Annotated in this window: 93 protein-coding genes, 3 tRNA genes, 1 other RNA gene and 1 pseudogene (2 of these 98 running past the window's edge); 34 read left to right on the top strand and 64 right to left on the bottom strand. The window is 72.6% G+C overall.

Annotated features, from left to right (window positions below; translation table 11 throughout):
* Together sdhA and ABID81_RS01845 are read left to right on the top strand one after the other, a co-directional pair.
* On the top strand, positions 1-874 hold the end of the coding sequence (sdhA, locus tag ABID81_RS01840) for a succinate dehydrogenase flavoprotein subunit (protein ID WP_354593135.1). Its footprint begins 935 nt before the window's first position; 874 of the gene's 1809 nt are visible here — the last part of the coding sequence; the start codon falls outside the window, past its left edge; it ends in the stop codon at positions 872-874.
* Between the two features lies 1 nt (position 875).
* Entirely contained in the window at positions 876-1631 is a 756-nt protein-coding gene (locus ABID81_RS01845; RefSeq protein ID WP_354593136.1) for a succinate dehydrogenase iron-sulfur subunit, read from the top strand.
* Positions 1632-1732: 101 nt separating this feature from the next.
* Here the strand turns inward: ABID81_RS01845 and ABID81_RS01850 are convergent, their stop codons facing one another.
* Positions 1733-2080 carry a hypothetical protein gene (locus ABID81_RS01850; RefSeq protein WP_354593137.1) on the bottom strand — a complete coding sequence of 116 codons (348 nt, stop codon included), beginning with the start codon at positions 2078-2080 and terminating at the stop codon, positions 1733-1735.
* Entirely contained in the window at positions 2080-3195 is a 1116-nt protein-coding gene (locus tag ABID81_RS01855) for a DUF6177 family protein (RefSeq protein WP_354593138.1), read from the bottom strand. Before ABID81_RS01855 ends, ABID81_RS01850 begins: the two co-directional genes overlap by 1 nt.
* A gap of 188 nt (positions 3196-3383) precedes the next feature.
* On the opposite strand from ABID81_RS01855, the gene ABID81_RS01860 reads away from it, so the two are divergent.
* Complete coding sequence (locus ABID81_RS01860) at positions 3384-4127, top strand: hypothetical protein (RefSeq protein ID WP_354593139.1); 744 nt, start codon at positions 3384-3386, stop codon at positions 4125-4127.
* 171 nt (positions 4128-4298) lie between these two features.
* On the opposite strand, the gene ptsP is transcribed toward ABID81_RS01860, so the two are convergent.
* Positions 4299-5948, bottom strand: a complete 1650-nt coding sequence (ptsP, locus tag ABID81_RS01865) for a phosphoenolpyruvate--protein phosphotransferase (protein WP_354593140.1) — start codon at positions 5946-5948, stop codon at positions 4299-4301.
* Between the two features lie 174 nt (positions 5949-6122).
* Here ptsP and ABID81_RS01870 point away from each other — a divergent pair, with 174 nt between their 5' ends.
* The 9 genes and pseudogenes from ABID81_RS01870 to ABID81_RS01910 all read left to right on the top strand — a co-directional run bounded on the left by ABID81_RS01870 (position 6123) and on the right by ABID81_RS01910 (position 16506).
* Positions 6123-7283: a YihY/virulence factor BrkB family protein gene (locus ABID81_RS01870; RefSeq protein ID WP_354593141.1), complete on the top strand. Its 1161-nt coding sequence runs from the start codon at positions 6123-6125 to the stop codon at positions 7281-7283.
* Between the two features lie 10 nt (positions 7284-7293).
* Positions 7294-8139 carry an exodeoxyribonuclease III gene (locus ABID81_RS01875; protein WP_354593142.1) on the top strand — a complete coding sequence of 282 codons (846 nt, stop codon included), beginning with the start codon at positions 7294-7296 and terminating at the stop codon, positions 8137-8139.
* A gap of 87 nt (positions 8140-8226) precedes the next feature.
* Positions 8227-9231: a tryptophan--tRNA ligase gene (gene trpS / locus ABID81_RS01880; RefSeq protein WP_354593143.1), complete on the top strand. Its 1005-nt coding sequence runs from the start codon at positions 8227-8229 to the stop codon at positions 9229-9231.
* A gap of 2 nt (positions 9232-9233) precedes the next feature.
* The gene (locus ABID81_RS01885; RefSeq protein WP_354593144.1) at positions 9234-9938 is read left to right on the top strand and encodes a GNAT family N-acetyltransferase; all 705 of its coding nucleotides are present in this window, start codon (positions 9234-9236) and stop codon (positions 9936-9938) included.
* A gap of 38 nt (positions 9939-9976) precedes the next feature.
* Positions 9977-10978, top strand: coding sequence for a bifunctional diaminohydroxyphosphoribosylaminopyrimidine deaminase/5-amino-6-(5-phosphoribosylamino)uracil reductase RibD (gene ribD, locus ABID81_RS01890; protein ID WP_354593314.1), 1002 nt, complete (start codon positions 9977-9979; stop codon positions 10976-10978).
* 20 nt (positions 10979-10998) lie between these two features.
* Positions 10999-11616, top strand: a pseudogene (gene ribA / locus ABID81_RS01895) (GTP cyclohydrolase II); the annotation flags it as partial.
* A gap of 230 nt (positions 11617-11846) precedes the next feature.
* Complete coding sequence (locus ABID81_RS01900) at positions 11847-13193, top strand: MFS transporter (RefSeq protein WP_354593145.1); 1347 nt, start codon at positions 11847-11849, stop codon at positions 13191-13193.
* Positions 13194-13367: 174 nt separating this feature from the next.
* Positions 13368-15338, top strand: coding sequence for an ABC transporter ATP-binding protein (locus tag ABID81_RS01905; RefSeq protein WP_354593146.1), 1971 nt, complete (start codon positions 13368-13370; stop codon positions 15336-15338).
* Between the two features lie 133 nt (positions 15339-15471).
* Positions 15472-16506: an enoyl-CoA hydratase/isomerase family protein gene (locus tag ABID81_RS01910; protein ID WP_354593147.1), complete on the top strand. Its 1035-nt coding sequence runs from the start codon at positions 15472-15474 to the stop codon at positions 16504-16506.
* 84 nt (positions 16507-16590) lie between these two features.
* On the opposite strand, the gene ABID81_RS01915 is transcribed toward ABID81_RS01910, so the two are convergent.
* The 15 genes from ABID81_RS01915 to ABID81_RS01985 all read right to left on the bottom strand — a co-directional run bounded on the left by ABID81_RS01915 (position 16591) and on the right by ABID81_RS01985 (position 31623).
* A complete protein-coding gene (locus ABID81_RS01915) occupies positions 16591-17646 on the bottom strand; it encodes a Gfo/Idh/MocA family oxidoreductase (RefSeq protein WP_354593148.1) in 1056 nt (351 codons plus the stop codon).
* Positions 17643-19118, bottom strand: coding sequence for an NAD-dependent succinate-semialdehyde dehydrogenase (locus ABID81_RS01920; protein ID WP_502915169.1), 1476 nt, complete (start codon positions 19116-19118; stop codon positions 17643-17645). The genes ABID81_RS01915 and ABID81_RS01920 overlap by 4 nt, the downstream gene beginning before the upstream one ends.
* A gap of 11 nt (positions 19119-19129) precedes the next feature.
* Positions 19130-19738, bottom strand: a complete 609-nt coding sequence (locus ABID81_RS01925; protein ID WP_354593149.1) for an isochorismatase family protein — start codon at positions 19736-19738, stop codon at positions 19130-19132.
* Between the two features lie 37 nt (positions 19739-19775).
* A complete protein-coding gene (gene dacB, locus ABID81_RS01930) occupies positions 19776-21311 on the bottom strand; it encodes a D-alanyl-D-alanine carboxypeptidase/D-alanyl-D-alanine endopeptidase (protein ID WP_354593150.1) in 1536 nt (511 codons plus the stop codon).
* A gap of 31 nt (positions 21312-21342) precedes the next feature.
* On the bottom strand, positions 21343-22326 hold the full coding sequence (locus tag ABID81_RS01935) for a Gfo/Idh/MocA family protein (RefSeq protein WP_354593151.1): 984 nt from the start codon (positions 22324-22326) through the stop codon (positions 21343-21345).
* 35 nt (positions 22327-22361) lie between these two features.
* Positions 22362-23078, bottom strand: a complete 717-nt coding sequence (locus tag ABID81_RS01940; protein WP_354593152.1) for a hypothetical protein — start codon at positions 23076-23078, stop codon at positions 22362-22364.
* 220 nt (positions 23079-23298) lie between these two features.
* Positions 23299-23371 (bottom strand) — tRNA-Thr (locus tag ABID81_RS01945).
* Between the two features lie 57 nt (positions 23372-23428).
* The gene (locus ABID81_RS01950; RefSeq protein WP_354593153.1) at positions 23429-24091 is read right to left on the bottom strand and encodes a TetR/AcrR family transcriptional regulator; all 663 of its coding nucleotides are present in this window, start codon (positions 24089-24091) and stop codon (positions 23429-23431) included.
* 108 nt (positions 24092-24199) lie between these two features.
* On the bottom strand, positions 24200-25348 hold the full coding sequence (locus tag ABID81_RS01955; RefSeq protein ID WP_354593154.1) for a DNA polymerase III subunit delta': 1149 nt from the start codon (positions 25346-25348) through the stop codon (positions 24200-24202).
* 40 nt (positions 25349-25388) lie between these two features.
* The gene (gene topA, locus ABID81_RS01960; RefSeq protein WP_354593155.1) at positions 25389-28313 is read right to left on the bottom strand and encodes a type I DNA topoisomerase; all 2925 of its coding nucleotides are present in this window, start codon (positions 28311-28313) and stop codon (positions 25389-25391) included.
* Between the two features lie 159 nt (positions 28314-28472).
* Complete coding sequence (locus ABID81_RS01965; RefSeq protein ID WP_354593156.1) at positions 28473-28853, bottom strand: Rv3654c family TadE-like protein; 381 nt, start codon at positions 28851-28853, stop codon at positions 28473-28475.
* On the bottom strand, positions 28850-29245 hold the full coding sequence (locus tag ABID81_RS01970) for a TadE family type IV pilus minor pilin (RefSeq protein WP_354593157.1): 396 nt from the start codon (positions 29243-29245) through the stop codon (positions 28850-28852). The genes ABID81_RS01965 and ABID81_RS01970 overlap by 4 nt, the downstream gene beginning before the upstream one ends.
* Positions 29242-29499 (bottom strand): DUF4244 domain-containing protein, encoded by a 258-nt coding sequence (locus ABID81_RS01975; protein ID WP_354593158.1) that lies wholly within the window; start codon positions 29497-29499, stop codon positions 29242-29244. The genes ABID81_RS01970 and ABID81_RS01975 overlap by 4 nt, the downstream gene beginning before the upstream one ends.
* 101 nt (positions 29500-29600) lie before the next feature.
* Complete coding sequence (locus tag ABID81_RS01980; protein WP_354593159.1) at positions 29601-30569, bottom strand: type II secretion system F family protein; 969 nt, start codon at positions 30567-30569, stop codon at positions 29601-29603.
* Positions 30570-30660: 91 nt separating this feature from the next.
* Positions 30661-31623 (bottom strand): TadA family conjugal transfer-associated ATPase, encoded by a 963-nt coding sequence (locus ABID81_RS01985; protein ID WP_354593160.1) that lies wholly within the window; start codon positions 31621-31623, stop codon positions 30661-30663.
* A gap of 501 nt (positions 31624-32124) precedes the next feature.
* Here ABID81_RS01985 and acs point away from each other — a divergent pair.
* The gene (acs, locus tag ABID81_RS01990; protein WP_354593161.1) at positions 32125-34077 is read left to right on the top strand and encodes an acetate--CoA ligase; all 1953 of its coding nucleotides are present in this window, start codon (positions 32125-32127) and stop codon (positions 34075-34077) included.
* Between the two features lie 78 nt (positions 34078-34155).
* Here acs and ABID81_RS01995 read toward each other — a convergent pair whose 3' ends face one another.
* Both ABID81_RS01995 and sp36 read right to left on the bottom strand, forming a co-directional pair.
* Entirely contained in the window at positions 34156-34626 is a 471-nt protein-coding gene (locus ABID81_RS01995) for a RidA family protein (protein ID WP_354593162.1), read from the bottom strand.
* Positions 34626-34784 (bottom strand): Sp36 family protein, encoded by a 159-nt coding sequence (gene sp36 / locus ABID81_RS02000; RefSeq protein WP_167599048.1) that lies wholly within the window; start codon positions 34782-34784, stop codon positions 34626-34628. The genes ABID81_RS01995 and sp36 overlap by 1 nt, the downstream gene beginning before the upstream one ends.
* A 50-nt stretch (positions 34785-34834) precedes the next feature.
* Here sp36 and ABID81_RS02005 point away from each other — a divergent pair, with 50 nt between their 5' ends.
* The 3 genes from ABID81_RS02005 (at position 34835) to ABID81_RS02015 (ending at position 38513) form a co-directional block, all read left to right on the top strand.
* Complete coding sequence (locus tag ABID81_RS02005) at positions 34835-37396, top strand: transglycosylase domain-containing protein (RefSeq protein ID WP_354593163.1); 2562 nt, start codon at positions 34835-34837, stop codon at positions 37394-37396.
* Positions 37397-37440: 44 nt separating this feature from the next.
* Positions 37441-38361 (top strand): metallophosphoesterase, encoded by a 921-nt coding sequence (locus ABID81_RS02010; protein ID WP_354593164.1) that lies wholly within the window; start codon positions 37441-37443, stop codon positions 38359-38361.
* Positions 38362-38439: 78 nt separating this feature from the next.
* A tRNA-Pro gene (locus ABID81_RS02015) sits at positions 38440-38513 on the top strand.
* Between the two features lie 210 nt (positions 38514-38723).
* Here ABID81_RS02015 and ABID81_RS02020 read toward each other — a convergent pair.
* The 8 genes from ABID81_RS02020 to ABID81_RS02055 all read right to left on the bottom strand — a co-directional run bounded on the left by ABID81_RS02020 (position 38724) and on the right by ABID81_RS02055 (position 47966).
* Positions 38724-39329 (bottom strand): thymidine kinase, encoded by a 606-nt coding sequence (locus ABID81_RS02020; protein WP_354593165.1) that lies wholly within the window; start codon positions 39327-39329, stop codon positions 38724-38726.
* Positions 39329-40078: a response regulator transcription factor gene (locus tag ABID81_RS02025; RefSeq protein ID WP_082486345.1), complete on the bottom strand. Its 750-nt coding sequence runs from the start codon at positions 40076-40078 to the stop codon at positions 39329-39331. Before ABID81_RS02025 ends, ABID81_RS02020 begins: the two co-directional genes overlap by 1 nt.
* The gene (locus tag ABID81_RS02030; RefSeq protein ID WP_354593166.1) at positions 40065-41237 is read right to left on the bottom strand and encodes a hypothetical protein; all 1173 of its coding nucleotides are present in this window, start codon (positions 41235-41237) and stop codon (positions 40065-40067) included. Before ABID81_RS02030 ends, ABID81_RS02025 begins: the two co-directional genes overlap by 14 nt.
* Positions 41234-42475 carry a sensor histidine kinase gene (locus ABID81_RS02035; RefSeq protein ID WP_354593167.1) on the bottom strand — a complete coding sequence of 414 codons (1242 nt, stop codon included), beginning with the start codon at positions 42473-42475 and terminating at the stop codon, positions 41234-41236. Before ABID81_RS02035 ends, ABID81_RS02030 begins: the two co-directional genes overlap by 4 nt.
* Before the next feature lie 184 nt (positions 42476-42659).
* A complete protein-coding gene (locus tag ABID81_RS02040) occupies positions 42660-43820 on the bottom strand; it encodes an Rv2578c family radical SAM protein (protein ID WP_354593168.1) in 1161 nt (386 codons plus the stop codon).
* Positions 43821-43925: 105 nt separating this feature from the next.
* Positions 43926-45350 (bottom strand): malate:quinone oxidoreductase, encoded by a 1425-nt coding sequence (locus ABID81_RS02045; protein WP_488628687.1) that lies wholly within the window; start codon positions 45348-45350, stop codon positions 43926-43928.
* A 185-nt stretch (positions 45351-45535) separates the two neighbouring features.
* Positions 45536-46591, bottom strand: coding sequence for an aspartate-semialdehyde dehydrogenase (locus ABID81_RS02050; protein ID WP_354593170.1), 1056 nt, complete (start codon positions 46589-46591; stop codon positions 45536-45538).
* 109 nt (positions 46592-46700) lie between these two features.
* Positions 46701-47966 carry an aspartate kinase gene (locus tag ABID81_RS02055; protein ID WP_055971466.1) on the bottom strand — a complete coding sequence of 422 codons (1266 nt, stop codon included), beginning with the start codon at positions 47964-47966 and terminating at the stop codon, positions 46701-46703.
* 140 nt (positions 47967-48106) lie between these two features.
* Here ABID81_RS02055 and ABID81_RS02060 point away from each other — a divergent pair, with 140 nt between their 5' ends.
* On the top strand, positions 48107-48916 hold the full coding sequence (locus ABID81_RS02060; RefSeq protein WP_354593171.1) for a DUF1206 domain-containing protein: 810 nt from the start codon (positions 48107-48109) through the stop codon (positions 48914-48916).
* A gap of 39 nt (positions 48917-48955) precedes the next feature.
* On the opposite strand, the gene recR is transcribed toward ABID81_RS02060, so the two are convergent.
* From recR to ffs, 4 genes are all read right to left on the bottom strand, one after another.
* On the bottom strand, positions 48956-49555 hold the full coding sequence (gene recR / locus ABID81_RS02065) for a recombination mediator RecR (protein WP_043595550.1): 600 nt from the start codon (positions 49553-49555) through the stop codon (positions 48956-48958).
* Positions 49556-49558: 3 nt separating this feature from the next.
* Positions 49559-52087 carry a DNA polymerase III subunit gamma and tau gene (locus tag ABID81_RS02070; RefSeq protein WP_354593172.1) on the bottom strand — a complete coding sequence of 843 codons (2529 nt, stop codon included), beginning with the start codon at positions 52085-52087 and terminating at the stop codon, positions 49559-49561.
* A 136-nt stretch (positions 52088-52223) separates the two neighbouring features.
* Positions 52224-61235 (bottom strand): Ig-like domain-containing protein, encoded by a 9012-nt coding sequence (locus ABID81_RS02075; protein WP_354593173.1) that lies wholly within the window; start codon positions 61233-61235, stop codon positions 52224-52226.
* A 461-nt stretch (positions 61236-61696) separates the two neighbouring features.
* Positions 61697-61793: signal recognition particle sRNA small type (gene ffs / locus ABID81_RS02080), an RNA gene on the bottom strand.
* 54 nt (positions 61794-61847) lie between these two features.
* Between ffs and ABID81_RS02085 the strand changes: the two genes are divergently transcribed.
* On the top strand, positions 61848-62528 hold the full coding sequence (locus ABID81_RS02085; protein ID WP_354593174.1) for an SDR family oxidoreductase: 681 nt from the start codon (positions 61848-61850) through the stop codon (positions 62526-62528).
* Between the two features lie 133 nt (positions 62529-62661).
* On the opposite strand, the gene ABID81_RS02090 is transcribed toward ABID81_RS02085, so the two are convergent.
* Together ABID81_RS02090 and pta are read right to left on the bottom strand one after the other, a co-directional pair.
* On the bottom strand, positions 62662-63855 hold the full coding sequence (locus tag ABID81_RS02090; protein ID WP_354593175.1) for an acetate/propionate family kinase: 1194 nt from the start codon (positions 63853-63855) through the stop codon (positions 62662-62664).
* The gene (pta, locus tag ABID81_RS02095; RefSeq protein WP_354593176.1) at positions 63852-66023 is read right to left on the bottom strand and encodes a phosphate acetyltransferase; all 2172 of its coding nucleotides are present in this window, start codon (positions 66021-66023) and stop codon (positions 63852-63854) included. Before pta ends, ABID81_RS02090 begins: the two co-directional genes overlap by 4 nt.
* Positions 66024-66097: 74 nt before the next feature.
* Between pta and ABID81_RS02100 the strand changes: the two genes are divergently transcribed.
* From ABID81_RS02100 to ABID81_RS02110, 3 genes are read left to right on the top strand one after another with little or no spacing between them, the layout of a single operon-like run.
* Positions 66098-66295: an antitoxin VbhA family protein gene (locus ABID81_RS02100; protein WP_056257705.1), complete on the top strand. Its 198-nt coding sequence runs from the start codon at positions 66098-66100 to the stop codon at positions 66293-66295.
* On the top strand, positions 66292-66867 hold the full coding sequence (locus tag ABID81_RS02105; protein ID WP_354593177.1) for a Fic/DOC family protein: 576 nt from the start codon (positions 66292-66294) through the stop codon (positions 66865-66867). Before ABID81_RS02100 ends, ABID81_RS02105 begins: the two co-directional genes overlap by 4 nt.
* 9 nt (positions 66868-66876) lie before the next feature.
* Positions 66877-67368 (top strand): GNAT family N-acetyltransferase, encoded by a 492-nt coding sequence (locus ABID81_RS02110; protein ID WP_354593178.1) that lies wholly within the window; start codon positions 66877-66879, stop codon positions 67366-67368.
* Positions 67369-67603: 235 nt separating this feature from the next.
* Here ABID81_RS02110 and ABID81_RS02115 read toward each other — a convergent pair.
* A tRNA-Ser gene (locus ABID81_RS02115) sits at positions 67604-67688 on the bottom strand.
* Between the two features lie 119 nt (positions 67689-67807).
* Here ABID81_RS02115 and ABID81_RS02120 point away from each other — a divergent pair.
* The 3 genes from ABID81_RS02120 to ABID81_RS02130 all read left to right on the top strand — a co-directional run bounded on the left by ABID81_RS02120 (position 67808) and on the right by ABID81_RS02130 (position 69577).
* Positions 67808-68332: a YbaK/EbsC family protein gene (locus ABID81_RS02120; protein ID WP_354593179.1), complete on the top strand. Its 525-nt coding sequence runs from the start codon at positions 67808-67810 to the stop codon at positions 68330-68332.
* Positions 68333-68399: 67 nt separating this feature from the next.
* Positions 68400-68780, top strand: a complete 381-nt coding sequence (locus ABID81_RS02125) for an RNA-binding S4 domain-containing protein (RefSeq protein WP_354593180.1) — start codon at positions 68400-68402, stop codon at positions 68778-68780.
* Between the two features lie 158 nt (positions 68781-68938).
* Positions 68939-69577, top strand: coding sequence for a hypothetical protein (locus tag ABID81_RS02130; RefSeq protein WP_354593181.1), 639 nt, complete (start codon positions 68939-68941; stop codon positions 69575-69577).
* Between the two features lie 6 nt (positions 69578-69583).
* Here ABID81_RS02130 and ABID81_RS02135 read toward each other — a convergent pair whose 3' ends face one another.
* From ABID81_RS02135 to ABID81_RS02145, 3 genes are all read right to left on the bottom strand, one after another.
* On the bottom strand, positions 69584-71566 hold the full coding sequence (locus ABID81_RS02135; protein WP_354593182.1) for a helicase HerA-like domain-containing protein: 1983 nt from the start codon (positions 71564-71566) through the stop codon (positions 69584-69586).
* Between the two features lie 180 nt (positions 71567-71746).
* Positions 71747-72457 (bottom strand): phosphatase PAP2 family protein, encoded by a 711-nt coding sequence (locus tag ABID81_RS02140; protein WP_354593183.1) that lies wholly within the window; start codon positions 72455-72457, stop codon positions 71747-71749.
* An 83-nt stretch (positions 72458-72540) separates the two neighbouring features.
* On the bottom strand, positions 72541-73770 hold the full coding sequence (locus tag ABID81_RS02145; RefSeq protein ID WP_354593184.1) for a multidrug effflux MFS transporter: 1230 nt from the start codon (positions 73768-73770) through the stop codon (positions 72541-72543).
* A gap of 325 nt (positions 73771-74095) precedes the next feature.
* Here ABID81_RS02145 and ABID81_RS02150 point away from each other — a divergent pair, with 325 nt between their 5' ends.
* Complete coding sequence (locus ABID81_RS02150; RefSeq protein WP_354593185.1) at positions 74096-74662, top strand: TetR/AcrR family transcriptional regulator; 567 nt, start codon at positions 74096-74098, stop codon at positions 74660-74662.
* 31 nt (positions 74663-74693) lie between these two features.
* Here ABID81_RS02150 and ABID81_RS02155 read toward each other — a convergent pair whose 3' ends face one another.
* The 8 genes from ABID81_RS02155 to ABID81_RS02190 all read right to left on the bottom strand — a co-directional run bounded on the left by ABID81_RS02155 (position 74694) and on the right by ABID81_RS02190 (position 85049).
* Positions 74694-75251, bottom strand: coding sequence for an MOSC domain-containing protein (locus ABID81_RS02155; protein WP_354593186.1), 558 nt, complete (start codon positions 75249-75251; stop codon positions 74694-74696).
* 91 nt (positions 75252-75342) lie between these two features.
* Positions 75343-76440 (bottom strand): substrate-binding domain-containing protein, encoded by a 1098-nt coding sequence (locus tag ABID81_RS02160; protein ID WP_354593187.1) that lies wholly within the window; start codon positions 76438-76440, stop codon positions 75343-75345.
* 111 nt (positions 76441-76551) lie between these two features.
* Positions 76552-77919, bottom strand: a complete 1368-nt coding sequence (mmsB, locus tag ABID81_RS02165; protein WP_354593188.1) for a multiple monosaccharide ABC transporter permease — start codon at positions 77917-77919, stop codon at positions 76552-76554.
* Positions 77916-79466 (bottom strand): multiple monosaccharide ABC transporter ATP-binding protein, encoded by a 1551-nt coding sequence (gene mmsA / locus ABID81_RS02170; protein ID WP_354593189.1) that lies wholly within the window; start codon positions 79464-79466, stop codon positions 77916-77918. The genes mmsB and mmsA overlap by 4 nt, the downstream gene beginning before the upstream one ends.
* A 344-nt stretch (positions 79467-79810) precedes the next feature.
* A complete protein-coding gene (locus ABID81_RS02175; protein ID WP_354593190.1) occupies positions 79811-80830 on the bottom strand; it encodes a LacI family DNA-binding transcriptional regulator in 1020 nt (339 codons plus the stop codon).
* 88 nt (positions 80831-80918) lie between these two features.
* Positions 80919-82298 (bottom strand): MFS transporter, encoded by a 1380-nt coding sequence (locus ABID81_RS02180; protein WP_354593191.1) that lies wholly within the window; start codon positions 82296-82298, stop codon positions 80919-80921.
* A 134-nt stretch (positions 82299-82432) separates the two neighbouring features.
* A complete protein-coding gene (locus tag ABID81_RS02185; RefSeq protein ID WP_354593192.1) occupies positions 82433-83587 on the bottom strand; it encodes a cystathionine gamma-synthase in 1155 nt (384 codons plus the stop codon).
* 97 nt (positions 83588-83684) lie between these two features.
* The gene (locus ABID81_RS02190; protein WP_354593193.1) at positions 83685-85049 is read right to left on the bottom strand and encodes a cystathionine beta-synthase; all 1365 of its coding nucleotides are present in this window, start codon (positions 85047-85049) and stop codon (positions 83685-83687) included.
* Positions 85050-85297: 248 nt separating this feature from the next.
* Here ABID81_RS02190 and ABID81_RS02195 point away from each other — a divergent pair, with 248 nt between their 5' ends.
* Entirely contained in the window at positions 85298-85972 is a 675-nt protein-coding gene (locus ABID81_RS02195; protein ID WP_354593194.1) for a thioredoxin-like domain-containing protein, read from the top strand.
* Complete coding sequence (locus ABID81_RS02200) at positions 85969-86706, top strand: DUF305 domain-containing protein (protein WP_354593195.1); 738 nt, start codon at positions 85969-85971, stop codon at positions 86704-86706. The genes ABID81_RS02195 and ABID81_RS02200 overlap by 4 nt, the downstream gene beginning before the upstream one ends.
* Positions 86707-86713: 7 nt before the next feature.
* On the opposite strand, the gene ABID81_RS02205 is transcribed toward ABID81_RS02200, so the two are convergent.
* The 3 genes from ABID81_RS02205 to ABID81_RS02215 all read right to left on the bottom strand — a co-directional run bounded on the left by ABID81_RS02205 (position 86714) and on the right by ABID81_RS02215 (position 92367).
* Positions 86714-88114 carry a mechanosensitive ion channel domain-containing protein gene (locus ABID81_RS02205; protein WP_354593196.1) on the bottom strand — a complete coding sequence of 467 codons (1401 nt, stop codon included), beginning with the start codon at positions 88112-88114 and terminating at the stop codon, positions 86714-86716.
* Positions 88111-90303 carry an adenylate/guanylate cyclase domain-containing protein gene (locus tag ABID81_RS02210; RefSeq protein WP_354593197.1) on the bottom strand — a complete coding sequence of 731 codons (2193 nt, stop codon included), beginning with the start codon at positions 90301-90303 and terminating at the stop codon, positions 88111-88113. The genes ABID81_RS02205 and ABID81_RS02210 overlap by 4 nt, the downstream gene beginning before the upstream one ends.
* Before the next feature lie 192 nt (positions 90304-90495).
* Complete coding sequence (locus tag ABID81_RS02215; RefSeq protein WP_354593198.1) at positions 90496-92367, bottom strand: ABC transporter ATP-binding protein; 1872 nt, start codon at positions 92365-92367, stop codon at positions 90496-90498.
* A 267-nt stretch (positions 92368-92634) separates the two neighbouring features.
* On the opposite strand from ABID81_RS02215, the gene ABID81_RS02220 reads away from it, so the two are divergent.
* Positions 92635-94230: a LuxR C-terminal-related transcriptional regulator gene (locus ABID81_RS02220; RefSeq protein WP_354593199.1), complete on the top strand. Its 1596-nt coding sequence runs from the start codon at positions 92635-92637 to the stop codon at positions 94228-94230.
* 42 nt (positions 94231-94272) lie between these two features.
* Positions 94273-95712, top strand: a complete 1440-nt coding sequence (locus tag ABID81_RS02225; protein ID WP_354593200.1) for an APC family permease — start codon at positions 94273-94275, stop codon at positions 95710-95712.
* A 170-nt stretch (positions 95713-95882) separates the two neighbouring features.
* Here the strand turns inward: ABID81_RS02225 and rplL are convergent, their stop codons facing one another.
* The 4 genes from rplL to ABID81_RS02245 form a co-directional block, all read right to left on the bottom strand.
* On the bottom strand, positions 95883-96266 hold the full coding sequence (gene rplL, locus ABID81_RS02230) for a 50S ribosomal protein L7/L12 (protein ID WP_123518753.1): 384 nt from the start codon (positions 96264-96266) through the stop codon (positions 95883-95885).
* Positions 96267-96314: 48 nt separating this feature from the next.
* On the bottom strand, positions 96315-96830 hold the full coding sequence (rplJ, locus tag ABID81_RS02235; protein WP_354593201.1) for a 50S ribosomal protein L10: 516 nt from the start codon (positions 96828-96830) through the stop codon (positions 96315-96317).
* 241 nt (positions 96831-97071) lie between these two features.
* A complete protein-coding gene (locus tag ABID81_RS02240) occupies positions 97072-98676 on the bottom strand; it encodes a sensor histidine kinase (protein ID WP_354593202.1) in 1605 nt (534 codons plus the stop codon).
* The gene (locus tag ABID81_RS02245) at positions 98673-99431 is read right to left on the bottom strand and encodes a response regulator transcription factor (RefSeq protein WP_488628686.1); all 759 of its coding nucleotides are present in this window, start codon (positions 99429-99431) and stop codon (positions 98673-98675) included. Before ABID81_RS02245 ends, ABID81_RS02240 begins: the two co-directional genes overlap by 4 nt.
* A 165-nt stretch (positions 99432-99596) precedes the next feature.
* Between ABID81_RS02245 and ABID81_RS02250 the strand changes: the two genes are divergently transcribed.
* Both ABID81_RS02250 and ABID81_RS02255 read left to right on the top strand, forming a co-directional pair.
* Positions 99597-101165, top strand: coding sequence for an ABC transporter permease (locus tag ABID81_RS02250; protein ID WP_354593203.1), 1569 nt, complete (start codon positions 99597-99599; stop codon positions 101163-101165).
* A gap of 146 nt (positions 101166-101311) precedes the next feature.
* On the top strand, positions 101312-101980 hold the full coding sequence (locus tag ABID81_RS02255; protein WP_354593316.1) for an ABC transporter ATP-binding protein: 669 nt from the start codon (positions 101312-101314) through the stop codon (positions 101978-101980).
* Positions 101981-102016: 36 nt separating this feature from the next.
* Here the strand turns inward: ABID81_RS02255 and ABID81_RS02260 are convergent, their stop codons facing one another.
* From ABID81_RS02260 to ABID81_RS02295, 8 genes are all read right to left on the bottom strand, one after another.
* A complete protein-coding gene (locus ABID81_RS02260) occupies positions 102017-102982 on the bottom strand; it encodes a TolB-like translocation protein (RefSeq protein ID WP_354593204.1) in 966 nt (321 codons plus the stop codon).
* Positions 102983-102997: 15 nt separating this feature from the next.
* A complete protein-coding gene (locus ABID81_RS02265; protein WP_354593205.1) occupies positions 102998-104011 on the bottom strand; it encodes a sugar phosphate isomerase/epimerase family protein in 1014 nt (337 codons plus the stop codon).
* A 54-nt stretch (positions 104012-104065) separates the two neighbouring features.
* On the bottom strand, positions 104066-105223 hold the full coding sequence (locus ABID81_RS02270) for a Gfo/Idh/MocA family protein (protein ID WP_354593206.1): 1158 nt from the start codon (positions 105221-105223) through the stop codon (positions 104066-104068).
* Positions 105224-105234: 11 nt separating this feature from the next.
* On the bottom strand, positions 105235-106074 hold the full coding sequence (locus ABID81_RS02275) for a carbohydrate ABC transporter permease (protein ID WP_056257769.1): 840 nt from the start codon (positions 106072-106074) through the stop codon (positions 105235-105237).
* Positions 106067-107062, bottom strand: a complete 996-nt coding sequence (locus tag ABID81_RS02280) for a carbohydrate ABC transporter permease (protein WP_354593207.1) — start codon at positions 107060-107062, stop codon at positions 106067-106069. The genes ABID81_RS02275 and ABID81_RS02280 overlap by 8 nt, the downstream gene beginning before the upstream one ends.
* A gap of 76 nt (positions 107063-107138) precedes the next feature.
* Entirely contained in the window at positions 107139-108464 is a 1326-nt protein-coding gene (locus ABID81_RS02285) for an ABC transporter substrate-binding protein (RefSeq protein WP_354593208.1), read from the bottom strand.
* A 186-nt stretch (positions 108465-108650) separates the two neighbouring features.
* Positions 108651-109799, bottom strand: a complete 1149-nt coding sequence (locus tag ABID81_RS02290) for a Gfo/Idh/MocA family protein (RefSeq protein ID WP_354593209.1) — start codon at positions 109797-109799, stop codon at positions 108651-108653.
* The gene (locus ABID81_RS02295) at positions 109796-110539 is read right to left on the bottom strand and encodes a sugar phosphate isomerase/epimerase family protein (RefSeq protein WP_354593210.1); all 744 of its coding nucleotides are present in this window, start codon (positions 110537-110539) and stop codon (positions 109796-109798) included. Before ABID81_RS02295 ends, ABID81_RS02290 begins: the two co-directional genes overlap by 4 nt.
* A gap of 217 nt (positions 110540-110756) precedes the next feature.
* Between ABID81_RS02295 and ABID81_RS02300 the strand changes: the two genes are divergently transcribed.
* A complete protein-coding gene (locus ABID81_RS02300; RefSeq protein ID WP_354593211.1) occupies positions 110757-111947 on the top strand; it encodes an ROK family transcriptional regulator in 1191 nt (396 codons plus the stop codon).
* A gap of 88 nt (positions 111948-112035) precedes the next feature.
* Positions 112036-112773 (top strand): YqaJ viral recombinase family protein, encoded by a 738-nt coding sequence (locus ABID81_RS02305; protein ID WP_502915167.1) that lies wholly within the window; start codon positions 112036-112038, stop codon positions 112771-112773.
* Here ABID81_RS02305 and ABID81_RS02310 read toward each other — a convergent pair.
* On the bottom strand, positions 112755-113441 hold the full coding sequence (locus ABID81_RS02310; protein WP_354593212.1) for a Pr6Pr family membrane protein: 687 nt from the start codon (positions 113439-113441) through the stop codon (positions 112755-112757). The two genes, ABID81_RS02305 and ABID81_RS02310, sit on opposite strands and share 19 nt — an antisense overlap.
* A gap of 159 nt (positions 113442-113600) precedes the next feature.
* Here ABID81_RS02310 and ABID81_RS02315 point away from each other — a divergent pair, with 159 nt between their 5' ends.
* Positions 113601-114554, top strand: coding sequence for an NADP-dependent oxidoreductase (locus ABID81_RS02315; protein WP_354593213.1), 954 nt, complete (start codon positions 113601-113603; stop codon positions 114552-114554).
* A gap of 37 nt (positions 114555-114591) precedes the next feature.
* Here the strand turns inward: ABID81_RS02315 and ABID81_RS02320 are convergent, their stop codons facing one another.
* Positions 114592-115131 carry a GNAT family N-acetyltransferase gene (locus ABID81_RS02320; RefSeq protein WP_354593214.1) on the bottom strand — a complete coding sequence of 180 codons (540 nt, stop codon included), beginning with the start codon at positions 115129-115131 and terminating at the stop codon, positions 114592-114594.
* 135 nt (positions 115132-115266) lie between these two features.
* Positions 115267-115343: the final stretch of a 50S ribosomal protein L1 gene (gene rplA / locus ABID81_RS02325; protein ID WP_354593215.1), read on the bottom strand. The gene runs 613 nt beyond the window's last position; the window shows 77 of its 690 coding nt (coding positions 614-690); its start codon lies beyond the right edge, outside the window; the stop codon is at positions 115267-115269.

Below are 115343 nucleotides of genomic sequence, written 5' to 3' on the forward strand. Positions count from 1 at the left end.
CCGCGAGGGCCGGGGGGCCGGTCCGCACAAGGACTACGTCTACCTCGACATCACGCACCTCGACCCGGCCGTGATCGACGCGAAGCTGCCCGACATCACCGAGTTCGCCCGCACCTACCTCGGCGTCGAGCCCTACACCGAACCGGTGCCCGTGCTGCCGACGGCCCACTACGCCATGGGCGGCATCCCCACCAACGTCAAGGCCGAGGTGCTCCGCGACAACACCACCGTCGTGCCGGGCCTCTACGCCGCCGGCGAGTGCGCCTGCGTCAGCGTGCACGGCTCGAACCGCCTCGGCACCAACTCGCTGCTCGACATCAACGTCTTCGGCAAGCGTGCCGGCAACAACGCCGTCGAGTTCGTCAAGGACGCCCCCTTCGTGCCGCTCCCCGACGACCCGGCCGCCTTCGTCCGCGGCCTCGTCGAGGACGTCCGCAACGCGACCGGCACCGAGCGCATCGCGACGCTGCGGAAAGAGCTGCAGGACAGCATGGACCGCAACGCCCAGGTGTTCCGCACCGAAGAAACCCTCGACGAGGTCACCCACGTCATCGCCGACCTGCGCGAGCGGTTCAAGAACATCTCGGTGCAGGACAAGGGCAAGCGCTTCAACACCGACCTCCTCGAGGCCATCGAGCTGGGCTTCCTCCTCGACCTGGCCGAGGTCGTCGTCTACTCGGCGAGGTCGCGGCAGGAGAGCCGGGGCGGACACTTCCGTGAGGACCACCCCACCCGCGACGACGCCAACTGGCTCGTCCACACGATGGCGTACCTGACCGGCGACGCGCACTCGTCGCTGGCCGGCGACCACATCCGCCTCGACACCAAGCCCGTCGTGATCACGAACTACCAGCCGATGGAACGGAAGTACTAACATGAGCACCGCTGTCCTCGAGAACGCGCCCCAGGGCTCCGACGCCGTCCCCACGTTCACGGCCACCCTGATCATCCGACGCTTCGACCCCGAGGTCGACGACGAGCCCCGCTGGCAGGACTTCGACGTCCAGGTGCTGCCGACCGACCGCGTGCTCGACGCCCTGCACCAGATCAAGTGGGAGCAGGACGGCTCGTTGACGTTCCGCCGCTCGTGCGCCCACGGCGTCTGCGGCTCGGACGCCATGCGCATCAACGGCCGCAACCGCCTGGCCTGCAAGACGCTGATCAAGGACCTCGACATCTCGCAGCCGATCTACGTCGAGGCCATCAAGGGCCTGCCCCTCGAGAAGGACCTCGTCGTCGACATGGAGCCCTTCTTCCAGTCGTACCGCGAGATCCAGCCGTTCCTGATGGCGTCGTCGAAGCCTGAGAAGGAGCGCCTGCAGAGCGCCACGCAGCGGGAGCGCTTCGACGACACCACGAAGTGCATCCTCTGCGCGGCGTGCACCTCGAGCTGCCCGGTCTTCTGGACCGACGGCCAGTACTTCGGCCCCGCCGCTATCGTGAACGCCCACCGCTTCATCTTCGACTCGCGCGACGAGGGGGCCCAGGTGCGGCTCGACATCCTCAACGACAAAGAGGGCGTCTGGCGCTGCCGGACCACCTTCAACTGCACCGAGGCGTGCCCCCGTGGCATCCAGGTGACCCAGGCCATCGCCGAGGTCAAGCAGGCCGTGCTGCGCGGACGCGCCTGAGCCCGGGCGACCGGCTTCCCGGGCGACCGGCTCACGCACGAGGGCCCGACCACCACGGTGGTCGGGCCCTCGTGCGTGCCGGCTCGGGTGCCGGCGACGCGTCAGTCGTCCTCGACGATGCACGCGGCCTCGAGGCCCAGCGCGAGGCGGAGCGCGACCGAGACGCCGGCCTCACCCTCGTCTCCCATCGGGGCGACGGCGTCGATCCAGAAGACCGGGAGGCGCACCGTGGGCGGGTCGGGCAGCAGACGGCCGATCTCGCCCGCGTCGGTCAGCTCGGCCGCTTGGTACACGGTGAGCAGGGGCACCCCGCCCGCCGCGAACACCTGGAGGGCGTCGCCGCCGTCGATCTCGCGCACGCCGAGCGAGTCGTCCACGGCGCGGGCCGCGGTGACGAGGTCGAGCTGGTCGTAGACGTGCGGGCTCAGGATGGTGATGTCGCGCGGCATCAGGCCTCGTCCTCGGCGGGGCCGTCACCCTCGAGCGAGCTCTCGTGCAGGAGGTCGAGTTCGTGGAGGTCTTCCTCCCAGGCCTGCAGCAACGGGCTGGCGACGAGCTGGGCGAGCCGCTCGGGTCCCACGACCTCGAGGGTGCGATGCAGGGCGTTCCAGCCCGAGGTGCCGGCGTCGCCGAGTGGGACCACGTAGGCGGGCAGACGCGGGCGGCCGACGACGACGACGGGGCGTTCGGCGTCCAGCGTGGATCGCTCGAGCCCGAGGCGGCGGACGGACGGGGCGCCGATCAGCAGTGCGACCGGGTTCGGCGGCGGGTACGTGACGGCACGGACGCACCGGTCGGACTCGCCCTCTCGGGCGATGACGAGGGCGAAGGTCGGCAGCGACGAGCCGGCGATCTCGGCGAGGGCGTCGGTCAGGCGGGCGATGGCGTCGTCGAGGGACCCGTCGACCACGTCGACCGTCACGGCGGTCGTCTCCTCGATGCCGTGGTCGGTGACGCGTGCGGTGATGGTGGCCGACAGGTGCGGACCCTCCACCACGACGCGGACCGTCTCGGGCGCCTGATGGCGTGCGTGCTGCGTGAGGACCCATCGATCCCAGCCGTGCACGAGCGGCTCGGTCGCGCCCCACCGGGTCGGGACGGAGCCCGAGGCGGCCCCGGCCAGGGTCTCGAGCGCGCCTCCCAGGCTCGTGTCGTGCGACGCGCGGTGCAGCACGGTGAGGTCGACGCTCAACTGACGGGTCGTGTCGACGGCGTCCGCGATGACCGGCAGCCGCTCGGCGGCGGGGACGTCGACGGTCGACGCGTCGACCTCGGCGGCCGCGGCGTCGACGTCGTCGTAGGGCACGCCGGTCAGACCGTCGCGCAGGCGGTCGGCGTCGTCGTGGACCACCCAGACTCCCCCGGCAGCCACCAGGGCCGCCCGCAGGCCGACGGTCAGTCGTGACCGCTCGCTCGTGACGAGCACGACCCGGCGCCCCGTCGCGGGTCGGCCGAGGAGGTCGGCGAGCGGACGGCTCAGCCGGACGACGCGGGCCCTGCTGTCGACACGGACCGCTCGCGACGAGATCGCGTCGACCAACGGGTGTCGGATAGGGGTGCCCACCCGTCGATTCTCCTCCGTGCTCGGCCGCCGTGACCGGATGCACGGCGGACTCGGACGTGCGCGGCCCGAGGTGGCCCGAGCGGCCTAGGCTGGGTCACCGTCATCGCCACCGACCCCGAGAGGCACGCCATGGACGACGTCCGACGTCTCGATCGACGGCCCCTCGCGGTCGTCCCCCGGCCGATCTCGTGAGGCGTCGCCCCTACCGCAACGGCGAGCGGCCCGTCGACCAGCGTGAACGTCGACGTGCCTTCTCCGCCGCCCTCCGGACGCGGCCGCCGGTGCGTCCGGCCGTCGACCGTGCGACGGGGCGCGCCCTGGCCCGACTCGACGAGCTCGTCGAGAAGGCCCTGGTCTCGGGCGAGCACGACCGCCTGCTCGACGAGACCCGCGTCTCGACCTGGCCCCGCGAGCTGGACGCCGTCGTCTCGGTGGTCGTCGAGAGGCTCGACCCGCCTCCGTCGGTCGACCGTGCCGTGGTCGCGGCCGCCGTCGCCGACAACCTGGAGGCGCGGTTCGGCCTGCGACCCGGAGCCTCGCCGACCGAGCGGTCGGTCGTCCTCTGGCAGTCGGTCGCCGGAGCGGACTCCCGGCTCGCCGAGACCGGCTGGGAGCGCGACGTGCTCTCGGACGACCGGGAGGCGCTGGCCGAGTTCTTCGCGTCGGACGGCGACCCCGTGCGGGCCCGCCTCACGCGGTCGTCGGGCCGCCTGCACCTCGAGCTGCGGGGCACGAACGCCCCCGTCGGCGACCGGTCGTCGTCGTACGCGGTCCTGTCGCGGTCGAGCACGCTCGTGCTGGTCGACGACCCGCGCGGCCTCGTGTCGGTGCTCGACGACGACGCCGCCGGAGCGATCCGCGACGCGGTCGTGGCGTGGGGCGAACTCGCCGACCACCTGGACGAGCGGCGAGCCGAGGTCTCGGGCCGCTGACGCGGCCCGACGACCAGAACGGGTCGACGTCCAGGACGGATCGGCGACCGGAACGGAACCGCCGACAGGAGCCGACCCGTCGACGCGAGCGGCGCCGGCGATCCGGGTGCGGCTGCCGGTCCGAACGGGCCCGCCGGTCCGGACGGGCCCGTGTCGGGCCCGCCCGTCAGCTCAGACGGTGACGGCCTCGGCCGCGGCCCGCGCCCCGGCTGCCGTGGTGGCCGCGACGGCGGCGGTCGCGAGTTCGCGCGCCTGGTCGAGCGTGTAGCGCGACAACTCGAGCCGCACGTCGGCGAGCGCGGCCGGCGTCATCGAGAGGGTCGTCGCCCCGAGGCCGACGAGCACGACGGCGAGCAGCGGGTCGGCCGCCGCCTCGCCGCAGATGCCGACGGGCTTGCCCGCCGCGGCCCCGGCGTCGCCCAAGGACTTCACCAGGCGCAGGACGGCGGGGTGCCACGGGTCCTGGTAGGCTGCCACGGACCCGAGCATGCGGTCGGCCGCCATCGTGTACTGCGTGAGGTCGTTGGTGCCGACGCTGACGAAGTCGGCGGACGCGAAGATCTGGTCGGCGAGCACGGCGAGCGAGGGCACCTCGGCCATCACGCCGACCGTCTTGAGCCCGAGCTCGCGGCCCAGCGTGACGAAGTACTCGGTCTCCTCGGCGTCGCTCACCATCGGGGCCATGACCCAGAGGTCGGCGGTCGTCGCGGCCTGGGCCGCCGCGAGGGCGGTCAGCTGGTCGCGGAGGATGTCCTCTTTGACGCGGAGGGCCCGCAGGCCGCGCAGGCCCAGGGCCGGGTTCTCCTCGTGGGCGTCGTTCAGGAAGCTCAGCGGCTTGTCGGCGCCGGCGTCGAGGGCGCGCACGACCACCTTCTTGCCGGGGAAGGCCTCGAGCAACGCGGTGTAGCTGCTGGTCTGGCTCTCGACGGTCGGCGCGGACGAGTTGCCGAGGAAGAGGAACTCGGTGCGGAACAGGCCGACGCCCTCGGCGCCCAGTTCGATCGCCCCCGCGGCCTCGGCCGGTGCTCCCAGGTTCGCGAGGAGCGGGACGGCGTGGCCGTCGGCGAGGGCGCCGTCGGTCAGGGGCGCCGCGGCCGCGGCCGCCCGGTCGGCGATGCGCTTCTCGGCCTCGGCGACCTCGTCGGGCGACGGGTCGACCGTGACGACGCCGCTCGCGGCGTCCGCGACGACCACGGTGCCGTCGACGAGGTCGAGGGCGCCGGTCACGCCGACGATCGCGGGGATGGACTTCGACCGGGCGAGGATGGCGGTGTGCGAGGTGGGCCCGCCGTCACGGGTGACGAGGGCGAGCACCTTGTCGAGGTCGAGCAGGGCGGTGTCGGCCGGCGCCAGGTCGGGGGCGACGAGCACGAACGGGGTGTCGCTCTCGGGCACGCCGGGAGCCGGGACGCCGCGCAGCGCGGCGATGACGCGCTGCGCCACGTCGCCGAGGTCGGTCGCCCGCTCGGCCATGTAGCCGCCCATGCCGATCAGGAGGTCCTGGAAGGCGGCGAACGCCTCGTGCACGGCGCGCTCGCCCGTGCGGCCGTCGTCGATGCGGGCCTTCACGTCGTCGGTGAGGGTGGGGTCCTGGGCCATCAGCGACTGCGCGTCGAGGACGTCCTTGGCCTCGCCACCGGCCTTCTCGCCCCGCGCGGTGAGGTCGGCCGCGACCGCGGACAGGGCCTTGAGCACGCCGTCGTACTCGAGGGCCGCGTCGGCCGTCCGGGGGTCGGTGCCCGGCTCGGGCAGCGGATCGGGCATCTTCTTGACGGGGCCGACGGCCACTCCACGTCCGACGCCAACGCCCTGTAGTGCCACGGTGAACCTCTTCGAGTCTCGATGGTGGAGACGTGCGGCAGGACGCCGGGCACGCTCACGGTCGGTCCATCGTAGACGGATCGCCCGGGCGTCCGGTCCGTGCCGATCAGGCGGGTCGCCGCGGCGTCGGTCCGGACGCCCCGGCGGACGGACCGGCCCCCGTACCCTGGACGCATGCGCGCGCCGTGGACCCGACGACCGACGCCCGACCCGGTCGAGGCGGCCCGCGCCTCCTCGGCCGTCCGCCCCTCGGCGCGGGCCCGTCGGGCCGGGTCGCGCGTCGTGGGGTCGCGACCGACCCGGGTGCTGGCCCGGCACGTCACGTCGAAGGGGCCGCTGCTGGCGGCGGGGCTGACCTACCAGGCGTTGTTCGCGCTCTTCGCGGCGCTCTGGGTGGGCTTCTCGGTGGCGGGCTTCGTCGTCTCGGGCGACGTCCTGCTGCGCGACGAGCTGATCGTCTTCATCCGGTCGGCCGTCCCCGGCCTCATCCAGGACGCCGACGGCACGGGCGTCGTCGACCCCGGGCTGCTGCTCGACGCGTCGGTCTTCGGCTGGACCGGCGCCGTGGCCCTCGTCGGCCTGCTCGTGTCGTCCATCACGCTGCTCGGCAGCATGCGCGACTGCGTGCGCATCGTGTTCCGGGCACCGCAGCCGGTCACGCCCCTGGGGCGGCTGATCGTGCGCGACCTCGGGTTGGCGCTCGCCTTCGGAGCCGCCGTCGTCGTGTCGGCGACGCTCTCGCTGCTGAGCACCACGGCGGTCTCGGGCCTGCTGTCCGGGGTGGGCGTCCCGGTGCGGTCGCTGCTCGGCGAGACGACCCTCCGCGTGGTCGGCGTGCTGCTCGTCTTCGTCTTCGAGACCGCCGTGCTGGCCGTGCTCTTCCGCGTGCTGGCCGGGCTGCACATCCCCTTCCGACGACTGCTCTCGGGGGCCGTCATCGGGGCGGCCGGCTTCGTCTCGCTGACGTTGGTCGGAGGCGTCGTGCTGCGGAGCACGGGGTCGAACCCCCTGGTGGCCTCGTTCGCGGCGATCGTCGGCCTGCTGGTCGTCATCAACCTGCTCTGCCAGGTGCTGCTGCTCAGCGCGGGCTGGATCGCCGTCGGCATGGACGACCTCGGCGTGCACGCCGACCCCCACCAGGAGGCCGAGCGCCTGCGCCGCCTCGAAGAGGACCGCCTGGCCGAGGAGGCGCGGGCCCGGTCGCGTCGCGGCCGTCTCGTCACCGGCGCCCGCGGCCTGCTCGCGCGGTCGCTGCGGGCCGTGCGCCCGGGCGACCCGCCCGACGTCCCGCCCCCCGGCCTCCCGGTCGAGCCCCGTGACGGTGCCCGCCGCTAGTCTGGAGCCCATGTCCACGCGCCTCCGTCTCGCCACCGTCAACGTCAACGGCGTCCGCGCCGCGTTCCGCAAGGGCATGGGCGACTGGCTGTCGGCACGCGACGTCGACGTCCTCACCCTGCAAGAGGTCCGCGCGTCCACCGACGACCTCGAGGGCCTGCTCGGCCCCGAGTGGAACGTCGTGCACGACCCGGCGACCGCCAAGGGCCGGGCCGGCGTCGCGATCGCGAGCCGGGGCAAGGCCCACGTGCACCGGGTCGAGCTCGGCCCCGACGACTTCGACAGCGCCGGCCGCTGGCTCGAGGCCGACTACGAGATCGACGGCACCGTCGTGACCGTGGTCAGCACGTACGTCCACTCGGGCGAGGTCGACACCCCCAAGCAAGACGAGAAGTGGAAGTTCCTCGACGCGATGTCGGCCAGGCTGCCCGAGCTCGCGGCGCACAACGAGCTCTCGGTGGTCACCGGCGACCTCAACGTCGGGCACCGCGAGCTCGACATCAAGAACTGGAAGGGCAACGTCAAGCGCGCCGGCTTCCTGCCCCGCGAACGGTCGTACTTCGACCGGTTCCTCGGCCCGGCGGGCGAGCAGGTCGAGACCGTCGACGGCACCGGCGGCGAGGGCCTCGGCTGGGTCGACGTGGGCCGACGGTTCGCGGGCGAGGTCGAGGGGCCCTACTCGTGGTGGTCCTGGCGAGGCCAGGCCTTCGACAACGACACCGGTTGGCGCATCGACTACCAGCTCGCGACCCCGTCGCTCGCCGACGCCGTCGAGCACTACGTCGTCGACCGCGCCGCCGCCTACGACCAGCGGTGGTCCGACCACGCGCCGGTCGTCGTCGACTACCGTCTCTGAACCGCGCCTCCCCGTCCTGCGCCGCCCCGCCTCGCACCTCCCCTGTCTCGCACCTCCCCCGTGTCGCACCACCCCACCGAGGACCACATGACCAAGCCCCGCCTCTTCTCCGGAATGCAGCCGTCCGCCGACTCCCTCCACGTCGGCAACTACATCGGTGCGCTCCAGCAGTGGAAGTCCCTGCAGACCACGCACGACGCCCTCTTCTGCGTCGTCGACCTGCACGCCATCACCGTCCCGCAAGACCCTGCCGCGCTGCGGGCGCAGATCCGAGGGACGGCCGCCCAGTACATCGCGGCGGGCATCGACCCGTCGCGGTCGACCCTGTTCATCCAGTCGCACGTGCCGGCCCACACCCAGCTGGCCTGGGTGCTGAACACGCTGACCGGCTTCGGCGAGGCCAGCCGCATGACCCAGTTCAAGGACAAGGCGGCCAAGCAGGGTTCCGACGCGGCCTCGCTGGGCCTCTTCGCCTACCCCACGCTGATGGCCGCCGACATCCTGCTCTACCAGGCCGAGACGGTGCCGGTCGGTGACGACCAACGACAACACGTCGAGCTGACGCGCGACCTCGCGACCCGGTTCAACTCGCGCTTCGGCGAGACGTTCGTCGTGCCCGAGGCGACGATCCAGAAAGAGTCGGCGCGCATCTACGACCTCCAGTCCCCCGAGTCGAAGATGAGCAAGTCGGCGACGACCGACTCGGGCGTCGTGTGGATGCTCGACGAGCCGAGCCGCACCGCCAAGAAGATCAAGTCGGCCGTCACCGACGCCGAGCGCGAGATCCGCTTCGACCGCGGCTCGAAGGCGGGCGTCTCGAACCTGCTCACGATCCTCTCGTCGTTCTCGGGCGACAGCGTCGCCGACCTCGAGGAGCGCTACGTCGGCCGCGGCTACGGCGACCTGAAGAAAGACACGGCGGAAGCCGTCGTCGAGACGTTCGCGCCGGTCCGCGCCCGGGCACTCGAACTGCTCGACGACCCGGCGGAGCTCGATCGCATCCTCGCGGTCAACGCCGACCGTGCGAACGAGATCGCCCAGGTCACGATCGACACCGTGTACGACCGCATCGGCTTCGTCCGCAAGGCCTGACCGTGCTGCCGTTCGTGCTCGCGTCACCGACCCTCGAGTTGCTGGCGCCGAGCGCGGCCGACGTGCCCGCGATCGTCGACGCCTGCCAGGACGAGACCCTGCGGCGGTTCACCACGGTCCCCGTGCCGTACGACCGGTCGGACGCCGAGTTCTTCCTCCGGCGCATCGTCGACGACGGCTGGGCCACCGGTCGTGAGTTCACCTGGGGCCTGCGACGACCGGGCTCCGGTCTGCTCGAAGGCATCATCAGCGTGCGGCTGCGGTCGTCCGACGTCGGCTTCTGGACGGCACCGGCCTCGAGGGGCCGGGGCCTCATGACCGGCGCGCTGAGCCTGGTGGCCGACTGGGCCTTCGAGGGCGGAGCACTGCGAGAGCTCTTCTGGGAGGGCTACGTCGGCAACGACGCCTCCGCCGCCGTGGCCCGGCACGTCGGCTTCACCTACCAGGGGGTCGGCCCGGGCCTGCACCCGGGTCGCGACGGCGGACGTCCCCTCTGCTGGAAGGCCCGGCTCCGTCCCGGCGACGAGCGGTCGGCGCGACCGGGCTGGCCCGACCTGGGCGGCCGGTCGGCCGGTCCGGGCCGACCGGCGGAATACCGCGACGCCGACGGCGTTGAGTCCGTCGGCGACGCCGGAGACGGCGTCCGCAGACCATCCCCCGACCCGCACGCCCTGGCGCGTGACCGTTCCCTCCCGGAGGCACCGTGAGCACCGACGCGACCGATCGCGAGCTGCTCGAGCGCACGATGCGCCGAGCGGTGGTCCTCGCGCGCCGCGGGCCCGAGCGCGGCGTCAACCCCCAGGTGGGCTGCGTCCTCCTCCGCCCCGACGGCAGCACCGCGGCCGAGGGGTGGCACCGCGGCGCGGGCACGCCCCACGCCGAGGTCGACGCCCTGTCCCACCTGGCCCCCGGCGAGGCGCGCGGCCTGACGGCCGTGGTCTCGCTCGAGCCCTGCGACCACGTCGGCCGCACCGGTCCCTGCAGCGTCGCCCTGATCGAGGCGGGCGTCGCCCGGGTGGTGCACGCCGTCGACGACCCCGGCGCGTCGTCCGGCGGCGGCGCCGAGAGGCTCCGACGGGCGGGCGTCGACGTGATCGGCGGCGTGCTCGCCGACGAGGCCTCCGAGATGGCACGCCGCTGGCTGGTGACGGCACGCACGGGCCGACCCTTCGTCACCCTGAAGTGGGCGTCCAGCCTCGACGGGCGAGCCGCCGCCGCCGACGGCAGCAGCCGGTGGATCACCGGCACGGCCGCCCGTCAGCACGTCCACGAACGGCGGGCCGCCCACGACGCGATCCTCGTGGGCACGGGCACCGTGCTGGCCGACGACCCGAGCCTGACCGCCCGGGGCGACGCCGGCGAGCTGTCGCCCGCGCAACCCCTGCCCGTCGTCGTCGGCACCCGCGCCGTCCCGGCCGACGCGGCCCTCCGCAGGCACCCGCGGGGCCTCGTCGAGACCGGCACGCGCGACCTCGAGGCCGTCCTCGACGACCTGGGCAGCCGGGGAGTCCGCAGCGTGTTCGTCGAGGGCGGGCCGACCGTCGCGAGCGCCTTCGTCCGACTCGGACTCGTCGACGACTACCTCGTCTACCTCGCACCGACCCTGCTGGGCGGCCCGCGCACCGCCCTCGACGACCTCGGCGTCGACCACATCGACCGGCAACGACGACTGCGCGTCACCGAGGCGCGCACCCTCGGCGACGACCTCGTGGTCGTCGCCCGCGACACCTCCAGGAGGCACGCATGACCACCACCCCTGCCGCACCGTCCCAGGTCTCGTTCGAGGTCGAGACCACCGTCCCCACCCGCCACGGCACGTTCCGCATGCGCGCCTACCGTGACACCGTCACGGGGGCCGACCACGTGGCGGTCATCGCGAGCGATCCGACGGGCCTCCCCCCGGCGGACGGCGCCCTGGTCCGCGTGCACTCCGAGTGCCTGACGGGCGAGGCGTTCGGCTCGCTCAAGTGCGAGTGCGGCCCGCAGCTGGACGCGGCGCTCGACACCATCCGGGACCACGGCGGCGTCGTGGTCTACCTGCGCGGGCACGAGGGCCGGGGCATCGGCCTCGTCAACAAGCTGCGCGCCTACCGCCTGCAAGAGGACGGCCTCGACACGCTCGACGCCAACCTCGCCCTCGGCCTGCCGGCCGACGCCCGCGACTACGGGGCGGCGGCGGACGTGCTCCGCGACCTGGGGCTGACGCGCGTGCGGCTGCTGAGCAACAACCCCGAGAAGCGACGTCAGCTCGAAGACCACGGCATCGACGTGACCGAGCTCGTGCCGCTCGTCGTCGGGGTCGGGGCCTTCAACGAGGGCTACCTCGACACCAAGCGCGACCGCATGGGGCACGAGCTGCCCGGCCACCTCGGCGCCGACGACTGACCGCGTCACCGGCCGGCGACGCCGACCCCGGCGTCCGGACCGACCTCCCGGGGGACGACACGGGGTACAGCCGGGGTAAGATGGGCGACAGCCGTCACGAGCGGCTCCCGTCTTTCCCGGCCGAGCGAGCAGCAGATCCCTGCACCGCGCCTCCGTCCGATCCGTTGCGCCGCATCACGCGCCCGGTCGTCGACGTCCGCCGGGCCCTCGACCCGCCTCGGAGTGCCCCCGTGTCTGCCCCCACCGTCGACCCGTCGACGTCGTCCACCCCCGCCACCAACAAGCGCTCGCGCGTCATCGTCGCGAGCCTCATCGGCACCTCGATCGAGTTCTACGACTTCTACGTCTACGCGACCGCCGCCGTGCTGGTCTTCCCGACGATCTTCTTCGCCAACGACGACCCCGCGGTCGCGCGCCTCGCCTCGTTCGCCGTCTTCGGCGTCGCGTTCGTCGCCCGGCCCGTCGGCTCGGTCGTCTTCGGCCACTTCGGCGACCGCATCGGTCGCAAGGGCACCCTGGTGGCGTCCCTCCTGACGATGGGCATCGCGACCGTCCTCATCGGCTGCATCCCGGCCGGCACGACGCCCGGATGGGCGGTCGCCGGCCCCGCGTGCCTGGTGGTCCTGCGCTTCTGCCAGGGCCTCGGGCTCGGGGGCGAATGGAGCGGCGCCGCCCTGCTCGCGACCGAGAACGCGCCGGCGAACCGCCGAGCCATCTACGGCACGTTCCCCCAGCTGGGCGCCCCGATCGGCTTCATCATCGCCAACCTCCTCTTCGTGCTGCTGAACTCGACCCTCACCGAAGAGCAGTTCATGAGCTGGGGTTGGCGCCTGCCGTTCCTGGCGAGCGCCGTGCTCGTCATCATCGGGCTGTACGTGCGCTTCAAGCTGATCGAGACGCCGGCGTTCCAGAAGGTCGTCGACTCGGGCAACGTCGCGTCGCTGCCGCTCGCCCGCGTGTTCCGCACGAGCTGGCGTCCGCTGCTGCTCGGCACGTTCATCATGCTGGCCACGTACACGCTCTTCTACTTGATGACGACCTTCACGCTCACCTACGGCACGGCCGACGCCGCGGGCGAGCCCGCGGGTCTCGGCATCCCCCGGACGCAGTTCCTGTGGATGCTGATCCTCGGCGTCGTGTTCTTCGGCATCTTCACCCTCGTCTCGGGGCCGCTCGCCGAGAGGTACGGTCGCCGCGCCATGCTGATCTGCGTCACCGCGGGCATCCTCGTCTTCGGCTTCACGTTCGCCCCGCTGTTCGCGGCCGGCGAGCTGGGCGCGCAGGCGTTGCTCATCATCGGCTTCGTGCTGATGGGGCTGACCTTCGGACCCATGGGGGCCGTGCTGCCCGAGCTCTTCCCGACGAGCGTGCGCTACACCGGGTCGGCCATCAGCTACAACGTGGCGAGCATCCTCGGCGCGGCCGTGGCCCCGTTCATCGCCGTCGCACTCTGGACGGCGGCGGGCGGGAGCACCTGGCTCGTCGGCCTGTACCTGTCGTCCATGGCGCTCCTCACCCTCGTGGCGCTCGTGCTCAGCCGCGAGACCCGCGACGTCGACTACGAGGCGGCCGGCTGACCGGACGCACGCCGCCCCACCGGCCGGCCCGCGCCTCCTGACCGGAGGGGCGGGCCGTCGTCGTGACGCAGGTGGATGTCACCCGGACGAAGTACGGTCGTACCCGGCGGTGGCACCGCCCGCGACATCCGACCGCCGCAGACCGCGACGCCGGTCACCGGCACGAGAGGCATCATGAGCTCCGACACACGCGCGCGCACGACGACGTCCACCGGTCAGGAGGCGCGGGTCGACCCGGTCGCCGCGCCCCGGTCGCGCTGGGGCCGCCGTCCGCAGCCCGAAGGGCCTCGCGCCACGTTCCGTCAGCTGCTGCCCTACCTGTTCGAGCACAAGAAGGTCATGGCCTTCATCATCGTGCTCAGCGTGCTCGGCGCCGCGGCGTCGCTCGGGCAGCCGCTGCTGGTGCAGCAGGTGATCTCGGCCGTCCAGCAGGGCGTGACGCTCGGGCCACTCGTCTGGGCGCTCGTCGCGCTGGTCGTCGCGGCCGGCCTGATCAGCGGGTTCCAGCACTACCTGCTGCAGCGCACCGGCGAGGGCGTCGTGCTCTCGAGTCGCCGCCGGCTGGTCGGACGCATGCTCCGGCTGCCGATCAGCCAGTTCGACACCCGTCGCACCGGCGACCTCGTGTCGCGCGTCGGCTCGGACACCACCCTGTTGCGCGCCGTGCTCACCCAGGGGCTCGTCGAGGCCATCGGCGGCAGCCTGACCTTCGTGGGCGCCCTGGTCGGCATGTTCCTGATCGACCCGGTGCTGCTCGGCCTGACGGTGCTCGTCGTCGCCGTCTCGGTGGTGGTCGTCGTGCTGCTGTCCGGCCGCATCCGCGTGGCGAGCCGCCAGGCGCAAGAGAAGGTGGGCGACCTGACCGCCGCCGTCGAGCGTGCGATCAGCTCGGTGCGCACGATCCGCGCCTCGGGTGCCACCGAGCGCGAGATCGCCGGCGTCGAACGCGACGCCGAGGGCGCCTACCAGCGCGGACTCCAGGTGGCACGCATCTCGGCCCTCGTCGTGCCGATCTCGTCGGTGGCGCTGCAGGCGTCGTTCCTCGTCGTGCTCGGCGTCGGCGGCTACCGGGTCGCCAGCGGCGCCATCGAGATCGCGTCGCTCGTGTCGTTCGTGCTGTTCCTTTTCCTCATGATCATGCCGCTGGGCCAGGCCCTCGGTGCCGTGCTCAGCGTCAACCAGGCGCTCGGGGCGCTCGGCCGCATCCAGGAGATCCTCGACCTGCCGAGCGAGACCGACGGCGACCGGCACCTCGCGGCCGAGGTCGCCGCGGCCGCCGCCGGAACCGGGGCCCGCACCGGTCACGCCGGTCCCGACGACGGCGTCGCGGTCCGCTTCGACGACGTGCACTTCCGGTACCCGGGTTCGCCCGTGGCCGATGCGGCACCGTCTCACCGTCCAGGCGTCCCCGGCACCCCGACGGACGACGCACGCACCGGCCACGAGGGCACCGGCGACGACGACCTGACGGTGCTGCGGGGCGTGAGCTTCACCGTGCCCGTCGGTCGACGAACGGCCCTCGTCGGTCCGTCGGGTGCCGGCAAGAGCACCATCCTGTCGCTGATCGAGCGCTTCTACGACCCGACCTCGGGGGCCGTCGTGGTGGGCGGGGCCGACGTCCGCACCCTCGACCGTCACGAGCTGCGGTCGCGCATCGGGTACGTCGAGCAGGACGCCCCGGTGCTCGCGGGCACCATCCGCGACAACCTCACCCTGGGGTCGCCGGACGCCACCGACGACGACTGCCGCCGGGTGCTCGAGGCCGTCAACCTCACGGCCGTGCTCGAGCGGGGCGACCAGGGTCTGGACGCGCAGGTCGGCGAAGACGGCGTGATGCTCTCGGGCGGCGAGCGGCAGCGCCTGGCCATCGCCCGGACGCTCCTCAACGCGCCGCCCATCCTGCTGCTCGACGAATCGACCTCGAGCCTCGACGGCCTCAACGAACAGCGCCTCCGCGAGGCCATCGACGCCGTGGCCGAGAACCGGACGCTCATCGTCATCGCGCACCGGCTGTCGACCGTGGTCGACTCGGACCAGATCGTCGTCGTCGAGGCGGGGCGCGTGGTGGGGGTCGGCACCCACTCCGAGCTCGTGCAGACCACGCCGCTGTACCGCGACCTCGCCAAGCACCAGCTGCTCGTCTGAGTCTCGCGTCTCGCGTCTCGCGTCTCGCGTCTCGCGTCTCGCGTCTGGCGTCTCGCGTCTCGCGTCTCGCGTCTCGCGTCTCGCGTCGGGTGCAGGGACCGGGTGTCGTACGGCGACGTGCGACGATGGCCCGATGAGCGACGTCGCCCCCACCGTCCTGACCCACGTCGAGCGCGGGGTGGGCGTCATCACCCTCAACCGACCGCAGAAGATCAACGCGGTGACGGTCGAGATGCTCGGTCTCGTCGAACGCGCACTGGACGCCTGGCAGGACGACCCCACCGTGACGGCCGTGCTGCTGCAGGGGGCGGGCCCGCGGGGCTTCTGCGCCGGAGGCGACATCGCCTGGATCAACGCCAACGTGACGGACGACCCACGGCGCAGCGTCGACATGTGGCGTCGTGAGTACCGCGGCACGTTGCGGCTGTCGCGCTGGCCGAAACCGATCGTCTCGCTGTTGGACGGCATCGCGATGGGGGCCGGCATCGGACTGGGCGGCCACGTCACGCTCCGCGTCGTCACCGAACGCAGCTCGCTGGGCATGCCCGAGACCCGCATCGGCCTCTCGCCCGACACCGGCGGCAGCTTCCTGCTCTCGAGGGCGCCGGGCGAGCTCGGCACCCACCTGGCCCTGACCGGGCGCGCCATGACGGCCGCCGACGCCCTGCACACGGGGTTCGCCGACGTCGTCGTCCCGTCCGCCGACCTCGCACGCGTGCTGCCGACCCTCGCAGAGGGCGGTGTCGACGCCGTCCGAGCGCTCGGCATCCCGGCGGGTCCGTCCGAACTCGCCGCGGCCCGTGACTGGATCGACGAGGCCTACCGTGGCGACGACGCGCGCGCCGTCGTCCATCGGCTGCGCGACCTCGCGTCGTCCGGACTCGTCGAGGCCGGAGCCGTCGCCGACGACCTCGAGGCCGCCTCGCCCACGTCGGTCGTGTTGACCCTCGAGGCCCGGCGCCGGGCCGCCCGCCTGCCCGACCTCGAGGCCGTCCTCGGCCAGGAGCTCGGCATCGTCACCTCGCTCGCCGCGTCACCGGACCTCGCCGAGGGCATCCGGGCGCGCGTCGTCGACAAGGACCGTCGGCCCCGCTGGTCGCCGGCGACCCTGGACGAGGTCGACGTGGCGGCGACCCTGGCGACGGTCGACTGGACGACGAGACTCTGACCGCGGAACCCGCGGGAGGCGCGGCGCGGCACGCGACACCCGTCGCCTCGCGACCGCCCCGCGTCACGCGCCCGGGGCTCGAGATCAGAGCCGGATGACGCGTCCCTCGTCCGCCGAGCGACGCGCAGCCTCGATCACCTCGAGCACGCGGACGGCGTCCCACGGGTCGACCGGCAGGTCGCCGTCGCCCTGAAGGGCCACGGCGAGCTGCGAGTAGAAGTCCGCGTAGCGCCCGGGGTCGGTGGCCTCGTCGTGACGGGAACCGTCGGCGACCACGACACCGCGGCGGGCGCCGGCCCCGTCGACACCGTAGGACGGGTCGGTCGGGGGGACGCCCGCGGCCAGCTGGGCCTCTTGCGGGTCGAGACCGTGCACCTCGTAGGCCCCGGACGACCCGAGCACCCGGAACCTCGGCCCCGGCACCGCCGCGACGTGGCTCATGACCAGGCGCGACCGCCGGCCGCCCTCGTGCCCGAGGGACAGGAACACGTCGTCGTCGGCCGAACCGGCCGGACGGCGGGTCGCGATCTCGGCGTGGACCGTCACGACGGGACCCAGGAGCGTCGACACCTGGTCGACGAGGTGCGGGCCCAGGTCGAAGAGGATGCCGCCGCCGTCCGCCGCCGTCGCCCGGCGCTTCCAGCCGGCACGGTTCTCGAGCTTCCAGGGCTCGAACCGCGATTCGACCGTGTGGACCTCGCCCAGGACGCCCGAGCCCACCAGGCGTGACGCGGTGAGGAAGTCGCCGTCCCACCGGCGGTTCTGGTAGACGGTCAGCGGACGGTCGAGCGACTCGGCGAGCTCGACGAGGGCCCGGGCGTCGGCCGACGAGGTCGCCAGCGGCTTGTCGACGACCACGGCGGCGCCGGCCCGGAGGGCCTGCGTCGCCGTCTCGACGTGGGTGTCGTTCGGCGTGGCCACGACCACCAGGTCGAGGTCGCGTGGCCAGAGCTGGTCGGCACTCGCGACCACGTCGGCCCCGGGGTGCGCCACGGCGACCTGCGCGGCCCGGTCGGGGTCGCGGGTCACCACCGCGTCGACCTGCCAGGCCGGGTCGGCGGCCAGGAGGGCCCCGTGGAACACCCGCCCGGCGAGCCCGTAGCCCACGATGCCGACCCGCAGCGGCTGCTCGGCGCTCATGCGGCGAAGGGGTCGGGGGTCAGCACGTACACCGTCTCGAGGTACTCGTGGATGCCCTCGGCCCCGCCTTCTCGACCGAGGCCGGACGACTTGACGCCGCCGAACGGCGCCGAGGCGTTCGACACGACGCCCACGTTCAGCCCGAGCATGCCGGTCTGCAGCCGCTCGGCCAGGCGCTGCCCCCTCGCGAGGTCGCGGGTGAACGCGTAGGCGACGAGCCCGAACTCGGTGTCGTTGGCGAGCCGCACGGCCTCGTCTTCGTCGCCGAAGGTCGAGACGGCGAGCACGGGCCCGAAGATCTCGGTGGTGAGGATCTCGCTGCCCGGCACGATGCCCGACAGCACGGTCGGCTCGAAGAAGGTGCCCGGCCCGTCGACGACCCGCCCGCCCGTCTCGACGACGGCGCCCCGCTCGACCGCCTCGCGCACGAGACGATCGGCCTTGTCGACCGCACGGTCGTCGATCAGGGGGCCGACCGTGACGCCGTCCTCGGTGCCCGGCCCCACGCGCAGGCCACGGACGCGCTCGACCACCCGCGAGGTGAACTCGGCAGCGACCGAGTCCTGCACGATGAAGCGGTTGGCGGCCGTGCAGGCCTGGCCCACGTTGCGGAACTTCGCCTGCATGGCCCCCTCGACCGCCGCGTCGAGGTCGGCGTCGTCGAAGACCACGAAGGGGGCGTTGCCGCCGAGCTCCATCGAGGTGCGCAGCACCTGCTCGGCCGCCTGGGTCAGCAAGGTCGACCCGACCGGGGTCGACCCCGTGAAGCTGAGCTTCCGGAGGCGCGGGTCGCGGATCAGGGGCTCGCACACGTCGTTCGCCGACAGCGTCGTCACGACGTTGACCACCCCGTCGGGGACGCCGGCCTCGACGAGCAGGGCCGCGAAGGCGAGCGTCGTCAGGGGGGTCAGCTCGGCGGGCTTGACGACCACGGTGCAGCCGGCCGCCAGGGCGGGGGCGATCTTGCGGGTGGCCATGGCGAGGGGGAAGTTCCAGGGCGTGATGAGCAGGCACGGGCCCACCGGGCGGTGCAGCACGGTCGTGCGACCGGTGCCCTCGGGGTTGGTGCCGTAGCGACCCGACACGCGCACCGCCTCTTCGGAGAACCACCGCAGGAACTCGCCGCCGTAGGTGACCTCGCCGAGCGACTCGGCCAGTGGCTTGCCCATCTCGAGCGTCATGAGCAGGGCGAAGTCGTCGCGCCGCTCCATCAGCAGGTCGAAGGCGCGGCGGAGGACCTCGCCGCGGTGCCGGGGCGACGTCGCGGCCCAGTCGTCCTGCGCGGCGACCGCGGCGTCGAGCGCCCGCACGCCGTCGGCCGGGGAGGCGTCGGCCACGGCGACGAGGACCTCGCCCGTGGCGGGATCGACGACGTCGATGGTGCCCCCACCGGACGACGGGCCCCACGAGCCGCCGATGAACAAGCCGGTGGGCACCGCGTCGAGCACCCGACGGCGATCGGCCGCCGTCACGCCCGTGCCGCTCACGCGGATGCCCCGGTCGATCCGGCGACGACGTCGGCCGAGGGTGCGGTGGTCACGCCGGCCGCGCGCAGCTCAGCCAGGGCGGCCTCGCTCGGGCCCTGGGCCACGCCCGCGACGAGGTCGGTCAGCACGCTCACCCGGAGGCCCGCCGCCACCGCGTCGAGGGCGGAGGCCCGGACGCAGTGGTCGGTCGCGAGGCCCACGACCTCGACCTCGTCGACGCCCCGGTCGGAAAGGACCCGGGCGATCGAGGGGCCACCCTCGACCAGCCCGTCGAAGAGCGAGTAGGCGGGACGCCCGTCGCCCTTGAGCACGTGGACGTCGACGGCCGAGGTGTCGAGGTCGGGGTGGTAGTCGGCCCCGGCCGACCCCTGGACGCAGTGCGGCGGCCACGAGTCGACGAAGTCGGGCGCGGTGCTGAAGTGGCCACCGTTGTCACCGTCGGGCGAGTGCCAGTCCCGGCTGGCGACGACGAGGTCGTAGCGGTCGGGGTGGGCGCGCAGGTGGGCGGTGACGGCCTGCGCGACGTGGGCGCCGCCGGTCACGCCGAGCGCGCCTCCTTCGGTGAAGTCGTTCTGGACGTCGACGACGAAGAGTGCTCTGGTCATGCGTCCATTCTCGCGCGCCGCACCGACACCGGCGTCGTCAGCTGTTGGACAGGGCGTCGCCGCAGCTGTAGACCGCCGTCGTCAGGGTGTCGAGGGCGGCCCGCGCGTTGTCCTGCACCGGACCGATCGCGTAGAAGGCGAAGGTGAGCTTCGTGCCGTCCGCCGCGTCGATCGTGCCCGCGAGCGTGTAGGCCGTGTCGATCCACCCGGTCTTGGCGTGCACGGCACCCCGGGCGACGGCGTTCGACCCGGTGAAGCGCGAGGCGAGGGTGCCGGTCTTGCCCGACACGGGCAGGGCGTCGTACACGACGCCGAGCCCGTGCTCGCGGTTCAGCACCTGGACCATCAGCCGCGCGACGAAGGTCGAGGGCACGGCGTCGTTCTCGCTGAGGCCCGAACCGTCGACGATGGTGAGCGACGACGTGTCGAGCCCGTAGGTCGACGACAGCACGCTCTTGTAGAGCGCCGTGAGCGACGCGGCCGAGCCGTCGGCGCCGGAGACCTTCGACGAGACCCGCGCGAGCATCTCGGCGAGCGTGTTGTCGGAGGTCGGCAGCAGTTGCGAGATCAGCGTGCCGACCGGCTGCGACGACACCTGGGCGATCACCGTGCCGCTCGTGGCGGTGCCCTGGGTCATCGTGGCGGAGTCGGCGCCGACGACGCCCGCCGCGACGAGGGCCGACCGGAAGGCGTCGCCCGCCCGGGCGACGGGGTCGGTGCTGCGGGGGCTCGTCTGCGCGGCCGGGTTCGCGCGGTCGCCGTCGACCATGAGCGCGGTGACCTCGGAGTGGTAGCCGATCGTCTGCTCGGTGCGCTTCCACGACGGGTCCCACTTGTCGGCGGGGTTCCAGTAGGTGGCGTCGAGCGTGATCTGGGTCAGCGGTTGGTCGCCGAGCGACGTCTTGACCTGGGTCGCGAGGTCGGCGACGGTGGGGGCGCCGGCGTACACGCTCGAACCCGTGGCGCTGAGCGTGGCGTCGCCGCCGCCCACCAGCGCCACGGCACCGGTGCCGGGATCGCCGGTGACCCGCGTCGTGAGCCGCGCGTCGGCACCGAGGACCGACAGCGCGACGGCACTGGTCAGGGTCTTGAGCACGCTGCCCGTGCGGGCCGCCGTCGAGCCGTTGCGGTCGAAGAGCACCTCGCCCGTCTCGGCGTTGACCACGCTGCCCTCGAACTGGGCGAGCCGGGCGTCGGAGGCGGCCCCGGCGACCGAGCAGGTGCGCAGGCGGGTGGCGCCCGGCAGCACGTCGGGCACCGACCGCTCGGGGTCGACGGTGGGCGTGGCGCTCGGCGTGACCGTCACCACGGGCTGGGGAGTCGCCGAACCGGCCCGGGCCGACGGTGCCCCGGGCGCCGTGGCCGCGCCCGCCGCGACGGCACCGCCGCCCAGCAGGGCCAGGACGAGCACGCCGGCCGTCACGAGGACGGCCCGGGGCCGGGTCGACACCCACTGCCAGGCGGACGGGCGCGTCGTCGGCGACCCGGTCGGGGTCGTGTCGCCGTGGCCGTCGCCCCGCGCCCCCGGGCTCGGTGCGGGTCGGTCGTGACGTGGCTCACCCTGATCGCTCATCGAGGACATCATACGGAGCGACGACGCGCCGTCACCCCTCTGACGGGTACCGCACGCCGATCTGCCGTCGGACCTCGTCCATGGTGCGCATGACCTCGACGCCGTCCGCCGCGGTCAACAGGGGGCTCTCGGATCCGCCCGCCGCGACGACCCGCTCGAGTTCGAGGGCCTGGTGCTGCATGCCCCGCAGACCGCCCTCGTCGGCGTCGAAGCGCTCGATCACCGCGCCGTCGCCGTCTCGGACGGTGAAGCCACCCGGCGCGTAGAAGGTGTCGTCGACGTCGATGCGCCCCGCGGTGCCGAGCAACGAGGCGGTGTTGCGACCGGACGTGTCGAGGGCGGCGTAGAGCTGCGACGTCGCGCCCGACGCGTGGCCGAGCTGGATGCCGACGCGGGCGTCGACGCCCTGGTCGCTCAGGGTCGCCGTGGCCGTGACGCCCTCGGGCGGGCCCAGGAGGTCGTGGGCGAACGACACGGGGTAGACCCCCAGGTCGAGCAGGGCACCGCCGCCCAGGGCCGGGTCGTTGAGGCGGTGCCGAGGGTCGGTCGGCAACGACTGGACGTGCACCGCGGTCAGGAGGCGCACCTCGCCGATCACGCCGGAGCTCACGACCGCGCGCAGTCGCGCACTCTGCGGCGTGTAGCGCGTCCACATGGCCTCGAGCACGACGACGCCGGCCCGACGGGCGGCCGTGTAGACGGACTCGGCCTCGGCCGCGTTGACGGTGAACGCCTTCTCGACGAGGACGTGCTTGCCCGCGGCGATCGCGAGCAGGGCGTTCTCGGCGTGGAACGGGTGCGGGGTGGCCACGTAGACCACGTCGACCTCGGGGTCGGCGACGAGGTCGTCGTAGCTGCCGTGGGCACCGGGAACCCCGACCCGGTCGGCGAACGCTCGTGCCTTGCCCAGGTCGCGCGACCCGACGGCCGAGACGGTCAGCCCGACGCCCTGCAGGTCGGAGGTGAAGGTCGAGGCGATGCCGCCGGCGCCGAGGATTCCCCATCGAAGTGTCATGCGGACTGTCTACCAGCCACCGCCGACGACGCCGGTCAGCAGGCGTACCACCGACTGGCCGACCGGACGAAGTCCGGGCTGTCGCCCGGCGCTCCCCCGTGCACCGACGCGAACCCGAGGCAGGCGTGCGCGAGGTCGCCACGGAAGTCCGGCCGGTAGACGGCGTCCCGGTGCGGGGTCGAGGCCCACCACTTGTCGGCGGCCACGGCTCCGGTGGTGCCGGTCCCGCCCGCGAGGTTCCCGTCGCACCCCACGGCGGGCTCGCCGTCGCTGCGGACGACCTGACCCTTGTGCCCCCACGCGCTCAACGGGTCGGGGCTCGGGTCCCCGGCGATCCAGAAGAGGTACCGCTCGAGGCAGGCGTCGTACCGCACGTTGTCCGCCGGCAGCGGCTCGAGGCAGCCCTGCCGACGCTGCTCCTGGTACGCCGCGCGGAACGCGTCGAGGTCGTCGACGGTCGTGCCCGTGGCCCCGCTCGCGGCGTCCGCGGCACCCGTGGGCGCGGCGGACGCGTCGGCCACGGGCTGCGGACGCGAGGCCGGGGAGGCGCCGGTGGCGTCGACGACGCAGCCCGCGCCTCCCGGGCCCTCGGCGTCGGCCCCGGGGCCGCCGCCCACGGCGAGCACGGTCGCCCGCCCGTCGGCGACGCCGGCCGTCGCGAGGGCCGAGCTGTCGCCCCCCGCCCAGACGACCATCAGCACGCCCGCGAGGACGGCGGCGAGCAGCGCGGTGCAGAGGAGCCGGAGGGTCACGGGGACGCCTCCTTCCGTCGGTCGCGGGCGTCGCAGACCGACCGTACGGCGGCCGGACGCCCCCCGGGGGCCGTCCGGGGTACAAACGGGCCACGCGCTCACCACTACTGGGGGCGGAGGGTCGCCGCGAGGGCCGGACCGCGGGTCGGCCGGGACCTGCTGCGGGACGACGACGGGAACGAGAACAGCCCCGGGTCGAGGTGACCCGGGGCTGTGAGGGAGCCGCTTATCAGAATCGAACTGATGACCTTCTCATTACGAGTGAGACGCTCTACCGACTGAGCTAAAGCGGCGGGACCGGCCTGGGCCGGCTGCCCGTGCCTCGCGGCACGATTAGACACTGTACAGGATCAGCGGACCTCACGCGTCACGAGGCGGCCGAGCTCGTCGAAGCTGGCCTCCATCCGGGCGCGCAGGCTGTAGCGCATGTCGCTCAGGTGGTCCACGTCGTCGTCGTCGATCCACTCGGCCCAGGCGTGACGCAGGGCGGCGATGCTGACGAGCGACACGAGGTGCGCACGGCTCACCAGGGACGCGTCGGCGGTCTCGCCGGCGACGCCCTCGTCGGCCGCCATGCGCTGGGCGACGACGGTGGTGAGGCGCTCCTCGAACACGCGCGTGGACGCGATGCGACGGGCCAGCAGGTCGGGGTGCGCCCGCAGCACGCGACGGCGCAGGACCACCAGCTCACGGTCTACCGTCGCCGACTCGACCGCGGTCGTCAGAAGCTCGATCAGGCTCGAGAGCACGGGCTCGTCACGCTGGGCCACGAACCGTTCGAGGTCGCTGCCGTCGGGCAGGGCGGGCGGGTCGCCGACGACGGCCTCTTCCTTCGACGTGAAGTAGTTGAAGAAGGTGCGCGGAGAGACGTCCGCCCGCCGACTGACCATGTCGACGGTCACCGCGTCGAGGCCGTGCTCGACGATGAGGTCGAGGACGGCGACCTGGATGGCTCGACGGGTGGCCAGACGTTTGCGCTCGCGCAGGCCGGGGGCGGCGTTCGGGTCGCTCATCCGGCCATCATCGCGCATGCGTCCGGGAAACCGGTGGACGGGCCCGACACCGTGGCCGCCCCGCCCCGTGGTGGCGGGTCGACGGGAGGCGGGTCGGCGGGGTGCGGCTCAGCGGGTGGCGTGCCGGCTGACGACGACGAGCATGGCCTCGAGGGCCATGGCCGGCGACACGTTCGCCTCGATCCGCCGACGGGCCACCGCGACGGCGTCCAGCACCGCGAGGGTGGCGGCGGGGGTCGACGCGGCCGCGGCCGAGTCGAGCTGGGCCCTGATGCTGTCGTTGATGGGCTGCTCGTCGACGCCGAGCTGCAGGAGGAGGACGTCGCGGTACAGCGAGAGGAGGTCGACCATGATGCGGTCGATGCCGTCGCGCAGGCTGCGGGTCGCCCGGCGCTTCTGGTCGTCCTCGAGGGCACGCAACTGGCTGCGGAGCGCCGGGGGGACGGTGCCGCCCGGCTCGACGCCCAACGAGCGCAGCGCGCTCGCGCGCTCCTCGGCGTCGCGCTCCTCGGTGATGGCCTTGGCGTCGTCGCCGGCGACGGCCAACAGGGTGGCCGCGGCGATGACGGCGTCCGAGACGCTGCGGATGCCGAGGGCGGCCTCGAGCGTCTGCCGCCGCCGTGACCTGGCCGAGGTGTCGAGGGCGAGGCGGCGGGCCATGCCGATGTGGCTCTGGGCCTCGCGGGCGGCCACGAGGGCGACCTCGGGGTCGACGCCGTCGCGGTGCTCGAGCAACGCGGCGACGTCGGTCACGGCGGGCATCCGGAGGCGCACGCTGCGCACCCGGGACCGGATCGTCGGGATGAGATCGGCCTCGCTCGGGGCGCACAGCAACCAGACGGTGCGGGGTGGCGGCTCTTCCAGGGCCTTCAGCAGCAGGTTGGAGGTCCGCTCGGTCATGCGGTCGGCGTCCTCTATCACGACCACCCGGTAGCGCCCGACCGACGGCGAGAACTGACTGGCCGCGACGAGGGCCCGGACCTCGTCGATGGTGATGATGATGCGCTCGGTGCTGAGGACGGCGAGGTCGGGATGCGAGCGGGCGGCGACCTGCCGCAGCGTGGCCTCCTCGTCGGCGGGGGTCCGCGACAGCAGGGCTGCCGCGAAGGCGTACGCGAGGTTCGACCGACCGGAGCCCGGCGGGCCGGTGATCAACCACGAGTGGGTCATCGAGGCGTTGCCGGGCTGCGTCGACGCCGCCGCGGTCAACGCCTCGATGGCGTCGGGCTGACCCGTGAGGTGTTCCCAGAGGGGCATGGTCAGCGAGTGCCCTGGGCTCGCCGCCCGACCACGCCGATCACTCGGCCGTGGCCTCGGGCGTGGCGGTCTTCGCCGCCGTCGCCCTCTTCGCGGGTGCCTTCGTCGCCGACGCCTTCTTCGCGGCTGCCGTGGTCTTCGCCGCACCGGTCTTCGCCGGGGCCTTCTTCGCCGGGGCCTTCTTGGCGGGCGCCTTCTTGGCGGCGGTCTTCGGCTTGGCCGGCCCCTTGGCCCGCTTGTCGGCGAGCAGCTGGACCGCCCGGTCGAAGTCGACCTCCTCGACGGTCTCGCCGCGCGGGATCGTCGCGTTGGTCTCGCCGTCGGTGACGTACGGGCCGAACCGGCCGTCCTTCACCTTGATCGGCTTGCCGCTGACCGGATCGGCCTCGAACTCCTTGAGGGCGCTGCTCGCCTTGCGGGCACCGTACTTGGGCTGCGCGTAGAGCTCGAGCGCCCCGGTGAGGTCGATGTCGAAGATCTGGTCCTCGCTCGTCAGCGACCGGGTGTCGGTCCCCTTCTTGAGGTACGGACCGTAGCGCCCGTTCTGAGCCTGGATCTCGTCACCGCTGTCGGGATCGGTGCCGACGGTGCGAGGGAGGTCGAGCAGCCGCAGGGCGGTCGCGAGGTCGACCGTGTCGACGCTCATGCTCTTGAAGAGGGACGCCGTGCGCTCCTTCGGGGCCGTGGCCTTCTTGGCGGCAGCCTTCTTGGCCGGGGCCTTCTTGGCCGCGGTCGTCGTCGAGGCGGCCGCGGGCTCGGTCACCTCGCCGGTCGCGGGGTCGGCCGCGATCTCGCCGGCCGCCTCGTCGGACGCCGTCTCGGGCGTCCGCTCGGTGACGTACGGGCCGAAGCGGCCGTCCTTCGCGACGACCTCCTTGCCCGAGTCGGGGTTGACGCCCAGGACCCTGTCGCCGACGACGGGGGCGTCGATCAGCTCACGCGCCTTCTCGGCGGTCAGCTCGTCGGGAGCGAGATCTTGGGGCACGTTCACCCGGCGGGGCGTCTCGGGGTCGTCGCCCGGTGCCTCGAGGTAGGGACCGTAGCGACCGATGCGCAGCGTGACGCCGTCGGCGAGCACGATGGAGTTGATGTCCCGGGCGTCGATCTCGCCGAGGTTGTCGATGACCTTCCGCAGGCCTCGGTGCGACTCGTTGCCGAAGTAGAACCCGTTCAACCAGTCCACGCGGTCGGCGTCGCCGCCGGCGATGAGGTCGAGGTCGTCCTCCATGCTGGCCGTGAAGTCGTACTCGACCAGGTCGGCGAAGTAGTCCTCGAGCAGGCGGACCACCGAGAACGCGATCCAGTTCGGCACGAGCGCCGTGCCCCGCGGGGTGACGTAGCCGCGGTCGACGATGGTCGACATGATGGCGGCGTAGGTCGAGGGGCGCCCGATGCCGAGTTCTTCGAGTGTCTTGACGAGGCTCGCCTCGGTGTACCGCGGCGGCGCCGACGTGTCGTGGCCCTTGGCCTCGACCTCGTCGAGGCCGAGGGCCTGGCCCTCGGTCAGCGGCGGAAGCTTGGCCTCGGCGGGCTCGGCCGCGCCGTGCCGGTCTTCGTCCCGACCCTCTTCGTAGGCGTTGAGGAACCCGCGGAAGGTGATCACCGTGCCGGACGCGGCGAACTCGGCGAGGGTGCCCGCCGCGGTGCGCGCCGTGATGCCCTCGACCGCCCCGGGGGTGGTCGCCGACACGACGACCGAAGCCGTCGAGCCCTTGGCGTCGGCCATCTGCGAGGCGACCGTGCGCTTCCAGATCAGGTCGTAGAGCTTCCAGTCGTTGCCGCGGAGCACGGCCTGCATCTCGGAGGGCGTCTTGAAGGTGTCGCCCGAGGGGCGGATGGCCTCGTGTGCCTCTTGTGCGTTCTTGCTCTTGCCCGTGTAGAGGCGCGGTTTGTCGGGGACCGTCTCGGCGCCGTAGAGCTTGGCCGCCTGGCTGCGAGCGGCACCGATCGCCTGCTGCGAGAGCGCCGGCGAATCGGTCCGCATGTAGGTGATGTGCCCGTTCTCGTAGAGCGACTGGGCGACGCTCATCGTCTGACGGGCGGAGAAGCGCAGCTTGCGCGCGGCCTCCTGCTGCAGGGTCGACGTCGTGAAGGGCGCCGCCGGACGGCGGGTGTAGGGCTTCGAGTCGACCGAGCCGACGACGACGTGGACGTCGGGCGAGCCCAGCGCCTCGGCGAGTGCTCGTGCCGACGACTCGTCGAGCGCCACGGCCTCGCCCTTCAGTCGACCCCGGTCGTCGAAGTCGCGACCGGCGGCCACGCGTCCCCCGTTGACCCGGACGAGGCGCGACCCGAACGCGACCTTCGCCTCGCCCTCGGCCGCGACGGGCTCGAACGTGGCCGTGAGGTCCCAGTAGGAGGCCGAGACGAACGCCAGGCGCTCGCGCTCACGGTCGACGACGAGACGGGTCGCGGCGGACTGGACGCGGCCGGCCGACAGCCCGGGCCCGACCTTGCGCCACAGCACGGGCGAGACCTCGTAGCCGTAGAGGCGGTCGAGTATCCGGCGGGTCTCCTGCGCGTCGACCAGCGCGGTGTCGAGCTCTCGCGTGTTCTCCTGCGCCTTCTGGATGGCGTCCTTGGTGATCTCGTGGAAGACCATGCGCTTGACGGGCACCTTGGGCTTCAGCTCTTGGAGGAGGTGCCAGGCGATGGCCTCGCCCTCGCGGTCCTCATCTGTCGCGAGGTAGAGCTCGTCGGCGTTCTTCAGGGCGCGCTTGAGGTCGGTGACCGTCTTCTTCTTGGCGTCGGAGACGACGTAGTAGGGCTCGAAGCCGTTCTCGACGTCGACGGAGAACTTGCCCATCGACCCCTTCTTCAGCTCGGCCGGGAGGTTCTTGGGCTCGACGAGGTCGCGGATGTGGCCGACGGAGGCCAGCACCTCGTATCCGTCACCGAGGTACTGCCCGATCGTCTTGGCCTTGGCGGGCGACTCGACGATGACCAGTTTCTTCGTGCCTGGCACGGGACTCCTTGGGTGGTGGTGCGGCGACCCGGTCCGACGGACCGGGCGAGGGGCTGCAGGGCGAGGACGGGGCGCTCGATCGCTCCCACCGACCCCGAGGAACGTCGGGAGCCGTGCAGCCGACAGCCACACCATACACACCCGACGCTCCGGCCCCCTTCACGGGGCACGACCCCGGGGCGGGGCCGACGCGGGCGGCGGACCGGCCGTCGCGCGGGCCCTGACGCCGAAGGGCCCGAAGGCCGTCCGGACCTCGACCGTCACCTCGGCGCCCGTCACGACGCACTCCGAGACCACCACCCCGTTCGCCGCGGCCGTGACCGTCGCCCGGTCGCACGGTGGGCCCGCGACCAGGCCCGAGACGGCGTCGGCCGCGGCGAGCGCCGAGGCGTCGGCCGCGCCGGCGGCCTGCGAGCGGACGGCCAGGGCGGAGTGCGAGCCGACCAGCAGGACGCCGACGGCGGCGAGCGTCACGAGGACGCCGGCGAGGACGACGGTCGAACCACCGTGGTCGCAGCACAACAGTCGGCGGAACGTCATCGCCCCGCCCTGGGGGCGCAGCTGCTCGCGCTCACCGTGATCGCTGCATCGACCGGACCGACGCGGACGTCCCGACGGAGGTCGACGCAGACGAGGTCGGATTCGTCGGAGCGGGTGACGCGGGCACCCGGTGCGAGCCGCGCCAGGGTGTCCGCCACCGAGCGGCCGTCGCCGCGGGCCGTCTGCCGGGCGACGACGGCTGCGGCGTCGGCGAGGCGGACCGACTGCGAGGTGACGGCCAGGCTCGCGACGACGAAGGCGACGACCACGATCAGGGACGGCATCACCATGGCGAACTCGACCGTCGCGCTGCCCGTCTCGTCACGGAGCGCACGGAGGACGCGGGCTCCGTGCCGACATCGGCCGACCCGGCTCGCCCCGGGGGTGCTCATCCGACCGTGAGGGCCGAACGGACCAGGTCGGACAACACGCCGCGGACCTCGTCCGACCTCATGATCGTCACGAGCAACCCGGCGAAGCCCACGGCGGCCATGATGACGATCGCGTACTCGGCCGTCGCCGCGCCGTCGTCGGCCCGGGCGAGGCGACCGGCCGCCCCGACGAGACGTCGGACCGTCGGTGCGAATCGGGGTGACGTCGGCTCCCCCGTGGGGGCGGCGGCCTGGGCAGTCGTGGTGACGGTCATGGTGTTCCTCTCTCTCGGGACGCCACCGCGGCGGTGACGCCTCGAGCCTGTCGGGGTCGCGGCGGCCCGGTCGCGACGCGGGCTCGTGCTGGGGACGCCGGTCACCACGAGCCGGTTGTGGACGACACGAGCGAGACGACCAGCGGGACGACCCCGATCACGAGGAAGGCCGGCAGGATGCACACGCCCAGCGGCAGCATCAGGGTGACACCGAGCCGACTCGCCGCGGCCTGCGCCGCCGCGCGGGCCTCCGACCGCAGCTCACGGGCCTCGGAGCGGAGCAGCAACCCGGCCGGGGCGCCCGCACGACGGGACAGGTCGAGGACGATCTCGCAGCGGTGGCGCTCGGAGTGGCCGGCTGTCTCGTCGACCGCACCCGCGCCTCCTCGGGGGTGGCCGGACGCCCCGTCGACCCCGCACGAGGCGACGGCCTCGTCGACGACGGTGAGCCCGGCCGACCACGCTGCTCCCCCGGACAACGCCACCGCGAGCAGTTCGGGCCACAGGCCCGGCACCCGCGGTGACGGGCGGGCACGCCGGACCAGGCGTGCGTTCCATCGTCGCGCCAGCGTCACGAGGCCTGCCGCGACGACGAGGCAGGCCCAGCCGATCGGGGTGCCCACGAGGACGGCACCGGTGTCGAAGCCCGACACCAGGGAGAAGAGCAGACCCACCAACGGGAGGGCGAGCATCACCTGGGACGTCGCGCGGGGGCCGCTCAGCGCGACCCGGACGTCGCGGCGGGCATCGTCGGCCGCGCGCAACGCTCCGACCAGCGCGTGGAGGCAGTCGGCCATGGGAGCCCCGCTCGTCTCGGCGACGCGCCATGCACAGGCGACCTGCCGCCAGGTGCGCTCGTGCTCGAGGGCGTCGGGGACGCCGTCGAAGGGGGCCGTGTCGAGCCACGTCACCAGACCGGACGACACCGGGACGCCGTCGGCCCCGCTCGACGCCACCGCCTCGGCCATCCGGCGGATCGGCCCCTCGGGTTCGACGGACGCGACGTGGCCCCACGCGCGGGCCGGCGCGACCCCCGCCTCGACGAGGACGGCGAGGCGCTCGACCAGCACGGCGGCCGGCGTCGACGGCGTCCGCCTCGTGGCGCGGCCACCCGGGAGGCGACGACGCTCTCCGTCACGTCGGCTCGGACCACCCGGCCGGTCAGACACGCAGGCCGGTCCGGGCGCACAGCCGTCCGTCGGGGCCGACGGCCAGGTGGCCGATCTCGGCCAGCCTCCGGCGGCCGCCCCGGCGTTCGAGGTGGAACACCGCGTCGACGGCGCTGACCGCCTGGCGGGCGAGCGCCTCGACGGACATGCCGGCGAGTGCCCCGAGCGCCTCGAGGCGGGCGGGGACGTCGTCCAGGCCGTTGGCGTGGACGGTGCCCGCCCCACCGTCGTGGCCGGTGTTCAGGGCCGCGAGCAGGTCGCGGATCTCACACCCCCTCACCTCGCCCACCACGAGTCGGTCGGGTCTCATGCGCAGGGCCTCGCGGACGAGTCGGGAGAGGTCGACGCCCCCGGCGCCCTCGAGGTTCGGCTGCCGGGTCTCGAGGGCCACGACGTGGGGGTGACGGGGGCGCAGCTCGGCGACGTCCTCGATCGTCACGATGCGGTCCGACCCCGGTGCCTCGGACAGGAGGGCGGCCAGGAAGGTCGTCTTGCCGGCCCCGCCCGACCCGCTGACGAGGACGTTGGCCCGTCGGGCGACGCAGCTCGTCACCGACTCGAGGTCGCCCTCGGCGAAGAACCCCCGCCGGTCGAGGTCGAGCAGCGACGGGGTCTCGGCGCGGGGCACCCGGATCGACAGGGCGGTGCCCGCGACCGCGAGTGGCGGGAGGACGACGTGCACGCGGACCCCGTCACCGAGGCGGACGTCCACGCACGGACTGGCCTCGTCGACGTGCCGTCCCCCGAGCGAGACCAGTCGCACGGCCACCTGCCGCGCCGACGCCTCGGACAGGTGGACCGACGTCTCGGCTTCGGCCCCGCCGCCACGATCGACCCAGACGCCGACCCCGCCGGTGACGAACACGTCCGTGACGGCCGGGTCGTCGAGGAAGCGCGCCAGCGGCCCGAAGGCCGAGCGCTGCTGTCGCGTGAACCTGTTCTGTACCCCGATCACCGATCCTGTACCCCGATCTGACGCCCGCGCCGTCGACGGGTGCAGGACGAAGCGGGCGGGCGGGTGATCGAGGGTGAGGGAGGGGTGACGATCGGCTTCGACGGGCCGCGGTGGAGGAGGCGGTGAGGACATCCACCGACGGTAGGCACGCCCTACCGGAACAGACAGATCGGTGGGGGCAGATGGGGACACGACGAGCGTCCCGCGACCTGGGGAGGAGCAGACGACCCACCCGGGCGACCGGCGGGTTAAACGAGAGGGGCGGCACCGGTTGGGGGGGAACCGGTGCCGCCACGTGCGTCGGGCGATTGGGGGGAATCAGCGCGACGCACGTCGGAATCGAATCCGACTCCCCCACTGTACCCCAGAACTCCCCTCGCGCACCACGACGTCGCCACCGTGCGGGGCGTGTCGTCGGCCTCGGCTCGCCGCAGCCTCCGGAGTAGGGTCGTCGACGCGGCTCCGTGCCGCGGTTCACGCAACGACGCGAGAGGACTTGCGATGCTCGACGGCACCGACGACCAGCCCACCGAAGGCCGCGCCTTCGCCCCGCCCGCAGACTTCGCCAGGACGGCCGTGGCCGGTCCCGACCTCGCCGGACGGGCCGCCGCCGACCGCCTCGGGTTCTGGGCCGATCAGGCCCGCGAGCGCCTCACGTGGGACCGGGTCCCCACCGAGACCCTCGACTGGTCGAACGCCCCCTTCGCCCGCTGGTTCGCCGACGGCACGCTCAACGTCGCGTACAACTGCCTCGACCGCCACGTCGAGGCCGGTCACGGAGGACGCGTCGCCCTGCACTGGGAGGGCGAGCCCGGCGACGCCCGGACCCTGACCTACGCGGAGTTGACCCGCGAGGTCAAGCGGGCCGCGAACGTGCTGCTGTCGCTGGGCGTGCGAGCCGGTGACCGCGTCGTGGTGTACCTCCCCCAGATCCCCGAGGCCGTCGTCACGATGTTGGCCGTCACGCGCATCGGAGCGGTCCACTCGGTGGTCTTCGGCGGGTTCAGCGCCGAGAGCCTCCGGGCCCGCATCGACGACGCGGGCGCGCGGCTCGTCGTGACGGCCGACGGCGGCTGGCGCAAGGGGGCCGTCTCGCCCCTCAAGGCGGCCGTGGACGACGCCCTCGCCGTGGACGGTGAGACGACGGTCGAGCACGTCCTCGTCGTCCGACGGGGCGGCAACGACGTCGAGTGGACGGACGGTCGCGACGTCTGGTGGCACGACGCCGTCGAGACGGTGGACGACGAGCACGACGCCGAGGCGTTCGAGGCCGAGCACCCGCTGTTCATCCTCTACACGAGCGGCACGACCGGCAAGCCGAAGGGCATCCTCCACACCTCGGGCGGCTACCTCACCCAGGTCGCCTACACGCACGCCGTCGTCTTCGACCTCCACCCCGAGACCGACGTCTACTGGTGCACCGCCGACGTCGGCTGGATCACGGGCCACAGCTACGTCGTCTACGGCCCGCTCGCCAACGGGGCCACCCAGGTGCTCTACGAGGGGACGCCCGACGTCCCCGCGCCCGGCCGGTGGTGGGACCTCGTCGAGAAGTACGGCGTGACGATCTTCTACACGGCGCCGACGGCCATCCGGGGCTTCATGAAGTCCGGGAGGGAGATCCCCGGCGCCCGCGACCTCTCGTCGTTGCGCCTCCTCGGCTCGGTCGGCGAGCCGATCAACCCCGAGGCCTGGCTGTGGTTCCGCGAGGTGATCGGTGCGGACCGCACGCCGATCGTCGACACGTGGTGGCAGACCGAGACGGGCGCCCAGATGATCTCGCCCCTGCCCGGGGTGACGACGACGAAACCGGGATCGGCCCAGACGCCCCTGCCGGGAGTCGTGGTCGACGTGGTGGACGACCACGGCGACCCGGTGGCGAACGGCGAGAGCGGCCTGCTCGTCGTGTCGGAGCCCTGGCCGTCGATGCTGCGCGGCATCTGGGGCGACCCGGACCGCTACGTCGAGACGTACTGGAGCCGCTTCGGCGACCGCTACTTCGCCGGGGACGGCGCCCGCCGCGACGCCGACGGCGACATCTGGCTGCTCGGCCGGGTCGACGACGTCATGAACGTGTCGGGTCACCGGCTGTCGACCGCCGAGATCGAGTCGGCCCTCGTGTCGCACCCCATCGTGGCCGAGTCCGCGGTCGTCGGCGCCGGCGACGAGACGACCGGTCAGGCGGTGGTGGCCTTCGTCATCCTGCGCGACGAGGCGAAGGCCACCCAGACCCCCGAGGAGGCGGTGGCCGCCCTGCGCGCGCACGTCGCCCACCAGATCGGTGCGATCGCCCGGCCGCGCACCGTCGTGCTCGTCGACGAACTGCCGAAGACGCGCTCGGGCAAGATCATGCGGCGCCTGCTGCGCGACGTCGCGGAGGGACGCGAGGTCGGCGACACGACCACGCTGGCCGACACCTCGGTGATGTCGGTCATCACGGCCGAGATGCGCTGAGCCAGGGCCTGCCGGGACGCCGACGGCCCCTCCTCGGATCGAGGAGGGGCCGTCGGCGTGGAGGGACGAGGAGGCGCGTCAGCGGACCTCGAGGACGAGCTCGACCTCGACGGGCGAGTCGAGCGGCAGCACCGCCACCCCGACGGCGCTGCGGGCGTGACGTCCGGCCTCGCCGAAGATCTCGGCGAGCAGCTCGGAGGCGCCGTTGACGACCCCCGGCTGACCGGAGAAGCCGGGGTCGGAGGCGACGAAGCCCGTCACCTTGACCACGCGCACGACGTCGTCGAGCGAGTCGAGCACGGTCGCCGCCGCGGCGAGGCCGTTCAGCACACAGGTCGCCGCGAGGGCCTGGGCGTCCGCGGGTGCGACCAGGCCGTGGCCCTCGCCGACCTTTCCCGTGGACGGCAGCCGGCCGTCGACGAAGGGCAGTTGCCCCGCCGTGAAGACGAGCGACCCGCTGCGGAGCGCCGGGAGGTAGGAACCCGCCGGTGCCGCCACCGGAGGGAGGACGAGCCCCAGCTCGGCCAGGCGTTCGTCGACCGCTCCCATCAGGCGTCCTGACGGGGACGCTTGAGCCACGCGACGGGGCCGCCCTCGGGGCCCTGGGTCACCTGGACGAGCTCCCACCCGTCCGAGCCCCAGTTGTTGAGGATCGCCGTGCTGTTGTGCACCAGCAGGGGCGTCGTCGTGTACTCCCAAAGGACCATTTCGGCTTCCGTTCAGCTTGAAAATCGGCGATGTCGCTTACCCTGATCCTATGTCTGCCCAAAAATCGAAGCCCACGTCCGCCATCGGGGCACTCTTCGGATTCGTCGGCTTCAGCGTCCTGGCCGGCCTCCTGGTGACCATCGGCGTGACGCCGGCCATCGCGGTCGCCGGCATGACGGCCTCGAGCTCGATCGGCGTGTTCGAGTCGATCCCCGAGTACATCGAGATCGGCAAGCTGCAGCAGCGCAACACGTTGTACGCGACCCAGGGCGGGCAGCAGGTCCCCTTCGCGACGCTCTACAGCGAGAACCGCGTCGAGCTCAAGTGGGACGAGGTCAGCGAGAACCTCAAGACGGCCGTGGTCGCCGGTGAGGACCGTCGTTTCTACGAGCACGGCGGCGTGGACGTGACCTCGTTGGTGCGCGCGGCCGTCGGGTCGGCGGGTGCCGGCGAGCTCGGCGCGAGCGGTGGTGGCTCGACGCTGACGATGCAGCTCGTGCGCAACATCCGCATCGCCCAGTCCCAGCAGCTGCCCACGCAAGAGGAGCGTGACGCCGCCTACAAGGAGGCGACCACCACGACCCTCGATCGCAAGCTGGAAGAGATGAAGTTCGCGATCGGACTCGAGAAGAAGTACAGCAAGGACGACATCCTGCTGGCCTACCTCAACATCGCCTACTTCGGCGACCAGACCTACGGCGTGCAGGCCGCCGCGCAGCACTACTACAACAAGGCCGCGTCCGACCTCACGGTCGCCGAGGCGGCCAGCCTCATCGCGATCGTCCAGTACCCGGACTCGCGCAACATGTCCTCGCCCGACAAGTACGAGGCGAACACCGCCCGCCGCGACGTCATCATCAAGTCGATGTACGCCGAGAAGGACATCGACCAGCCCACGGCGGCCCTGGCGCTGTCGACGCCGGTCGCGAGCTACGTCGTGCTGACGCCCCCGACCCAGGGCTGCGGAGCCGTCACGGCCTCGGGCGCCCAGTACTTCTGCGACTACGTCAAGAAGAACATCAAGAACCTCGCCGTCCTGGGCTCGAGCCCCGAAGAGCGCGAGGCCAACTGGCGCAACGGCGGTTACGAGGTCTTCACGACGCTGAACCTCGACCTGACCGCGAACGCCAAGGCCCAGGTCGACGCCTTCGCGCCGGCAAAGGAGTCCCGCTTCAAGCTCGGCAGCGTCGTCAACTCGGTCGAGGCCGGCACCGGGCGCGTCATCGTCATGGCCCAGAACACCACCTTCTCCGAGGTGTCGGGCACCGATCCCACCCAGACCTCGGTCAACTTCAGCACCGACAGCGACTACGGCGGATCGAAGGGGTTCTCGACGGGCTCGACCTACAAGCCCTTCACCCTGCTCGACTGGCTCGAGAAGGGCCACGGCATCTCGGAGTCCGTCAACGCGACGCCGCGCACCTTCACCCCGATGACCTGGAACGGCGAGAAGGTCAAGGGCTACGACCCCAAGAACGACAACGGTGGCAACCCGGGCACCGTCTCGGTCGCGACGGCCACGGCCCAGTCGATCAACACCGCCTACATGGCGATGGCCCAGAAGCTCGACCTCGCCGACATCGGTGCGGTCGCCGAGAAGCTCGGCGTGCACCGTGCCGACGGCGGCGAACTCCAGACCGCGAACCCCTCGTCCATCCTCGGGACGAACGAGATCGCTCCGCTGACGATGGCGACCGCCTACGCGGCCATCGCCTCGGGCGGCACCTACTGCAAGTCGATCGTCGTCGACAACGTCAAGGACGCCGACGGCACCGACCTCGGTGGTCAGCCGCAGGAGTGCACCCAGGCCCTCGACCCGCAGGTCGCCGCGGCCGCGGCCGTCGCCATGCAGGGCCTGTGGCGCAACGGAACCGCCGTCGGCGGCCTGCCGGCCGACGGTTACCCCGAGATCGGCAAGACCGGTACCACGAACGACAAGGACCAGATCTGGATCATCGGTGCCACGAACAAGCTCGCCACGGCGGTCTGGCAGGGCACCTACGACGGCCCGAAGGCGAACCTCCGGTCGTACACGTCGCCGAACCAGAGCCGCTACGGCAGCTACGCCAACGCGCGGCCGCAGTTCTTCCGGGCCGTCCAGTCCGTGAACAACACGGTGTACCCGGGTACCGCCTTCGGTCAGGCCTCCGGTTCGGTGCTTCGTGGCTCGGGAGTCGCCGTGCCCGACATGCAGGGCATCACGGCCTCCGAGGCGCAGACGCTGCTCCGGAGCACGTCCCTGGCATTCAAGGACGGCGGCACGCAGGCCTCGGCGCTGCCCGCCGGCCAGGTGATCGGCTCCGACCCCGCCGTCGGCACGGTGGTCTCGAAGGGCACCACCGTCACGGTCTACACGAGCGACGGCAGCGGTGCGGCGCAGGTGCCGGACGTCTCACGCCAGAAGGTCGCCGACGCCGTCAAGTCGTTCGGCGGGGCGGGCTTCGACACGTCGAAGGTCTCGATCGCCGGCTTCACGCAGGGTGACGGCAAGAACGCCTGCCAGGTGGCCGGGTCGAACCCCGCCGCCGGTTCGTCGGCCGCAAAGGACGCCGCCATCGGCCTCACCCTCTACGGTGACCGGGACGGCAACGACCCGGGCAACTGCACGTGAGCCCTCGCGGGACCACCGGGCTCAGCCCCCTGGGGACGACGGCCGTGACCGCAGCAGCGGGCGCGGCCGTCGGCCTCGGGGCGCTCGCCTGGGGAGTCTTCGTGGAGCGCAACCGCTTCACCGTGCGACACGAGGTGCTGCCGATCCTCGAACCCGGCTCGCGCACCCTGACGATCCTGCACCTGTCGGACCTCCACCTCGCCCCCTGGCAGTCGGAGAAGCAGGAGTGGGTCCGCGGTCTCGCGGTGCTCGAGCCCGACCTCGTCGTCAACACGGGCGACAACATCGGCCACGAGGACGCCCACACGGCGCTCGAGTACACCCTCGAACCCTTCCGGGGCGTCCCCGGCGTCTTCGTGAACGGCTCGAACGACTACTACGGGCCCACCCCCAAGAACCCGTTCACCTACTTCGGAGGACCGAGCAAGGTCCACCGTGCCCCGGTCGACCTCGACGTCGACCGGATGCAGTCGTTCTTCACCGACCAGCTCGGCTGGCTCGACCTCGACAACACGGCCCGGGCCCTCGAACTGCGGGGCTCCCGGCTCGAATTGTTCGGCGTCAACGACGCCCACCGGGGATGGGACCGGCTCGACCGCATCCCCGGAGCCCTCGACGACCTCCGCGAGAACGTGGGCTGGCAGGACGACCACGGCGGGCCCGACCCGATCAGCATCGGGGTCACCCACGCCCCCTACCAACGCGTCCTGAACTCGTTCGTCAACAACGGTGCCGACGTCGTCTTCGCCGGCCACACGCACGGTGGGCAAGTCCAGGTGCCCGGCTACGGGGCCCTCGTCACCAACTGCGACCTGCCCCGCAGCAAGGTCAGCGGCCTGACCACCTGGAGCCACGCCCGCAAGACGGCGCACCTCGAGATCTCGGCAGGCCTCGGCACCTCGATCTACGCCCCCGTGCGGTTCGCGTGCCGTCCCGAAGCCGTGATCGTCACCCTCACGGCCTGACCTCGGGGCGAGTGACACGGAGAGCCTCGAACATGGGCTATTCTTGTCGAGTCGCTTCACGTGAGAACGCGAAGACATCGGGGTGTGGCGCAGCTTGGTAGCGCGCCTCGTTCGGGACGAGGAGGTCGTGGGTTCGAATCCCGCTACCCCGACGAAAAAAATTGGCTCCACCTATGGGTGGGGCCAATTTTTTTTGTGCTTTTGGTTCGCCCTTCGGGCGACACGGAAATTGGCTCCATCATTGGGTGGGGCCATTTTTTTTGTGCTTTTCGGTTCGCCCTCCGGGCGACACAGGAATTGGCTCCACCTATGGGTGGAGCCAATTTCTTGGTGCATCGTGGTTCGACCTGGGGGCGACGGGGTCAGGCGAGGCGGCCGCCGGACTCGGCGAGGTAGCAGGCGCCGCAGAGGGACTCGTAGGTCACCTCTCGGCCGTCGATGGCCACCTGGTCGCCGTCGAAGACGAAGCGATCGCCCACCGTGCGGGCGGTGAACACGGCTTTGCGACCGCACCGGCAGATCGTCTTGAGCTCTTCGAGCGAATGCGCGACCTCGAGCAGGCGGCGGCTGCCCGGGAAGGCCACGGTGCGGAAGTCCGTCCTGATGCCGTACGCCAGCACGGGGACGTCGTCGAGGATCGCGATGCGCAGCAGGTCGTCGATCTGGTGCGGTGACAGGAACTGGGCCTCGTCGACGAGCAGACAGGCCAGGCTCGACCCCGTCTCGACCCGGATGGAGTCCCGACGCTCGAGGAAGACCCGGCGCACGTCGTCGTCGGGCCCGAACGTGACGTCCGTGGCACGCGTCACGCCCAGACGCGACACGATGGCGTCGTCGCCCTTCGTGTCGACGCCGGGCTTGGCGAGCAGGACTCGCTGCCCGCGCTCTTCGTAGTTGTAGGCGGCCTGCAGCAGAGCCGTGCTCTTGCCGCTGTTCATCGCCCCGTAGCGGAAGTAGAGCTTGGCCACTACTGCAGGTAACCGTCTTCGGCGGCCCGACGGATCAGCTCGGACTTCTTGCTGGCCGGCCGGTTCGCCTTCGCGTACTTCTCACGGACCCGCCGGAGGAACGTCTTGGCGGTCTCGTACTGAACGTTCATCTGGGCCGCGACCTCGTTCGTGCTGAAGCCCGACACGTACAGGCGGAACGCCTCGGCCTCGCCGGCGCTGAGCTTCGGACGGGTCTGGTTGGCGGCGCCTGCCGGCAGGGGACGCCAGTCGCGCTGCGGCGAGTTGTCGCGAGCGACGCCCATGACCTGGCGAGCGGCGTCCATGACCTCGCGCATCGGCAGGGTCTTGGACAGGAAGGCCGAGGCGCCCGCCTCGAGGGCCCGCTCGCGGGACTCGCGGGTGTCGAGGCTCGACAGCACGACGACCTTGGCACCGGCGGCGCGACACGTCCGCACCCTGGCCTCGATCGAGACGGGCTCTTTCAGCTGGAAGTCGAGGAACACCAGGTCGGTCGGGAAGTTGTCGCTGTGCACCAGCTGCAGCCAGGTGTGCGCGGTGAGCACGAGGTCGAAGTCGTAGGCGTTGACGTTGATCCAGCTGCTGAGGCTGTCGAGCAGCACCTCGTGGTCGTCGAGGATCGCGAGCCGGACGCGTCGCGCCGGCGGTGCCTCGGACCCCGGGCCGACGGTGGCCCAGGACGGTGCTGCGACGGGCCTCCCGAAGCCCGGACGGTGGGACGAGCGGCCGCTCGGCTCAGTGCTGGTCATAAGAAAACCTTAGTGTCAGAAGCGAGGGCGACCGGTCGATGCGGAGGTCGCCCGAGACGAGGCGGAGCACGGTGAGGTAGGGCGAGAGCGACCGACGCGCGGCCGTGGCCGACGAGGCGACCGCGAGCTCGATCGTGACGTCGACCCGCGCCTCCTGACCGGTGAGCACGAGCCGCATCGAGCGCGCGTCGACCACCGAGGGGTCGTCCACGGCCGCGAAGAACGCCCAGAGCGCCGTCCGGTGCTCGGACCCGAGACGGTCGGCGACACGGCCGGGGTCGACCACCTCGGTCGCCACCCGCTGACCGGGGGCCTCGAGACGTCGCGACAGCCACGTCGCATCGGCGTCCGCCACCAGGGAGGCGCGGAGTGCCTCGGCCACGCGGCGCGCCTCGTCGGCGTCCCCCTCGGCGACGCTCCCCGCCGCGATCAGGCGGGCGAAGAACGGCACGACCTCGCGGTTCAGCACCGTGACGCGATCTTGCTGGACGGAACGCGCGAGGGTCACCCGCAGGTCGTCGGTGCTCACGCGGCGGAAGCCGACCGCGCGGGCGAGCCAGCGCTCGACGTGGCCGACGTAGACGGCCGAGAACACGGCCGACGCCGCCGTGAGGGCCAGCAGCGGCGTGACGGCGACCACGACGTACGTCGCGGTCGGCACCGTGGTGACGAACCCCGGGGACTCGACGACGACCACGACCGCGAGGACCGTCGCGACGGCGGCACCGACCACGACGATCTCGCGCGTGGGCCGGTACGGGGCGAGGCCGAGCACGAGCACGCCCGAGACGACCCCGGCCCAGTCGTCGCGGACGAAGGGATTGCTGCCGGACGTCGACACGGCCGACAGCACCGACGCCACGGCGCAGGCCGCCGCGACGCACCCGGCGGCACCGGCTCCGAACGGTGCCCGCACGGGGTCGGCCGCCACGACGAGCACCACCGCGCCCGCGGCCACCGCCAGCAGCGCCACGACCGCCGCCCAGGGCGTCGACACGTCGGAGGCGCGCGACAGGGTCTGGACGGACGCGAGCAACAGGGCGGCGGCCCCGGCCGCGAGGGTGACCGGCCGGGCCGCGAGGGCGCCGAGCGGATCGACCACCTGCGGCGTCCGGACGGAGGCGCGGGCGCTCGTCCGAGGAGCGGCACCGTCGGTCATGCCGACACGCCGCCCTCGGTGCCGACGCCGAGGGGCTCCGGACTCGCGGGGGCGAAAGGGACCCTCAGGACGATCGACGTGCCGCTGCCGGGCGACGACCAGATCTGCACGTGGCCGTCGACACGGCCCAGGCGGGCCTCGACCGAGTTCGTCAGCCCCAGTCGATCGGGGGCCACCGCCGCCTGGTCGAACCCGACGCCGTCGTCGATCACCATCACGGTGAGGTCGGTGCCGTCGCCGAAGACCACGATCTCGGCACGGTCGACGCCACTGTGCCGACCCACGTTGACCAGGCACTGCGCGACGGCGAGGCCGAGGGCGTCCGCCGTGGCGCCGTCGAGGCGACCGACCGACGAGACGTCGCCCGTCACGGCGACCTCGAGGCCGTCGCCACGCGCCTGTTCGACGGCGGCGTGCAGGCGACTGCGCTCCCAGCCGTCCGCCGCCGCGACGGCCTCGTCGGGGGTGCCGCCGCCCGGCGACAGCCAGTCCCGCCCCACGAGCACCTCGAGGTCGTCGGAGATCGACCGCGCCGCCTGTGCGGACAACGGCCCCGGGCCGGCCGCGGCCACCGCCGCGAGGTGCCCGAGGACCGTGTCGTGGACGAGGGCCGCCGCCTGGCCCTCGACGTCGGCACGGAGCCGTTGCACCTGCTGCTCGAGCGCCGCCCGATGGAGTCTCGGCTGCGCCCGTCGGGCCCGACCGCGGGATGCCTCGGCGTGGACCGACACGATCGCGACGAGGACGAAGGCCAGCAGCGTGGTCACGTCGAGTCGAAGGGAGGCGCCCGTGTGCCGGGTCGCCAGTTGCGTGGCGAGCTCGCCGGCCGCGTACCCCGCCGCCGACCAGAGCAACCCGCGTCGAGGGCCGAGGGCCGTGCTGCCCACCATCACAAGGGCGATCTTCGGCAGGGACAACGAGAACGCGTCGGACGCCTGTACCGAGGCCACCTGGGCGAACAGGGTGACGGCGTACCAGTAGAGGGAGGCCGTCCCCACGATCAGGTAGGCGAGGTGGGCCGTCGTCGACCTCGTCCGTTCGACGACGACGAGCAGCGCGAGCACCGGGACGAGCGACGCCAGCGCCGGCCAGAGGAGCAGGCTCGGCGAGGCGACCTGTTTCACGAGCAGGAGGGCCGCCGCGGCGACCAGCACGGTGGCCGCGATGGCGTGGCACGCCCTCGACACGGAGTCCCCGAGGGCCGCCGGTGCGAGGTGGGCCGGGAGGCCGAGCAGCATGAGGCCTCCTGATCGGCTCGTTCGTCGTCTGGAGAGATCATGGCAGAAGCCTGACCACGGGTGTACCCCGACATGTGGTGACATCGACGGGGTCATGCGGGTCGGAGCCGCCGTTTGTGCCCCGTTCGGTCGGGTCGGGGCACAGCTGGGGCGCGCCCGGCCGGACACCCCCCCTCGGATCGGGTCAGAACAACCGGGGCTGAGGGGACCGGGCACCGCCCGGGAGCTCGTGGGCGATCAGCGCGCGCGGAGCTCGTGACGACCCGGACTCGGCCGGCACGGCGTCGACCGCCGGACCACCGGCCCGGCCGTTCAGCCCCATCAACCGCAGCGATCGTGCGCTGTCGTCGAGGGCGGCCGAGCGCATCGACCCGGTGGACGGGTCGGCTCGCCCCTTCTCGAGGCCGTACTCGCGCAGCAGCGGCCGCATGCGGGCTGCCAACCACGAGCGGTAGCCCGTCGGGGCGTAGGTGCCTTGGGAGTAGAGCGAGCGGTACCTCGGGACGAGCTCGGGGTGCTCGCGTTCGAGCCAGGCGAACCACCACTCTCGGACGCCGGGCTTGAGGTGGAGTGCGCTGTACATGACGCTCGAGGCACCCGAGTCGCGCACGGCGGCGAACGCCGCGTGCAGGTGGTCGAGCCCGTCGGTCAGGTACGGCAGGACGGGCATCATGAACACGGAGCAGGACAGCCCGAGGTCGCGGGCCGCCGCGACGGTGGCCAGGCGGGCGGCGGTCGTCGGCGTGCCCGGCTCGACGAACTGCTGCAGGTCGTCGTCGTGGATCGCGATCGACATGGCCAGGTCGACGGGCACGTGCTCTGCGGCCTCGGCGAGCAGGGGCAGGTCGCGCCGCAACAACGTGCCCTTGGTGAGAATGCTGAAGGGCGTGCCCGAGTCGGCCAGGGCGGCGATGATGCCGGGCATCAGGCGGTAGCGCCCCTCGGCCCGCTGGTACGGGTCGGTGTTCGTGCCGAGGGCCACCGGGTGGTGCTGCCACGTCGGTCGGTGCAGTTCGCGCGCGAGCACCTCGGCGACGTTCACCTTCACGACGATCTGCCGGTCGAAGTCGTCGCCGCCGTCGAGGTCGAGGTACTCGTGGGTGGGACGGGCGAAGCAGTAGACGCAGGCGTGACTGCACCCCCGGTACGGGTTGATGGTCCAACCGAACGGCAGGGCCGAGTCGCCACCCGGGACGCGGTTCAGAGCGCTCTTCGCGACCACCTCGTGGAAGGTCACCCCGGCGAACTCGGGCGTCGTGACCGAGGTGATGAGGTTGTTCAGGCGTGCCAGGCCGGGCAGGGCCGACGCCTTCTCGGTGTCGACCGCTTGCTCTGACCATCGCATGGCCCCATTCGAACACACGTTCGAACGGGGGTCAAGCCGGTCGGGGCCTGCCCTCGCCGCCGGGTCGCCCCGGGGGCGACGGCGGACGGAGGACGGGGAGGCGCGTCAGGCGTGGATGCCGAGGGCCTCGGCCGTCGCCCCGATGGTCGACGCCGCACGCCGCTCGTCGGACGACAGGTCGTCGCCGTAGGTCGGGATCATCGCGTTGAGACGGGGCTTCCAGGCCGCGATGCGGTCGGGGAAGCACCGCTCGAGCACGGTGAGCATGATCGGCACGGCGGTCGACGCACCGGGAGACGCGCCCAGGAGGCCGGCGATGGTGCCGTCGCCCGCCGTGATGACCTCGGTGCCGAACTGCAGCACCCCGCCCTTCTTCGCGTCCTTCTTGATGACCTGCACGCGCTGCCCGGCCGTGATGCGGTACCAATCCTTCGGGTCGGCGTCGGGCATGAACTCCCGGAGCGACTCGAACTTGGCCTGCTTGCTCGCGGCGAGCTGGCCCACGAGGTACTTCACCAACGACAGGTTGGCGAGCCCGGCCCGGATCATCGGGTAGAGGTTGTGCGGGCGGATCGAGGCGAAGAGGTCGAGCAGCGAACCGTGCTTCAAGAACTTGGGGCTGAAGCCGGCGTAGGGCCCGAACATGAGGCTGGCCCGGCCGTCGACCACGCGCGTGTCGAGGTGGGGCACCGACATCGGCGGCGACCCCACGGCGGCCTTGCCGTAGACCTTCGCCTGGTGCTTGCCGACCACGGCGGGGTCGTCGCAGCGGAGGAACTCGCCGCTGACCGGGAACCCGCCGAAGCCCTTGATCTCGTCGATGCCGGACTTCTGCAGGAGGTGCAGGGCCCCGCCACCGGCACCGACGAACACGAACCGGGCGTCGACCGTCGTGGCGGTGCCCCCTGCGCGCAGGGCGACGCGCCAGGTGCCGTCGCGGAGCTTGGTGAGGTCGGTGACCCGGTGGTCGACCTCGAGGCCCGCCCCTTCGCCCTGCAGGTAGGCGAACAGGAGGCGCGTGAGAGAGCCGAAGTCGACGTCGGTGCCGGCCGCGATGCGGGTCGCGGCGATCGGTTGCCCCTCGGCACGCCCCGGGATGAGCACAGGCGCCCACGACTCGATGACCGACGAGTCGGTGCTGAACTCGAGCCCTTGGAACAACGGGTGCTCGCGCAGCGCGTCGTAACGCTTGCGGAGGTACTCGACGTTCTTCTCGCCCCAGACGAAGCTCATGTGCGGGGTCGAGTTGATGAAGGCGTCGGGCTGGGGCAGCGCGCCCTCGGCGACGAGGAACGACCAGAACTGGCGGGACACCTGGAACTGCTCGTTGACCTTGACGGCGCTCGAGGTGTCGATCGTGCCGTCGGCCCGCTCGGGCGTGTAGTTCAGCTCGCAGAGTGCCGAGTGCCCCGTGCCCGCGTTGTTCCAGGGGTTGCTCGACTCTAGGGCGACGTCGCCGAGGGCCTCGTAGATCTGGATCGTCCAGCTCGGCTCGAGCTGCTTGATCATGGCACCGAGGGTGGCACTCATGATGCCGCCCCCGATGAGGGCTACGTCGACGGGCTTCTTCGCATCGGTCACGGGGGTCAGTCTAGGCCCGGGCCCCGGGCGGGCCACGGGTGCCCGGCACGACGTGGCCCGATGGTGTCTCGACGTCGAGAGACCGGGGCCGGCGTCGGAGGCGGCCGGACCCGGCCGGACCCCACCGGAACGGCTCAGGCGACGGCGGCGCGCCTCGCGGCGACGAGCTCGGCGATCTGGACGGCGTTGAGAGCCGCGCCCTTCCGCAGGTTGTCGTTGCTGATGAAGAGCGCGAGCCCGCGGTGCCCGGGGACGCCCTCGTCGTGACGGATGCGACCGACGAAGCTCGGGTCGGCCCCGGCGGCCTGGAGCGGCGTCGGAACGTCGGTCAGCACGACCCCTGGCGCGCCGCGCAACAGCTCCTCGGCGCGCTCGACCGTGATGTCGGAGGCGAACTCGGCGTTGATCGAGAGCGAGTGGCCGGTGAAGACGGGGACGCGCACGCAGGTGCCGCTGACCAGCAGGTCGGGACGCTCGAGGATCTTGCGGCTCTCGTTGCGCAGCTTCTTCTCCTCGTCGGTCTCGTGGGTGCCGTCGTCGACGATCGACCCGGCGAGCGGGATGACGTCGAAGGCGATGGGTCGCACGTACGTCACCGGTTCGGGGAGGTCGACGGCGTGGCCGTCGTGCACGAGGCCGATCGTGTCGCCCTCGATGGCGGCACGGGTCTGCTGCAGCAGCTCGTCGGCACCGGCGAGCCCGCTGCCCGACACGGCCTGGTACGTGCTGACGATCAGGCGCTGCAACGTGGCCTCGGCGTCGAGCACCTTGAGCACGGGCATGGCCGCCATCGTCGTGCAGTTCGGGTTGGCGACGATGCCCTTGACCGCCTGGTCGAGCGCGTGGGGGTTGACCTCGCTGACCACCAGGGGGACGTCGGGGTCCATGCGCCAGGCGCTCGAGTTGTCGATCACGAGGGCCCCGGCCGCGGCGAAGCGGGGGGCGTGGGCCCGCGACCCCGTCGCCCCCGCCGAGAAGAGCGCGATGTCGAGACCGGCGGGGTCGGCCGTCTCGACGTCCTCGACGACGATCTCGGCGCCTCGGAAGGGCAGGGTCGTCCCGGCCGACCGGGCGGTCGCGAAGAACCGGATCTCGGCCACGGGGAAGTCGCGCTCGTCGAGGAGCGTGCGCATGACCTTGCCGACCTGTCCGGTCGCGCCGATCACGCCGACGCGCAGTCCTTCGGCCATGGGGTCCTCCTGGGGGTTCGGTGGTGCAGGGTCTCGATGCGGTGGGGGCAGGGTCGGGAGGCGCGGTGGCGGGCCGCGCGCGCCTCCTGCGGTGGGTGACCGGGTCGCGTCAGCGGCCGGTGCCGCCGTGGACGACGGCGTCGACCTCGGCGTCCAGGCCGAAGGCCGTGTGCACGACGCGCAGGGCGTCGTTGAGGGTGTCGGCCCGGGTGACGACCGAGATGCGGATCTCGCTGGTCGAGATCATCTCGATGTTGATGCCCGCCTCGAAGAGGGCGGTGAACAGACGCGCCGAGACGCCCGCGTTCGTCCGCATGCCGGCGCCCACGAGGGCGAGCTTGCCGATCTGGTCGTCGTACTGCAGCGACTCGAAGCCGATCTCGGCCCGGTCGGACTCGAGGGCCTGGAGCACGACGGCGCCCTCGGACTTCGGCAGGGTGAACGAGATGTCGGTCCGGCTGGTCGAGGCGGCCGAGACGTTCTGCACGATCATGTCGATGTTGGCACCGGTCTTGGCGACCGTGCGGAAGATCTGCGCGGCCTTGCCGGGCACGTCGGGGACGCCGACGACGGTGATCTTGCCCTCGCTGAGGTCGCCCGCGACCCCGCTGATGATGGGTTCTTCCACGTTCTCTCCCTCTTTCGGGTTGACGACGAGCGTGCCCTCGTTGTTGTTGAACGACGAGCGGACGTGCAGGGTGACGCCGTGGCGCCTGGCGTACTCGACGGCGCGGATGTACAGCACCTTCGAGCCGGCCGCCGCGAGCTCGAGCATCTCTTCGCTCGTCACGCGGTCGAGCTTGCGGGCCTTCGGGACGACCCGCGGGTCGGCCGTGAACACGCCGTCGACGTCGGTGTAGATCTCGCAGACGTCGGCGTCGAGGGCCGCGGCGAGCGCGACCGCTGTCGTGTCGGAACCACCGCGACCGAGCGTCGTGATGTCGCCGGTGGACCGGTTGAACCCCTGGAACCCGGCGACGATGGCGACGTACCCGGCGTCGAGCGCGTCGCGCACGCGCCCGGGCGTCACGTCGACGATGCGGGCCTTGCCGTGCTGGGCGTCGGTGATCATGCCGGCCTGGCTGCCGGTGTACGAACGGGCCTCGACCCCCAGGCTGCGGATGGCCATCGCGAGCAGGGCCATGCTGATGCGTTCGCCCGCGGTCAGCAGCATGTCGAGCTCTCGCCCACCCGGCAGCGGGCTGACCTCGTTGGCCAGGTCGAGCAGCTCGTCGGTCGTGTCGCCCATCGCGCTGACGGCCACGACGACGTCGTTGCCCGCCTTGCGGGTCTCGACGATGCGCTTGGCGACGCGCTTGATGCTCTCGGCATCGGCGACGGACGACCCGCCGAATTTCTGCACGATCAAGCTCACGGTGACTCCTGGGGGAACTGGGCGCGCCGGAGACGGCTCACGCCTGCGTGCGGCGATTCTATTCGGTGTCGGGGGCGTGTGACGCACGTCGGGGCGCGGGGCGCGGGACGCGGTCGTCGCCCCTCCCCTACGGTGGAGCGATGCCCGACACCACCGACCAGGCCCGCGGTGCGGCCGACCGCCTACAGGACAGCCGCGCGCTCACGACCTCCGCCCGCATCGGGTTCGCCATGAACGGCCTGCTGCACGTCGTCATCGGCGTCATCGCCCTGGGCGTGGCCTTCGGCGGCGGGGGCGAGGCCGACCAGGGCGGGGCCCTCGGGCAGTTCGCCTCACGCCCGGGCGGCGTGTTCCTGCTCTGGCTGATCGTCGTCGGGCTCTGGGGTCTCGGCCTGTTCCAGCTGCTCGAGGCGGCCCTCGTCCGGGGAGGCGACCGGGACTCGTGGGCCGAGCGTGCCAAGGAGGGCGGCAAGGGCGTGGCCTACCTCGCCGTCGGCGCCACGGCCTTCACCTTCGCCCGCGGCTCGTCGTCGGACAGCTCGGGGCAGACGCAGACCCTCAGCGCCCGCCTGCTCGCCGTGCCCGGTGGCGTCGTGCTGCTCGTCGTCCTCGCGCTCGCCGTCGTGGCCATCGGGGTCTACTTCGTCGTCAAGGGCGCCACGCGACGGTTCCGAGACGACCTGCTGCTGCCGGGCGGCACCGCGGGCCGCGGCACGATCGTGCTCGGCGTGACCGGGTACGTGGCGAAGGGCGTCGCCCTGGCGGTGGTCGGGGTGTTGTTCGCCGTCGCCGCCGTCACGGCCGATCCCAGCGAGGCCACGGGTCTCGACGGCGCGCTCAAGGCCCTGGCCGCCCTGCCCTTCGGCGTGGCCGTGCTGACCGCCGTCGCCGTGGGGCTGATGGCCTACGGCGCGTACTGCGTCGTGCGGGCGCGTCGCGCCCGTCTCTGACCGGTCACCGACCCCGGAGGGCCCGGGAGGCGCGGGTCGTCATTCGGAGACGAGCCGGCGGCCCTCGAAGGCGCGGCCGAGGGTGACCTCGTCGGCGTACTCGAGGTCGCCGCCGACCGGCAGGCCCGAGGCGAGCCGCGTGACCCGCAACCCGAAGGGCGCGAGCATGCGCGACAGGTAGGTCGCCGTCGCCTCGCCCTCGAGGTTGGGGTCGGTGGCGATGATGACCTCTTGCACGGTGTCGTCGGCCAGGCGCTGGACCAGTTGACGGATGCGCAGGTCGTCGGGCCCGATGCCGTCGATGGGGCTGATCGCCCCGCCGAGCACGTGGTACAGCCCGCGGAACTCTCGCGTGCGCTCGATCGCCTGCACGTCCTTCGCCTCTTCGACCACGCAGATGGTGGCCGGCGAACGGCGCGGGTCACGGCAGATGTTGCAGGTCTCCTGCTCGCTGACGTTGCCGCAGATCTCGCAGAAACGCACCTTGGTCTTGACGTCGACGAGCAGCTCGGCGAGCCGGGACGTGTCGAACGACTCGTTCTGCACGATGTGGAACGCGATGCGCTGCGCCGACTTCGGCCCGATGCCCGGCAGTCGGCCGAACTCGTCGATCAGCTCTTGGACGATGCCTTCGTACACGCGCTACTCGCTTCTCTGAGGCGTGACCCGAGGGGCGAGCGTCTCTTCTTCGATGAACTGGGCCCCGAGGATCTCGCGGACGACGGCCTCGCCGTAGCGGGACCCCGTCGGGATGCCCCGGCGGGGGTCGCCCGTCGCCGCACGGCGTTCGGCGACGGAGGGCCCGGCCGAGGCGGACGGGGCCGCGGGTGCCGACGTCGTCGAGGCGGCGGGGCCGGTGGGCCGGCCCACCGGGACGCCGACGACCTCGGCGGGCGGGGGCGCGGCGTCGACCGTCGGCACCCCGCCGGGCGGCTCTTCGGTGATGTGCTCGGGTTCGTCGGGCTCGGGCGGTGCGCTCTGCGGGATGGGTGCGACGTCCCAGCCGGTCACCGGTGCCGAGGTGGCCGGACGTCGGTCCGGGGCTGTCTCGGTCGGGGGCGTCGACGCTCGCGACGAGCCGCCCGACGTCGAGGGCGCGGTCGACGTCGAGGGGGCGGCGGGTTCGTCGACCGTGGCGGAGGGGGCCGCGGACGTCGCCTCGGGGCCGGGCCCGGTGACCGCGGCGGGTGTGGCAGCCGACGGGGACGGGGCGGGAGCGGCCCCGCCGGCCGGACGGTCCGCGGGCGCCGTCGTGCCTTGGGGCGCCGTCGTGCCCTGGGGCGCCGGGGCGGGTCGCGAGGTCGGTGCCGTGGGGGTCGAGGCCGTCGTGTCGGGCGCGGGCGCCCCGGTCGGGGTGGGCCCGGCGGGCCCGTCGCCCTCGACGCGGGCGATGTACTTGACCTTCACGCCGAGCACGTCGACGATGGCCCGCCGCAGGTACTCGCTGACGCCTTCGGCGGCGCCCTGCGGACGCTTGAAGCTCTCGACGTCGTTCGCACTCGGGAACGCCAGCGTCAGCACGTCGTCGGCGAAGTCGACGACGGTGGCCGTGACGACGACCATCCAGGCCGTGCGACGCGCCTTCTGGACGACCTCGACGATCTCGGGCCAGCTGTCGCGCAGCTGCTGGAGCGTCACCGGGGCGGCAACCGAGCCCGCGGGCCGCTCGGCCTCGGCGGTCTGGGCCCAAGCGGCCGAGTGCGCAGCCGACGGAGGCGCGGGCTCGGTCGCCGAGGAGTCGTCGCCCCCGGCGGACGCCGCCGGAGCGGCCGACGCCCAGGACGCCGTCGCGCTCTCGACGGCCGAGGGCCCGCCGGCCGCCTCGGTCGAGGGGGTGGCCTCGACGGGGGACGGGGAGGCTGGCGCGGTGGACGTGGTCGGTGCCGGTGCCGGTGCCGCTGCCGCTGCCGGGGAGCGAGTGGCACCCGTCGACCCCGGCGCCTGCGAGGTCTCGGCGGGGCGGGCGCCCGCCGACGTCGCGGGCGAACCCGACGAGGAGCCCGAGCCGTCGACCCCGACGCGCCGCTCGAGCCGCTCGACGCGGGCGAGGGCGCCGCGTCCGCTCTGGTCGCTCTCGGGGACGAGCACCCGAGCGATCATCAGCTCGAGGTGCAGCCGGGGCGACGTCGCGCCGGTCATGTCGGTGAGCGCCCGGTTGACGACGTCGGCCGACCGCGAGAGCTCGGCTGCGCCGAAGGCGTGCGACTGGTGCACGAGGCGGTCGAGTTCGTCCGCCGTGACGCCGCGAAGGACCGCCGAGGCGCCCTCGACGGTCGCGCCGACGACGATGAGGTCACGCAGGCGCTCGAGCAGGTCTTCGACGAACCGTCGCGGGTCCTGGCCGGTCTGGACGACCCGGTCGACGGCAGCGAAGGCCGCCGCGCCGTCGCGGGCGCCGAGCGCCTCGACGACGTCGTCGAGCAGGGAGGCGTGCGTGTAGCCGAGCAGGGCGACGGCGCGTTCGTACTCGATGGCGCCGTTCTCGCTGCCGGCCATCAACTGGTCGAGCAGGGAGAGGGTGTCGCGCACCGATCCGCCGCCCGCCCGGACGACGAGCGGCAGTACGCCGGGGGCCGCCTCGACCGATTCGCTCTCACAGAGCTCGTGGACGTACTCGAGCATCTGGGCCGGGGGCACGAGCCGGAACGGGTAGTGGTGCGTGCGCGACCGGATCGTGCCGATCACCTTGTCGGGCTCGGTCGTGGCGAAGATGAACTTGACGTGCTCGGGCGGCTCTTCGACGACCTTGAGCAGGGCGTTGAACCCCTGCGGGGTGACCATGTGGGCCTCGTCGAGGATGAAGATCTTGAACCGGTCGCGAGCCGGGGCGAAGACGGCACGGTCGCGGATGTCTCGGGCGTCGTCGACGCCGTTGTGGCTGGCGGCGTCGATCTCGATGACGTCGAGCGACCCCCCGCCGTCGCGCGAGAGCTCGACGCACGACGCGCAGACGCCGCAGGGCGTGTCGGTCGGACCCTGGGCGCAGTTCAGGCAGCGGGCCAGGATGCGGGCCGACGTCGTCTTGCCGCACCCGCGGGGACCACTGAACAGGTAGGCGTGGTTGACCCGGTTGGTGCGCAGGGCGGTGCGCAGCGGATCGGTCACCTGGGTCTGCCCGATGAGCTCGGCGAAGTTCTCTGGCCGGTAACGGCGATACAGGGCGGTGACCACGGACCAAGAGTAGTCGGGGCCACCGACAACGGTCGACGCCCGGGGACGCCGTCCGGCGTGCCCGGGCGTCGACTCCGGACGCACGAGGGGGCCCGTCGTGACGACGGGCCCCCGGTGCCGATCTCGGTGGGGTCGACTAGCGGGACGACCCCCTCGAGCGACGTCGCGAACGGGTGGCCGAGACCAGGCCGAGACCGATCAGCAGGGCGAAGGCCGCGAGCGAGGACCAGCCGAGGACGTCCGAGCCCGTGTACGCCAGGCCCGAGGCCCCGCCGGTCACGACCGCTCCCCCGCCGGTGCCGCCGCCGGTGCCCGGCCCGCCTCCGGCCCCGGGCAGGCCCGGGAACCCGGGCGTGCCCGGCGTGCCCGGCGCACCCGGCGTGCCCGGCGTGCCCGGCGTGCCCGGCGTACCCGGCGTGCCCGGCGTGCCCGGCGTGCCCGGCGTCGCGGCGCCCGCCGTGACCGAGAACCCGGTCGTGACCGGGGCCGAGGTGGCCCCGTCGACGGTCTGCGAGGCGGCGACCACGTGCGGCCCGACGCCCACGTCCGTGAACACGACCGTCCAGGCTCCCGTCGCGGGGTCGGCCGTCACGGTCTGCGTCGCACCGGCGTCGAGCTGGACGGTCACCGTCGCCCCGGGTTCCCCGGTCCCGACGACCGTGACGGGCGTCGTGCCCGTCGTGCCCGCCTGCAGGACCGAACCCGCGACCGGGCTCGTGACGACGACCGGGTCGACCGACGCGATCACGAGGTCCTGGGTCGCCGTGGTCGTGCCCGAGCCCGCGGTCTGCGTCGCCGTGACGACGTAGGCGCCGACCGGGACGTCCGCGAAGTCGACCGACCAGGTGCCGTCGTCGCCGACCGTCGTCGTCTGCGTCAGCCCGCCTCCGAGGTCGACCTCGACGAGCGCGCCGGGCGTGCCGGTCCCCGTCAGGGTGAGGTCCTCGACGCCGTCGCCGTCGACGTCGGCGACGAGGGCTCCCGGTGCCGGCGACGTGATGACGACGCCGGCGTCGGTGTTCGCGGGCGAGGTGACCGTGAACGCGACGGTCTCGGGTGCCGACACCGCGCCTCCCACGGTCTGGGTCACCGACAGCGTGTGCTGACCGGGCGCGACTCCCTGCAGCGTCGTCGACCAGGCGCCCCCGGCGGGGACGTCGACCGTCACCGGCAGGCCGCCGTCGAGGCGGACGGCCACCGAGGCGCCCGGTTGGGCCGTGCCGCCGACGAGGACGTCGGCGGTGCCCGTCGTGCCCGAGGGCAGGATGGAGCCCTGCTCGGGCGAGGTCACCACGAGGGGCGCGACCTCGGCGGCGGGTGCCACGGTGACGGTCACCGAGGCGGTACCGGTCACGACCCCCGCGACCGTCTGCTCGACGACCACGGTGCTCGTGCCGATCGGGACGCCCGGCACGGTCACCGACCAGGTGCCTCCCTCGGTCACGGTCGTCGTCAGCGTGGTCCCGCCGACGGTGACGGTGATCGTGGCGCCGGGCTCGCCGGTGCCGGTGACCGGCAGGTCGACGAGGTCGTCGCCTTCCGTGTCCGTCACGAGCTGACCGTCGGCCGGCGAGGTGATCGTCGGTGCCGTCGCGGGGTCGGCCGGAGCGGGCACGACCTGGACCGTGACCTCGACCGGGGCACTCGTCGCGTCGCCGATCGTCTGCACGACCGACACGGTGTGCGTCCCGGTGCCGAGCACCACGGGCACCTGCCACGAACCGTCGTCACCGACCGTCGTGGTGACGGGGTCTCCCCCGTCGACCGTGACGGCGACCGGCGCGCCCGGCTGGCCCTGGCCCCGGACGACGACCGGTGCCGTGCCGGCGTCACCCGCCTGGTACTGCTGACCGTCGGTCGGTGCCGTGACGCCGAGGGGCGCGGCGGCGTCGACCACGACCGTGGTCGTGACCGGGGCCGACTCGACCCCGGCGACCGTCTGCGTCGCCGACACCACGTGCTCGCCCACGCCGACCCCGGCGAAGGTCGTCGCCCAGGTGCCGTCGTCGTCGGCCTCGACCGTGACGGCCGTCCCGTCGTCGAGCGTCACCGAGACGGTCGCACCGGCCTGCGCCGAACCCGACACCGGCAGGTCGACCGTGGCGTCCGCCGACACCACGAGGAGGCGCGTGCCCGTCCCGGGTTCGGTGATCGTGATCGGGTCTGCCGCGACCACCGCGAAGGGCTGGGTCACGGGGACCGTCGTGACGGTGCCGTACTGCTGCACCACCGAGATCGGTCCGGCGCCCACCGGCACGGCGTCGAAGGTCGTGGTCCACGCCCCCGTCGTCGGGTCGGCCGGGACCGTCTGCGTCCGGTCGCCGCCGAGCGAGACGGTGACGGTCGCACCGGGCTGGGCCGCGCCCGACACCGTGACCGGGGTGGTCTCGCCGTCGAGCACGACGACCGTGGCACCCGGCGCGGGCTCGGTGATCGAGACCGGGGTGCCGACCACGACGTCGAGCTGCTGCGTGACGGGGGGCGTCGAGCCGGCGGGGACGGTCTGCGTGACGTCCACCGGGTACGAGCCGACCGGCACGTCGCCCACCGTGACGGTCCAGGTGCCCGCGGGGGTCACCGTGGTCGTCCCGGACAGGTCGTCGCCCACCTGGACCACGACGGCGGCGCCGGGCTGACCCGTGCCGGTGACCGTGACGTCGGTCGTGTCGTCGGCCGTGCCGACCACGATCGTCGACCCGTCGGCGGGCGAGGTCACGGTGACCGGTGCCGCCACGACGACCGACACGGCGCGGGTGACCGGGGTCGACTGCGCTCCGTCGACGGTCTGGGTGACCGAGGCGGTGCGGTCACCGACGGGGACGCCGTCGACCGTCACGGTCCAGGTGCCCGTCGTCGGGTCGGCCACGACCGTGCCGACCAGGCCGGCGCCCAGGTCGACCGTGACGGTCGCTCCGGGCTCGGCCGTGCCGGAGGCGACGATCGAGGCCGTGTCGCCCTCGGCGAGCACGACGACCGTCGTGCCGTCGGTGGGCCGGTCCACCACGAGCCCCGCGGCCGCTGCGACCGTGAAGGGTCGCGTCGCCGCGTCGGACGTCACGCCGCGGATCGTCTGCGTGGCCGTGACGGTGTACTCGCCGACGGGGACTCCGTCGACGGTCGTGCGCCAGTCGCCGTCGGGGTCGACGGTGGCCGCCGCCGTGAGGCCGGTGCCGAGCGAGACGGCGACGGTGGCGCCGGGCTCGCCGGTGCCCGAGACGACGACCGACGTGGTGCCGGCCGGGTCGAGGAGCGACACGGTCGCTCCCGGCTCCGGGGCGACGATCACGGGCGCGGCGGGAGCCACGACGACGGACACGTCGCGCGTGACCGGGCTCGACGTCGAACCGTCGACGGTCTGGGTGACCGCGATGGTGCGGTCACCGACCGGGACGCCCGGCACGGTGGTGCTCCAGGCACCCGTCTCGTCGTCGGCCGTGGCGGCGGCGGTCAGGCCGTCGCCGAGGTCGACGGCGATCGAGGCCCCCGGCTCGGCGGTGCCCGAGACGACCAGGTCGGTCGTGGCGTCGGGCGTGGCGACGGCGACGACGGCGCCCGGTGCCGGGGCGTCGATGACGACCGCGGCGGCGGCCACCACCGCGAGCGGCTGGGTCACGGCGGGCGAGACCGATCCGCCGAGCGCCTGGGTGGCGCTCAGCGTCCGCTCGCCGGCCGAGACGCCGGGGACGACGACGCTCCAGGCACCGGTGGTGCCGTCGGCCGTCGTCGAGGCGACGAGGTCGTCGCCGAGGTCGACGCGGACGGTCGCCCCGGGTTCGGCCGTGCCGGTCACGGTGACGTCGGTGGTCGCGGTGGCGTCGGCCACCGTCACCACGTCGCCGGGCGCGGGCTGCAGGACGGTCAGCCCGGCACCCACCTCGATCGTGAACGAGGCCACGACGGGGGTCGAGGTCGTGCCGGCCACGGCCTGCGACGCGGTGACCTGGTAGACGGCGACCGGCAGGTCGGCGAAGAGGACGGACCAGTCACCCGACGCGGGGTCGGCGGTCGTCGTGACGGCGGCTCCCCCGTTCAGCCGGACCGAGACCTCGGCACCCGGCGACGCCGTGCCCGAGACGGGCACGTCGATCGTGCCGTCGGGGTCGAGCACCGTGAAGACGGAGTCGTCCGGGTCGACGATGACGACCGGGTCGGCCGCCCGCACCTCGAACGAGGACTCCTGCGCCGGCGAGGTGGTCCCGCCGATGCTCTGCGTGGCCGACAGGGCGACCGTGCCGACGGGGACGCCGGCCACGTCGACCGACCAGGCGCCGGTGGTGGCGTCGGCCGTCACGGAGGCGGTCAGGTCGGCGCCCGTCGCGGGGTCGAGGACCACGTCGACCGTGGCCCCGGCCGCGGCGGTGCCCGAGACCGTCACCGTCGCCGTGACGTCCGGCCCGGCCACGTCGACGACGGTGCCGTCGACGGGAGCCGTGACGACGAGCGCGGCACCGGCGACGATGCTGACCACGCGCGTCTCGGGTGCCGAGACCGAGGTGCCCACCGTCTGGGTCGCGGTGACGGTGCGGGTGCCCACGGGCACCCCGGCGAACGACACCGACCAGGCGCCCGTCGTGGTGCCCGCGGCGACGGTGTCGGTCAGGCCGTCGCCGAGGTCGACCCGGACGACCGCGCCCGGCTCGGCCTGACCCGACACGACGAGGGTCGTCGTCGACGACGGGTCGGCCAGGACGATCGGCACGCCGGCGGCGGGTGCCACGATCGTGAGGCTCGCCGCCGGGACGACCGTCACGAGGCGCGTGTCGGCCTGCTGGACGGTGTCGCGGACGGTCTGCGAGGCCCCGAGGACGCGCTCCCCGACGCCGATGCCCACGAGGGTCACGGACCAGGCTCCGGTGGTGGCGTCGGCCAGGGCGGTGCCGGCCTCGACGCCGTCGAGCGTGACGGTGACGAGGGCGCCCGGCTGAGCCGTCCCGGCCACGGGGACGTCCTGCGTGACGCCCGGCGAGGCGACGACGTAGCGGACGTCGGTGGCGGGCGTGGTGACGACCACGTCGGCGCCGGCGCGGACCTCGAAGGCCGAGGTCACGGGGTCGGTCGTGGTCGTGCCGCCGACCGTCTGGGTCACCGAGGCGAGCTGGTCGCCGACGGGGACGCCCGGGACCGTGACGGTCCAGAGGCCGTCGGGGCCGGCGGTCGTCGGCACGACCGTGCCGGCCAGCGTGACCTCGACGGGTGCGCCGGGGGTGGCCGTGCCGCTCACGACGACGGCCGTGGTCGCCGCGCCCCCGGCGACGGTGAGGACGTCACCGGCTGCCGGGGTCGAGATGGTGAGGTCGGCCGCGGCCGAGACCACCGAGAAGCTCGTCGGCCGGGCCTCGAGCAGGACCGCGCCCTGCTGCTGGGTCGCGCCGACGACGTGGTCGCCGACGGCGACGTCGGCCAGCTCGAGCGACCAGGCGCCCTGGGCGTCCGGCGTGACGGGAGCCTGGTCGACGCCGTCGAGCGTCACGACGAGCGGCAGGAGGGCCACGCCGGTGCCCGACACGGTGACCGGGGTGGTGCCCTGGTCGTCGGCCACCGCGATGCGGGTGCCGGGGACGGGCGCCGCGATGACGACGTCACCGCCCTCCACCACGTCGATGTCGACGGTCACGGCCGCCGAGGTCGAGCCGTCGACGCTCTGGGTCGCCGAGACCGTGTGCGGGCCGACCGGGACGCCGTCGACGACGACCGACCAGGTGCCGGACGCCGGGACGACCGTCTGGCCGACGAGACCGTCGCCGAGGTCGACCGCGACGGTCGCGCCGACCTGCCCCGTGCCCGAGACGACGACGGGCGTCGTGCCGTCCGGCCCGGCGACGACGTACTCGTCGCCGTCGATCGGTGACGTGACGTCGAGGGGCGTGCCCTGGGCGATGGTCAACGGCTGCGTGACCGGTGCCGAGGTGGTGCCGCCGAGGGTCTGGGTCGCGCCGAGGGTCCGGTCGCCGACGGGGACGTCGGGGATGACGGCCGTCCAGGCGCCGGTGACGGGGTCGACCGTGGCCGGCACCTCGAAGCCGGCGCCGAGGCCGACGGTGACGGTGGCGCCGGGGTCGGCGGTGCCGGTGACGGTCACGTCGGCGGTGGCGCCGCCGACGATCGGGATCGTGGCCCCGGGTGCCGGGGTCGAGATGGCGACCGGGGTCCCGGCGACGATCGTCACGACTCGCGTCTGCACGGCCGAGACGGTGCCGCCGACGGTCTGCGTCGCCGAGATCGTGCGCTGGCCGACGGGCACGTCGGTGACGTCCACCGACCAGGCGCCGGTCGTGGCGTCCGCCGTGACCCGACCGCTCAGGTCGTCGCCGAGGTCGACGCGGACGTCGGCCCCCGCTTCGGCGGTGCCCGAGACGGTCAGCGTCGCCAGGGAGGCGCTGCTCGCGACGCGCACCGTGGTGCCCTCGGCGGGAGCCTCGATGACGAGCGGGTCACCGGCGGCGACCGTCAGCTCCTGCGTGACCGGCACCGAGACGACCCCGGTGACGGTCTGCGTGACGCTGATCGTGCGGGTCCCGACCGGCACGGACGAGACCGTCGCCGTCCAGGCACCCGTCCCGTCGGCCGTCGTCGAGGCGACGTAGCCGTCGCCCAGGTCGATCGCGACCGGGGCGTTCGGCTCGGCGGACCCCGTGACCGTGACCGGGATGGTCGAGGTGGGGTCGGCGACCGTCAGGGTGGCGCCGGGCGCCGGCGTCGCGATCGTGACCGGGGTCGCGGCCACGAGGGCGAAGTCGGTGGTCTGCGGGGCGGACACCGCGCCTCCCACCGTCTGGGTCGCGGTGGCCGTGTAGGCGGCGACCGGCAGGGCCTCGAAGGTCACGGACCAGGTGCCGTTGGCGGCCACCGTGGCGGTGAGGTCGCGGCCGCCGCCGAGCGAGACGGCGACGGGGGCGCCGGGCTGCCCGGTGCCCGAGACGGTGACGTCACGGGTCGAGTCGGCGCCGGGCAGGCGGTACTGCGTGCCGGGGGTCGGGCTCGTGACGGTGAGGCCGGCGCCGGCGACGACGCCGAAGGCCCGGGTGACCGGTGCCGACACGTCTCCGCCGAGGGCCTGGGTGACCGAGGCGGTGTACGAGCCCACGGGCACGTCGGCCACCGTGGTCGTCCAGCCGCCGTCGGCGGCGACGAGTGCGGTGGCCGTGCGGCCGCCGCCCAGGTCGACCGAGACGGTGGCCGTCGGCGTGCCGGTGCCCGAGACGACGACGGGCGTCGTGGAGCCCGCGTCGAGCACGGTGAAGACGCGACCGGCCGTGGGCGTCGTCACGACGAGGGGCTGCTGGGCCACGACGGCGAAGTCACGCGTGACGGGCCCGGTGGTCACCGCCCCGAGGGACTGTGTCACGGAGGCGGTGTAGGCCCCCGCGGGCACGCTCGCCACGGTCACGCTCCAGCTGCCGTCGGCGGCCACCGTGCCGGTGCCCGTGCGGCCGGCGCCGAGGTCGACCGTGACGGTCGCGCCCGGCTCTCCGGCACCGGTCAGCACGACGTTGCGGGTCGCACCGGGGGTGTTCGGCACGACGAAGACCTGACCGGCGGCGGGCGTGGCGATGCTGAGGGGGGCCAGGGCCGCGGCGCGGACCGTCGAGGTCGCGAGGTCGACTCGTGAGGCGTTCACGAGCGGCAGCACCGAGAGGCTGACGGCATGGACGGAGCTCGAGCCCGCGTCGGTGCCCCGGGCGTCGCGGAAGCCTTCGCCGTCCTGCGCGTTGATCGTCACGCGGACGAGCTGGTTCAGCAACGTGGTCAGGGGCGCGAGGGTCGTGACGACCGCGGTGGTCGTGGTGCGGAGGGTGGCCGTGGTGGCGGCGAGCGCCGTGCCGTCCACGAGCGGTGAGTACAGGCCGCCGACCGAGCCGAGGAGGGTGCCGACGACGGGCAGGATCGCGCCGCGGAGGGTGGTGGCGCCGAGCGCGCCGACGAGACCCGTGCCCGTGACGGTGGTGGCGGTCGCCGGGGTGGTCCCGTCGAGGAGCTGGCCGATGGTGGTCACCGTGCGGGTCGACAGCGTCTCGTTCGCGGTCGTGAGCCCCAGGTCGATGCGCAGTGCGACCCGCAGGTCGACGGTGGCCGCCGTGGCCCGCACGGCGGCGTTCGCGGCGGCGACGAGGTTGGTCGGCAGCTGGTTCTGCAGGATGTCGGTGATGCCGTCCGTGATGGCGGTGATCGTCGCGGGCCGCAGCAGGTCGCTGTTCGCGGGCAGGCCGTTGAGGGCGCCGAGGTCGATGACGACCTGACCCGTGCTCGGCGTGATGGTCACGGGGCCCGAGGTGAGGGGCCTCGCCAGTTCGGCCGAGATCGTCGAGTCGAGGTCGACGGTCGCCGTCACCCCGACGACCGGCTGCCCGAGCGTGACCGCACCCCCGAGGGGCAGCGTGTTGACCGCCGTGGTGAGCGGTGCGGTGATCGAGGTGCCGAGGGCGGCCACGGCGCCGCTGCCCGAGACCGCGTTCACGGTCGTCCCGAGCCCGGTCACGGTGCCCCGCAGGGACGAGGTCACCTGCTGGACGGCCGGGCTGGTCAGCGTGTAGCGCGCACCGGCGACCTGGTAGGCCGTCGTGGGCGCCGTGGCGGTCGCGCCGCGCTGCTGCGTGATCTGGGACGACAGCGCGCCGAGCCCCAGTCGCACGTCGCTGAGCACGCCGGCCGTCGCGGGCACCGAGGAGAGCAGGGGCTGCAGGTTCAGCGTCGCCCCGGTGCCGGGGGCGCCGCTGCCCGTGGCGATCGAGCCGTCGGCCCCGATCAGGCCGGCCGAGGCGGTGGCCGACGTCGCGGTCGCGTTCGCGTACTGACCGTCGACGCCGAGGGTCACCAGCCCGTTGCCGCCGAGCAGGCGGATGCCGTTGCCGAGGCCGACCGTCAGCGCGTTGACGGCGGTGAGGTTCAGGGGGTTGCGTGACGTCGGCGGGTTCTGCGTCGTGCCGAAGGCCGAGTAGGCCCCGCCGAGGGCGGCGACCTGGTCGAGCGAGACGATGCCCGAACCGCCGAGCAGCGAGGCCTCGGCCTCGCTGCGGTCGGTCGTGGCCGCCTGCGCGGGGACGACGACGACGAGGGCGCCGACCACCGCCGCGACGACGGCCGCCGCCGTCGCCTTCAGTGCGCGGGACGCGTGGGAGCGCCGGGGACGCTCGATCGCCTGGCTTCGCATGGGTGTGCCTCTTCCTGACGGGACGAGCCCGCCGCCTGATCCGAAGAACTCCCGCTGGTGAGGCGGGAGGTGCTGCTGTTCTGTCGTGGTGCCGGGTGACGGCGCCGTGCGTGGTCGAGCCCTCCGCCTCGTCGTCGTCCGGGGACGACGACGAGGCGGACGGGCCTACCGCGCGGTGCGCGGGCTCGTTCGCCTGGTGCGGGTGGTGCTGACGTGCCGTGGTGAAGGGCTCATCGGTCCTGATCCTGATCGTGTGGTGCGACGACGTCGTCGCGGCGTGGTCGCACCGTGGTGAGCGGTGCGGCCGGAGCGGTGGTTGGTCGCTCCCGACGAGCTGGTTCGGTCTCGTCGTGGGTCGAGCATAGGGGCGATCGGGTGGATCGCGCACCCCACGAAGGGGGGCCACCGGAACCGGTACCCGCCAGGCACGTGCGGGGCGGGCGGAGCTTCGCTCCGAAAAGAGGAATGACCCCTCACGCACCCGCCAGAGCCCGGTTACCCTTGCTGCATTTCTGCCCTGGGGGAGTTGGCCTGGATGACGCCACGTGAGGAGCCTCGACGAGTTTAGCGGCAACTGGACGGTCGCCGCGACCCGGGGTGTTGCCTGGGCTCATGAGAATCGTCATCGCCGGAGGACACGGCAAGATCGCCCAGCTCCTCGAACGCCGACTCGCCGACGCCGGGCACGACCCCGTCGGCATCGTCCGCAACCCCGACCACACCGCCGACCTCGAGACCGCCGGGGCGCGTGCCCTGGTGCTCGACCTCGAGCAGACCGACGTCGACACGCTCGCCGGCCACCTCGACGGGGCCGACGCGGTCGTCTTCGCCGCCGGCGGCGGAGGGGGCAGCGGCGCAGAGCGCAAGCTGACCGTCGACCGCGACGGTGCCGTGCTGCTGGCCGACGCCGCCGAGAAGGCGGGCGTCACCCGCTACGTCATGGTCTCGGCCATCGGCACGGACGACTACGACCCCGCACGCGCCGAGCTGCCGGCGGCGAACGACGACGACGTGTACCAGGTGTACCTGCGGGCGAAGAGCGAGGCCGACGCCGACCTGCGTCGTCGTGAGGGCCTCGACTGGACGATCGTGCGTCCCGGCGGCCTGACCGACGACGCCGGCACCGGCCAGGTGGCGGTCGGCACGACCGTCGAACGCGGCAGCATCCCCCGCGCCGACGTCGCCGAGATCATCGCCACCGCCCTGATCGAGGGCACCGCCGTGAAGACGCAGTTCGAGGCCGTCTCGGGTGACGTGACCGTCTCGGACGCGCTGGCGACCATCAAGTACTGACCCGCGCCTCCTGGTCGACGACCGGGAGGACGAGAGCCCCGGAGGCGCGACCTGCGCTCCGGGGCTCTCTCGCGTCGTCCGCCGCGCGGCTCGCCCGCCCGGGCCCGACCCGTGCGGGACGGCCCGCGCCGGCTCAGCTGAGCGCGGCGGCCTGCCGGGCGATCTCGAGCTCTTCGTTCGTCGGGACGACGAGCACCTGGACGGGTGCGCCGTCGGGCGAGATGAGGCGTGCCTCGCGGGAGGCCAGCTCGTTGCGGTCGTCGTCGACGTGGATGCCGAAGAAGTCGAGGCCGAGCAGCGTGCGACGACGCAGCAGGGCGTTGTTCTCGCCGACCCCCGCCGTGAAGACGACGGCGTCGAGACCGCCGAGCTGCGCGACGTAGGCGCCGACGTAGTGCCGGATGCGGTGCCGGTAGACCGCGAGCGCGGCTTCGGAGACGGCGTCGCCGCGTGAGGCGCTGTCTTGCACGTCGCGCATGTCGCCGCTGCCGGTCAGGCCGAGCAGGCCGCTCTTCTTGTTGAGCAGCGCCTCGAGCTCGTCGAAGTCGAGCCCGGCCTCACGGTGCAGGTGGAACACGGCCGCCGGGTCGATGTCGCCCGAGCGGGTGCCCATCACGAGGCCCTCGAGGGGCGTCATGCCCATGCTCGTCTCGATCGAACGACCCCCGTCGACGGCGGCGACCGACGCTCCGTTGCCGAGGTGCAGCACGATGATCTTGAGCTCGGAGAGGGGACGGCCGAGGAACTCGGCGGTCTTCTCGCTGACGTACTTGTGCGACGTGCCGTGGAACCCGAAGCGGCGCACGTGGTGCTTCTTCGCCAGCTCGGCGTCGATGGCGTAGGTGTAGGCCGCGGGGGCGAGCGTCTGGTGGAACGCCGTGTCGAAGACCGCGACGTGAGGCACGTCGGGGAAGGCCTCCTTCGCGGCCCGGATGCCCTGGAGGTTGGCCGGGTTGTGCAGCGGGGCGAGGGCCGAGAGGCGGTCGATCGCCTTCTCGACGTCGGCCGTGACGACCGTGGCGCGGTCGAAGTCCTCGCCGCCGTGGACGACGCGGTGGCCGACCGCGACGGGCGGGTACTCGGCGAACGACGGGCCGTGCGCGTCGAACGCCTCGAGCATCGCCGCGAAGCCGGCCGCGTGGTCGGCGATCGGCTGGGTGTCGTTGCGGGTCTCGTCACCCGTGACCTCGTTGCGGTGCCGGGTCGAGCCGACGTCTTCGCCGATGCGCTCGACGAGGCCGCTGGCGAGCGTCCGCTCGCCGTCGAGCTCGATCAGCTGGTACTTGAACGACGACGAGCCGGAGTTGACGACGAGGACGGTGCTCACGAGGGGGCTCCTTCGGGGGTGGGGGTGGTCGGCGCCGGGGCGACCGGTGCCGCGGGGGCGTTCTCGGCGGCCTGCGTGCCGGCCTGGATGGCGGTGATGGCGACGGTGTTGACGATGTCGCCGACGAGCGCGCCGCGCGAGAGGTCGTTGATGGGCTTGCGCAGGCCCTGCAGGACGGGCCCGACGGCGACGGCGCCCGCGCTGCGCTGCACGGCCTTGTAGGTGTTGTTGCCCGTGTTGAGGTCGGGGAAGATGAACACCGTCGCCCGGCCGGCGACCTCGGAATCGGGCATCTTCGCGGCGGCGACGGTCGGGTCGGCCGCGGCGTCGTACTGGATCGGGCCCTCGACGAGCAGGTCGGGGCGACGTTCGCGCACGAGGGCGGTGGCGGCGCGCACCTTCTCGACGTCGGCGCCCGAGCCGCTGTCGCCGGTGCTGTAGCTCAGCATCGCGACGCGCGGCTCGATGCCGAACTGCAGGGCCGTCTGCGCCGACGAGATGGCGATGTCGGCCAGCTGCTCGGCGGTCGGGTCGGGGATGACGGCGCAGTCGCCGTAGACCAGCACGCGGTCGGCGAGCGCCATGAGGAACACGCTCGACACGACCCCCACGTCGGGCAGGGTCTTGATGACCTCGAAGGCGGGGCGGATCGTGTGCGCCGTCGTGTGCTTGGCGCCCGACACCATGCCGTCGGCCAGGCCGAGCTTCACCATCATGGTGCCGAAGTACGACACGTCGGTGACGGTGTCCATCGCCTGCGAGACCGCGATGCCCTTGTGGGCGCGCAGCTTGGCGTACTCGGTCGCGAACAGCACCTGGAGGCTCGGGTCGAACGGGTCGAGCACCCGCGCGGCGGAGAGGTCGAGGCCGAGCTCGGCGCCCCGGGCGCGGATCGCCGTCTCGTCGCCGAGCAGGGTGATGTCGGCCACGCCGCGTTGCAGCAGGGTCGAGGCCGCGCGCAGGATGCGGTCGTCGTCGCCCTCGGGCAGGACGATCTTCTTCCGGAGGCCGCGGGCCCGCTCGAGCAGCTGGTACTCGAACATGAGGGGCGTGACGACGCCGGACGGGCTCACCTGCAGCAGGCGCAGCAGCTCGGCACCGTCGACGTGCGTCTCGAACAGGGCGAGGGCGAGGTCGTACTTGCGCGGTGAGTCGGCGGCGAGTCGGCCCCTGGTCTGCGTGATGGCGAGGGCCGTGTCGTAGGTGCCGGTGGTCGTGGTGGCGATCGGCAGCGGACTGTCGAGGCCCTCGAGCAGGCGCTCGACCTGCGGGGCGAGGGCGAAGCCGCCGTTCAGCACGATGCCGGCGAGCGACGGGAACGTCTCGGAGGCGTGGGCGAGCACGGTCGCGACGAGGACGTCCGACCGGTCGCCCGGCACGACGACGACGGCGCCCTCGGTGAGCCGGGGCAGCACGTTCTCCATCGACATGGCCGCGACGACCACGCCCAGCGCCTCGCGGTCGAGCAGGGCGTCGTCACCCCGCAGCAGCGTGGCGCCGGTGGCCTGCAGGACGGCCCGCATCGTCGGGGCCACGAGCACCCTGTCCTCGGGCAGCGTCCAGATCGGCACGCGCCCGGTGGGCGAGGACTCGAGGGCGTGACCGATGCCGTCGACCACCTCGTCGAGGTGGTCGGGGTCGACGCGGTTCGCGACGACGGCGAGCAGGCTCGCGTGCTCGCTCCGCAGCTCGGCCGTGGTCAGCTCGGCGACCTGGCGCATGTCGGCGCCGGTGCGCCGGGTCTGCCCGTCGGCGCTGCGGCCGCCCAGCACGAGCAGCACCGGGGCGCCGAGGTTCGCCGCGATGCGGGCGTTGTACGAGAGCTCGGTCGGGCTGCCGACGTCCGTGTAGTCCGAGCCGATGACGACGACCGCGTCGCACTGCCGTTCGACGGCGGCGAACCGGCTGACGATCGTGGCGAGCGCGGCGTCGGGGTCGGCGTGCACCGCGTCGTAGCTGACGCCCACGCACTCGTCGTAGGCGAGGTCGACGCTGTCGTGCGAGAGCAGCAGCTCGAGCACGTAGTCGCGTTCGTCGGTCGAGCGGGCGACGGGTCGGAACACCCCGACGCGGCCCACCTCGTGGCTGAGGGTGTCGAGCACGCCGAGCGCGATCGTGGACTTGCCCGTGTGGCCTTCGGCTGAGGTGATGTAGATGCGTGTCGACACCCGGCCAGCCTACGGGCGGCAGCCTTCGAGCCGCCGGGGAGGCGTGCCCCGCCCGGGGGTCGTAAGATCGGCCCGTGGCCACCCCGAGGAAGACCCGGACGGCGCGGTTCACCCGCGACGACGCCCTCGCGCGCGCGGTGGCGTCCACCCGCCTCGAGGGCGGGTCGCTCTCGGACGACCAGCGCCGCCTGATCGAGCGCTACCAGGCCGGCGAGCTCAGTGCGGACGACGTGACCGACCGCGTGGTCTCGGCCGCCCAGACCGAGCAGTGACCGACGACCCGTACTACTGGCCGGGCACGGTCGTGCTCGCGAACGCCTTCGACATCCACGACGCCGACGAGTTGCGCCGGGTCGAGGACGACCTCGCCGGCACGGTGCTGGCCTTGCTCGACGCCGTCGACCTGCCCGACGAGTACGGCCGCGAGCTGCTCTGCGCGATCCACTCGACCGTCTTCGGGCTGATCTACCCCTGGGCCGGTCGGCTGCGGACGGTGGGCATCACGAAGGGCGTCGGGTCGTTCACCCCGCCCGAGCACCTCGACGCCGCCCTGCACCGGTTCGAGGACGACCTCGCCGAGGCCCCCGACGGGTCCGACCGCCCGGCCTTCGTCGTGGCGCTCGCCCGCCTGTACCGCGACCTCAACCACGTCCATCCGTTCCGCGAGGGCAACGGCCGGGCGCAGCGGGCCTTCTGGGACCTCTGGTGCCACGAGGAGGGCTACCGCCTCGACTGGGCCTCGGTCACGAAGGACGAGAACGACTCGGCCTGCCGCGCCGGCGACGTCGGCGACCTGGGGCCCCTCGAGGCGATGTTCGACCGGGTGCTGCTGCGCGCCTCCTAGGCTGTCGGCATGCTGATCCGCACCGCGACCGAGGCCGACCTGGCCGGCGTCCTCGAGATCCACGCCGACGCCGTCGCGCACTCGAAGGCCATCTGGACCGACGTCACGCCGACCCTCGAGGGCCGTCGTGAGTGGCTGACGGCACACCAGGAGGCGCGGCGCGGCGCGATCGTCGCGGTGGACGGCGACGAGGTGGTCGGCTACGGCAGCTACGGCCCGTTCCACGCCAAGGACGGCTACCGGCACACCTGCGAGAACTCGGTCTACGTGCGGCCGGGCCACCAGGGCGAGGGCGTCGGGCGGGGGTTGCTGACCGAGCTGGTGGAGCGGGCCACGCGCGACGAGCTGCACGTCATGGTGGCGCTGATCGAGGCGGGCAACGAGGCGTCGGTGCGGTTGCACGCGTCGCTCGGCTTCGAGGACGCCGGCGTGCTGCGCGAGGTCGGCACGAAGTTCGGCGAGTGGCTCGACCTCCGCTACATGACGCGCCCCCTGGCCTGACCCCGAGCACTCCCCCGGGCCACCGTCCGTCGAAGTCGACGCCCGCGGCGAAGCCGCCCGGCCCCGGACGGCCCCGGATGATCGACGCCCCACGCCCGCCCGTCCGCGGCGAAGCCGCAAGCGCCCGGCCACGTCCACGCCTGCCCGTCCGCGGCGAAGCCGCCCGCGCCCGGAGGGCGCCGAACAAGCACAGAGCGAGAAATGGCTCCTCCCGAAGGGAGGAGCCATTTCGACGCGGAGGATAGGGGATTCGAACCCCTGAGGGCTTGCACCCAACACGCTTTCCAAGCGTGCGCCATAGGCCACTAGGCGAATCCTCCAGGGCGGGCACACGGCGGACCGGCGCACGACCGAGACCAGCGTACCGGACTCCGCGACGCCTGACGGACGCCCCGTGTCGGTCCGGCTCATGAGGCTCCCTCATGGCTACGGTCGGGGCATGACCGACGCGCACCGCCCCTCCTCGGAGCACCTCGACGCCGCCGCCCTCCCGCCGCGCGCCCGCACCGTCGTCTCGGCCCTCCGTGCCGCGGGTGCCGAGGGCGAGGTCCGCGCGTTCGACGAGTCGACCCACACGGCCGCCCAGGCCGCCGCGGCCCTCGGTTGCGAGGTGGGCGCCATCGCCAGCAGCCTGGTGTTCCGCACCGGCGACGAAGCGCTCCTCGTGCTCACGAGCGGCGCCCACCGGGTCGACACCGACCTCGTGGCCTCGACGCTCGGGCTCGGCCCGATCATGCGGGCGAACGCCGACCAGGTGAAGCGCGCGACCGGGCAGGTGATCGGCGGCGTGGCACCGCTCGGCCACCCGGCCCCGGTGCGGACGCTCGTCGACACCGCCCTCGCCGCCCACGACGTCGTCTGGGCGAGCGCCGGCACGGCGAACACGGTCTTCGCCAGCAGCTTCGACGAACTGGTGCGCGTCACGGGTGGCACCCCGGTGCGGGTCGCCGACGACGACCTCTGAGCCGGTCACCCCGGCTCCGGCCGGGGGCCCGGCGGCCAACGTCGGCGGCCCCCCGTAGCATCGACGCATGCCGCCCCTCACGTCCGCCCGCGTCGACGCCTGGCTCTGGGCCGTCCGCCTTTACAAGACCCGGTCGGCCGCGAACGCCGCCTGCCGCGCCGGCCACGTCCGGGTCAACGGCGACCGGGTGAAGGCCGCCCAGGCGGTGCGCCCCGGTGACGAGGTGCGGGCCCGCATCGCGGGCTTCGAGCGCATCGTCGTCGTGAAGACCTGCCTGGTGAAGCGCGTCGGCGCCCCCGCGGCGGCCGAGGCGCTGACCGACCTGACTCCCCCACCGCCCCCGCGCGAAGAGGTCGCCGCCGTCCCGGTGCGCGACCGAGGGGCCGGGCGCCCGACCAAGCGCGACCGGCGCGAGATCGAGCGCCTCCGTGACCGCGCCGAGAACTGACACTCGCTCGACTCCCGCGATCGCGGGCTCCCCGCACTGGGGTGGAGCGGCCCGGTTTCTGTGCGTATGCATCGTCTACGCTGAAGGTGCGGCGCTGCCCCGACAGCAGCAGCCCCGGGTCGGGGGACCCGGGGTGACGCCCACCTCTGGGGGACGACATGAGCACGACCGACGCGGCGACGCCGACCGAACGGGGCACCGTCACGGTGCGGCCCCGGCGCGAGCTCGCCCGGGGCGCCACCCTCACCGGGGTGTTCAGCCTTTCCCCCGTCCTCGTCGCGGTGCTCTGGCTGACCCTGCCGACGGGCCACCAGGACGGCGTGCTCGCGGTGGCGGCCGGTGTCGTGGTCATGGGCCTGCTCATGTACTGGCGCTACCGCCTCTCGTTCGCCGCCGTCACCCGCACCGAGTTCGTCAAGCGCGGCTGGCTGCCCGGTTTCGTCCGCCTGCGGCGTGACGAGGTCGACTCGCTCGTGCTGGTCCGCACCTACCGCGACCACTCCACCGAGACGGTCACCCAGCTGCTCGCCCTCGACGACGAGGGGCGGCGGCTGTTCCGCATGCGCGGCACCTACTGGTCCGAGTCCTCGGTGGACGCCGTCGTCGAGGCCCTGGGCATGCCGACGACCGTCGTGCCCCGGCCGCTCACGCGCCGCGAGTTCTTCGCCGCCTACCCCGACAGCCCGTACTGGTACGAGAGTCGGCCGTGGATCGGCGTCACGATCGCGTGCGCCCTCTTCGCCCTGGCCACCGGCACCCTGGCCCTGCTCTTCCAGGCCTTCGGCACCAGCGTCTGAGGCGACCTAGCGACGGCGCAGCGTGCCGAAGATCCCCTTGACGACCTCGCGGACGACGGCCTTGCCGGCGCTCGACCCGAGCACCTCGCCGAGGAGTCCCCCGGACGCACCCGACGAGCGCGACCCCGAGGAGGCGCGGGTCGTCGAGCCACGTCCGGCGCGTGCCTTCGCGGCCGCCCGCTCGGCGCGCTCGAACTCCGCCTGCTGACGTTCGTACTCGGCCTGGGCGGCCTTCCGCTCGCGTTCGGCGGCGGTCGCCGCCTTCGCGTCCGCCTTCTCGCGGGCCGCGGCCTCCTTCAGCCGGGCGTCGATGGTCGCCTGCCGGGCCGCCGCGTCGGTGCGCTCGCGCTGGTCGAGCGCCGCGGCCTCGAGCTTGCGGGCGAGCATCTCGCGGGCCGAGTCGCGGTCGATCGCCGCGCCGTACGCCGCGATCAACGGCGAGGCGGCGACCGCGGCCGTCATGACGTCGGCGGGGGTCGGCGACATCGATCCGCGCGGGGCCCGGAGGCGCGTCCAGGCGACCGGGCTGGGGGCGCCCTTCTCGTCCATGACCGTCACCACCGCCTCCCCCGTGGCCAACGTCGTGAGCACCTCGGCGAGGTCGTAGTCGCTCGTCGGGTACGTCGACACCGTGGCCCGCAGGGCCTTGGCGTCGTCGGGGGTGAAGGCCCGCAACTGGTGCTGCACGCGCGAGCCGAGCTGCGCGAGCACCTCGCCGGGGACGTCCTTCGGGGTCTGCGTGACGAAGACGATGCCGACGCCCTTGGACCGGATCAGGCGCACGGTCTGCGTGATCTGCGCCAGGAAGTCCTTCGACGCGTCCGTGAACAGCAGGTGCGCCTCGTCGAAGAAGAAGACGAGCTTCGGCTTGTCGAGGTCGCCCACCTCGGGCAGGTCGTTGTAGAGGTCGGCGAGCAGCCACATCAAGAAGGTCGAGAACAGCGCCGGCTGGTCGTGCACGCCGGGCACCTCGAGCAGGCTGACGATGCCGCGCCCGTCGTCGGCCGTGCGGAGGAACTCGGCGGTGTCGATCTCGGGCTCGCCGAAGAAGGCGTCGGCGCCCCGGTCGGCGAAGGTGATCAGCTCGCGCAGGATGACCCCGACGGTCTGCTTGCTGAGCCCGCCCAGGCCCTCGAGCTCGCCCTTGCCCTCGTCGCTCGTCAGCCACGACAGCACGGCGCGCAGGTCGGCGAGGTCGAGCAGGGGCAGCCCGGCCTGCTCGGCGTAGTGGAACACCAGGCCGAGGCTGCTCTCCTGCGTGTCGTTCAGGCCGAGCAACTTGCTGAGCAGCAGCGAGCCGAAGCCGCTGACCGTGGCGCGGACCGGGACCCCCGTGCCCACGCCCCCGAGGGCGAAGTACTCGGTGGGGGCCGCCTGCGGCGACCAGTCCTGCCCGATGCCCCGCGTCCGCGCGAGCAGCTTGTCGTTCGCCTCGCCCGGCGTCGCGATGCCCGAGAGGTCGCCCTTGACGTCGGCCGCGAACACCGGCACCCCGGCGGCCGAAAGCTGCTCGGCCAGCACCTGCAGGGTCTTCGTCTTGCCCGTGCCGGTCGCGCCGGCCACGAGCCCGTGCCGGTTGAGCATCGACAGCGGGATGCGCACGGGGACGTCCGCCCGGGCCTCGCCGTTCACGAGCGCGCCGATCTCGAGCGCGGGACCCTCGAAGCCGTAGCCCGCACGGACGGCGTCGACGGCCGATTCGTCGAGCGGCCCGCCGACCGGCATCGGCAGCCCCTCGACCGGGCTGCCCGCCACGGTCTCGGGTTCGGTGAGCCCTGCGTCGGCGGCGGCGTCGGCGACGTCCGCCTCGGCTGCCGCCGGCTCCGGGTCGGCGGCCGCGTGATGCGGCTCGGCGGCGCTGGACGCGGCCGCCTCGCTCGCGAGCTGCTCGGCCCGCGCGAGTGCCGCCTCCGCGTCCTGCTTCGCCTTCTCGGCGGCGGCGACCGCGGCGGCGGCCTCCGCCCTGGCCTGCTCGAGCGCGTCCGTCATGTCGCCAGCCTAGGCACCCCCGGGGCTGCGGTCCGGGCGAGTTCGTCGACGCCGGTCGGCTGCGGACGCCCGGCGGTGGCGGACACGCCCGCCCTCGGCGGCGCGACCCCGGACGGCGACACCGCCGAGGTCGGGCCGAGGCGAGGGGCCGAGGTGAGCCGCCGAGGTCGGGCACCGCGGTCAGGCGCCGCGGCCCTGCCAGATCCAGCCGCGACCGCGGACGCGCTCCTGCTCGGCGAGCAGCCGGTGCGCCACGGGGGCCCAGAGCACCACGGCGACCCCGGCCCCGATCAGGAGGCCCCCGATCGTGTCGGTGAGCCAGTGGGCACCGAGGTAGGTGCGGCTCAGCAGCATGAGCACGGTGTAGACCGCACCGGCGACCCACACCCAGACGCGCCGCAGGATCACCCCGAGCACGACGGCCAGGGTCGCGGCGTTGGCGGTGTGACCCGACGGGAACGAGCCGTAGTCGCTCACCACGAGGATGTCCTCGGGCCGGGCCCGCCCGAAGGCGTGCTTGACGACCTGCACGACGCCGGCGCTGACCGCGCACGCCGCGATCCAGTACAGCGCAGCCCAGGGGCGACGCCGCAGCAGGAAGACCGCGGCGACGCCGAGCGGCACCACGAAGACGCCGACCACCCCGGCCCCGATCGAGTCGAAGACCAACGACGGGACGTCCCAGAAGGGGCTGCGGTGCTCGACCAGCTCGCCCATGAACCGCTCGTCGACGCCGATCACGCCCGCGCGCGCCGTGATGACCACGCCGAGCAGCAGCACGACCCCGATCGCCCCGAGGGCGCTGAACACCCACCACCGCCGCTGGACGCGGCGCGCCACCCGCTGTTCGGCGGGGGATGCGGGCTTGGGGGCGAGCGGGTCGATGCGCATCCCCAGACGGTACCGGCAGGCGCGGGCCGGCGACCGCACGGTGCCGCCGCGGCGTCCCGGCGCGTCCCCCGAGGAGGCGCGGGTCAGCGACCGAGCGCCGGCACCGTCCGCGGGCGCACCAGCAGCCACAGGCTCGCGATCGCCACGCAGGAGGTGGCGATCATCACGCTGCCCATCGGCACGGCCGACCCGATGCCCAGGAATCCGACCACCGGCGAGATGAGGCCCGCCAGGCCGAAGTTCAGCGCGCCGAGCAGCGACGCCGCCGTCCCGGCCTCCCTGCCGTGGTTGGCGAGCCCGAGCACCTGCACCTGCGGGAACGAGAAGCCGCAGGCCGCGATGAAGAACCACAGCGGCACGAGGATGCCGACGAGCCCGGCACCGAGCGAGTCGAGCACGACGATCGCCGCGGCCGCGAGCAGCAGCACGACGGTCGAGCAGGCGAGGATCCACTGCGGCCCCACCCGGCGGGCCAGCCGCGAGCTGATCTGCACGCCCGCGACGATGCCGAGCGAGTTGATCGCGAACAGGTAGCCGTACTGCTGCGCGTTCAGCCCGTAGACCTCCTGGAACAGGAACGACGACGCCGACAGGTACGAGAACAGGCCCGAGAAGACCATGGCCCCGATCAGGGCGACGCCGACGAAGATGCGGTCGCCGAACAGCACCTTGTAGCGCTGCCGCAGGGTGCTGTGTCCGGCCTCCTGGCGCCGCGCGGGCGGCAGGGTCTCGACGATCAGGAAGATCGCGGCGATGATCACGAAGGCGCCGTAGGCGACCAGGAAGACGAAGATGCCGCGCCAGCTCGTGAAGGCCAGCAGCTGCGACCCGATGACGGGCGCGACGATCGGGGCGAGCCCGTTGACCAGCGCCAGGCGCGACAGCATGCGCACGAGGGGCAGCCCGCCGAACAGGTCGCGCACCGTCGCCATGGCCACGACGCCGCCGGCGGCCGCGCCCATGCCCTGCAGCACGCGGAACACCGCGAGCAGCTCGATGGTCGGCGCGCTGGCCGCACCGATGCTGGCGAGGATGTGGACGGCCGTCGCCACGATCAGGGGCGTCCGTCGACCGACCTTGTCGCTCCACGGTCCGACGAGCAGCTGCCCGACCCCGAAGCCGATGGTGGTCGCGGTCAGCGTCAGCTGGATGACCCCGCTGTCGACCGAGAAGTCGCGACTGAGCTCGGGGAACGCCGGCAGGTAGAGGTCGATCGTGAACGGTCCGAGCGCGGTGAGCGCGCCGAGCACGACGACGTAGACGAGCCGCTGACGGCGGGTCAGGGAGTCACCCGGGTGGACGACGGTGGTCACGAGGCAGGTCCTGTCTGGAGGGGTCACGAGGGGGTGGTCACGGGCTGGAGGACGTGAGGAGGCGCGGCCGCGGCGGGCCGGACGACTCACGGGTCGAATCGATGCGATCGCGTCGACGCGGACGACCGCCACGTGGTTCGAGGGGGTGGGAGGAGGGAGGGGGACGCCGTCGGTGCACGACACCCGTCGCGTCCCAGCCTATCCCGCTCGCGAGGCCCGCCGACAGTCCCCCCGGCGCCTTGCCGTGTCGGCGTGCCGCCCCGGTCTAGGCTCGACCTGGCCTCGGACGCGACCGTCCCGTCCCGGGCCCCGAGGAGGAACGTCCATGGTCGACGCGCGCATCGTCCAGACCACGAAGGCGCTGCACGCCGCCGTCGTCGAGCTCGCCTCGACGCGGGCCGTGTCGAGCATCTCGGTCGCCGACGTGACCAGGGCCGCGGGCATCAACCGCGCCACCTTCTACAGCCACGCGACCTCGCCGGGCAGCCTGCTCACCGCGGTGCTCACCCCCGAGCTGGACGCGATCCGGGCCGAGGACCACGCCCTGCGGCTCGAGGGCCGGGCCGACGGCCCCGAGGCCACCCGGCGCGCCATCGAGAAGGTCGTCGACCACGTCGTCCGGTACCGCGAGATCTACCGCCTCGCCCTGCCCGACCCCCTCGACGCCTCGATCCACCAGGCCCTGGCCCGACACTTCGAGGAGTCCAGCGTGCAGCACCTGAGCACCCTGCCCGAGGGCAGCCTGCCCCAGGGGCTCTCGGTGCACATCGCCGCCGGGCACCTGGCGCACGGGCTCGTGGGCGCCATCGAGGCCTGGCTTCGCGGCAAGCGCACGAGCCGTCGGGCGCTGCTCGACACGATGACGCTCATGCTGCCCACCTGGTGGGGCTGACCGGCGGCCGTCCGCCGGGTCGACTGGTCGCCTAGGAGGCGCGCAGCAGTCCCGGCCCCACGCGCAGCACCCCGTCGGTGAGCGGCTCGCACCGGACTCCCCCGCGACCCCGGAGTGCCCGGAAGGCGCCGACGCCGAACACGACGTCCATCCAGGCGCAGGGGTTCGCCGCCCGGTTCGCCCGGAACGCCACCGGACCGTCGCCCGTGTCGAGGTCGAACTCGTGCCCGACCAGCGCGTCGACGTCGACTCCGCGGACGACCACGTTGCGGCGGGTCAGGGCCGCGTCGAGCGTCGTGCCGTCCGGCAGGCCGAGCTCGCGGGCGACGTGCTCGAGCTGCTCGGCGGCGAACAGGGTGACCGAGGCGCCACGGTGCGCCGGGGCGTTGAAGTAGCGGTCGCCCACGATGCCGAGGTGGGCCCGCACGGTGACGGCGTCGTGCCGCTCGGGGCCCGTGACCGGAGCCGGGGCCGGGCCGTCGGCGGGGCGCCCGACGTAGCGGGAGCGGGGCGAGGCGAGCAGCAGCTCGACGGTCACCGGCGTCGCGGACGGCACCCGCGCCTCCTGCGCTTCTCCCTCGGTGGCCACGGACGCACGATACCGCCCTCCGACGACGACGGCCGGGCACCCCTGGTGGGGTGCCCGGCCGGTGCCGGTGCCGCCGAGCGGCGGCGGGGTGCTACTTGGTGAGCGGCTCGAGGGTCGTGTCGTTGGCGTACGCCTCGGCGGCGTTCTCCTTCGTCACGATCTGGGGCGGCAGCAGGTAGGCGGGGACGACCTTGTTGCCGTTGTCGTACGACTTGTCGTCGTTCGTCTCGGCCTTGTCGCCCTTGCTCAGCGAGGTGACCATCGCGACGGCCTGCTTCACGAGGTTGCGGGTGTCCTTGTTGATGGTGGAGTACTGCTCGCCGGCCATGATCGACTTGACCGACTCGACCTCGGAGTCCTGACCGGTGACGACGGGGATCGGCTTCCCGGCCTGCTTCACCGAGGTGATGATGGCGCGGGCCAGGGTGTCGTTCGGGCTGAGGACGCCGTCGAGCTCCTTGTCGCCGTAGGTGCTGGTGAGCAGCGAGTCCATGCGGCGCTGGGCGTTCTCGGGCTTCCAGCCGTCGGTCGCCGTCTGCTTGATGTCGGTCTGACCCGAGGCGACGACGAGCGTGCCGTCGTCGATCTTCGGCTGCAGGACGCTCATCGCACCGTCGAAGAACACCTTCGAGTTGGCGTCGTCGGACGAGCCGGAGAACAGCTCGACGTTGTACGGGCCCTCAGCCTTCTTGGCGGCCATGCCGTCGAGCAGGGCCTGACCCTGCAGCTCGCCGACCTTGTAGTTGTCGTACGCGACGTAGTAGTCGACGTCGTCGGTGTTGAGGATCAGGCGGTCGTAGGCGATGACCACGGCGCCGGCGTCGTGGGCGGCCTTGACCTGGGTGCCGAGCTGGCCACCGTCGGCGGCGCCGATGATGATGACCTTGGCGCCCTTGGTGACCATGGACTGGATCTCGTCCTGCTGGTTGGCGACGGTGCCGCTGGCCGCTGCGTACTGCACGTCGGGCTTGAAGCCGGCGTCGGTGAGGTCCTCGGTGAACAGGTCACCGGCGAGGACCCAGTTCTCGCTCGTCTTGGCGGGCAGGGCCACGCCGATCGTCGAGCCGGACTCGAAGCCCGAGGCCGCGTCGCCCGAACCCGCGTCGGTGCGGGCCGAGTTCGAGCAGCCGCTCAGGATCAGCGTCGTTGCTGCGGCGACCGCGAAGGTCGTCAGCGCGAGTTTGCGCATGCTGTGTCTACTTTCTCGTTGTGAGGGGTGGTGCCGTGTGGTCGCCCGCGGTGCGGACTCCCGGTGGAGGCGCGTCCGACCGTCGATGGACGGGCGCGCCGGGTGGTGGGTCTAGTTGGGCGTGGTGGCCTTGGGCCGCTGCACGTCCGAGAGGTCGCCGTTCGGGGTGAGGGCGGGCTCGGTCGTCTCGGCGTCGCGGCCGACGCCGTTCTGGCTGCCGGGCGGCAGGTCGGACGCGGCGACGCCGTTCTTGTCGCGGCGCAGGCCCCGGGTGAGGAACCCGGTGATCGAGGGACGACCCTGGCTCTTGTTGTAGACGTCGACGGCGACGGCGATCAGCAGGACGAGGCCCTTGATCATCTGCACCTTGTCGGAACCGACGCCCATCAGCTGGAGGCCGTTGTTCAGGACGGCGATGACGAAACCACCGACGATCGAACCGGTGACGGTGCCGATGCCGCCGGCGACGGCCGCACCACCGATGAAGACCGACGCGATGGCGTCGAGCTCCCAGTTCAGGCCGTCCTGCGGGCCGGAGGCGCCGGCGCGGGCCACGTAGATCATGCCGGCCAGGGCGGCGAGCACCGACATGTTCATCATGACGAAGAAGTTGATCCGCTTCGCCTTGACGCCCGAGAGCTCGGCGGCGTGCGAGTTGCCACCGACCGCGTAGATGTGGCGACCGAAGATCGTGTTCTGCGTCACGAAGCCGTAGACCAGCACGAGCACGCCGAGGATGATGCCCGAGATCGGGAAGGACGTGCCGACCCGCCCGCCGGCGAACAGCGTGGCGGCGTAGGCGACGATGGCGACGAGCACGACCAGCTTGACGGCGCTGACCCAGAGCGGTGCCCGCTCGGAGCCCATCTTCTGCTGGATGCGGCGCAGGCGGAACTCGTTGTAGACGATCGCGACGATGATGACGAGGCCGAGCAGCAGGGTCGCGTTGTTGTAACCGGTGTTCGGCCCGAACTCGGGCAGGTAGCCGGCGCCGATCACGGTGAAGCCGTCGGGCACGGGGATGGTGTCGGCGTTGCCCACGAACTGGTTGGCACCGCGGAAGAGCAGCATGCCGGCGAGCGTGACGATGAACGCGGGGACGCCGACGTAGGCGACCCAGAAGCCCTGCCAGGCGCCGATGACGACGCCGACGACGAGGCCGAGCAGGATCGCGGCGCCCCAGGGCAGGCCCCAGCTGTCCATCGCCTTGGCGACGACGATGCCGCTGAAGGCGGCGACCGAGCCGACCGAGAGGTCGATGTGGCCGGCCACGATGACCATCACCATGCCGATGGCGAGGATCAGGATGTACGAGTACTGGCTGACCAGGGCGATGAGGTTCGTGGGCTGCAGGGTGAGCCCGTCGGTCAGCACCTGGAAGATCAGGATGGCCACGACGAGCGTCGCGATCATGCCGAACTGGCGCGCGTTCGACGTGTTGCCGCCGAACACCTTCTTCAGGTCTTTGATGCCACTCATGCGGCTTGCTCCTTCTTCTTCGAGGTCATGGTTCGCATGAGCGTCTCGGCGTCGGCCTCTGAGGCCTCGATCTCGTTCGTGACGGTGCCCTCGAAGATCGTGTAGATGCGATCGGAGAGCCCCAGCAGCTCGGGCAGCTCGGACGAGATGACGATCACGCCTTTGCCCTGTGCCGCGAGCTGGTTGATGATGTTGTAGATCTCGAACTTGGCGCCCACGTCGATGCCGCGGGTCGGTTCGTCGAGGATGAGCAGGTCGGGGTCGGTGAACATCCACTTCGCCAGGACGACCTTCTGCTGGTTGCCGCCCGAGAGCTTGGCGACGCCCTCGTCGACCGTCGGGGTCTTGACCCGCAGGCTCTTGCGGTACTCCTCGGCGATCGAGTGCTCTTCGTAGGTGTTGACCACCGACGCCTTCGAGATCTTGGTCAGCTTGGCGGCGACGGTCGAGCGCTTGATGTCGTCGAGCAGGTTCAGCCCGAGCACCTTGCGGTCCTCCGACACGTAGGCGAGGCCGTTGTCGATCGCGTCCGAGACGTTCTTGATCTCGACGGTCTCGCCGTCCTTGACGATCTGACCCGAGACGAACTGCCCGTACGACCGACCGAAGATGCTCATCGCGAGCTCGGTGCGACCCGCGCCCATGAGGCCGGCCAGGCCGACGATCTCGCCCTTGCGGACGGTGATGCTGGAGCCCTTGCAGACGAACCGCTCGGCGGTCTGCGGGTGGCGCACCCACCAGTCCTTGACCTCGAAGAACACCTCGCCGATCTTCGGCGTGCGGTCGGGGAACCGGCTGGCCAGGTTGCGGCCGACCATGCCGCGGATGATGCGGTCCTCGTTGACGCCGTCGGCCTTCACGTCGAGGGTCTCGATCGTGCGGCCGTCGCGGATGATGGTGATCGAGTCGGCGATCGCCTCGATCTCGTTCAGCTTGTGGCTGATCATGATCGACGAGATGCCGCGGCCCTTGAGCCCGCGGATGAGGTCGAGCAGGTGCTGCGAGTCCGCCTCGTTCAGGGCCGCGGTGGGCTCGTCGAGGATCAGCAGCTTGACGTTCTTGTTCAGTGCCTTGGCGATCTCGACGAGCTGCTGCTTGCCGACGCCGAGGTTCTTGATGGCGGTGTCGGGGTCGTCCTTCAGGCCCACGCGGGCGAGCAGGTCGATGGCCTTCGTCTTGGCGGCGCGCCAGTCGATGGCACCGAAGCGGGTCGGCTCGTTGCCGAGGAAGATGTTCTCGGTGATCGAGAGCTCGGGGATGAGCGCCAGTTCTTGGTGGATGATGACGATGCCCTGCGACTCGCTCGAGCGGATGTCGCGGAAGCGCATCTCGTCGCCCTGGTAGACGATGTCACCCGAGTACGTGCCGTAGGGGTAGACGCCCGAGAGCACCTTCATGAGCGTCGACTTGCCGGCGCCGTTCTCGCCGCAGATCGCGTGCACCTCACCGGCGCGGACCTGCATCGAGACGTCGTCGAGCGCCTTGACGCCCGGGAACTCCTTCGTGATGGAGCGCATCTCGAGGATGACGGGGGACTCAACGCCCATGCGGGGCACCCCCGGGGATGTGGCTGCTCGCGAGCTGTGCGCTCGACGTCACGGCACTGGGCACGTCGTCCTCGACCTTCGACCTCGTCGTCGTCCGACGGAGACGTGCTCCGGCGGGCATCCTGCTGTTCATCGTCGCCGTGCGGGGCCCGAGCGCGGAACCGGCGTTCGTTGCCCGGCCCGCGGAATGTGACCGTTCACACCGCGACTGGAGCAAAGCTAATCCTGAGAGGGGGTCGTGTCAAATGCCGATGCGGATCCGTTATCGAAGCCGGTCCGCGTGACGCCCGCCGCGCCTCCTCGCCCGGCCGGCACGCCCTCGCCCGCCGGTGCGGGCGGGTGCGTCAGAGGAACCAGGGTCGCGAGGTCGACCCGCGCACCACGAGTTCCGGCGGGATCAGGGTGCGGTCGACGACCGTGCCGCCCTCGAGCTCGGCGACGACCAGTTCGACGGCCCGTCGGCCGATCAGCGCGAAGTCCTGCCGGACCGTCGTGAGCGGTGGCCACAGGTGCGGCGCGGTCGGCGAGTCGTCGAAGCCCACGACGCTGACCTCGCGCGGCACGTCGACGTCGGCCTCGCGGAACGCGTGCAGCAGCCCGACCGCCATCAGGTCGTTGGCCGAGAAGACCGCCGTGAAGTCCCGCCGACGCAGCAGCTCCTGCCCGGCGACGTACCCGAAGTCGGCGGTCAGGTCACCGAGGATGGGCGGCTCGATCGACAGCTCGGCCTCGCCCATCTCGAAGAGGAAGCCCTGCATCCGCTCGTCGGCCTCGATCCAGTCCTGCGGGCCGGCGACGTGCACGATGTGCCGGTGGCCGAGGTCGATGAGGTGCCGGGTGGCGAGTCGGGCCCCCTCGAACTGGTCGACCGACAGGCTGTGCGCCCGCGCACGCTGGGTCGAGTCGAGCGCCACGATCGGCACGTCGAGGTCGAGCTCGTCGATCACGTCGAAGAACTTGCGCTGCGGGGCGATGACGATGATCGCCTCGACGGCCTGGTTCGTGAGCAGCTGCAGGCTCGCCCGCACGTCGTCGGACGCCGTCGTCGTGCTCGCGATGCTCAGCCGGTACCCGGCGGTGCGGGCCTCGACCTCGATGGCGTTGACGATGGTCTGCGGGCCGAAGTGCACGTTCTGCAGGGTGAGCACCCCGATCGCCTTCGACCGGCTGGTCACCAGCGCGCGCGCGGCCTGGTTCGGCCGGTAGCCGATCTCGTCGATGACGTCGAGCACCTTCTGGCGGGTGCTCGGCCGGATGCTCGGGCTGTCGTTGAGGACGCGCGAGACGGTCTGGTAAGACACCCCGGCGAGGGCGGCCACGTCGCGGATGTTGGGAGCACGCACCTTCTCGATGTCAGGCTTCACCGTCGCTCCGTCGCTCTGTGACCGCGCGATGTGACCGTACACATCGTCGTCCGGAGACCATTATGCATTCATCCGGCAGGAGGCGCGGTCACCGCCCTCGGGGCACCGCCCGGCCACTGAGGGCGAGCGCCAGCAGGGCGACACCCGTGCCGACGGCGAAGCAGGCGACGAACGCGATCGGGCTCGACGCCCCGCCCAGCAGCCCGAACGCGGCCCCGGTCAGCGCCAACGCGACGGCCGACCCGGTGGAGTCGGCGATCGTGAGGGCGGAGCTGTTGAACCCGCGCTCGGCCTCGGGCGAGAGGGCGAGCACGAGCACCGAGAAGCGCGGGTACATGAAGCCCATGCCGAAGCCGGCGACGGCCCAGGTGGCGATCAAGGCGGCCGGGGGCAGGTGGAACAAGGGGGTGAGCGCGGCGACGACGACGCCGAGCACCACGAGGACGATGCCGACCCGGATGCCCGTGCGCTGCCGGACCCGGTCGCCGAGTCGTCCCTGCACCCAGCTGGCGAAGGCCCAGCCCAGCGCGCCGAGGGTGAGGGTGACGCCCGAGGCGGAGGCGCTGAAGTCGTATTCGGCCGAGAGCATGTAGGGGATGTAGACCTCGCTGCCGAGGAAGGCCGCGCCGACGAGCCCGCGCAGCAGCACGAGCGTCGGCAGTCCGGGGGCCGCCCGCAGCGTGCCCCGGGGCAACAGCGGCCGGAGGGCCACGGCGAGCACGACGACCGCCACCACGATGACGACGACCGTGAGCCAGGTCGGGAACTCGGAGACCAGGTTGAGCGCCAGCACGCCGAGCGCGGCGCCGACCGACCAGAGGATGCGCCCGATGCTCCAGGCGACGCGCCGAGCCCCCTCGGCCACCTCGGGCGGCGGGACGCGGCGCAGGCTCGGCAGGATCGCGAAGAACGCGGGGACCGCCAGGGCGAGCGCCCCGAGGAAGACCCAGTGCCAGCCCACCGCCTCGGCGACGACGCCGGCGACCAGCGGCCCGACGAGCCCGGGCACCACCCACGCGGCCGCGAAACCGGCGAAGATCGACGGGTGCAGGCCCGGCGGGTAGAGCCGGGCGACCATGACGTAGAGGCCGACGATGACCGCGCCCGAACCGACGCCCTGGACGAGGCGGCCGAGCAGCAGCACGACCATGTCGGGGGCGGTGCCGACGACGAGCAGTCCCACGGCGAACATCAGCATCGACGCGATGACGACGACGCGGGGCCCGCTGCGGTCGGCCCAGTTGCCGGCGACCACCATGCCCACGAGCCCCGAGGCGAGCGGAGCGGCGAAGCTCAGCGAGTACAGCGCCTCGCCGTCGAGCTCGCGGCTGATGATCGGCATGATCGTCGTGACGGCGAGCGACTCGAACGCGGCGATGCCGATCAGCGCGCACATGCCCAGCGTGGCCAGGCGGTACCGGCCGCTGAGCACGCCCTCGGGGCGGGTGCTCACGGCGACGTCGGACATGCGTCGAGCCTAGGCCGAGCCACCGACGTCGGGCGTCGGCCGCAACCGGACGCGCGGGACGGCACGGGACGGGACGAGGAGGCGCGGTGCGGGCCTCCCCCGCACCGCGCCTCCTCGGGCTGCCGCGACGACGCCTAGGCGTCGAGGCGCGCGAGCGCCTGGGTGACGTCGCCGAGCAGGTCGTCGACGTCCTCGATGCCGACCGAGAGCCGCACGATCGTGTCGGGCACCTCGAGCTCGGTGCCGCGCACCGACGCGTGGGTCATCTCGCTCGGGTAGCCGATCAGCGACTCGACGCCGCCGAGGGACTCGGCGAGCTGGAAGATCTCGGTCGACTCGGCGAAGCGTCGGGCCGCGGCGCCGCCCGCGGCGAGCTGCACCGAGAGCATGCCGCCGAACGCCCGCATCTGGCGCGCGGCCAGCTCGTGCCCGGGGTGCGACTCGAGCCCCGGGTAGTAGACCCGCTCGACGGCCGGGTGGCCCTCGAGGGCCCGGGCGATGGCGAGCGCGTTCGACGAGTGGCGGTCGAGGCGCACGCCGAGGGTCTTGATGCCGCGCACGGTCAGCCAGGCCTCCATCGGCGCCGACACGGCACCGACCCCGAACTGCACGAAGCCGACCTTCGAGGCGAGCTCGTCGTCGCGCACGACCACGGCCCCGCCGACGACGTCGGAGTGCCCGCCGATGTACTTCGTCGTCGAGTGCACCACCGCGTCGGCCCCGAGCGAGAGCGGTTGCTGCAGGTAGGGCGAGGCGAAGGTGTTGTCGACGACGACGACGGCACCGGCCGCGTGCCCGATCTCGGCGAGCGCCGCGACGTCGCTGATCTTCATCAGCGGGTTGCTGGGCGTCTCGACCCAGAGGACGGCCGTCGGGGCGGCCTGCACGGCCGCACGCACGGCGTCGAGGTCGCTCATCTCGACGGTGTCGAGCGTCACGCCCCACGGCACCCAGACCCGGTTCACCAGCCGGTGCGTGCCGCCGTAGACGTCGTTGCCCATGACGATGCGCGAACCCGGCGCCAGCACCGAGCGCAGCAGGGCGTCCTCGGCCGACAGCCCGGAGGCGAAACTGAAGGCCGCCGTGCCGCCCTCGAGGTCGGCGAGCAGGGTCTGCAGGGAGTCACGCGTGGGGTTGGCCGAGCGGGCGTACTCGTAGCCGCCGCGGAACCCGCCGATGCCGTCCTGCACGAAGGTGGAGGACTGGTAGATCGGTGGCACGACCGCGCCGGTCGTCGGGTCGAACTCCTGACCGGCGTGGATCGCGCGGGTCGAGAAACCGTGGGTCATGGGGTGTCCTTTCGAGGGGGACGGGTGCGGCGAGGTGGGAGGGGGAGCAGAGGAGGCGCGGGTCGGGTCGCGGGGCCGGGTCGCCCCGGCCGACCGCTCACAACGACAGGAAGGCCAGCACGTCCTGGCGGGTGACCACGCCGACCGGTCGCCCGTCGTCGGTGACGAGCAGGGCGTCGACCGACTCGAGGGCGGTGCGTGCCGCCGAGACGGGCTCGTTGACGCCGATCAGCGGCAGCGGGTCGCCGAGGTAGGCCGAGACGGCGTCGCCCATCGTCGCCCCACCGCGGAAGATCGCCTCGAGCAGGGCCTTCTCCTCGATGGCGCCGACCACCTCGCCGATGACGACGGGCGGTTCGGCCGAGAGCACCGGCATCTGCGAGACGCCGTAGGTCTTCATGATGCCGATGACGTCGTGGACGGTGTCGGACGGGTGCGCGTGCACGAGGTCGGGCAGCTGACCGGTCTTGGACGCGATGAGGTCGCGCACCGAGCGCTCGTCGTGGCTGACGCCGAAGCCGTACGACCGCATCCAGGCGTCGTTGAAGATCTTGCCGAGGTAGCCGCGCCCGCTGTCGGGCAACAGGGCGACCACGACGTCGTCGGGGCCGAGCTCGCGGGCGACGTCGAGGGCGGCCGCGACGGCGAGGCCCGACGAGCCGCCGACCAGCAGCCCCTCCTCGCGGGCGAGGCGACGCGTCAGCTCGAACGAGCGGGCGTCGTCGGCGGCGATGATCCGGTCGACCACCGACGGGTCGTAGGCGGCCGGCCAGAAGTCCTCGCCGACGCCCTCGAGCAGGTAGGGGCGGCCGGTGCCACCGCTGTAGACGCTGCCCTCGGGGTCGGCGCCGACGACCTGCACCGCGCCTCCGGACACCTCTTTCAGGTAACGGCCCGTGCCGCTGATGGTGCCGCCGGTGCCCACGCCCGCGACGAAGTGGGTGATGCGACCGTCGGTGTCGCGCCAGATCTCGGGGCCGGTCGTCTCGTAGTGGCTGAGCGGGCCGTTGGGGTTGGCGTACTGGTTCGGCTTGAACGCCCCGGGGATCTCGCGGGCCAGCCGGTCCGAGACGCTGTAGTACGACTCGGGGCTCGTGGGTTCGACGGCGGTCGGGGTGACGACGATCTCGGCGCCGTAGGCCTTCAGCACGTTGCGCTTGTCGTCGCCGACCTTGTCGGGCAGCACGAAGACGCAGCGGTACCCCCGCTGCTGGGCGACCAGGGCGAGCCCCACGCCCGTGTTGCCGCTCGTCGGCTCGACGATGGTGCCGCCGGGGCCCAGCAGCCCGTCGCGCTCGGCGGCGTCGATGATGCGGGTGGCGATGCGGTCCTTCGACGACCCACCCGGGTTGACGTACTCGACCTTGACGAGCACGGTCGCCGTGATGCCCTCGGTCACCTTGTTGAGCTTGACCAACGGGGTGTCGCCGATCAGGTCGAGGACGGTCTCGGCGTACTTCACGGGGATGCTCCGGTTCTCGCGCGGCCCTCGTGGGGCTCGGCGCAGGTCGACGACTCGGGTGGCCGGGCCGACCGCTGCGGCCTGGCCGGGCCCGTCGTCCGAGTCTACCGAGGGGGTCGTGCCGTGTGACGGCCGCGTGACGCCGTCCGCCCGACTGGCACGCGCCTCCCAGGCAGTCGTGAGAGAAAATGGATGACGCATCTACGATCTGGTGCGTCCCGACCACCTCCCCGACCCAGAGGACACCCGTGGCCAGCAGCGACAAGCCGACCGACAAGCCCACCGTCAAGCAGCAGCGCGACGCCCGACGCCAAGAGAAGGTCGCCGAGCTCAAGCGGCAGCAGGCCCGGGCGAAGCGCAACCGGACGATCGGCATCGTCACCGCCTCGGTGGCCGGCGCGGCGGTCGTCGCGCTCGTCGTGACCTTCGTCGTGACGAGCGGGCAACCCCGCCAGGACCCCCAGGCCATCGAGGTGGACGGCGTGAAGACGTACTCCGACCTCACCGCCAACCACGTGGGCGGCACCGTCGACTACGCGATGACCCCGCCGGCGGGTGGCGACCACAACCAGGTCTGGCTCAATTGCGGCGTCTACACCGAGCCGGTGCCGAACGAGAACGCCGTCCACGACCTCGAGCACGGCGCGGTCTGGTTCACCTACGACCCCGAGCAGGTCAGCGAGTCCGAGATCGAGGCGCTGCGCGACTTCGCCCCCGACACCTACGCGGTCGTGTCGCCCTACGAGGGCCTCGACTCGCCGATGTACGTGTCGGCCTGGGGCGCCCAGCTGCCGTTCTCGAACGTCGCCGACGACGAGGCGACGGTCTCGGACTTCGTCACCAAGTACTGGAAGTCCACGAACGCCCCCGAGCCCGGCGCCCCCTGCACCGGCGGCGTGGACGGCACCGGCAAGATCGCGTGACCGCGGCGGGCCGCGACGACGGCGACGTGACCGACGAGGCGACGCCGACCCGCGCCTCCTCGGGTCGTCGGCTGCGCCTGGTGGTCGCGGGCGTCCTGACGGTCGCGATCGTGCTGCTCGTGGGCGTCGCCCTCGGCCGGCTCAGCTCGCCGAACCCCGTCACGCCCGGCACCGACAGCGTCGAGGCCGGCTTCTCGCGCGACATGCAGGTGCACCACGAACAGGCCGTCCAGATGGCCATGATGGTCCGCGACCGCACCGACGACCCCGACGTGCGCTCGTTGGCGTACGACCTGGCCCTGACGCAGTCCCAGCAGGCCGGGCAGATGTACGCCTGGCTCGAGCTGTGGCGCGTGCCCCAGGCGCCGTCCGAGCCGACCATGACGTGGATGACCCGACCGACGCTCGACGGCGACTACGGCAGCCACCACATGACGGGCGACGGAGGCGCGGGCGGCTCGGCGACGCCGGTCGCCACCCACGAGCCCGGCGGTCGCATGCCGGGGCTGGCCACCGACGAGCAGCTCGCCTCGCTCGACGCCGCTCGGGGGGTCGAGGCCGAACGGATCTTCCTGACGCTGATGATCGCCCACCACGAGGGCGGCATCGAGATGGCCGACGCGATCCTGGCCCGCAGCGAGGTGCCGCAGGTGCGGGCCTTCGCCTCGGGCATGGTGCAGACGCAGCAGAGCGAGGTCGAGGCGATGCAGGCGATGCTCGCCGAGCGGGGCTGACCCGCCGCTACCCGGCCAGGGCCGCGCGCGCCTGGTCGCGACGACGCTCGATGACGTCGCCGAACTCGCGGGCGAGCCTCGGCCGCACGCGGACCAGGTCGTCGAGGGTCGCCGTCGGCACCACCGCGACGGCCACCTCGGTCAGGGCGACGGCGGCCGTCGACGTCGTCTCTCGCGTCAGGGCCGTCTGCCCCACGTAGTCGCCGGCCTCGACCCGCGTGACCGGCACGACGGCTCCGTCGGGCAGGGTCGCCCCGAGCGACACGGCACCGTGCAGCACGAAGCGCACCGCCTCGGGCACGACGCCGGCCGGCAGCACGACCTCCCCGGCCGCGTAGCGCTCGAGTCGGACGAGCGGCACGAGGGCGGGGGTGTCCTCGGCCGACAGGGAGAGCGTGGGCGCGATCGACCGAACGGCCTGTTCGGTGCGCTCGGGCGTCGCGAAGTCGTCGGTGGCGTCGCCGTCGAGAGCGAGGCCGGCCCGCCGGGCGGCGTACCAGAGCCAGCCACGGAAGGTCGCGAGGGCTGCCCCCTCGAGCGCGGGCCCCCGCGTGTCGAACGACAGTTCGTAGTCGGCACCGCCGAGGGGCACGGCGACCGGCACGCTGCCCTCTGCCAGCTGGGGCAGGGTCGCCGCGACGCGCTGCAGCAGGGCGACGACCTCGGCGGGCGGGTCGTCGGTGGTGAACGAGACCGTGGTCGTGACGGTGAAGCTGCCGCCACCCCGGCTCAGGTTGGTGAACGACGCACCGGCCAGCGTGGCGTTCGGCATGATCTGGATGCCGTTGCCCGTGTCGATGTGCACGGCGCGCCAGTTGACCTGGACGACCCGGCCGCGGACTCCCCCGGCGTCGAGCCAGTCGCCCAGTCGGAAGGGCTGTTCGAACAGCAGCAGCAGACCCGAGACGATGCTGCCGATGGCGCCCTGCAACGCGAGGCCGAGGACGATCGAGGTGACCCCGAGCGCCGTGAACAGACCCGCCACGTCGGTGCCCCAGACCGCGCTGAAGAGCACCGCCAGGCCGATCGCGATGAGGACGATGCGACCGATGTCGACGAAGATCGACGGCAGCCGGTCACGCCAGCTGCCCTTCGAGGCGTTCGTGAACAGCGCGAGGTTGACCGTGTTGAGGACGGCGAGGATCACCAGGAACCCGAAGACCGTCGCCACCACGCGCGTCCAGGTGAAGTCCTGGGAGTCGAGGGCCCTGGTCACCTCGCCGAGCAGCAGGGCGATCGCCCCGGCGGGCACGACGTAGCTGCGCAGCAGTCGGGTGACCTTGTGGGCGGGGTTGCCGCGACGTCGCAGGGTCGACGTGACCTCGGTCAGCACGACGAGCGCGATCGGCAGGCCGATCACGACGACGAGCGTCGGCACGAACCACGGCTGCTGCCAGACGCTGGTCACGAGGCGGCCGGTCGGTCGAGACGGAAGACGCGCTGGGCGCCCGACTGGGTCGTGACGGTGCCGGCGTCCGACGCCGGGACGGCGTCGCCGATCTTCTGCACCACGCGCTCCGTGGCGTACACCCCCGGCTGCGCGGCGACGTCCTGCACCCGGTAGGCCAGGGTCACGGCGTCGCCCCACATGTCGTAGACCATGCTCTGCCGTCCGACCAGGCCGCTCGTCACCGACCCGGTGTCGAGCCCCGCCCGCAGGGCGAGACGGGCGTCGTGCGTCGCGTTGAAGCGGTCCAGCACGGTCTGCAGCTCGAGGGTGAAGTCGACGACCCGTCGGGCCGCGTCCACCCGCGGCACCGAGAGGCCGCAGCTCGCGAGGTAGCCGGTCTGGCTGCTGCGCACCTTCTCGACGCCGAACCGGTCGGCGGCCTCGTCGAAGGACTTCCACAGGCCGTTGAGCAGGGCCAGCGACTCGCCCGACCGGAGCCCGCGGCTCACGTCGTCGAACCCGACGATGTCGGCGAACACGACCGAGACGTCGGTGTGGTCCTCGGCGATGGTCTCCTCGCCCTCCTTGTAGCGCTTGGCGACCGCCTCGGGCATCAACGTGAGCAGCAACCGGTCGTTCTCGCGGCGCTGGTCGTCGATGAGGTCCTGCTTCAGCTTCAGGCTGCGGCTCATGTCGTTGAACGACGAGCCCAGGTCGGCGAACTCGTCGCCGCCGCGCACCGGCACCTCGACGCCGACCTCCCCACCGCTGACGCGGTTGACCGCGGTCTGCAGCCGTCGGACGGGCCGGACGAACACCTGCGCCAGCAGCAACGACAGCAACGAGACGAGCACGATGATGGCGGCGGTCGACAGCAGCAGGTTGCGGGTGAACACGTCCACCGGGGCGAAGGCCTCCGAGGTGTCGACCTTGGCCACGATCACCCAGTTCAGGCCGTCGACGTCGATCGGCTTGTAGGCGGCGAGCACCTGGTGGCCGAGGTAGTCGGTGTTCACGGTGGTCGCGGTCCGGCCCTCGAGCGCGGCCCGGACCGCCGCCGTCGCGACCGGCTGGAGCAGCACCGAGCTGCCCGTCTCGACCTGCCGGTTCGCGACCGAGGTGGGGGTGCCGTGCGAGATCACGTCGGCGGCGAAGGTGTCGGGGTGCTCGATCAGCTCGCGAGACGACGACCGCATCGTCAGGTCCGGGCCGGCGAGGTAGGCCTCGCCGGTGTCGCCCAAGCCGTCGCGACCCCACGACTCGTCACCGGTCATGACGTCGTCGATGGCGTCGACCGGCACCTGGATGGCCAGCACGCCCGAGACGTCGGCCCCCGTGCCGACGGGCGAGGCGATCCAGGCGGTCGGCGCACCGAGGGACGGCAGGTAGGGCTGGAAGTCGGTCGTGAACGACGAGTCGACGGTGTTCGACTCGAGGGCCTCGTCGTAGACCTCGCGCAGGTTCGTGCGCGAGTACGGCCCGGTCTCGACGTTGGTGCCGAGGTCGACCCCCGAGAAGGCCGAGTAGACCACGTTGCCGTCGGTGTCGAGCAGCAGGGCGTCCTCGTACGACAGCTGCGTGACCATCTCGCGGAAGTAGTCGTGGTACTCGGCCCGGGCGGCCGACCACTGGCTGCCGTCGTCCGCGGCGTCGAGGGCGAGCGACGCGTCGTAGTCGTCGTCGAAGGGCACCGTGTAGAGCGACTGCAGGTAGGTCTGCGCCGGGGTCGACGGCGTGATGAGGTCGACGTCGGCCTGCGAGCCCGTCGCCTCGTCGTACCGCGGCCCGAACGTGTCGGAGTAGTACCCGTCGACCGCCGAGGTCTGCTCGGCGGTCGGGGTCTGGTCGGCGAGGGCGGCGAACCCGGCGTTGAACGCCCGCGAGGCCTGCACCGCGCTGTCGTTGCGGCTGTCGAGCACGACGGCCTGCTGCACGCCGGCCAGGGTGCGCTCGACCTCTCGCGCCCGGGACTCTCGGATGCTCGTCACCTGGTCGAACGCCGCCTCGCGCAGCGAGTCGCGACCGTTCACGTAGCCGACCGCGCCGATCACGACGGCCGCGACGAAACTGACGGCGAGCAGCATCACGAGGAGCTTCGACTGGATGTCGAGCGAGCCGCGACCCGCCAGGGCCCGCCAGCTGAAACGACGGTGCGGCACGGCGTCGACGACGTCGGTCGAGCGCTGGTCGGTCGGCGTGGTGGTCATGTCTGGCCTCGTCCCTCGGGCCAGCCCGAACGTGGCGCCCCGCGATTCGAGGACGACTCACCTGACCCGTGCTCAACATTTACCACCAGGGCCCCGTCGACGACCAGGGGCTCGCGACCCTTCCGGTCAGGAGGCGCGGGTCACCGGCCCGGGGCGGCTCGCGTCACCGGATCGCTCGGCGGCCGTCACGCCTCACGCCGACACCTGTTGCCCGTAGAGCTCGGCGTAGACCCCGCCCAGCGCGAGCAGCTCGTCGTGCGTGCCACGTTCGACGACGTGGCCCGCCACGACGACGAAGACGACGTCCGCCTCGCGCACGGTCGAGAGCCGGTGGGCGATCGCGATGGTCGTCCGACCGCGGGTCGCCGTGTCGAGGGCCTCTTGCACCACGCGCTCGGACACCGTGTCGAGGGCGCTCGTCGCCTCGTCGAGGACCATCACCGCCGGGTCTTTCAGCAGGACCCGCGCGATGGCGATCCGTTGCTTCTCACCACCCGAGAGGCGGTAGCCCCGCTCGCCGACGATCGTGTCGTAGCCGTCGGGGAACGACGCGATGGTCTCGTGGATGTTGGCCTGCCGGGCCGCGTCGACCAGTTGCTCGTCGGTCGCGTCGGGCCGCGCGTAGCGGAGGTTGTCGCCGATGCTGGCGTGGAAGAGGTACGTCTCTTGGCTGACGATGCCGATGTTGCCGACCAGGCTCTCTTGGTCGAGCCGCCGGACGTCGGTGCCGGCGAAGCGCACGGCCCCACCCGACGCCTCGTAGAACCGGGGGATGAGGTACGACACGGTCGTCTTGCCGGCGCCGCTCGGGCCCACGAAGGCGGCGAACTGACCGGGCGCGATGTCGAACGAGACGCCGTCGAGGGTCTTCTGGCCGGGCTCGGCGTCGGGGTACGAGAACGAGACGTCGTCGAACTCGACCCGGCCGAGCTGCGTCTCGTCGACGGCCTCGGCCGAGGGGTCGTTCGTGATCGCCGGGTGGAGGTCGAGGTACTCGAAGATGCGCGCGAAGAGCGCTCCGGAGGTCTGCAGGTCGAGGGCCACCCGCAGCAGGCCCATCAGCGGGAAGGTCAGCCGGGCCTGCACCGTCGTGAAGGCGACGATCGTGCCGGCCGTCACCGGGACGTCGCGGAGGATCAGCCACGCCGCGACCAGGTAGATCAGGGCGGGGATGACCGAGAGGAAGATCTGGACGACGGCGAAGAACCACTGGCCGCTCATCTGCTGGCGCACCTGCAGGCCGATCTGGGTGCGGTTCTCGGCCGAGTACCGTTCGACCTCGGCGCGCTGCTGGTTGAAGCTCTTGGCCAGCAGGATGCCGCTGACGCTCAGGGCCTCTTGCGTGATGGCCGTCATGTCGCTGAGGGACTCCTGCGTCTTGGTCGCGATGCGCGCCCTGACCTGCCCGACCCGGCGCTGGGCGACGACGAGCAGCGGCAGCAGGATCACCGTCACGACCGTCATCTGCCAGCTGAGCACCAGCATCGACACGAACGCCGCGATGACCGTGACCGTGTTGCCGAGGACGCTCGAGATCGTGTTGCTGAGCACGCTCGCGACGCCACCGACGTCGTTCTGCAGCCGGGACTGGATCACACCCGTCTTGGTGCGGGTGAAGAAGGCGAGCTCCATGCGCTGCAGGTGGCCGAACAGGCGGATGCGCAACGCACCCATGACCTTGTTGCCGACCGTGGCCGTCAGGTACGTCTGCCACACGCCGATGCCGGCCGACAGCACCCAGAGCCCGACCATGGCACCCACCAGCTCGAGCAGCACGGGCACGTCGGGCCCGCCCGGCGGGAACAGCCCCCGGTCGAAGGCCTGCTTGGTGAGCAACGGCGGAGCCACGCTGAGGGCCGCCCCGACGAGGACGAGCACGACCGTGACGACGAGGGCCCGCTTGTGCGGCGAGAACAGACCCCGGATGCGACCGACGAGGTCGGGGATGCGTGGCGCCGTGGCGTTCGCCGCCCGCTGGGCGTCGGCGTCGCCGCTCGACACCCGGGACCCACCCGGCCGACCGCCGCCGCGGGGACCGCCCGCGGGCGGATGCATCGAACTCATCCGGTCAGCGTAGGCCGGACCCCCGGCGTCCGCCGTCGGCCCCGCGAGATCGGTGCAGACCGTGCACGGGACGAGGGGCCACACCGGGACCGACACGCCGTAGAACGACCGTTCGTCCCCCAGTTGTGGGCGCAATGCCCGACACATCCCCCGGTGCGAAGACCACTCAGTTTAGTATGGCGATGTCGGTGCACCTGACCAGGCTCCGGCAGCCGCGCCCCCGTACCCGACGAGTGGGCCTCCCGAAGCGGCAGAGCTAGGACCATCGTGAACACGTCGAACCCCACGGCCGTCGAACCACCGAGTGCCGAACTGCAGCCCGCCGACCACCGGGCCGCTCTCGATGCCATCGAGCAGGGCTGGACCCAGATCGCCCCCGTCCAGGGAGCACGCCTCCGCGAGGCGATCCGCTCCACCCCCGAGGAGGAGTGGCGCGGCAGGCCGCGCATCCTGCTCGCGCTGGCGGCGAGCCACCGCTCGGTCGGCTCACGCTCGCGCAGTGCCGCGCTGCCGTGGTTCCGAGGCGTCGCCAAGGCCCTCGACGCCGACCCCGACCTGCCCCTCGACGTCCGCGCCGGGTACCACATCCACCTCGGCGCCTCCCTGCGCACCCTGGGCAACTTCGTGGTGGCCCACGAGCACCTCGAGGTCGCCCGCACGCTGATCGAGAACGACCTCGCCGAGTCGATCAGCCTCCGCATCTCGCTCAGCGCCTCGTTCTCGCTGCAGCTCGGCCTGATCCGCCTGCACTACGGCGAGATCGACCAGGCCCGCTTCGCCCTCAGCCTGGCGAACGGGCTGGGCGAGGACCACCTCAGCACCGCCGAGCGGGTCGAGTGCCTCTCGGCCCTCGCCTTCGTCGCCATGCTGATCGGGGACTTCGACCTGGCCGACCGGCACGTCGACCTCGCCCGCGAGCTCGCCGACGGCACCGACCTGCTGGTCAGCTCGTTCGGCGCCCTGACGCAGATCACCCGCGTGCACCTCGCCCTCGAACGCGGCGAGGCCGTCGGCGGCCACGAGGGCCTGCTCACCGACGTCCGCCAGGCCTCACGGGGCAGCGACTGGGAGGCCCTCGGACTCTTCGCCGAGGCCCACGTGCTGCTGTCCGAGGGTCGGCACATCGAGGTGCTCGACCTCCTCGCCCGCATCACGCGGACGATCGACGGCTTCACCGGCCACAGCGCCCTCACCGACTCCGCCGTCGTCATGCGCGCCGAGACCATGCGCCTCCTCGGCCAGTCGCACGAGGCCCGGCGGCTGGCGTCGTCGGTGACCCCGTCGCACCACCACATCCGCTGCCCCGGCCGCGTGCTCGCCCTCGTGCACCTCGCCGCCGGCGAGCCGGACTCGGCGCTCGAGGCGCTCGAGCCCTGCCTGGCCATCGGCGACCTGCACAGCGAACGCACCATGGGACAGGTGCACGCGCTCCAGGCCGCCGCCCACCTCGCCCTGGGCGACGCCGCCCACAGCGACATCGCCTTCGACCAGGCGCTCTTGAGCGCCGGTCACAACGGCTCGATCTGGCTCTTCGCCTCCCTGCCGGAGGACGTCCTCGAGCACCTCGTGCAGCGGGCCGTCGGCCGCCGTCAGCCCCCCGCCATCGTCGGGGTGCTCGACCGCCTGCGCGGCACGTCGGCCGACGTCGTGCCGCAACTCGCCGAGCCGCTGAGCGACCGCGAGCTCGTCATCGTCCGACACCTGGCCACGGGCCAGACCCTCGGGCAGATCGGCAGCCAGCTCTTCATCTCGGTCAACACCGTGAAGAGCCACGTGCGCAGCATCTACCGCAAGCTGCAGGCGTCCTCGAGGCGTGAGGCCATGACCCGCGTCAAGCAGCTGGGCCTCGACCTCGACGACTGACCACGACGGGGTGCGGTGCCGGTCGTACGGTAACCTCTCGCGGTGCCCGAAGAGCTCCGCCTCCCCTCCCGTCCCTCCCTCGTCGCCCAGCTGAGGGCGCGCAAGCCCCTCGAGGCGTTCGCCGCCGAGGGGACAGCCGTCGACGGCGGCCCGCGCCTGCGGCGCACCCTCGGGGTCTGGCACCTCACCGCGATCAGCATCGGGGCGACGCTCGGCACGGGCATCCTCGTCGTGCTCGGCACCGCCGTCCCGTTGGCCGGGCCGGCGGTCTGGATCTCGTTCGTGCTCGCGGGCGTCGCGGCACTGCTCTCGGCCCTGTCGTACGCCGAGATGGCCGGCAGCGTGCCCGTCTCGGGCTCGAGCTACTCGTACGCCTACGCCACCCTCGGCGAGGGCATCGCCTGGGTCTGCGGCTGGTGCCTCGTGCTCGAGTACGCCGTCTCGGTCGCGGCCGTCGCCGTCGGCGCGGGTCAGTACGTCAACGAGGCACTCGACGTCTTCGGCCTCGCCCTGCCCGCCGCGATCGCCGAGCCGCCGGGGGCCGGCGGCGTGCTCAACCTGCCCGCGGCCGTGCTCGTCGTGCTCGCCACGCTCGCCCTCGTGCCGGGTGCCCGCGAGAGCGCCTGGGTGAACACCCTGTTGGTGGTGGTCAAGGTGGGGCTGCTCGTCTTCTTCGTCGCCGTGGCCTTCACCGCGTTCAGCGTCGGCAACTTCGAACCGCTCGCCCCGATGGGCGCCGCCGGGGTCTCGGCCGCGGCGTCGCGGCTGTTCTTCTCGTACATCGGGTTCGACGCGGCCTCGACGGCCGGCGAGGAGGCCCGCGACGCCCGACGCGACCTGCCGCGCGCCATCATCGCCTCGATCGTCATCATCACGGTGCTGTACATCCTGGTGGCCGTCGCCGCGATCGGCGCCCGGCCGTGGACGTCGTTCACCGACGGCGAGGCCACCCTCGTCACGATCGTCGCCGACATCACCGGCCAGCCGTGGGTGGCGTTCCTGTTCGCCGTCACGGCCGTCGCCGCGATCGCCAGCGTCGTGCTCACCGTGCTCTACGGGCAGACGCGCATCTTCGTCGCCATGGCCCGCGACGGTCTCGTGCCCCGGGTGCTCGGGCGCGTCTCGCCGAGGACGCGGACCCCGGTCGCCGGCACGCTGATCGTCGGCGGGGCGGTGGCCGTGGCCGCCGCGGTGATCCCCCTCGGCGCCCTCGCCGACGCGACGAGCATCGGCACGCTCTTCGCCTTCGCCCTCGTCAACGTGTCGGTCATCTGGCTGCGCCGCAACCGGCCCGAGCTCGAGCGCACCTACCGGGTGCCGCTGTACCCGCTCACGCCGATCGCCGGCTGCGCCTTCTGCGTCTTGCTGATGGTCACGCTGGGGTGGGTGACGTGGCTCGCCTTCGCCGTGTGGATGGTCGTGGGCACCGCGGTGTACCTCGGGTACGGCCGCCGGCACTCGGAGCTGGCCCGCGCCTCCTGACCGGGCACCCGCCGACACGACGAGGAGGCGCGGGTCACCGGGCTCGGACGACGCGCCCTGACAGCGCCCCCGCAGGAACGCCAGAAGGCGCCACCCCGAGGGGTGGCGCCTTCTGTCTGGTGCTGAGCAGACGTGCCGCTCAAGCGCGAGGGGCCGCGAGGGCCCGCCGACTACTTGAGGGTGATCGTCGCGCCGGCGGCCTCGAGCTGAGCCTTGGCCTTCTCGGCGGCTTCCTTGTTCGCGCCCTCGAGGACGGTGCTGGGGGCACCGTCGACGACGGCCTTGGCCTCGCCGAGGCCGAGGCTGGTGAGCGCACGGACCTCTTTGATGACCTGGATCTTCTTGTCGCCGGCAGCCTCGAGGACGACGTCGAAGGAGTCCTTCTCCTCGACCTCTTCGGCGGGGGCGGCGGGGCCGGCGGCACCGGCGGCGGCCACGGGGGCAGCAGCGGTGACCTCGAAGACCTCTTCGAACTTCTTCACGAACTCGCTGAGCTCGATGAGCGTGAGCTCCTTGAAAGCCTCGATCAGTTCGTCCTGCGTGAGCTTCGCCATGATTTTCTCCTTGTTGTGTAGCTGAAGTGGGGGTTGGTGCGACAGCGCTTAGCTGTCGGCTTCCTGCTTCGCGCGCAGCGCCTCGACCGTGCGGACGGCCTGCGAGAGCGGAGCCTGGAACAGGTACGCAGCACCGAACAGCGAGGCCTTGAAGGCGCCGGCCAGTTTGCCCAGCAGCACCTCTCGGGACTCGAGGTCGGCGAGCTTGTTGACCTCGTCTGCCGAGAGAGGGTTACCGTCGAAGTAACCGTTCTTCACGATCAGAGCGGGGTGTGCCTTGGCGAAGTCACGCAGGCCCTTGGCGACGGCGACAGGGTCACCGTGGACGAAGGCGATCGCAGAAGGTCCGACGAGTTCGTCGTCGAACGAGCTGATTCCGGCGTTGTTCGCCGCGATCTTGCTGAGCGTGTTCTTCACCACGGCGTACGTCGCGTCTGCACTGATGGACTTGCGGAGCTCTTTCAGCTCGGCAACAGTGAGACCGCGGTACTCGGTGAGCAGGACGGCGGTCGAGTCACGGAAGTTCTCCGTGAGCTCGGCGACCGATGCTTCCTTGTTCGCCATGGCTCTCCTAAAACGTGGGTGTGCCGGCAGCCCCCGGGCACTCGACCACGCCTGCTCGAAACGAGACGGCATGAAAAAAGCTCCGGCACAGGGGCACGGAGCTGGATCTCTTCGAGAAGAGGAACGACTTCACACACCTGCGCTGGTCGCTCTCTCTCGAGAACCTTCGGCACCCGTCTGCGAGCAGACGAGCACAACCGGCGGTCTTGGGCTTCGTACAGAGTAGACGCAGGAGGCGCGTTCACGCAAGTCGCGCCTCCTCGCCGTCGCGGGCGTCCACGACGACGGGCGTCGCGAGCGGGAGGCGCACCGTGAAGGTCGCCCCCGCGGCCGAGCTGTCGACGTCGACCGTGCCGCCGTGCGAGTGGACGACGGCCTCGACGATGGCGAGGCCGAGGCCGGTCGAGCCGGCCTTCCGCGAGCGCGAGCTGTCGGCGCGGGCGAACCGCTCGAAGAGCACGGGCAGCACGGCCTCGTCGATGCCGGGGCCGTCGTCGGCCACCGAGACGACGGCCCGCCCCGACGCGTCGTCGACCGTCAGCGAGACGTGCACGTGGGTGCCGTCGGGCGTGTGGGTGCGCGCGTTGGTCAACAGGTTGGCGACGATCTGGTGCAGGCGCATGGCGTCACCCGACACCGTCACGGGTTCGTCGGGCACGTAGACGTCGACGTCGTGCGTCGGGCCGGCCACGTGGGCGTCGTTGACGGCGTCGAGCACCACGCGGGTGAGGTCGACGTCGCCCGTGACGAGGTCGCGCCCCTCGTCGAGGCGCGCGAGCAGCAGCAGGTCCTCGACGAGCGAGGTCATGCGCAGCGACTCGGACTCGATGCGCCCCATGGCGTAGACGACGTCGTCGGGCAGGCCGGCGTTCATGCGTCGGGTCAGCTCGGCGTAGCCGCGCACCGAGGCGAGCGGCGTCCGCAGCTCGTGCGAGGCGTCCGCGACGAACTGCCGCACCTTGTTCTCGCTCTGCTGTCGGGCCTCGAGCGCGCCCGCCACGTGGCCGAGCATGCGGTTGAGCGACGCGCCGACCCGCCCGACCTCGGTGCGGGTGTCGGCGTCGGCGTCGTCGACGCGTTCCGCCAGCGCCACCTCGCCCCGGTCGAGGGGCAGTTCGGCGACCCGCAGGGCCGTGTCGGACATCCGCTCGAGCGGTCGCAGGGCGCTGCGGACGACGGCGTAGGCGATGGCGATGGCGATCGCCAGGCCGACGACGGTGATCGCCACGATGACGGCCACCATGCGGGTCACCGTCGTCGACACGCTGTCCATCGGCAGGCCGACGACGATGTAGCCGTAGGTCGTCGTGGTGCCGACCCCCGAGGTCGGGACGAGCTGCACGGGCTGCGCCTCGACCCGGTACGAGCCGAGGTCGCCGCCCAGGTCGACCGTCGTGGGGTCGGTCGACCCGACGACCGACAGGACGGCCGCGGCGTTCGCCGACGTCACCGGGTCGTCGACGTCGCCGAACGAGTCGATGCTGTAGGCGGCGGTGACCCGCTGGCCGACCACGAGGGCCGTGAAGGTGCCCGGCGCCTGGCGGGGCCCGAGCAGGTCGGCCTCGTCGGGAGACACGCTCGGCCGACCGGAGTCGGCCCCTCCGCCCGCCGGACCGCTCAGGGCCCGGTTCGTCGCCTGGCCCAGCTCGTCGTCGAGCTGGTCGACGAGCGAGCTGCGGAGCGCGACGACGCTCACCGCGCCGATCACGATCGTCAGCAGCACCACGAGGGCGACGATGCTGAGGATCAGGCGGTTGCGCAGGGTGAGCGGCCCGGCGAGCCCGGGCGCCCGACGCACGAGGCCCCGGAGGCGCGAGCCCACCCGGGCGGGCAGGGCATCGGTCACGACGTGGGCTTGATCACGTAACCCACGCCCCGCACGGTGTGGATCATGGGCTCTTCGCCCACGTCGATCTTCTTGCGCAGGTACGAGATGTAGATCTCGACGACGCTGGACTTGCCACCGAAGTCGTAGCTCCAGACCCGGTCGAGGATCTGCGCCTTGCTCAGCACGCGCCGCGGATTGCGCATCAGGAAGCGCAGCAGCTCGAACTCGGTCGCGGTCAGCTCGATCTCGCGGCCGGACCGGGTCACCTCGTAGCTCTCCTCGTCGAGGACGAGGTCGCCGACGACGATGCGTGAGTCGCCGGCCTCGCTGACGGCCGAGGCCGACCGCCGGATCAGGCCGCGCAGGCGGGCCACGACCTCTTCGAGCGAGAAGGGCTTGGTGACGTAGTCGTCGCCCCCGGCCGTGAGGCCCGACACGCGGTCCTCGACGCTGTCCTTCGCGGTGAGGAACAGGATGGGGGTGTCGTCGCCGCTCGAGCGCAGCCGGCCGAGCACCTGGATGCCGTCGATGTCGGGCAGCATCCAGTCGAGCACGATGGCGTCGGGCTTGAACTCGCGGGCCGTGGCGAGCGCCGCCTGCCCGTCGGAGGCGGCCTTGACGTCCCACCCCTCGTAGCGCAGGGCCATCGAGAGCAGGTCGGTGAGGCTGTTCTCGTCGTCGACGACGAGGACTCGGAGGGGCGTTCCGTCGGCACGGGTGAGGCGCGGGGCCGAAGCGGTGGCGGGGGTCGTTGTGGTCACCTCTCCAAGTATCGAGCGGTTCCTATGAACGGACTGTGATCGGACGATGAGCAGGCTGCACATGTCTCATAGCCGCCTCATGGCGTGCTGATCGGCCCCTCATCGAGCTCGTCCCTAGGTTCGCTCCGGCGGCAGGCCCTCCCGGCCCGGCACCGCCCCAGTCAAGGAGCCCCCACCATGTTCTTCACCTACCTGCGCCGAGAACTCGGCAACAGGCGCAAGCAGACGGTCGTCATCGCCATCGGCATGGCGCTCGCCATCGCCCTCGTCATCATCGTCAACGGCGTCGCCTCCGGCGTGCGCGACGCCCAGTCGTCCGTGCTCGAGTCCGTCTACGGCGTCGGCACCGACGTCACGATCACGCAGACCGCCGAGCCCGGCACCGACGGCGGCGGCCCCGGCCAGCGGTTCGACTTCGGCTCGGGCGACGGCAGCACGGAAGGCGGCAGCACCCAGGTCGCGCAGAGCACCCTCTCGGCGGCCCGCGGCACGGCCACCTTCGACGCCTCGACGCTCACCACCGTCGAGGGGGTCGACGGCGTCGCCGCCGCCACCGCCACCCTCAGCCTGCAGGCCTCGAGCTTCTCGGGCACGCTGCCGGACTTCTCGCAGGGCGGCACGAGCGGCACGGGAGGCACGGGCACCGCCCCCGACCCGGGCACCGGCACCGACTCGGGCGCCACGCAGCAGTCCCCTCCGACCGGCGGGGCCGACGGCGCGGGCGGCAGCTCGTTCGACGTCGACCAGTTCGCCGTCGAGGGCATCGACGTGACCGCGGACGCGGTCGGCCCGCTCACGAGCGTCTCGCTGGTGGACGGCCGCACCTTCACCGCCGCCGACGCCGGACAGGACGTCGTCGTGCTCGACCAGACCTACGCCACGAGCGCCGACCTCGCCACCGGCGACACCCTCGCCATCGGCGGCACCGACTTCACCGTGATCGGCGTCGTGGCGTCCACGTCGTCCGACGCGGCGACCGCGAGCGACACGTACGTCCCGCTCGACACGGCCCAGGCCGTCAGCGGGCTGACCGGACAGATCAGCGACGTCTACGTCACGGCCGCGAGCGCGAGCGACGTCGACTCGCTGAAGACCGACCTCGAGGCCGCCCTGCCCGACGCGACCGTCAGCACGCAGTCCGACCTCGCGTCCAGCGTCTCGGGTTCGCTCTCGACCGCCTCGGGCCTGGTCTCGACCCTCGGCACCTGGCTCTCGGTCGTCGTGCTGGCCGCCGCGTTCGCCCTCGCCGTCCTGTTCACGGTCTCGGGCGTCGGCCGACGCACCAGGGAGTTCGGCACCCTGAAGGCCGTCGGCTGGAGCAACGCGCGCATCACCCGTCAGGTCGCCGGCGAGTCGCTCGTGCAGGGCCTGATCGGCGGCGTCGTCGGCGTCGCGGTCGGCCTGCTCGGCATCGTCGTGGTCAACGCGATCGCCCCGACGCTCTCGGCGTCGGCCGCGAGTTCGTCCGGCCCCGGAGCGGGCGGCCCGGGCGGCGTGCCCGGCGGCGCCGCCACCGCGGCCGCCGGCACGGCGACCCAGGGAGGCGCGGCGACCGGTGCCGCCAGCGGCTTCGGTCAGCAGGTGGTCCAGGCCACGACCGACGTCGTGCTGCACGTCCCGGTCTCGCTCACGATCGTCCTGTTCGCCGTGGGGCTCGCCGTGCTCGGCGGCCTCCTGGCCGGCGCGATCGGCGGCTGGCGGGCCTCGCGGCTGCGCCCCGCCGAAGCGCTGCGGAGCGTCGCGTGAGCCGCGCCGAGGCGGGGGCGGCCGGCGTGACCGACGCGACCCGCGCCTCCTCGTCCCCCGCCGACCGGCACGTCCCCGCCGAGCGGCACTCCCCCGCCGACCGGCACTCCCCCACCGCACCGCACGCACCCGAAGGGCACCGACCGATGTACCGCCTCACCGACGTCGTCAAGACGTACTCGCAGAAGAAGAAGACCGTGACCGCGCTGGCCGGCGTCACGCTCGAGATCCCGGCCGGCCAGATGGTCGCGATCCAGGGGCCGACCGGCGGCGGCAAGTCGACGCTGCTGCAGATGCTCGGCGCCCTGGACCGACCCACGAGCGGCACGGTGCTGCTCGGCGAGCACGACCTGTCGAAGGCCGGCGACCACGCCCTGGCCGCGGCCAGGGGGCGCGAGATCGGCTTCGTGTTCCAGGGGTTCAACCTGATCCCGACCTTGACGGCGGCCGAGAACGTCGAGACGGCGTTCGCCGACGGCTCGGTGCCCCGCGACGAACGGCGTCGACGGGCGGCCGCCGCCCTCGCCTCGGTCGGCCTCGCCGAGCGCGCCGACCACCTGCCCGTCGAGCTCTCGGGCGGTCAGCAGCAACGCGTCGCCGTCGCCAGGGCCCTGGTCAAGGAGCCCACGGTGCTGCTCGCCGACGAGCCCACCGGGTCGCTCGACGAGGCGACCCGTGACGAGATCATGGACCTGCTCGAGGGCGTCTGGCGCGAGCGCGGCCTGACCCTGGTGATCGTCACGCACGACTCGGCGGTGGCGAGGCGGGCCGAACGCCGGCTGCACCTGAAGGGAGGCCGGGTCACCGAGATCTGACCGCGGGCGTGCCGGGGCCGTGCCAGGGCCCCGGCGTCAGCCCAGGGGGTAGTCCGCGCAGGCGAAGCGGCCCGAGTCGGGGGCCCAGCAGGGCACGTTGATCGTGCCCTGGCCGCCGAAGAGGGCGAGGACGTCGTGCGGCTCCCGACCCGGCACGGGCAGGCCGTCGGGGCCGAGCGGCAGGGTGCGCAGCACCACGTCGCGGTCCTCGGGGTGGCCGATCGTGCCGGGCTCGAACGACACCCAGAGCAGCGTCCCGCCGTCGGGCGACACGTGCGGGAACCAGTTGACCCGCTCGTCGTGCGTCACCTGGACGACGTCGCCGCCGTCGAGGCGGCTGCGGAAGAGCTGGGCGTGACCGGCGACCCCCGCGGAGGCGCGTTCCGAGTTCGTCCACAGCCAGGCGCCGTCGGGCGAGAACTCGGCCCCGTCGTCCGGGTGCTCGTCGTCGGTCACCGGCGTGGTGGCGCCGTCGGCCCGCGAGACCAGGGCGACGTCCGTCCGCCAGCCGGCCCGCGCCTCCTCGTCGTCCGGGTCGTCGACCGGGGCCGGCAGGGCGCCGACGATCACGCTGAGCGTGGCGCCGTCGGGCGAGACGCCGTGCAGGTAGTTCTTGTGGTTGCGCCCGGCGGGGTGGTCGCGGGTCACCCGGCGCGCGGTGCCGCCCGGGGCGACGCCGTCCCAGGGCACCTCGTACAGGTGGCCGTCGCGGGCGCTGACGATCACCGCACCCTGGTCGGGGACGATCACGTGGTCGTTGTTGATCTCGGGCACGTCGCCCATCGGCACCGGTTCGAGCGCGGCCTCGTCGACCCCGCGCGCGTCGGCCGGCAGCCGCCAGAGCAGGCCGTCGCCGTTGACCACGAGCCAGCGGCCGTCGGGGCTCCAGTTCGGGGCCTCGACCAGCAGGCGGCTGCTCTCGAGGACCACCTCGACGTCGCCGGTCGCGGGGTCGACGACGAGCAGGCGGCTGCGTCGTCCGGGCAGGAGGGTTCGGGGCATGCGGTCAGTCTGCCGTCACTGGTTCGAGAAGGCGGCGTCGAAGGAGGCGCTCGGCCGCTGCCAGAGCAGCGACCGGACGTACGCCAGCGCCTCGGGGGCGCCGTGCAGGCGGTCCATGCCGGCGTCCTCCCACTCGATCGAGATCGGGCCGTCGTAGCCGATGGAGTCGAGGGCACGGAAGGCGTCCTCCCAGTGCATGTCGCCGTGACCCGTCGAGACGAAGTCCCAGCCGCGGCGCGGGTCGCCCCAGGGCAGGTGCGACCCGAGCACGCCCGACCGGCCGGTGGGCGGCTTGATGCGGGTGTCCTTGCAGTCGACGTGGAAGATCCGGTCGGCGAAGTCGGTGATGAACGACACGGTGTCGACGCCCTGCCAGAGCATGTGCGACGGGTCCCAGTTGAAGCCGAACGCCGGCCGGTGGTCGATGGCCTCGAGGGTGCGGACGCTCGTCCAGTGGTCGTAGGCGATCTCGCTCGGGTGCACCTCGTGGGCGAACCGGACGCCCTCGGCGTCGAACACGTCGAGGATGGGGTTCCAGCGGTCGGCGAAGTCCTGGTAACCGGCGTCGATGACGCTCGCCGGCACCGGCGGGAACATCGCGACGTACGGCCAGATCTTCGACCCGGTGAAGCCGACGACGGTGTCGACGCCCATCTTGCGGGCGACGCGCGCCGCGCGCTTCATGTCCTCGGCGGCCCGCCGTCGGACGCCCTCGGGCTCGCCGTCGCCCCAGGTGGACGGCCGCACGATCGCCTGGTGCCGGAAGTCGATCGGGTCGTCGCAGACCGCCTGGCCGGTCAGGTGGTTCGAGATCGCCCAGACGCGCAGGCCGTGCCGGTCGAGCACGTCGAGGCGCGAGCGCAGGTAGGCGTCGTCCTGGTCGGCGCGCTCGAGGTCGAGGTGGTCGCCCGAGGCGGCGATCTCGAGGCCGTCGTACCCCCAGCCGGCGGCGAGCGCCGCGACCTCGTCGAACGGCAGGTCGGCCCACTGGCCGGTGAACAGGGTGACGGGGCGCGAGCTCTCGGTCATGGGGTCCTTCCAGGGTGCGGCGGTGCGGGCGACGGCGACGGCGGGTGGGCGGGGTCAGGGCAGCTCGACCCACGTGCGCGCGGCGGCGGACGCGAGGACGGCCTCGGTCACCCGCACGGCGCGGAGGCCGTCGGCGAACGTGGGCAGCCCCTCGGGCGAACCCCCGCGGACGGCGTCGTGCGCGTCGCGGACGAACCCTGCGAAGGCGTCGACGTAGCCCATCGGGTGCCCGGCGGGCACGGTGGACAACCGCGCGGCGTCGGGAGCGAGCACCGCGGCGTCGCGGGCGACGAGCTGGGTGCCCGAGCGGCGACCGACCCAGAGCGTCTCGGGCTCCTCCTGCGAGAACTCGAGGCTCTCGGCCGTGCCCGACAGGTCGAGCAGGAGGCGGTTCTTGCGACCCGGCGCCACCTGCGACACGAAGAGGGTGCCGATCGCACCGCGGGCCGTCTCGAACACGACGGCCGCCTCGTCCTCGGTGTCGACCGACGAACCGCCGCGGTGCGCGTGCACCGTCCGGGTCGTCGAGGTCAGCCGGGCCAGTCGGTCGCCCAGGACGAATTCGAGCAGGTCGACCAGGTGGCTGCCGATGTCGGCGAAGGCCCGCGACGGGCCGCCCGCCGCCGAGTCGACGCGCCAGTCGACGTCGGTGCTGTCCAGCAGCCAGTCCTGCAGGTACGAGCCCCGCACGCTCAGCACGCGGCCCGCCTCGCCCGAGGCGACGCGTGCCCGCGCCTCGCGGACCATCGGGTGGTACCGGTAGACGAAGGGCACCGCACCGACCAGGCGCCCGTCGCGGGCGGCGGCGACCAGGGCCTCCGCCTCGGCGGACGAGGTCGCGAGCGGCTTCTCGCAGACGACGTGCTTGCCGGCGGCGAGCGCCGCCAGCGCGACCGGGGCGTGCGTGGCGTTCGGCGAGCAGACGTGGACGACGTCGACGCCGGGGTCGGTCACCAGGTCGTCGACGCTCTCGTGCGCCGTGTCGACGCCGAGCACCCCCGCCGCCCTGGCCGCGCTCGACGCGCTCGACGAGGCCAGGGCGACCACCCGGGCGCCGGCCGACCGTGCGGCCCCGGCGTGCACGCGGGCCATGAAGCCGCCGCCCACGATGCCGACGCGGAGGGGTTCGACCGGCACCGCGCCTCCTCGGCTCGGCGTGGTCCGCCCGGCCGGGCCGGCGGTGGCGCCCACCGGCTCCACCGCCGTGGCCACGGCCGGCTCCGTCACTTCACGGCCCCCGACGACAGCCCGGTGATCAGGTGTTTCTGGACGAGCATGAAGCCGATCAGCACGGGCAGCGAGACCACGACCGAGGCCGCCATCAGCTGGTTCCAGTAGACGTCCTGCTGCGAGGCGTAGGCGCGGAGGCCGATCGAGAGCGTCCTGGTGTCCTTGCTCGTGAGCACCGAGGCGAAGAGCACCTCGCCCCAGGCCGTGATGAAGGCGTAGACCGCGACGGCGATGATGCCGGGCTTCGCGACCGGGATCACGACGCGGAACAGCGCGCCGAGGCGACCCGTGCCGTCGATCATCGAGGCCTCTTCGAGCTCTTTCGGGATCGACGCGAAGTAGCCCGTCAGCATCCAGATCGAGAACGGCAGCGAGAAGGTCATGTACGTGATGATCAGGCCGAGGTAGCTGCCGGTCAGCTGCACGCCGACCGTCCGCTGGATCTGCACGAAGATCAGGAACAGCGGCAGCAGGAACAGGATGCCCGGGAACATCTGCGTCGAGAGCACGACCAGGCTGAAGCTGCGCTGGCCCTTGAACCGCAGGCGGGCCAGCGAGTACGCCGCCAGCACGGCCATCGCGACCGAGAGCACCGTCGCCGAGATCGTGACGATCAGGCTGTTCTTGAAGTACGAGGCGAGCGGCACGGTCTGCCAGATCTGCACGTACGGTTCGAGCGTCACCCGGCTGGGGATCCAGGTGAAGAGCCCCTGGACGTCGGCGAGCGGCTTGATCGAGGTCGTCAGCACCACGTAGAGCGGCACGACCACCACGAGCGACAGGAAGGCCAGCCCGAAGAAGCGGAAGACCTTGAACCCGCGGGTCTCAATCATCGTGTTGTCCCTTCGGCAGAACCATGCGGATGTAGAACGCCGACGCGATCAGAAGCACGACCAGGAGCATGACGCTCATGGCACCGCCGAGGCCGAAGTTCCAGTTGTTGAACGACTGCTGGTAGATCAACGGCGAGATGAGGGTCGCCTGCTCGGGCGAGGCCGGGCCGAAGAGCACGTAGGGCACGTTGAACTGGTTGAAGATCCACAGGCTCATGATCAGCAGCAGCACGGCGTTGGCCGGCTTGACCATGGGCAGGGTGATCTGCGTGAACTGCTTCCAGAGGCTGGCGCCGTCGAGGCTGGCGGCCTCGTAGACGTCGCCCGGGATGTTCTGCAGCGCGGCGAGCAGCATGAGGAAGGCGAACGGCCAGAACTGCCAGGCCGTCACGATGACGATGGCCCAGAACGAGTTGCCGCCGAGCAACCAGAAGGGGCGGTCCTGCAGGATGCCCAGGTCGTCGACCAGGAACCGGTTGATCGCCCCGTCGCGCTGGTTGAACATGAAGGCCCAGGCGATGGTGCCGACGTACGAGGGCAGCGCGTAGGGCACGAGGAAGAGCGTGCGCAGGATGCCGCGGCCCTTGAACGAGCTGGTGAGCAGCACGGCACCCAGCATGCCCATGCTCCACGCGATGGCGACGACGATGACCGTGAAGAGCACGGTGCGACCGAGGGCGCCGTAGAGCTGGGCCGCGATCGGCGAGCTGGGGTCGAGGGCGGTGACGAAGTTGCGCAGGCCGACGAAGGGCGCGTTGACCCAGTTGGCGATGCTGAGCTGGTTGAGGGTGATGAAGGCGATCCACACGCCGAGCACCATCGGGACGATGTGGACGAGCAGTTCGGCGAGGGCGGCCGGGGCCACGAGCAGGTAGGCGAGCGGCGAGCGGTGCTTCTTGCGCTTGGCGGGCTCGAGCGGGGCCTGCTGGTGCGGGTCGGGCGGCAGGTCCTCGACGGCGGTGGCGGGGGGCAGGACGTTGACGGTCATGAGGGTCCTCTCGGGGCCTCGACGGGGGCGGCCGGTCGCTCGGACCGACCGCCCCCACCGGTGGCGGTGGGACGGGCTACTGACCCGAGCTCATCTGACTGTTCGCGTCCTCGAGGGCCGACTCGACGTCGGACTCGCTGACGGAACCGCCCTGGGCTGCGGTGGCGAGGAGGTTCTTGATCGCGGTGCCGACCAAGGTCTCCATCTGCCCCTCGGAGGGGTAGAGGGGCATGGGCTGGGCGTGGTCGGCGAGCGTGACCTGCTTCAGCTTGATGGTGTCCGACTGGAACGCCGGGTCGTCGTACGCGCTCGTGACCACGGGCAGCGAGCTGAACGACTTGTTGAGGTAGACCTGCTCGGAGTCGCTCGTCAGGTGCTTGACGAAGTCGATCGCGGCGGCCTTGTTGTCGCTGTTCTCGAACACGCTGACGTTGATGCCGGCCACGTGGCTCTGGGTGCCCAGCAGCCCGGTGGCGTCGGCGGACTCCATCGGCACCGGCGCGGCCGCGTAGTCCGTGAAGTCCCGGGCGGCGAGGTTGGCGTCGGGGGCCTGGTCGAAGAACATGGCCGCCTTGCCGTCGGCGAAGGTCGCCGCCATGTCGGAACCGTTGACGCTCTCGGCGTCCGAGGGCGAGACCACCTTGTCGACGGCCATCAGGTCGACCCACTCCTTGACGCCCTTCACGACACCGTCGTTGCCGAAGTCCGGGTTGCCGTCGGAGTCGTAGAGCGCCCCGTCGTTCTGCAGGCCGCGGACGAACGCCTGGTGCGAGTTGTTCGAGATGCTCGACCCGGCCATCGTGACGCCCCACTGGTCGATGGTGCCGTCACCGTCGGTGTCCACCGTCAGCTTCTTGGCGTCCTCGACGAACTCGTCCCACGTGGCGGGCGGCGTCGTGATGCCGGCCGCCTCGAACATGGCCGTGTTGTAGTACAGCGAGTAGGCGAGCCCGTACAGCGGGATCGACGTGGGTGCCTGGCCCTCGGCACCACCGGTCGCGAAGCTGGACTGCACGAAGCGGTCCTGGCCGCCGACCTGGTCGAGGGCGTCGCCCTCCCACGGCACGAACGCACCGCTGGACTGCAGCGACACCGCCCAGGTGTTGCCGATGTTGAGCACGTCGGGCCCCTCGCCGCTCGAGACGGCGGTGAGGATGCGGTTGTAGAGGTCGGACCACGGGATGACCTCGAGGTCGACCTTGACCCCGGTCTCCTCCGTGTAGCGATCGATGCTCTCCTGCAGGATCTCGGCGTCCTTCTCGACCGTCGGGGCCTGGTTGCTCGCCCAGTAGGTGATGGTGTCGGAGTCGCCGCTGCCGCCCGAGGCGCTGCAGGCGGTCATCGATCCGACCGAAAGGGCTCCGACCGCGAGGGCGGCGAGCCAACGGAACTTCGTTTGCATGACTTCTCCTGGTGTCTCTTCTTCGAGATTTCTCTACATCGAGTGGGGGAAGGGGTGGTGCGTGGTGCTGTGTCGTGCGGGTGGTGCTGTGTCGTGCGGGTGGTGCTGTGTCGTGCGGGTGGTGCGCTCGGGGGCGGGTGGGGAGGCCCGGTGCCGGCGTCGAGGAGGCGCCGGCACCGCACCGGGTCAGCCGAGGGTCGGGACGGAGGGGTCCCAGCTCTCGGGCAGTTCGGGCGTCGGCTCGAGGGTCGACTCGACGCGGACGCTCTCGTCGCGCTCGGCGGACTCGGCCAACGAGACCATGACGTCGAGGACGTGGAAGGCGAGTTCGCCGGGCACGCGTTCGCGGCGTCCCTCGCGGATCGCCTGGGCGAGCTCGGCGACGCCGGTGCCGCGCGTGAAGGTCGAACCCGTCGCGGCGACGACCGCGGGTTCGTCGGTGCCGGTGTGCACCGTCGTGTCGCCCTCGAACTCGTTCGGGTCGGGGAACACGGCGGTCCCCTCGGTGCCGGCGATCTCGACGAAGCCGGCCCGGGCGAGCTTCGAGTCGAAGCTGAAGACGGCCTGCGCGCTGGCCCCGCTCTCGAACTGCAGCAGGGCGCTGACGTGCGTCGGCACCTCGACGGGGAAGACCGTGCCGGCCTTCGGGCCCGAACCGATCACGCGGCTGTCGCGCGCCTTCGAAGCCGTCGCCGTGACCTTGGCGACGGGACCGAAGACCTGCACCAGCGTGGTCAGGTAGTACGGGCCGACATCGAACATGGGGCCGGCGCCGTCGGCGAAGAGGAACTCGGGGCTCGGGTGCCACGACTCGGGCCCTGGCACCTGGAAGAGCGCCAGTCCGGTGAGCGGCGTGCCGATGTCGCCGCGCGCGACGACCCGCAGGCCCGTCTGCAGTCCGGCGCCGAGGAAGGTGTCGGGGGCGACGGCCACCCGGACGCCGGCCTCCTTCGCCGCGGCGAGGAGGCGCGCGCCGCTCTCGCGGTCGAGCGCGTACGGCTTCTCGCCCCAGACGTGCTTGCCGGCGGCGACGGCCTGGAGGGCGACCTCGACGTGGGCCGCGGGGATCGTCAGGTTGACGACGATCTCGACCTCGTCGAGGGCGAGCAGCTCGGCGACGGTTCCGCTGCCGGGGACGCCCCACTTCTCGGCCTGGGCCGCGGCGCGGTCCTGGTCGATGTCGGCGACGAACAGGACCTTCAGGTCGGGGAACCGGGTCAGGTTGCCGAGGTACTGGTCGCTGATCACCCCGGCGCCGATGACGCCGACGCCGACCGGGCCGGTCCTGCCGTCGGACGCGACGGCGGGCCGGGAGGCGGTGGTCACGTCGCTCACGCGCGCACCCCCTGCAAGAACTCGAGACTGTCGGCCAGGGCCGTGAACACGTCGCCGACGTGGTCGTCGAGCTCGACGACCGGCGTGGCCTGACGCGCGGCCTGCAGGATGTCGCGGACCGGCATCGAGCCGCGGCCCACGGCGACCTGCTCGACGTCGTTCTTGTTCTTCGGGCCGTCCTTCACGTGGAGGAACTGCACCTTGTCGCCCAGGCGGGCCAGCAGCTCGGCCGCGTCCACGCCGCCGACCTCGACCCAGTAGGTGTCGATCTCGAGCACGACGTTCGCGGGCAGCGCCGCGGCGAACACCTCGAGGGCGGGGGTGCCGTCGATGAGGTTCTCGAGTTCGAACGCGTGGTTGTGGTAGCCGATGGTGAGGTCGTGGGCCGCGGCCGCGTCGGCGATGCCGCCGAGCTCCGCCGCGATCGCCTCGACGTCCTCGCGGGTGACCCACCGGGTCTCGTCGATGTGCGGGTCGATGATCGTGCCGACGCCGAGGCGGGTGGCGGCGGCGAAGATCGGCTCGAGGTCCTTGCCGATCAGGCCGACGTGCGCGCTGGGCGCGGTGAGCCCGGCGGCCGGCAGGGCCTCGGCGTACTCGTCGACGCGGTCGACGAACGCGTAGGGCTCGACCTGGGTGTAGCCGAGGTCGGCGATGCGCTGCAGGGTGCCGGGCAGGTCGGCGGCGATGGCGTCTCTGACCGTGTAGAGCTGGACCGAGATCGGGCTTGCGGTGGTCACCAGGGGTGTCTCCTCTTCCGAGTGGATGTGCGGCGGTGACGGGCACCGTCGGGGACTCTCAGCGGTCGAGCCGTCGACCGGTCACCCCCGGAAGAGTGGCGGTCGGCGTCGACCGAGACTCACCATAGGACCGCTTCTGTCGACCCGCAAGCAAAAGTCGTCGTTTTTTCGGCGGGCTTCTCTCGGCTGCCGTCGAGCCCTGTGGTTTACTGCTGCCATGTCCGACACGACGCGGTCGTCTGCCCTCGGCAGCACCGGGGCCAGCGAGATCTTCCAGCTGCTCCGCGACGGCGCGCCGCGCACCCGCGCCGAGCTGGCGGCGATGACCGGTCTCGCCCGGTCGACCATCGGCCTGCGCCTCGACGTCCTCGCCGAACTGGGGCTCGTCGGCCCCTTCGCCGACGCCGTCTCGACCGGCGGGCGACCGCCCTCGCGGGTCGCCCTCATCCCCTCGGCCCGGGTCGTGCTGGCCGCCGACTTCGGGGCCGGCCACGTCAACCTCGCCCTCACCGACCTCATGGGGGTCGAGCTGACCAGCGACCGCCGCCTGATCGACATCGCCGACGGGCCCGAGGCCACCCTGGGGGGCATGGTGACCGGGGCCGACGCCCTGCTCGACCGACTCGGACGCACCCGCGACGACCTCATCGGCGTCGGCATCGGGCTGCCCGGCCCCGTCCAGTTCGGCACGGGCCGACCCGTCAACCCGCCGATCATGCCCGGCTGGGACGGCTTCGACGTGCCCGGGTGGGTGCGCCGCCACCTCGACGTGCCCGTCCTCGTCGACAACGACGTCAACATCATGGCCCTCGGCGAACGCAGCCACGCGTGGCCCGGCACCGACCACTTCCTCTTCGTGAAGGTCGCGACCGGCATCGGCTCGGGCATCATCTCGGGCGGGCGCCTGCAGCGCGGGGCGCAGGGCATCGCGGGTGACATCGGCCACGTGCAGATCCCCCGCGGGGCCGGGGTCGTCTGCCACTGCGGCAACGTCGGCTGCCTCGAGGCCGTCGCCTCCGGCCCGGCCCTCGCCGCGTCGCTGCGGGCCCTGGGCCACGACTGCGAGGGCGGCCGCGAGGTCGTCGAGCTCGTCCGGGCGGGCAACCTCGACGCCGTGCAGGCCGTGCGTCAGGCCGGTCGCGACCTCGGCGAGGTGCTGACCGCCTGCGTCAACATGATCAACCCGTCGGTCATCGCGATCGGCGGCTCGATGGCCCAGGCCGGCGAGCACCTCCTGGCCGGCGTCCGCGAGGTCGTCTACCAGCGGTCGATGCCGCTGGCGACCGAGCACCTGAGCATCGTCCCCTCGCGGGCGGGCGACCGGGCCGGCCTCATGGGGGCGAGCATGCTCGCCATCCACCACGCGCTCTCCCCCGCCGCCATCGACGAGCTCGCCGCCGCCGTGTGACCGGCCGCGCCCGGCTCGTGCCCCTCGTCCGCGACACGGGGAGGCGCGGGTGTCGTCCTCGCGCCCGTCACGAGGGACAATGGTCACCATGACCGTCGTCCAACCCATGCTCGCCCTGTGGGACGACGACGAGCCGACGACCCCCGCCGCGCCTCCTGCCCACCTGTCGCGCGTGCTGGCCGACTCGTCCGATCGCATCGCCTGGCTGCGGGCCCGCAGCCAGGGCATCACGGCGACCGACGTCGCCCGGCTGTCGAGCCCCCGGGCCGTGCAGGCCGTCGTGCTCGACAAGCTCTACGGCAACGGCTTCGGCGGCAACGCCTACACCGACCACGGCCGGGCCCGCGAGCCCGAGATCGCGCGGTGGGTGCTGCAGCGACACGGCATCGAGGCGAGCCAGAAGCTGTTCCACGCGTTCGGCGAGCGACGGCACCTGGCCACGCCCGACGGCGTGACCGTCCGCGCCGACGGCACCGTCGAGCTGTGCGAGATCAAGACCACGAAGAAGGCCTGGTCGTCGATCCCCCGGTCGTACCTGCGCCAGGTCGCCTGGCAGCAGTACGTGCTGGGGGCCGAGCGCACGCTCGTGGTGTGGGAGCAACACGCGGACTTCGTGCCCGTACACGGCGACCCGCAGTGCCGGTGGGTCGAACGCGACGAGGACGAGATCCACCGCCTGGTGGCCCTCGCCGACCAGGTGCTCGACACGCTCGCCCGGCAGGCCCCCGTCGACCCGTTCGCCCCGGGCGGCCGGTCGTCGGCACCGCCGCCGCCGTTCGACGCCTACGAGGCGTACGAACCGCCGCCCTACGACCCGCTGCGCTGAGGACCGCCGCGCCGAGGGCCGCTGCGCCGAGGATCGCCGCGACGGGGAGCCTCCCGGTCGGGGTCGAGCAGGCGGAGCCGTGAGGCCGCGACGACGAGGGCGCCGATCGCACCGACCGCGACGGTGATGCCGATGCACCAGAGGGCGACGCCGCCGCCGCCGAGCGTCTGGACGTCGAGGAACGGGTACGGGACGAAATCGGCGCCGCGCGCGAGCACGACCACCACCCAGACCAGCGGGAACGCCAGGAACTGCCACACCCGCCGCCACGGCTGGCGGTCGCGGTCGGCGAAGACGATCCAGTCGAGCACGGCGTAGAGCGGGATCACCCGGTGGTACACGTCGCTCACCCAGGGCACCGTGTACGGGTCGGTCGAGGGGAGCCCGGCGAGCACCAGGTTGAAGACCAGGCCGGTCAGGGCGATGTACGTCGTGGCCCCGGCCCGCAGGGCGACCGTCCAGCGCGGTGGCCTCGCCCGACGCAGCACCGTGAAGGCCCCGACGAGCAGGGCGACCAGCACGATCAGGTTGCTCTGCACGGTGAAGTAGCCGAAGAAGTCGACGAACCGGTACCCGGGGTCGCGCAGGCTGCTCTCCCACTGGGTGACGACCGCCACCAGGACGGCGACGGCCGCCGCGACGCGCAGGACGGCGACCGATGCTCTCATGAGCACACCGTACCCATCGTTTCCCGGTCGGTGACACCCGCGAAACACGGGTGACTCATGCGTCCCGTTGACTGGCGTCACCACAGCGCCGGAGCCACGGCGCACACGAGCCGACAGGGGCCCCCGATGGACAGGACGATGCACACGACGATGCGTGCCATGGTGATCGAACGGACCGGCGGCCCCGAGCAGCTCGTCGCCGCCGACGTGCCCTACCCGCAGCGCGTGAACGCCGAGGTGCTCGTGCGCGTCGTCGCGGCCGGCGTCAACCGGTTCGACCTCGAGACCCGCGCCGGCCGCGGCGACAGCGGCGCCATCCCGACCTTCCCGGCCGTGCTCGGCCACGACTTCAGCGGCGTCGTCGTCGAGACGCCGTACGCGGCCCATCCGCTCCGCCCCGGCGACGCCGTCTACGGCATGGCCCCGTGCCCGAGGTCCGGCGGCAGCTACGCCGAGTACATCAGCGTCCCGTCGCTGTCGGTGGCCCGGAAGCCCACGACGTTGTCGCACGTCGAGGCGGCGGCCGTGCCGCTCGCGGCGTTGACGGCGTGGGGCATGGTCGTCGACGTCGCCAAGGCCCACGAGGGGCAGCGCCTGCTGATCAACGCCGGGGCCGGCGGCGTCGGGCACTTCGCCGTGCAGTTCGCCTCGTACTTCGGCGCGCACGTCGTCGCGACGGGTTCGCAGGCGAACTCGGCCTGGTTGCGAGAGCTCGGGGCGGCCGAGGTGGTCGACTACGGCGCCGCCGACGTCGACCAGAGCATCCGCCAGGTCGACGCCGTCATCGACCTGCTCGACGACGACGCCGAGGCCGACCGCGCCCTGCGGCTGCTGCGGCCCGGTGGTCTCGCCGTCCACGCCCCGCTGGCCTCCGGCGCCGCCTTCGCGGAGAAGGCGGCCCGGGCCGGCATCCGCTCGACCGGCTTCGCGGTCTCACCGGACGGCGCGACGCTGGCGATCATCTCCCGCCTGCTCGACTCGGGAGACGTGCGCGTCTACGTCGACGAGGTCTACGACCTGGCCGACGCGTGCGAGGCCCACACGCGCCTCGAGCGGTCGCACACCCGCGGCAAGCTCGTCCTGCGCGTCGCCGACGACACCGAGGCCGCCTGACCCGCCTCGTCGACGCCGGCGGGCGCGGGCGGTGCGCCTACAGACGCCGTTCGAGGACGAAGTCCTGCTGCAGGTCGTCACCGAGGGCGAAGGTCTTCGTGCCGACGCGCTCGAGCCCGTGCTTGGCGTAGAAGCGCAGCGCCCGCTCGTTCTGCTGGTTGACGCCGAGCCACACCGAGGAGGCGCCGGTCGCGCGGGCTGCCTCGATGGTCGCGGCCATCAGCGTCGACGCCGTTCCCGTGCCGTGACCCTGCGGCATGACGTAGAACTTGCTCAGCTCCACCGTGGGCCGCGACGCGACGACGGCCGAGACGTCGGCGTCGTCGGGGTCGCCCGTGACCATCATGCTGTAGCCGAGGGCGGCACCCCTGGCCGTCGGGTCCACGGCGAGCAGGACGATCCGCGAGTCGTCGGCGAGGTAGCGCGTGAACGCGTCCTCGGACAGCACGGTGGTGACCACCCTCGCGATGTCGGCGAGGTCGGACCCGGGCGGGCAGGCCAGGGGGAACGTCACCGCGGCGACCTCGGCGAGCAGGGCGGCGTCGGACGGGGTGGCGGGGCGCACGGTGACGGTCATCTGCCCATGGTGCCCCACCCGCGCCTCCTCACCCGACCGCATGGCGCCGCCTCGCCGCACGGTGGCACGACGAAGGCCGCCCCACCCGAGGGTGGGACGGCCTGCGTGCGACGGTTCGTCGAGGGTCGGTGCGACCTAGAAGACGTTGATGTCGAGGGGGATGCCGGGACCGAAGGTCGTCGACAGCGTGCCCTTGGTGATGTAGCGGCCCT

Source organism: Frigoribacterium sp. PvP054 (genome assembly GCF_040547465.1).
Taxonomy (GTDB): domain Bacteria; phylum Actinomycetota; class Actinomycetes; order Actinomycetales; family Microbacteriaceae; genus Frigoribacterium.

What these genes read in the sequence shown, in the direction of transcription:
- ABID81_RS01955 (WP_354593154.1), bottom strand. Translation starts at nt 25,348, where the DNA reads ATGCCCCTCTGGGAACACCTCACGGGTCAGCCCGACGCCATCGAGGCG.
- mmsA (WP_354593189.1), bottom strand. Translation starts at nt 79,466, where the DNA reads ATGGGCGTTGAGTCCCCCGTCATCCTCGAGATGCGCTCCATCACGAAG.
- ABID81_RS02005 (WP_354593163.1), top strand. Translation starts at nt 34,835, where the DNA reads ATGTCTGCCCAAAAATCGAAGCCCACGTCCGCCATCGGGGCACTCTTC.
- ABID81_RS01970 (WP_354593157.1), bottom strand. Translation starts at nt 29,245, where the DNA reads ATGAGCACCCCCGGGGCGAGCCGGGTCGGCCGATGTCGGCACGGAGCC.
- ABID81_RS02280 (WP_354593207.1), bottom strand. Translation starts at nt 107,062, where the DNA reads ATGACCGTCAACGTCCTGCCCCCCGCCACCGCCGTCGAGGACCTGCCG.
- ABID81_RS02250 (WP_354593203.1), top strand. Translation starts at nt 99,597, where the DNA reads ATGTTCTTCACCTACCTGCGCCGAGAACTCGGCAACAGGCGCAAGCAG.
- trpS (WP_354593143.1), top strand. Translation starts at nt 8,227, where the DNA reads ATGACCAAGCCCCGCCTCTTCTCCGGAATGCAGCCGTCCGCCGACTCC.
- ABID81_RS01935 (WP_354593151.1), bottom strand. Translation starts at nt 22,326, where the DNA reads ATGACACTTCGATGGGGAATCCTCGGCGCCGGCGGCATCGCCTCGACC.
- ABID81_RS01905 (WP_354593146.1), top strand. Translation starts at nt 13,368, where the DNA reads ATGAGCTCCGACACACGCGCGCGCACGACGACGTCCACCGGTCAGGAG.
- ABID81_RS01975 (WP_354593158.1), bottom strand. Translation starts at nt 29,499, where the DNA reads ATGACCGTCACCACGACTGCCCAGGCCGCCGCCCCCACGGGGGAGCCG.
- ABID81_RS02300 (WP_354593211.1), top strand. Translation starts at nt 110,757, where the DNA reads ATGTCCGACACGACGCGGTCGTCTGCCCTCGGCAGCACCGGGGCCAGC.
- ABID81_RS02130 (WP_354593181.1), top strand. Translation starts at nt 68,939, where the DNA reads ATGAGCACGACCGACGCGGCGACGCCGACCGAACGGGGCACCGTCACG.
- ABID81_RS01915 (WP_354593148.1), bottom strand. Translation starts at nt 17,646, where the DNA reads ATGAGCGCCGAGCAGCCGCTGCGGGTCGGCATCGTGGGCTACGGGCTC.
- ABID81_RS02035 (WP_354593167.1), bottom strand. Translation starts at nt 42,475, where the DNA reads ATGCTGCTCGGCCTCCCGGCCCACCTCGCACCGGCGGCCCTCGGGGAC.
- ABID81_RS02275 (WP_056257769.1), bottom strand. Translation starts at nt 106,074, where the DNA reads ATGATTGAGACCCGCGGGTTCAAGGTCTTCCGCTTCTTCGGGCTGGCC.
- ABID81_RS02085 (WP_354593174.1), top strand. Translation starts at nt 61,848, where the DNA reads ATGAGAATCGTCATCGCCGGAGGACACGGCAAGATCGCCCAGCTCCTC.
- ABID81_RS02140 (WP_354593183.1), bottom strand. Translation starts at nt 72,457, where the DNA reads ATGCGCATCGACCCGCTCGCCCCCAAGCCCGCATCCCCCGCCGAACAG.
- ABID81_RS02050 (WP_354593170.1), bottom strand. Translation starts at nt 46,591, where the DNA reads ATGGCCGAAGGACTGCGCGTCGGCGTGATCGGCGCGACCGGACAGGTC.
- ABID81_RS01845 (WP_354593136.1), top strand. Translation starts at nt 876, where the DNA reads ATGAGCACCGCTGTCCTCGAGAACGCGCCCCAGGGCTCCGACGCCGTC.
- ABID81_RS02305 (WP_502915167.1), top strand. Translation starts at nt 112,036, where the DNA reads ATGACCGTCGTCCAACCCATGCTCGCCCTGTGGGACGACGACGAGCCG.
- ABID81_RS02135 (WP_354593182.1), bottom strand. Translation starts at nt 71,566, where the DNA reads ATGACGGACGCGCTCGAGCAGGCCAGGGCGGAGGCCGCCGCCGCGGTC.
- ABID81_RS02215 (WP_354593198.1), bottom strand. Translation starts at nt 92,367, where the DNA reads ATGAGTTCGATGCATCCGCCCGCGGGCGGTCCCCGCGGCGGCGGTCGG.
- ABID81_RS01910 (WP_354593147.1), top strand. Translation starts at nt 15,472, where the DNA reads ATGAGCGACGTCGCCCCCACCGTCCTGACCCACGTCGAGCGCGGGGTG.
- ABID81_RS02150 (WP_354593185.1), top strand. Translation starts at nt 74,096, where the DNA reads ATGGTCGACGCGCGCATCGTCCAGACCACGAAGGCGCTGCACGCCGCC.
- ABID81_RS02125 (WP_354593180.1), top strand. Translation starts at nt 68,400, where the DNA reads ATGCCGCCCCTCACGTCCGCCCGCGTCGACGCCTGGCTCTGGGCCGTC.
- ABID81_RS02110 (WP_354593178.1), top strand. Translation starts at nt 66,877, where the DNA reads ATGCTGATCCGCACCGCGACCGAGGCCGACCTGGCCGGCGTCCTCGAG.
- ABID81_RS02075 (WP_354593173.1), bottom strand. Translation starts at nt 61,235, where the DNA reads ATGCGAAGCCAGGCGATCGAGCGTCCCCGGCGCTCCCACGCGTCCCGC.
- rplL (WP_123518753.1), bottom strand. Translation starts at nt 96,266, where the DNA reads ATGGCGAAGCTCACGCAGGACGAACTGATCGAGGCTTTCAAGGAGCTC.
- ABID81_RS01875 (WP_354593142.1), top strand. Translation starts at nt 7,294, where the DNA reads ATGTCCACGCGCCTCCGTCTCGCCACCGTCAACGTCAACGGCGTCCGC.
- ABID81_RS02265 (WP_354593205.1), bottom strand. Translation starts at nt 104,011, where the DNA reads ATGACCGAGAGCTCGCGCCCCGTCACCCTGTTCACCGGCCAGTGGGCC.
- ABID81_RS02320 (WP_354593214.1), bottom strand. Translation starts at nt 115,131, where the DNA reads ATGACCGTCACCGTGCGCCCCGCCACCCCGTCCGACGCCGCCCTGCTC.
- ABID81_RS01965 (WP_354593156.1), bottom strand. Translation starts at nt 28,853, where the DNA reads ATGACGTTCCGCCGACTGTTGTGCTGCGACCACGGTGGTTCGACCGTC.
- ABID81_RS02210 (WP_354593197.1), bottom strand. Translation starts at nt 90,303, where the DNA reads ATGACCACCACGCCGACCGACCAGCGCTCGACCGACGTCGTCGACGCC.
- ABID81_RS02025 (WP_082486345.1), bottom strand. Translation starts at nt 40,078, where the DNA reads ATGACCAGCACTGAGCCGAGCGGCCGCTCGTCCCACCGTCCGGGCTTC.
- ABID81_RS02185 (WP_354593192.1), bottom strand. Translation starts at nt 83,587, where the DNA reads ATGACCCACGGTTTCTCGACCCGCGCGATCCACGCCGGTCAGGAGTTC.
- ABID81_RS02120 (WP_354593179.1), top strand. Translation starts at nt 67,808, where the DNA reads ATGACCGACGCGCACCGCCCCTCCTCGGAGCACCTCGACGCCGCCGCC.
- ABID81_RS01850 (WP_354593137.1), bottom strand. Translation starts at nt 2,080, where the DNA reads ATGCCGCGCGACATCACCATCCTGAGCCCGCACGTCTACGACCAGCTC.
- ribD (WP_354593314.1), top strand. Translation starts at nt 9,977, where the DNA reads ATGCGCCGAGCGGTGGTCCTCGCGCGCCGCGGGCCCGAGCGCGGCGTC.
- ABID81_RS01925 (WP_354593149.1), bottom strand. Translation starts at nt 19,738, where the DNA reads ATGACCAGAGCACTCTTCGTCGTCGACGTCCAGAACGACTTCACCGAA.
- ABID81_RS02160 (WP_354593187.1), bottom strand. Translation starts at nt 76,440, where the DNA reads ATGCGCAAACTCGCGCTGACGACCTTCGCGGTCGCCGCAGCAACGACG.
- ABID81_RS02285 (WP_354593208.1), bottom strand. Translation starts at nt 108,464, where the DNA reads ATGCAAACGAAGTTCCGTTGGCTCGCCGCCCTCGCGGTCGGAGCCCTT.
- ABID81_RS02260 (WP_354593204.1), bottom strand. Translation starts at nt 102,982, where the DNA reads ATGCCCCGAACCCTCCTGCCCGGACGACGCAGCCGCCTGCTCGTCGTC.
- sp36 (WP_167599048.1), bottom strand. Translation starts at nt 34,784, where the DNA reads ATGGTCCTTTGGGAGTACACGACGACGCCCCTGCTGGTGCACAACAGC.
- ABID81_RS02045 (WP_488628687.1), bottom strand. Translation starts at nt 45,350, where the DNA reads ATGAGTGCCACCCTCGGTGCCATGATCAAGCAGCTCGAGCCGAGCTGG.
- ABID81_RS01870 (WP_354593141.1), top strand. Translation starts at nt 6,123, where the DNA reads ATGCGCGCGCCGTGGACCCGACGACCGACGCCCGACCCGGTCGAGGCG.
- ABID81_RS02180 (WP_354593191.1), bottom strand. Translation starts at nt 82,298, where the DNA reads ATGTCCGACGTCGCCGTGAGCACCCGCCCCGAGGGCGTGCTCAGCGGC.
- ABID81_RS01950 (WP_354593153.1), bottom strand. Translation starts at nt 24,091, where the DNA reads ATGAGCGACCCGAACGCCGCCCCCGGCCTGCGCGAGCGCAAACGTCTG.
- acs (WP_354593161.1), top strand. Translation starts at nt 32,125, where the DNA reads ATGCTCGACGGCACCGACGACCAGCCCACCGAAGGCCGCGCCTTCGCC.
- dacB (WP_354593150.1), bottom strand. Translation starts at nt 21,311, where the DNA reads ATGAGCGATCAGGGTGAGCCACGTCACGACCGACCCGCACCGAGCCCG.
- mmsB (WP_354593188.1), bottom strand. Translation starts at nt 77,919, where the DNA reads ATGAGTGGCATCAAAGACCTGAAGAAGGTGTTCGGCGGCAACACGTCG.
- ABID81_RS02040 (WP_354593168.1), bottom strand. Translation starts at nt 43,820, where the DNA reads ATGCGATGGTCAGAGCAAGCGGTCGACACCGAGAAGGCGTCGGCCCTG.
- ABID81_RS02310 (WP_354593212.1), bottom strand. Translation starts at nt 113,441, where the DNA reads ATGAGAGCATCGGTCGCCGTCCTGCGCGTCGCGGCGGCCGTCGCCGTC.
- ABID81_RS02030 (WP_354593166.1), bottom strand. Translation starts at nt 41,237, where the DNA reads ATGACCGACGGTGCCGCTCCTCGGACGAGCGCCCGCGCCTCCGTCCGG.
- ABID81_RS02315 (WP_354593213.1), top strand. Translation starts at nt 113,601, where the DNA reads ATGGTGATCGAACGGACCGGCGGCCCCGAGCAGCTCGTCGCCGCCGAC.
- ABID81_RS02060 (WP_354593171.1), top strand. Translation starts at nt 48,107, where the DNA reads ATGCCCGACACCACCGACCAGGCCCGCGGTGCGGCCGACCGCCTACAG.
- ABID81_RS01995 (WP_354593162.1), bottom strand. Translation starts at nt 34,626, where the DNA reads ATGGGAGCGGTCGACGAACGCCTGGCCGAGCTGGGGCTCGTCCTCCCT.
- ABID81_RS02255 (WP_354593316.1), top strand. Translation starts at nt 101,312, where the DNA reads ATGTACCGCCTCACCGACGTCGTCAAGACGTACTCGCAGAAGAAGAAG.
- rplJ (WP_354593201.1), bottom strand. Translation starts at nt 96,830, where the DNA reads ATGGCGAACAAGGAAGCATCGGTCGCCGAGCTCACGGAGAACTTCCGT.